Origin of the sequence: Micromonospora sp. DT68 (genome assembly GCF_049847245.1) — a bacterium.
Taxonomy (GTDB): Bacteria; Actinomycetota; Actinomycetes; order Mycobacteriales; family Micromonosporaceae; genus Micromonospora; species Micromonospora profundi.
Genome location: NZ_JBNCNZ010000012.1, coordinates 56,279 through 169,192, shown reverse-complemented (window position 1 = coordinate 169,192; position 112,914 = coordinate 56,279). Strand labels below are relative to the sequence as shown.

Sequence of the window (112,914 nt, the reverse complement as noted above, 5' to 3'; positions counted from 1 at the left end):
CTCGCGGTCGGCCGCCTCCCGCCGGGAGTTGACCTCCTGCTCCACGCCGGCCCGCCACGCGCCCAACTCCTGCTGGGTCTGCGCCCGCGCCTGCTGCACGTACGTCTCGGTCTCGGTGCGCATCCGCTGCACGTACGCCTCGGTCTCGGCCCGGCTGCGCTTGGCCGACTCCGACGCCTGCGTGGTCAGGCGTTCCGCCTCCTGCTGGGCTTTGGCTCGAGTGGCCCGGCCCGCCATCGACGCGTCGTCGATGATCTGCTTGGCCTCCTGCTGTGCCTTCGCGTGGGTCGCCCGGCCGGCCTCGGTCGCGGTGTCGGTGAGCCGCTTGGCCTCCTGCTGGGCCTTGGCGTGCACCTCCTTGGCCGCCTCCCGCAGGTCGCTGGCCTCCTGCCGCGCGGTGGCCAGAGCCTCGCGGGCGGCCTCCCGCAGCTTGGTGGCCTCCTGCTGGGCGCGGGTATGGATCTCCTTGGCGGTGTCCCGGAGTTGGGTGGCCTCCTGCTGGGCCTTGGCGAGCTCGTCCTGAGCCGCCTTGCGCAGCTTCGCCGACTCGTCGCGGGCCGACCGCAGGGTCTCGTCCGCTTCAGCGCGTCGAGCGGCGCTGTGCCGTTCCTCCTCCTGGCGGCGGGCGGCGAGCGCGATCTCGAAGTCCTTCAGTGCCCGCGCGGCCTGCTCGCGGGCCTCCTCGATGATGTGCTCGGCGGCGGCGCGACGGCCCTCGATCTCCTCGTTCGCCGCCGACAGGATCTGCTCGGCCTGCTCCTCGGCGAGCGTGAGGATCGACTCGACGCGCGGGCCCAAGTGGCGGAACGAGGCGCGGTCCACCACGTTCATCTGCTTGCGCACCTGCGTCAGATCCCGCTGGAGCACCTCGACCTGGCCGGCCAGCTTGTGGATCTGTGTATAGGCCTGTTCCCGTTCGGCGGCGAGGGTCGCGATCTCGTGCTCGGCACGCGCGACGTACCGGTCGACCTGTTTCTTCTCGTACCCCCGCAGAGCGGACTCGAAGCTAGGCTCCGTGGTCACGTCCCCGCCGAGAGCGAACAGTTCCTCGCCGTGCGACATGCCCCCATCCTCACACGCATCGGACCCTGCTGGGGCGATACGGACGCCCCTTGTGGGACCTACTTCACTTGGCGGAGAGCCCGCGATGCCATTGGGTGGGAAACGCACACGGCGCGAGGTCACACCGGTTACCCGGTGTCACCTCGCGCCGTCGATGCCCCGCCCTGACGCCTCGCGTCAGCCAGCGGTCTCCGCAGTCACCCGCTCCTGACCGCCATCGGCCTTCTTCGCCTCCGGCTTGGCCGCCGGAGCGGCAGCCGCCGGTACGCCGGGAACGATGCCGGCGAGCCCGGAGAGCATCTGACCGAGCTGCGAGGTGACGGCGTCCTTCTGCCGGGTGAGGTCCTCGACCTCGCGGCGGGCGGCCTGGGTGGTCAGCTCGGCCTCGGTGCGGGCCTCGGTGAGCAGGCGCTGCGACTCGGCCTTGGCCTCGTTGAGCGTCTTCTCGGAGTGCGCCTTGGCCTTGTCGATCGTCTCGTTGGCGTGGCGCTCCGACTCGACCCGGCGGGCCTCGGCGCGCTGCTCGATCTCCTTGGCGCGCTCCTGCGCGGCCCGGGCGCGCTGCTCGGCCTCGCTCACCAGCTTCTGGGTCTGCGCGACCTGCGCGGCGTGCCGCTCGGACTCCTCGCGCTCGGCCTTCTCGCGCCGCTCGGCCAGCTGAAGCTCCAGGGCTTGGAGGTCCTTGTCGCGCTTGTCCCGCGCGTCGGTGAGCAGCTTGGTGGCCTCGGCGCGCTTCTCCTCGGCCTCGCGGGCGGCCTTGGCCCGCTGCTGGGTGATCTCCCGCTCGGCGGTGGCCCGGAGGGTGGCAACCTCGCGCTCGACAGTCGACTTCAGCTCGGCCACCTCGTGCGCGGTGACCGTACGCAGCTGCTTGGTCTCGCGGTCCGCGTCGGCGCGCAGCGTGTCGGCCTCACGGCGGGCCTGCACCCGTACCTCGGCGGCCTCGCGCTCGGCGGCGGTGCGCAGGTTTCCGGCCTCGCGCTCGGCGCTGGCCTTCATCGCGGCGGCCTCGGCGCGGGCCTTGTCCGTGATCTCGCGGGCCTCGAGGCGTGCGGCGGAGAGGATGCCCTCCGACTCGCGCTTGGCCTCGTTGCGGTGGTCGTTGGCCTGCTCCTCGGCGAGCCGCAGGATCTGCTCGACACGGGTGCCGAGGCCCGACAGCGTGGGCCGGCTGTTCTCTTCGAGCTGCTTGTTCGTGTCCGTGAGCTTCTGCTCAAGGGCACTCATGCGCTGCTCGGCCTGGCGGAGGCGACGCTGGGCGTCGTTCATCCGCTGCTCGGCCTCGGCGCGGGCCTGCTCGGACTGGGTCAGCGCGGCCGTCATCCGGCCGATGAAGTCATCGACCTGGTGAGTGTTGTATCCGCGCAGGCCAACGGTGAAATCTGGCTGCGAGTTCGCGTTATCGAAGAACGCGAGAGGGGAGGACTGCTGCTGGGGCATTGGGACATACTGGCAGACGCCCCAGGGTGCTTCGCAAGAGCGGTGCGGAGCTTTCGTGTCCTCTTTACATGGTCAACTCACCTGCTCGGCGAGGTCGGACCAATGGGCGATCTTGGCAGGTCCCGGGCGGGACGGACGCCACGCAGCGTGAGGAGAAAAAGGGCCACCGGTACGCCCGGTGGCCCTTTGTTCGATGCGGAACGGCATCCCGCTAATGGGGGCGGAAGAACAATGGCCGATCACCGCATTGGTCATCCGGTCCTCGTCCATCCGGCCGGCGACTCGACCGGTGGCCCGGTCGGCGTCCCGTCGCGGGGTCGCCCCTCACTGCCCCCGGAACCGGTTGATCGCCTCCTCGTGCCGGGCGCGCATTTCCCCGTCGCGGACGCCGAGCCCGTCGGCGGGTGCGAGGCAGCGCACGCCGACCTTGCCCTGGTGGGCGTTGCGATGCACCTCGTACGCCGCCTGGCCGGTCTGCTCCAGCGGGTAGGTGCGGGACACCGTCGGGTGCACCTTGCCGAGCGCGACGAGGCGGTTGGCCTGCCACGCCTCGTGGTAGTTGGCGAAGTGGCTGCCGACGATCCGCTTGAGGTGCATCCACAGGTAGCGGTTGTCGTACTGGTGGTTGTAGCCGCTCGTGGAGGCGCAGGTGACGATCGTGCCGCCCTTCTTGGCGACGTAGACGCTGGCGCCGAACGTCTCCCGGCCCGGGTGCTCGAAGACGATGTCCGGGTCCTCGCCGCCGGTCAGCTCGCGGATGCGCTCACCGAAGCGGCGCCACTCGTCCTGGTCCTGGGTCTGCTCGTCCTTCCAGAACCGGAACCCCTCGGCGGTGCGGTCGATGACCAGCTCGGCGCCCATCTTCCGGCACAGCTCGGCCTTCTCCGGGGAGGAGACCACGCAGACCGGGATCGCGCCGCCGTTGAGCGCCATCTGGGTGGCGTACCCGCCGAGGCCGCCGGAGGCACCCCAGATCAGGACCACGTCGCCCTGCTTCATGTTGGCGCCGTGGTGCGAGACGAGCTGCCGGTACGCGGTGGAGTTGACCAGACCGGGGCTGGCCGCCTCTTCCCAGCTCAGGTGACGCGGCTTCGGCATCAGCTGGTTGGCCTTGACCACGGCCATTTCGGCCAGCCCACCGAAGTTGGTCTCGAAGCCCCAGATCCGCTGCTGCGGATCGAGCATCGTGTCGTCGTGCCCGGCCGCGTCCTCCAGCTCGACCGAGAGGCAGTGCGCGACGACCTCGTCGCCGGCCGCCCAGCGGGTCACGCCGGGCCCGGTGCGCAGCACCACGCCGGCCGCGTCCGAGCCGACCACGTGGTACGGGAGGTCGTGCCGGCGGGTCAACTCGGAGATCCGGCCGTAGCGCTGGAGGAACTTGAAGGTGGGCAGCGGCTCGAAGATGCTCGTCCACACCGTGTTGTAGTTGATCGCGCTGGCCATCACCGCGATCAGCGCCTCGCCCGGCCCGAGTTCCGGCGTCGGCACCTCCTGCACGTGCAGTGCCTTGCGAGGGTCCTTGTCCCGGGTGGCCATGCCCTCGAACATCCGGGCTTCCTCGGCGCGGACGACCACGCCCCGGTAGCTCTCCGGCACGGGCAGACCGGCAACGCCGGCGAGCTCGCGGTCCGGATCGTTTGATTCCTCCGCTGCCATGATCGCTTCGAGGATGTCCTGCACGGTGACCTCCGGTTCGTCCGCACCCGCACGGGCCCGGGTGCTGCCATCGTCGGCGCCGGTGGGCACGACCGCCATGTCGTCATTCGACACATCCGGCACCCTTCGCGCTCCTGTGGGCCGGGACGTTACTGAACGGTAGCTAGGGCGGGAAGCCTTCTGTGAAAAACTGCATCGGCCGATGCGTGAAGGTGTCCGACGATCCCGCGAACCGCGCACCGACGTGCTCGCGAGGGCCTGGACCTGGGGTGCGGGCCCGACGCGAGGGGTAGGGGCGCACGCGGGCGCAGGCCACTACATCAGTGATGTAGTGGCCTGCGCGGCCCCGGAGGCAACTACATCAGTGATGTAGTGCGATCTTGCGATCTTGCGAGGCGAGGCGAGGCCGGGCCGGGCCGGGCCGGGCCAGGCGTTAGTGGGTGGTGGTGGCTGCGGGTTCGACGAGTTCGACGAGTACGCCGCCCGCGTCCTTGGGGTGCACGAAGTTGATCCGGGAGTCCGCAGTGCCTCGCCGCGGGGCGTCGTAGAGCAGCCGCATCCCCCGGGCGCGCAGCGCCGCACAGGCCGCGTCGATGTCGACAACCGTGTACGCGACCTGCTGCACGCCCGGCCCGCTGCGGTCGAGGAACTTGGCGATCGTCGACTCGGGGCTGAGCGGGGCGAGCAGCTGCACGCAGCCGCCGTCGGTCGTCGGTCCGACGGCCAGCATCGCCTCTCGGACGCCCTGCTCGGTGTTCGTCTCGGTGTGCACGCACCGCATCCCGAACGTCCGCTCGTAGAAGTCGATCGCGGCGTCGAGGTCGTGCACGGCGATGCCGACGTGGTCGATCTTGCGAAGCCCGATGTCTGTGACGTAGTCCGCACCGGGCTCGACGGGGGAGTTCTCTGCCATGGCGCTAGTCTGACCGAACCATCGTTCAGGCGTACAGCTCGGCACCCCCCTCGGAGGCAGGCATGGCTTCGGTGATCGTCAGCGGCGCGCGCACCCCCATGGGGCGGCTGCTCGGCAACCTCAAGGACCTCCCGGCCACGAAGCTCGGCGGGATCGCGATCAAGGCGGCCCTGGAGCGGGCCGGTGTCAGCCCGGACCAGGTCCAGTACGTGATCATGGGGCAGGTGCTCCAGGCCGGCGCCGGTCAGATCCCGGCGCGGCAGGCGGCGGTCGAGGCGGGCGTACCGATGTCGGTGCCGGCGCTGACGATCAACAAGGTCTGCCTCTCCGGCCTGGACGCGATCGCCCTCGCCGACCAGCTCATCCGGGCCGGCGAGTTCGACATCGTGGTGGCCGGCGGCATGGAGTCGATGACGAACGCCCCGCACCTGCTGCTGGGCCAGCGCTCCGGCTACAAGTACGGCGACGTGGTGATCAAGGACCACATGGCCCACGACGGGCTCAGCGACGCCTGGGACTGCTGCTCGATGGGCGAGTCGACCGAGCGGCTCGGCACGAAGCACGGCATCTCCCGCGAGGAGCAGGACGCCTTCGCCGCCGCCAGCCACCAGCGGGCCGCCGCCGCGCAGAAGAACGGCCACTTCGCCGAGGAGATCACCCCGGTGGTGATCCCGCAGCGTAAGGGTGACCCGCTGGTGATCAGCGACGACGAGGGCATCCGCCCGGACACCACCGCCGAGTCGCTGGCCAAGCTGCGTCCCGCGTTCACCAAGGACGGCACCATCACCGCAGGCAGCTCCTCGCCGATCTCCGACGGCGCGGCGGCAGTGGTCGTCATGAGCAAGGCAAAGGCCAGCGAGCTGGGGCTGACCTGGCTGGCCGAGATCGGCGCGCACGGCAACGTGGCCGGTCCGGACAACTCCCTGCACTCCCAGCCGTCCAACGCGATCAACCACGCCCTGAAGAAGGGCGGGCTGAGCGTGGACGACCTGGACCTCATCGAGATCAACGAGGCGTTCGCGCAGGTAGGTATCCAGTCCAGCCGTGACCTCGGCATCAGCGCGGACAAGGTCAACGTCAACGGCGGCGCTATCGCGCTGGGCCACCCGATCGGCATGTCCGGCGCGCGGCTCGTCCTCACCCTCGCGCTGGAGCTGAAGCGGCGCGGTGGCGGCACCGGCGCGGCGGCGCTCTGCGGTGGCGGCGGCCAGGGCGACGCGCTGATCATCCACGTGCCGGGAAACGCAGCGGCCGACAAGTGAGCCCGACGAGGAAGCCCGCTTCGCGGGTCCCGCGGCAGTCGACGAAGATGGCACAGTGAGCGAATCGGTCGACAACGTGCCGGCGGCGGCGGTCACCACGTCGGTGCGCCGCAGCCGGGACGTACCGCAGCTTGTCGAGCGGGCCCGCACGGGTGACCCCCGCGCTGTGGCCCGGCTGATCACCCTGGTGGAGAACGGCGACGCGCTGCTGCCGGAGATCGCCGCCGCGCTCACGCCGTACGCCGGGCAGGCCCAGGTTGTCGGTTTGACGGGCTCCCCGGGGGTGGGCAAGTCGACCACCACCAACGAGCTGGTCCGCGCGCTGCGGGCACGCGGCCACCGGGTCGGCGTGCTTGCTGTCGACCCGTCCAGCCCGTTCACCGGCGGGGCGATCCTCGGCGACCGCGTACGCATGCAGGACCACGCCACCGATCCGGGCGTCTACATCCGGTCGATGTCCAGCCGTGGGCACCTCGGTGGGCTGTCGGCGGCGACGCCGCAGGCGGTCCGGGTGCTTGAGGGCGCGGGCTGCGACGTGGTGCTCGTCGAGACCGTCGGCGTCGGACAGGCCGAGGTGGAGGTCGCCTCGCTTGCCGACACCACGCTCGTGCTGCTGGCGCCGGGCATGGGTGACGCCATCCAGGCGGTCAAGGCCGGCATCCTGGAGATCGCCGACGTCTTCGTCGTCAACAAGGCAGACCGGGACGGCGTCGACGCCACAGTCCGCGACATCCAGGGCATGATCGCCCTCGGTGAACGTGGACCGGGGCAGTGGCGGCCGCAGGTCGTCCGCGCGATCGCAGCCCGGGCCGAGGGCATCGACGACATCGCCGCCGCCATCGACAAGCACCGCGGCTGGCTTGTCGAGCACGGCGAGCTGCGCCGCCGGCAGGAGGCGCGGGCCGCCGCCGAGATCGAGGCCATCGCGCTCGGCGTCCTCCGCGCGCGGATCGGTTCCCTGCGCGACGGTACGCAGCTGCCGACGCTCGCCGCCCAGGTGGCCGAGGGCAGCCTCGATCCGTACGCGGCGGCGGACGAGTTGCTCGCCCAACTCGCTCGCTGACCGCCCAGAGACGACCGTCGCTCCGACTTTAGTAGGCTCGCGGCGCGTGGCCGGAAGTGCGGCTGCCACGCAGCGGGCTGGCGAACCGGTCGGTCCACAATGCGTCGGGACCAGGGGAGAAGCGATCATGACGGACGCGGTGGAGAACGCCGGTGGAGTTCCGGCCGCAACGGGCGCTGCCCGGGGCGTCACGTCGGTTTCCGACGAGGTCGTGGAGAAGATCGCCGGAGCCGCAGCCCGTTCGGTGCCCGGTGTCGCCGACCTCGGTGGTGACGTGGCCCGCTTCTTCAACACCATCCTGGACAAGGTCGGCCTCGACGAGGTGGGCGACGCTCGCCGCGGTGTCTCGGCCGACGTGAAGGGCAGCTCGGCGGTCGTCAACGTGGTCCTGGTGATCGACTCCGGTCACGTCGTGACCGACGTGACCGAGGCGGTGCGGGCCGCGGTGATCGAGGCAGTGGAGAAGTACGGCCTGACAGTCACCGAGGTCAACGTCACTGTGGACGACATCGAGCTGAACAAGCCGGGAGCGGCAGCCGGAGCCTGAGGTGCCGGTACCCGCCGGTGGACCGATGCTCAGTCGTTCTCGGGGAAGCCGAGGTTGATCCCGCCGTGGCTGGGGTCAAGCCAACGGGACGTGATGACCTTGCCGCGGGTGAAGAAGTGCACCCCCTCGGTGCCGTGGGCGTGGGAGTCGCCGAACAGGCTGTCCTTCCAGCCGCCGAACGAGTAGTACGCCATCGGCACCGGGATCGGGACGTTGATGCCGACCATGCCGACCTCGACCTCGTTCTGGTACCTCCGTGCCGCGCCGCCGTCGTTCGTGAAGATGGCGGTCCCGTTGCCGTAGGGGTTGGCGTTGACCAGTGCGAGCGCCTCGGCGTAGCTGCCCACGCGTACGACTGACAGCACCGGCCCGAAGATCTCGTCGGTGTAGACGCTCATCTCAAGGGAGACCCGGTCCAACAGGCTCGGCCCGAGCCAGAACCCGGCCTCGTCGCCGTCGGCCCGCACGCCGCGACCGTCCACCACCAGTTCGGCGCCAGCGTCGACGCCGGCATCGAGGTACGACGCGACGCGGTCGCGGTGTTCCCTGGTGACCAGCGGCCCCATGTCGCAGGAGCGCCGGCCGTCACCGACCTTCAACGTGGCGATGCGCTCGCGGATCCGCGTCACCAACTCGTCGGCGACGGGCTCGACGACCACAAGGACCGAGATGGCCATGCACCGCTCTCCGGCGGAACCGAACCCCGCGTTGACCGCCGCGTCCGCTGCGAGGTCGAGGTCGGCGTCCGGCAGCACCACCATGTGGTTCTTCGCCCCGCCGAGGGCTTGGACGCGCTTGCCGTTGCGGGCGCCGGTCTCGTACACGTACCGGGCGATCGGGGTGGAGCCGACGAACGACACCGCTTTGACCTCGGGGTGCTCCAGCAGCCGGTCGACGGCCACCTTGTCGCCGTGGACGACGTTGAACACGCCGGCGGGCAGGCCTGCCCGCTCCCACAGGCGGGCGATGAGCAGAGACGCGGAAGGGTCCTTCTCGCTGGGCTTGAGGACGACTGTGTTGCCCGCCGCGATGGCGATGGGCATGAACCACATCGGAACCATCACCGGGAAGTTGAAGGGCGAGATGATGGCGCAGACGCCGAGGGGCTGGCGGATGGAGTAGACATCCACGTTCGTGGAGACGCCCTCGGAGTGGCCTCCCTTGAGGAGGTGCGGGATCCCGCAGGCGAACTCGACGACCTCCAGGCCGCGGGAGACCTCGCCGAGGGCATCGGAGAGGACCTTGCCGTGCTCGGCCGTGATGAGCTCGGCCAGTTCGTGCTTGTGCTGGTTCACCAGCTCCCGGAACGCGAACAGCACCTGGGAGCGCTTGGTCAGCGAGGACGTCCGCCACGACGCGAACGCGGTCGCGGCGGCGGCGACGGCGCGGTCCACCTCCTCGACGGAGGCCAACGGGACCTCCGCGCGGACGGTGCCCAGCGCCGGGTCGTACACCGGCGCCGTCCGCTCGGCGACGCCGGCGACCCGCTGGCCACCGATCCAGTGGGTCACCCGCTCCAGCGGGGCAGGAGTCGGGACGGTCTCGGGTTCTGTCTGGGTCATGCCCGGATCATCTGCGCTCCCCCGCAGCAGGGCAATGGGCACTGTGTCGCTCTCGCTCTCAGGAACCGCACAACCTGTGCTGCTGTCGGGCTGGTGAACTGCGGCGTCAGCCGAGTTACCAGCCGGTAAGAGTTTCCTTAGCGATCGTTCAGTAGGGCGATCTACACTCGCCGTGGGACGAGGACTCGAGGAGGAGCTCCGCGCATGGACGCTGACGAGATCGCCGCCGGACGGGCCCGCTGGCAGGCCCGGTACGACTCCGCGCGCAAGCGGGACGCCGACTTCACCACCCTCTCCGGGATGCCTGTCGACCCGGTATACGGCCCGCCGGAAGGCACCTCCTACCCGGGCTTCGAGCGGATCGGCTGGCCCGGCGAATACCCGTACACCCGGGGTCTCTATCCGACCGGCTACCGCGGGCGGACCTGGACGATCCGGCAGTTCGCGGGCTTCGGCAACGCCCAGCAGACCAACGAGCGCTACAAGATGATCCTCGGTGCCGGCGGCGGTGGGCTTTCGGTCGCATTCGACATGCCGACCCTGATGGGCCGCGACTCCGACGACCCGCAGGCGCTCGGCGAGGTCGGCCACTGCGGCGTCGCCATCGACACCGCCACCGACATGCAGGCGCTCTTCGACGGCATCGACCTGGCCGGCGTCACGACCTCGATGACCATCTCCGGCCCGGCCGTGCCGGTGTTCTGCATGTACCTGGTCGCCGCCGAGCGGCAGGGCGCCGATCTGTCCAAGCTGGACGGCACGCTGCAGACCGACATCTTCAAGGAGTACATCGCGCAGAAGGAGTGGCTCTTCGACCCGGAGCCGCACCTGCGCCTGATCGGCGACCTGATGGAATACTGCGCCGCCGAGATCCCGCGCTACAAGCCGCTGTCGGTCTCCGGCTACCACATTCGCGAGGCCGGCTCGACCGCCGCGCAGGAGTTGGCGTACACCCTCGCCGACGGGTTCGGGTACGTCGAGCTGGGCCTGTCGCGCGGCCTGGACGTGAACGTCTTCGCGCCAGGGCTGAGCTTCTTCTTCGACTCGCACCTGGACTTCTTCGAGGAGATCGCGAAGTTCCGCGCCGCCCGCCGCATCTGGGCCCGCTGGCTGCGTGACGTGTACGGCGCGACCAGTGAGAAGGCCCTCTGGCTGCGGTTCCACACGCAGACCGCCGGGGTGTCGCTTACCGCGCAGCAGCCGGTCAACAACGTGGTACGCACCGCCGTCGAGGCGCTCGCCGCGGTGCTCGGCGGGACCAACTCGCTGCACACCAACGCGCTTGACGAGACCCTGGCTCTGCCCACCGACGAGTCCGCCGAGATCGCCCTGCGTACGCAGCAGGTGCTGATGGAGGAGATCGGTGTCGTCAACGTGGCCGACCCGCTCGGCGGTTCCTGGTACGTCGAGGCGCTGACCGACAAGATCGAGGCCGAGGCGGAGGAGATCTTCGCCCGGATCCGGCAGCTCGGTGGGGAGGGGCCGCACCAGATCGGCCCGATGACCTCCGGCATCCTGCGTGGCATCGAGGACGGCTGGTTCACGGGGCACATCGCCGAGTCCGCCTTCGTCTACCAGCAGGCTCTCGAAAAGGGCGACAAGAAGATCGTCGGGGTCAACTGTCACACCGGCACGGTCACCAAGGAGTTGGAGATCCTGCGCATCTCGCACGAGGTGGAGCTGGAGCAGCGCCGGGTGCTCGCCGAGCGCAAGAACGCGAGGGACGACGCTGCGGTCACGGCGGCCCTCACCCGCATGGTCGACGCCAGCCGCACCGACGAGAACATGATCCCGGCCATGCTCGACGCGGTCCGCGCCGAAGCGACGCTAGGCGAGATCTGCAACGCCCTACGCGCCGAGTGGGGCATCTACCGCGAGCCCGCCCGCTTCTAACCCCCCACCCCGGCGATCTTGCAGTTGCTGCCTCGACATATGCCGCATAAGGCCTGTATAGGGGACCGAAAGTGCAAGATCGCGGGGGAAGGGGTGGGGCGTGAGAGTTGCAACGTCGGAGTTGCGGGTGATCTGAGAACGCCGGCTCGCGTGCGAGACTAGGTAACCATGAGCGACCCACGGATCACCTCGTCGATCTTCACCCGCGGCGCGGTCGACCTCAGCACGCTGCGCGGCCCCGCACCAGCCAGTACCCGCCCCGGCACACCCCCGCAGGGCGGCCCCTCCGCCAGCACCCCTGGCGCGCAGGCCGCCGGTGGTAACGCCCTCATCGTCGACGTCACCGAGGCGACAATCCAGTCCGAGGTGCTCGAACGGTCGATGACCATGCCCGTCGTCGTCTTCTTCGGCGCGGCAGGTTTCCCGGAGAGCGACGAGTTCGCCCCCGTACTGGAACGGCTGGCCGCCGAGAGCGGCGGCGCCTGGGCGCTCGCCCGGGTAGACGTGCAGGAAAACCCCCGGATCGCCCAGATGTTCCGGGTCCAGGGCATCCCCATGGTGTACGCCGTGGTCGGCGGCCAGCCGATCGACGCGTTCTCCGGCGTGGTGCCCGAGGCCCAGCTCCGCCAGTGGCTCCAGGCCGTCCTCAAGGCCGGTGGCGTGACAGTCGCCGAGCCGGAGGACCCGCGCCTCGACGAGGCGGACGACGCGCTGATGAGCGGCGACCTGGACGCCGCCGAGCGGGCGTACCGCAAGATTCTGGCCGACTCGCCGGCGGACGCCGCGGCCGAGGCGGGCCTCGCCCAGGTCGGTGTCGCCCGCCGGGTCGCCGGCGCCGACCCGGCCGCCGCGCTGGCCGCCGCCGAGAGCGCCCCCGACGACGTCGCGGCTCAGCTGCTCGCCGCCGACATCGAGGTGCTCAGCGGCCTGGCCGAGCAGGCGTATGCCCGGCTCGTCGGTCTCGTCCGACGCACCGCCGGGGAGGACCGCGAGACCGTCCGCCAGCACCTCGTGTCCCTGTTCAGCATCGCCGGCCCGGACGACCCGGCCGTCGCCTCGGCCCGGCGGGCCCTGGCCAGCGCCCTGTTCTGAGTTCCACGCACGGGTTCGAGTTCGTAGCACGCCAGCGCGGGCCGGCGATCCGCCGGCCCGCCCGACCACCGGGGACGGGAGCTCATGATGCGCCGGATCGCCGTCCTCGACGCGCCGACGAACCTGGGCCTGCGCCCGCCGACCCCCACCTCCGTCCCGGGTTGCACCAAGGCGCCCGGGGCGCTTCGCGACCACGACCTGCTCGCCCGGCTGCGGGCCCGCGACGCCGGCTGCATCACCCCGCCCCGGTACGACCCCGGCGACTGGCGGCCCGGCGACGGCGTCTGCCACGCCCGGGAGATCGCCGACTACTCACTGGCCCTCGCCGAGCGCATCGGCTCCATCATCGACAGGGGCGAGTTCCCCGTCGTGCTGGGCGGCGACTGCTCGGTACTGCTCGGCTCCGCACTGGCCATGCACCGCCTCGGTGAGGCCGTCGGCGGCCACATCGGGCTGGTCTTCGTGGACGGGCACTCCGACTTCCGGCACCCCGGCAACGCCTCCTACGTCGGCGCGGCAGCCGGCGAGGATCTGGCACTGGTCACCGGGCGCGGGCAGGCCGACCTGGCCGCCCTGGAGGGTCGCCGGCCCTACTTCCGCGACATCGACGTGGTGGTGCTCGGCATCCGGGCGCAGGACGAATACCGCCTCGACCTGCAAGCCGCCGGCATCATCACCCGCCCGGTGCCGGCGCTGCGCGCCGAGGGCGCGGCCCGGACAGCACAGTGGGCGCACGAGCAACTCGCCGACTGCGCCGGCTACTGGGTGCACATCGACGTGGACGTCCTCGACCCCGCGGTGATGCCCGCCGTCGACGCACCGGACCCGGGCGGCATCGCCTTCGCCGAGTTGGAGATCCTCCTCGCCGGTCTCGTCGACACCCCACACTGCCTCGGCGTCGAGTTGACAGTCTTCGACCCCGACTACGACCCGGACGGCTCGTACGCCGCCGAGATCGTCAACACGGTCGTCGCCGGATTGGCCCCGGTCAGCGCACCGGAGGCGACACCGCCACGGCTGCTGTCCGCCCGGCCGGCACCCGGTCCCCGGCGTACCAAGAACCGATCGGCAGACCTCGACGCCCGCTCCGACCGTGCGGGTGTCTCAGACCGTGCGGGTCTCTCGGATCGTGCGGGTGTCTCGGATCGTGCGGGTCTCGCGGATCGTGCGGATCGTGCGGGTCTCGCGGACCGGTTGGAGCGCTCGGATCGTGCGGGCCTTGCCGATGCGGTCTCTGTTGATACGGGCCTTGGCGGGGCGAGCGTCAGCGGTGTCGGCGCTGCTGATGCGGCGTTCGCCGGTCCTGGTTCCGGAGCTGCCGATTCCGCCGGCGTCGAGCCCTTCGGCGTCGAACCCGCCGGCGTCGAGTCCTCCGGTGCGGGTTCTGCTCTCGGCAGCTCCTCCGGTGTTGAGCCGGCCGGGTCTGCCGGCGACGAGCATGTCGCTGCTGCGTCCGCCGGGCGGATCGGGGCCGAGGCCTTCGGGGCTGCGTCCGCTGGTGCTGCCGGCGCTGAGCCGTTCGGTGCTGGGCCTGCCGACACCGGGTCTTCCGACGCCCAGCCGTCGGGGGCCGAGGTGCCGGGCGGTGTCCCGGTTCCGGTCCAGGCGGAGCCGTTCGATACGCGGAGTGTCGCCCGGTGGGAGCCGTCGGGTGTCGTGTCGAGCGACCCGGCCGGCACTCCGGCTTCAACCGAGCGGGAACCTGTCGGCCCGCCCGCGTCGGCTGGTCCCGGGCTGCTGCGGAGGCCGTCCCCAGTCGAGCAAAACCACACGAACCGCCGCGAAGCCGACACTGCCTGACCTGTTGCCGGTCGGCACGGGCGGTTGATCGACTCGGGTTCCTGGAAATCGGGGTGTCCGAGCTAGCGGGACACCGCGATTACCAAGAAACCGAGTCGATCACCCCTGGCGCTGCCTGGCCACGCCCGATGGGGCTGCGGCGCTCAGGTCGCAGGTAGGGCGCGCAGGAAGCGCTCGGCGATCGGGACGGCTGAAGAGGTGCTGGCGCCGCCCTTCTCCACGAAGACGGCGAACGCGACGTCTCCCCGCCAGCCGACGAACCAGGCGTGCGTGTTGGCCGGGTTGTTGTCGTACTCGGCGGTGCCGGTCTTGCCGTACACCTCGCCTGGAACGTCCTTGAGGGCGCTGCCGGTGCCGGCGGTCACCACCTCGCGCATCATCGTGCGCAGCGCCTCGACCGACTCCGGCTTGAGTTGCTCGCCGGCCGGGGCCGGTTTGGCGGGTGCCGGGTCGAGCAGCAGCTTGGGCTGCTCGAATCGGCCCCGGGCGACGGCGGCGGTGGCGCCGGCCATGGCCAGCGGGCTGACAAGCGTGGTGCCCTGCCCGAACGATGCGGCGGCCTGCTCGGCCTGGCTGCCGCCGGTCGACACCTTGCCGGTGAAGACGTCCGTGCCGAGGTCCCAGGGGCCCTCAAGTCCCAGCGAGCGGCCGGCTGCGGCAAGCCCGTCGCCGCCCAGCTTCGGGGCCAGCGAGGCGAACGCCGTGTTGCACGACTTGGCGAAGTTGGTGCGGAACGGCACCTGGCCCAGCACGAAGTTGTCCGAATTCTTGAACGACCGGCCGTCGACGGTGAAGGTCTTCGGGCAGTCCACCGGCCCGTCCAGGGTGACCGCGCCCTGGTTCAGCAGGCCGAGCGTGCTGACCATCTTGAACGTGGAGCCCGGCGGGACCTGGGCGACGAATGCCAGGTTCTCGCCGGCCGGTCCGGGGCCGTTCGCGGCGGCGAGCACCGCGCCGTCACTGATCCGTACGGCCACGAGCGCGGACCGGCGGGACTGGGCGCGCAACGCTCCGTCGGCCGCGTTCTGGACGGCGACGTCCAGGGTGGTCTTCAGCGCCTGGCCGGGCTGCGGCTTCTGCTGGAACAGTTCGGTGCCGGTGGGGGCCAGCTTGCCGCCCTCGGCGGGGCGTTCGACCATTACGGTCAGCCCCGGCGCGCCGCGCAGCCGCTCGTCGTAGCGGCCCTGGAGGCCGCCGTGCCCGACGAGGTCGCCGGCAACGTACCGGTCGGGGTGCGCGGCGAGGTCGTCGGCCTGTGCCGGGTCGACAGTGCCGAGCAGCGCGCGGGCGAACTCCCGGGTCGGTGCCAGGTCGAGCTTGTCGGTAATGAACTTGGTGCCGGGCAGGTCGTAGATCCGGGGCTTGATCTGCCGGTACGCCTCTTCGCGCAGGGTCACCACCTCGACGAAGGCGCCCGGGTCGGCCTTGGCCACCCGCTCGGGCAGGTCGGCCAGGTCGACGGCGGGGACGAGGGCCGGACGGATCGCCTTGAAGCCCGCGTCCAGATCCTTGACGAGCTTCTTGATGTCGGTGACCTGGTTTGGCTGCACGCCGACGCGGATCACCGTACGAGGTGTCACGATCGGCTGCCCGGCAGCGTCCAGCAGCCCCGCGCGGGGACCGGTGTCGCGGCGCAGCCCCAGCCGGTCACCCTTGGTGAGCTGCTCGTGCATCACCCGGGGCTCCCACATGACCTGCCACTGGTCGTCGTCGCCCTTGACGAGCCGCACCTCCCGGTCGTACGCCCAGCGGACGTCGCCCGGAAGGGTCCACTCCACCCGGATGGGGGCGGTCGCGATGTCGGCGGTGACCTTCGGCTCGCCCCGGCGGGTAAGCGTCGGCGGGCTGCCGACCAACTCGCCGGAGAGTTCCTTGATCTCGCGGGTCACCTCGGCTGCCGGCAGCTTGACGCCGGTCGTGTCGACAACCCCGACGGCCTGGAGGTCGCCGTTGCGCCACCCGGAGAGGAAGGCGTCGACGCTGCGCTGCGGCCCGTCGTCGCCGGAGCAGGCCACCAGGCCACCGGCGGTGAGCAGGGTCGCGGCGAGCGCGGCGACCGCCCGGCGGGCGTGATTCGCCCGGTGGGGCCGGGGGTAGGACAAGGTCATGGAGCGGGTCCTTCCGGTCTCGGCTGCCCTGCACGGTAGTACGGCGACGCCGTCCGAGGCGTCCCGTGTGAGGTCCGACGTGCGGAAAGAGGAAGCGCGCCGGTGTGATGAACATCGCGCGGCGGGGTATCCGACGACCCAGCCAACCTCGGACCCGCAACGGGTGAAAGGACAGAGTCCCGATCCGGACGTCCGGCCCTTGATCCGCCGATGGAGGAACAGAGCGGCAGGCTTAGGCTGGGCGAGAGTGACCCACAACGCGGTGGGTCGAGGGGAGTGGCACCGATGGACCGGCGTCCGGCGATCAAACCGGAACCCGACCTCCGGCAGGACGACTTCGGCCGGGACGACAGCTTCGATTCGGCGACCGACGGGGACGGCTACGGCCGGCTCGACACGGGAGTCACCGGGCTGACCGGGTCGAGCATCGACACCATCTACGATCTGGGCCTGCCGCCGGAGGCGCTTGCCGACGACGTGGAGGACGCCGATCTCGACGAACCGGTCCCCAACGCGGAGCGCCTCGTGGCCCAGGCCGTCGCGCTCGCCGGGGACGACCACGATGCGGCGACCCTTGTCGGCCGTTTCTGGCGGTTCGCCCCGGACGAGGAGCTGGTCGGCTTCACGGCGGAGGAGATGCTGGACGCGGCCCGGGCGCACCGGGACCTGGCCCAGCAGCGGGTCCCCGGCGAGCTGAAGCTACGGATCCACGAGCCGCACGCCGACCAGCACCACACGGTCGTCGAGATCGTCACCGACGACATGCCGTTCCTGGTCGACTCGGTCACCGCGCTGCTCAACTCTCACCACCTGGACGTGCACCTGCTGGTGCACCCGCTGGTGGTGGTCCGGCGGGAGCCGCTGGGTCGCCTCACCGAGGTCTCCGCGGACGTGGAGCCGGACGACGCGATCGACGGCGACATCGTCGAGAGCTGGATGCGGATCGAGATCGACCCGGTGCGGGACGCCGACGAGCGGGACCGGCTGCGTCGTGAGCTGCAAAGGGTGCTCACCGACGTGCGGGAGGCCGTGGAGGACTGGCCGAAGATGCGTCAGCGTGCCCTCGCGCTCGCCGACGAACTGGCCTCGGCCCGTACCTCCGAGAACCGCCCGCCGGTGCCGGAGAAGGACATCACGGACTCGGTGGAGCTGCTGCGCTGGCTTGCCCACGACCACTTCACCTTCCTGGGCTATCGCGAGTACCGGCTGGTGGACGTGCCGGACGCGAGTTCCTCGGACCCGGTCGACGGCAAGGCGCTGGAGGCGGTGCTCGGCACCGGCCTGGGCATCCTGCGCTCGGACTCGCCGGAAGCCCGGTCGCTGGCGTCGATGACGCACGAGGCGCACGAGAAGGTGCTGGAGAAGCGCCTGCTCATCATCACCAAGGCCAACTCGCGGGCCACAGTGCACCGCTCGGCGTACCTGGACTACATCGGCTTCAAGATCTTCAACGAGGCGGGCGAGGTCATCGGTGAGCGGCGCTTCCTGGGGCTGTTCTCCACCGCCGCGTACCGGACCAGCGTCCAGGAGCTGCCCGTGGTGCGCCGCAAGGTCGCCGAGGTGCTGGACCGCTCCGGCCTGAGCCAACGCAGCCACTCCGGCAAGGATCTGCTCCAGATCCTTGAGACGTACCCGCGCGACGAGCTGTTCCAGATCAAGACCGACGACCTGTACCACGCGGTGGTCGGCGTGCTGCGGATGGCGGGTCGCCGGCAGCTGCGGGTGTTCCTGCGCCGCGACGCGTACGGGCGGTTCATCTCCTGCCTGATCTACCTGCCGCGGGACCGGTTCACCACGCAGAACCGGCTGCGTATGCAGGACATCCTGCTGCGCGAGTTGAACGGCGTCGGGGTGGACTACACGACCCGGGTCACCGAGTCGATGCTGGCGCGGGTGCACTTCATCGTCCGTACCGACCCGACCCGGCCGCCCGGTGACATCGACGCCGACCTGCTGGCCGAGGAATTGGCCGACGCGACACGGCTCTGGGACGACGACTACCGGCTGGTGCTGGAACGCAAGCTCGGCGACGAGCAGGCCAAGCACCTGTTCACCAGGTACGCCGACGCGTTCCCGGAGGGCTACAAGGACGGGCACACGCCGTACGAGGCGATGAAGGACCTGGCCAAGCTGGAGCTGCTGGAGGAGCCCGGCCAGCTGGAGATGCACCTGTTCCGCAAGCAGTTGGCGCCCCGCCCGGGCACCCGTGTGCCCGGCGCGGACCTGGCCGAGACCATGGACGTCCGGTTCAAGGTCTACCGGTACGGGGAGCCGATGATGCTCTCCGCAGTGCTGCCGGTGCTGCACTCGCTCGGCGTACGGGTGGTCGACGAGCACCCGTACGAGGTGGACCGCATCGACGGTCGGGTCTACCTGTACGACTTCGGCCTCATGCTGCCCGAGGGGCACCACGAGCTGTCCGAGGTGCGCCCGCACGTGGAGAACGCGTTCGCGGCGGCGTGGCGTGGCGAGGCCGAGGTGGACCGGTTCAACGAGCTGGTGCTGCGCGGCGGGCTGACGTGGCGGCAGGTGGTGGTGCTGCGGGCGTACGCGAAGTACCTGCGGCAGGCCGGCACGGTCTTCTCGCAGGACTACATGGAGCAGACCTTCATCGCCTACCCGAAGATCGCCGCGCTGTTGGTGGAGCTGTTCGAGACCCGGTTCGCGCCGGGTGAGCAGAGCAGTGAGCAGCGTCAGCAGCGCAGTGGTGAGCTGGTGGAGACCATCCGGGCCGCCCTTGACGACGTGGCGAGCCTCGACCAGGACCGGATCCTGCGCTCGTACCTGACGGTGATCGAGGCGACCCTGCGGACGAGCTTCTACCAGAGGCGCGCCGACGGGCGGCCGAAGGCGTACGTGGCGTTCAAGCTCGACCCGCAGGCCATCCCGGACCTGCCGGCGCCTCGGCCGAAGTTCGAGATCTTCGTCTACTCGCCCCGCTTCGAGGGTGTGCACCTGCGGTTCGGGCCGGTGGCCCGGGGCGGGTTGCGCTGGTCGGACCGTCGGGAGGACTTCCGTACCGAGGTGCTCGGCCTGGTCAAGGCGCAGATGGTGAAGAACACCGTGATCGTGCCGGTGGGCGCCAAGGGCGGCTTCGTGCTGAAGCAGAAGCCGGGCGACCGGGACGAGGCTGTCGCCTGCTACCAGGAGTTCGTCGGCGCGATGCTCGACGTCACCGACAACATCGTCGGCGGGAAGATCGTGCCGCCGGAGGACGTGGTCCGGCACGACGGCGACGACCCGTACCTGGTGGTGGCGGCGGACAAGGGCACCGCGACGTTCTCCGACATCGCCAACGAGATCTCCAAGGCGCACAAATTCTGGATGGGTGACGCGTTCGCCTCCGGTGGTTCGGCAGGCTACGACCACAAGAAGATGGGCATCACCGCCCGGGGCGCCTGGGAGTCGGTGAAGCGGCACTTCCGGGAGCTGGGCCACGACACCCAGACCCAGGACTTCACAGTCGTCGGCGTCGGCGACATGTCAGGTGACGTGTTCGGTAACGGGATGCTGCTCTCCGAGCACATCCGGCTGGTCGCCGCGTTCGACCACCGGCACATCTTCCTCGACCCCGACCCGGACGCGGCCACCTCGTACGCCGAGCGCAGGCGGCTGTTCGACATGCCCCGGTCCTCGTGGGAGGACTACAACGCGGAGCTGATCTCGGCAGGGGGCGGCGTCTACTCGCGTACCGCGAAGTCGGTCCCGATCACGCCGCAGGTCCGGGCGGTGCTCGGCCTGGACGACGACGTCACGCAGATGTCGCCGCAGGAGTTGATGAAGGCGATCGTCACCGCGCCGGTGGACCTGTTCTGGAACGGCGGCATCGGCACCTACGTGAAGGCGTCCACGCAGACCAACGCGGAGGTGGGCGACAAGTCCAACGACGCGATCCGGGTGGACGGGCGCAGCCTGCGCTGCCGGGTGGCAGGCGAGGGCGGCAACCTGGGCTGGACCCAGCTCGGCCGCATCGAGTACGCGCTGACCGGTGGCCGGATCTACACCGACTTCATCGACAACGCGGCCGGCGTGGACACCTCCGACCACGAGGTGAACATCAAGATCCTGCTGAACACGGCTGTCGCCGACGGCGAGCTGACCACCGCCGAGCGGGACGAGCTGCTGGCTCAGATGACCGACGAGGTCGCCAAGCTGGTGCTGCGGGACAACTACGACCAGGCTCGAGCGATCAACAACGCCCAGGCGCAGGCAGCCTCGCTGCTTCCGGTGCACCGCCGGATGATCAACGAGCTGGAGCGCTCGGGCGGGCTGGACCGGGCGCTGGAGGCGTTGCCGCCGGACGAGGAGTTGGCGGTACGGGGCGAATCCGGGCTGACCGCGCCGGAGTTCGCGGTGCTGCTGGCGTACGTGAAGATCGTCCTGGAACGGGAGATCCTCGCCGACGGCGTGGCCGACGAGGAGTGGACGAACAGCGTACTGGTCAACTACTTCCCGACGCCGATGCGCGAGCGGTTCGCCGACCGGATGGACCAGCACCGGCTACGCCGGGAGATCGTCACCACGGTGCTCGTCAACGAGGCGATCAACCGGGGCGGGATCTCGTTCGTCTTCCGGGTCGTCGAGGAGACCGCGGCGAACGCCGCCGACGTGATCCGGGCGTACGTGGTGGTCCGCGAGGTCTTCGGGCTGCGTGAGCTGTGGGACGCGGTGGAGGCGCTGGACAACAAGGTCTCCCCGGAGCTGCAGACAAGCGTCTACCTGGACACCCGCCGGCTGCTCGACCGCGCCGTCCGGTGGCTCGTCACCAACCGGCGCTCGCCGATCGACGTGCCGGCCGAGATCAAGCGGCTGCGTGCCGGGGTGGCCGACCTGCTGCCAGGGCTGGAGGATCTGTTCTACGGCAGTGAGCGGCAGGCCATCGCCGAGCACATCGACTCGTCGACAAAGCGTGGACTGCCCCGCGAGTTGGCCGAGCAGGCGACCCGGCTGATGTACAGCTTCGGCCTGCTGGACGTGGTGGAGACCGCGACCCGCAGCGGGCGGGAGGTCGGCGAGGTGGCATCGGTCTACTTCGTGCTGTCCGACCTGTTCCGGGTGGACTCGCTGCTGTCGAAGATCTCCCTGCTGCCGCGTGAGGACCGGTGGCAGACGCTGGCCCGCATGGCGCTGCGCTACGACCTGTACGCCGCGCTGGCCGCACTCACCGCGGAGGTGCTCGACTCCACCCCGGGCGAACTGCCGCCGCACGAGCGGGTGCACCAGTGGGAGCAGTCGAACGCCACCTCGATCCACCGTGCCCGCCAGGCGATGGGGGAGTTCGACGAGTCGAGGGCGGACCTCGCCGCACTGTCCGTGCTGCTGCGTCAGATCCGCACGCTGGTGCGGACCTCCGGCGCCGCGGCCTGAGTCGGTACGCCGGACGCGGTCCGGCCGGTCGGGTCACCCCGACCGGCCGGACCGTTTTCGCACTCCCAGGTCACTCCACAAGGGTCGCGAAGGCCACCACGTTGTCCGGATAGCTCTTGACGGTCTCGTCGAACTGACCGCCGCAGGTCACCACCCGCAGGCCGGGCCTGTCGTTCGGCCCGTAGACGAGTTCGGTGGGAAAGGCCGTCTTCGGGTACGACTTCACCGACTCGACCTTGAAGGTGGCGGGCCGGCCGTCAGCCCGACGCACCGTGATCGTGTCGCCGGGAACGAGGGAGCCCAGGTCGAAGAAGACGGCAGGGCCGAGCTGCGCCGAGTCCACGTGACCGACGATCACCGCGTTGCCGGTCTCGCCGGGGCTCACGCCCGGCTCGTACCAGCCGGCCTGGTCGGCCTGCTCCAACGGGGGAACCTGGACGGTGCCGTCCGGGTTCGTGCCGAGCGGCATGATCGTCGCGTTGACGCCGATCCGGGGGATCTCGATGCTTGTCGGCGTAGCCCGGTTCAGTCCCGCCGGTACGTCGCCCCGCGCGGCGGACTCCCCGCCGTCGAGCCGGGGGACGTCGGCGTCGGTGGTCTCGGGACCGGCCTGGGCCAGCGGCTGCGGTGGGCGGGGAGCGGGAGTGGTCTTCAGCGCGGCGCCGATCATTCCGGCGCCGACCATGGCCACTGTGACGACGACGGCCGCGCCGGCGGCACGCCACGGTCTCCCGTGACGGCCGCCGGCCCGTGCCATCGTCACGTCAGACGAGGGAACCATCGGTCCGCCGACGACGCATCAGAACGATCCCGCCCAGCGCGGCAGCGCCGAGCAGGCTCGCGCCACCGGTGGCCAGGCCCCGGTCGGTACCGGTGCTGGCGCCACCGTCACCACCGTCGACCCCGCCGTGGGGCAGGACGACGAGCTCACCTTCGCCGCACGAACCCTTGAGCTCGTAGCGACCCGGCTTGGCGTCCTTGTCGACAGTGGCCTCGCCGTAGTACACGAACTCGCGCTCGCGCTCCCAGCCGCCGTCCTTGCCGTGGTCGCCGTACTCGCCGCCCTTGGACTCCCAGCCCTTGTCCGAGCCGTACTCGTCGGAGCCGTACTCGCCGCCCTTGGAGTCCCAGTCCTTGTCGGAGCCGTACTCGTCGGAGCCGTACTCGCCGTCCTTGGAGTCCCAGTCCTTCTTGCCTTCGTCCTTGGACTCCCAGTCCTTCTTGCCTTCGTCCTTGGAGTCCCAGTCCTTCTTGCCTTCGTCCTTGGACTCCCAGTCCTTCTTGCCCTCGTCCTTGGAGCCCCAGTCCTTGTCGCGGCCGTTCTCCGCGTCCTGGCCGTGCTCCTCGCCCTTCCAGTCCTTGCCACCCTCGTCGCCGTAGGCGTCGGCGGCAGCGCCACCGCCCTGGCCACCGGGCTGCGGGGAGTCGGCCGGCGGCTGCGGCTTGTCCTTGCCGTCTTCGCCCTTGCCCTCGTGGTCCTTGCCCTTGTCCTTGTCCTTGTCGTCCTTGCCGTGCTCGTCCTTGCCCTTGTCGTCCTTGCCGTGTTCGTCCCGGCCGCGGTCCTCGTGGTCGTAGGAGCCGTCCTCCTTGTTCCACTCGCCGTGGTCCTTGCCCTTGTCGTCCCGCGCCGCCTCCAGCTTGACCTTGCCGGTGACCTTGGACCAGACGAAGGCGTGCTCCTGCCGGTCCGGGCAGATCTCGAGGAGCTTGACCTTGTCGCCAGCCTTCACGACGTGCGGCTTGGCGTAGACCTTGCCGTCGTGGTCCTTGCCGCCGTCGTGGTGCCCGTCGGCGAACGCGATCCCCGGCGCGAACACCAGGAGCGATGCGCCGCCGAGCGCAGCGCCCGCAACGACCTTCCCGAGCATCTTCTTAGCCATGACTTGCGTCACTCCATCCCTGTTGTCCTGAGCCCGACGACAGTCGAGCTACGACCGACGTTAGACGGTTTCATGACTTATGAAGTGAAAGATTCGCGTTTTGACCTTTACTGCTGGTAAGAGGCTAAGGAGTGCTACGCCGCCTTCTCGGGCTTGCCGTACGTCTTGGGTGCGCCACCGCCTTGCGGCGTCGATAGCGGTGTTCGGCACGCCGCGTACCGGCCCACCAGCGCTCATCCGGTAATGGCGGGCCCGTCGCTCTCGTGTCGGCAGATCCCGCTCGGGGGTATCGTCCGAGTCGCAAAGGTCGGCCACACGCATCGAGCCATTGCCATGGAAGCGCTCCCATGTAAGAATCGGCGCACGCGGTTCGGGGAGCCACACCGCGCAGGCAGGGCGTCGAGGGCATCCGGTTTCGCCGGACGACATCCGGCCGCCACTGGGCCGGTCCGCGCCGGTCGTTCACCACCACCACAGCAGCCCGTCCGGGTCGGGCACCCCAAAGAATCCCGTTGGCGCCGGCAGCCGTCCGTCCAGGACGTCTCACCGGGCCGTCCCACGCCGGGCCGTACGCGAGCCCGGTCTCGCCCAAGGAGATCAGTGGCATGAATGTGTGGAGAAGGCTGTCCGGCCCACGCCGGACCTTCGCGCTCGCAGGCGCGGGCGTGCTGGTCGCCGGAGGGTTGGTGACGATCCCCGTTACCGCGGCACAGGCCGCGACGCAGTGCGAGATCGTCTACTCGACGAACGACTGGCCCGGTGGCTTCACCGGCAACGTCACAATTAAGAACCTCGGCGACCCGGTCAACGGCTGGACGCTTGGCTGGACCTTCCCCAACTCCAGCCAGCGGGTGCAGCAGGGCTGGTCGGCCGAGTTCACCCAGTCCGGCAGCCAGGTCACGGCCCGCAGCCTGTCCTACAACGGCAGCCTCGCCACCGGTGCGTCGACGAACATCGGGTTCAACGGCGCGTGGAGCGGCAGCAACCCGAAGCCGACGTCGTTCACCCTCAACGGAGTGGTCTGCAACGGCGGTGGCCCGACCACCCCGCCGCCCACCACCCCACCCCCCACCACCCCACCCCCGACCACGCCTCCGCCGACCACGCCTCCGCCCACCACGCCTCCGCCGACGACCCCGCCGCCCGGAACCAAGGTGGACAACCCGTACGCCGGTGTTCCCGGCTACGTGAACCCGGAGTGGAAGGCCAAGGCGGACGCCGAGGCGGGCGGAAGCCGCGTCTCCAACAACCCCACCGCCGTGTGGCTGGACCGGATCGCCGCCATCAACGGCACGCCGGACAGCAGCTCCAACGGCGCCTTCGGGGTGCGTGACCACCTGGACGAGGCGCTGCGCCAGGGTGCCGGTTACATCCAGTTCGTGATCTACAACCTGCCCGGCCGGGACTGCTCCGCGCTCGCCTCCAACGGTGAGCTGGGCCCGGACGAGCTGCCCAGGTACAAGGCCGAGTACATCGACCCGATCGCGGCGATCCAGTCCGACGCGAAGTACCGGAACCTGCGGATCATCAACGTCATCGAGATCGACTCGCTGCCGAACCTGGTCACCAACACCACTGGCAACGCGGGTGGCACCGTGATGTGTGACACCGTCAAGGCCAACGGCGCCTACGTCAACGGCGTCGGCTACGCGCTGGCGAAGTTCGGTGCGATCAGCAACGTCTACAACTACGTCGACGCCGGCCACCACGGCTGGCTCGGCTGGGACACCAACTTCGGCCCGACCGCCGACATCCTGAAGACCGCGGCGGTCGCCTCCGGCAGCACTGTCAACAACGTGCACGGCTTCATCACCAACACCGCGAACTACTCGGCTCTGCGTGAGCCGTACTTCAAGGTGACGGACAACGTGAACGGCCAGACGGTGCGGCAGTCGAAGTGGGTGGACTGGAACTACTACGTCGACGAACTGTCCTTCGCGCAGGCGTTCCGCGACAAGCTGGTCTCGGTCGGCTTCAACTCCAACATCGGCATGCTGATCGACACCTCCCGCAACGGCTGGGGCGGGTCCGCCCGGCCCACCGGTCCGGGCGCGACGACAAGCGTCGACACGTACGTCAACGGTGGCCGGGTCGACCGTCGGCTCCACCTCGGCAACTGGTGCAACCAGGCCGGTGCCGGCCTCGGTGAGCGTCCCCGGGCCAACCCGGAGCCGGGCATCGACGCCTACGTCTGGGTGAAGCCTCCGGGCGAGTCGGACGGCTCCAGCAAGGAGATCCCGAACAACGAGGGCAAGGGCTTCGACCGGATGTGCGACCCGACGTACGGCGGTAACGCCCGCAACGGCAACAACCCGTCCGGTGCGCTTGCGGACGCCCCGATCTCCGGTGCGTGGTTCTCCGCCCAGTTCCAGGAGCTCATGCGCAACGCGTACCCGGCCCTCTGACCGGGAACGCTCCAGCACCACCCGCCGCCGGCAGTAGGTGAGGCACTGCCGGCGGCAGGTCCCCCCGGGTCCCCGATCCGACCGTCACAGGTCGGGTCGGGGACCCACCCTGTTGCCCGCCGGTCAGGGCACTGTGCGCTCGATCGCCGCCCGGCCCTGCTCGGCCAGGTCACGGCGTGCCTTGTCGAGGTTCTCCGGCGTGAGGTCCTGCCCCCGTGCCATCACCAGATCCTCCGGCTCCCACTGCTGCTCAGCCCCGGTGCGGATGTTGTCCCCAGCCGCGCCGGTGCCTGTCCCGGTGGCGCCGGTGCCGGCGGCGTACGGATCGCCGAGCAGTTCGTCGGTTTCCGGCGCGAGATCCTCCGGCCGGTCCCGGGGCTCGGCGAAGGCCGGAGTGTCAGGGTCCGGGCCGCCTCCGGTCCGCAGTTGCGGGACGGTGCTGTCGTCGTCCACCGCAGCGGCCGTTTGCGGGCTCTCTTCCAGCGGCGGTCGGCGGTCGCGATCGGTCATGGTGCTGCCTCCTGGGTCCGACACGTTGCCTGATCCCTCGCGTACCCCGTGCCGGGGAGGCCATGCGCGGCGCCGGCGCGCCCGGTTGCCCACTTTCGGGGCGCTTCCGGGGCGCAACGGGCGGGCGGACATACGGGGGCGCCCCGGTCGATGATCGACCGGGGCGCCCGTGCGTAACTCAGCGACCCAGGACGCGGTCCAGGAAGTCCCGGTAGTTGCGGACAGCCATCCGCAGCTGCTCGGTGTCCGCCGAGCCGGCGTCCTGCCAGCCACCCAGCTTGTTCTTCTGGGCGGCAAGCGCCGAGGAGAGTGCCTGGATGGCCTCCTCGACCAGCGACTGCGCCTCACCGGCCGCCGCGTGCGGGTCGTCCACGAACCGCAACTGCACGTCGCGCCAGCGGTCCCGGAATCCCTGCGCCGTGTCCGCTTCGAGGAGCGTCGCCGGCTCGGCGGCCACCGTCGACCCGGTGGGCCGCGACGTTCCGGCCGACTCCAGCGAGGAGGTGGTGCCGGCGACGACGGGCACCACTTCGGCGTCCGCGTCCGGGTCGACCATCTCCGGCGTGGCACTGCCGTAGTCGGCCGCGCCGGCCGCCGTCGCGTCCGGGTCACCGGCCCAGTCGGTCAGGTCACCGCGGCGCTCGGCCGCACCGTCAGTGCTCCCCGCCGGTACGACCGTACGGGTGGAACCGTCGGCGTCGACGTGCTGGTCGTCGGCGTCGGGATCCAGGTCGGTGTCCCGGTCGGTCTCCGGGCCGCCGTCCCGGCGGTGCAGTTCGGCGGTGGGATCGGCGGTCAGGCCCACCCGTTCGCCGTCCTCGGCGCCGTCTCCGGGCTCGGCGGTCCGCTCGGCCCGAGGGTCGGGCTGGTCCTGCGGATGCGGGCTGGCCAGCGCGGACGCGGCCACAGCGTCCCCCACAGTGGTAGCGCCGAACGCGGTCGGCAGCGGGCCGGGCTCGTGGAACCCGCCCTCGTCGTCGCGGTCGTCCGTCGGGTCGGTGTGCCGGTCGTCCGCGCGGTGGCGTCGGTCGTCCGCCGCCTCGTCGTCGACGTCGTGCAGGTCCGGGTCGACGTCGTCGGCCCGCTCGTGCTCGGCGGTGGGGTCGCGCTCGGCGTCGTCGAAGGCGTCCCGGTCGTCCACAGTGCCCTCGGACGCGTCCGAGCGGTAGTCCCTGTCGGTCAGGTCGGTCTGGTCATTCCTGTCGGTTCGGTCGTCGGTCGGCGGCACGGGTACCGGTGTGGACCGGACGGCCTCCGGGTGGGCGTTGGTCACCTGCTCTTCCTGGCGCATGGGTGGTGGCCTCCTCAGCGGCTCGTGGCGTCGTGCGGAGTGTCCGGGTGGTGGTGCTGCTCTTCGGGTGCGTGCTGACCGACCGGCTCCTCGCCGAGCAGGTCGGCGAACAGAGCCCGGTAGTGCACGACAGCCTGGCGCAGTTCTTCGGTGCTGGCCTCGCCCCGGGAGTTGCGCAGGTGGATCTCGTGCGCGTCCCGGTAGTGGGTGAGCGTGCGGGCGTGATCGACGGAGAGGTGGGCGATCTGGTCGGAGAAGTCCCCGGTCGGGTAGCCCCGCTCCTCGATGAGTCGGGTGACGAGTTCATCCGCGTCGCCCACTGTGTCGCCGGGCGAGTCGATGAAGCGGATCTGGAGTTCCTCCCAGGCCGCGGCGTACTGGGCCCGGGATTCCGGGCTGAGCGGGGTGAGCGTGAGCTCGGCGTGCCGGCGCTCCCGGTCGCGCAGTTCGCGCTCCGCGGCGGACCGGCTGTCCTGCTCCTGGACCACCCGGTCGTACTCCGGCCCGAACCGGCTCTGTAGTTTGCGGCGGCGGCTGACCGACAGCGCAGCCACGGCCAGTGCTGCGATCACCAGCACGACGACGACGATGACGATTATCTGCGTGGACGACATGGGCTCCTCCTTCCTTACCTGGTATTCCCTCCGCGTACTGATCGCCAATCCCGATCCGAGGCACTTTCCGCACCGATCCGCGTCCCGTTTCGCCTAGCGAGGGCGTTGCAGGGCGAAACGCGACCGGGGGACACGGCGCGGCGCGCGATCAAACCTGATCCGCGCCGAGTTCGCGAGGCCGCCGCTGAGGGCGTCCACAGGTGTTGCATTCCGTAGCGTCGATGCCCACGCGACGGGCGGTAGTGCATCGGCGCGCGATTACGTATCCTGCCCAAGGCGCCCGCGCCGGCACCCGACCTGGACGGTCGGGCGCGCACCCGGCGAGCGCGTTGCCCGGCGGTGCCGGCGCCCTCCTGCCACCCCTGTACGGGCGAGGTCTGATGAGAACCCGCGACTGGCCGATCCGCTCGAAGCTGACCGCGTTGGTCGTCGCGCCGGTGACCGCTCTGCTGGCACTGTGGATCTTCGCGACGACGTTGACCTTCGGCCCGGCCCTGGACCTGCTCTCCGCGCGCACCCTGCTGTACGACCTGGGCCGCCCCGGTGAGGCAGTGGTCACCGAGCTGCAACGGGAACGCAGGCTGTCGGTGGTGCAGCTCGCCGGCACCAGCGAGCTGCCGGCACTGGTCGAGCAACGCCAGCGCACCGACCGGGCGGTCGCCGAGCTGCGCCGCCGGATCGACGGACAGGCGTTGCGCGACGCCGCCGACGAGGTCCTGGAGGACCGGATCGACCGGCTGGTCACCGCACTGGCGGCCCTGCCGAGCGGCCGGAACTTCATCGACGACCGCATGATGGACCGTGCTGGCGCGCTCGGCCTCTACAGTGGCATCGTCACCGCGGCCTTCCAGGCGTTCTCCGCCATGGCGGACCTGCCCGACCCCGACATCAACCGGCAGGCGCTGGCGCTCACCGCGCTGGGTCGCTCCCGGGAACTGCTCGGCCAGACCGACGCCCTGCTGGCCGGCGCGTTGACCGCCGGTCGGTTCGCCGACGGCGAGCACACCCAGCTCGTGCAGGCCATCGGCAACCAGCGGTGGCTCAGCGAGAGCGCGGTCGCCGACCTGCCCGAGGCCGGGCGCGTCGCGTACCAACGGCTTACCGAGACTCCGGACTTCACAAGCCTGCGCGCCATGCAGGACGCGTTGATCGGGGCCAGCCGGACCGGACGTCCACCGGTGGACGCGGCGTCATGGCAGGCCAGCCACGACGCCGTACAGCAGCAGTTGCGCGACTTCGAGCTGTCCGAGGCCGACGGGCTCACCGACCGCTCGGTGCCGATGGCCGTCCGGATCCTGCTCCGGCTGGCCGCCGCCGGTGTGCTCGGACTCGTCGCCGTGGTGGTCTCGGTGCTGGTGGCGGTGCGGGTCGGCCGCACGCTGGTCCGGCGCCTCAGTGGGGTGCGTACCGCCGCGCTCGAGCTGGCCGAGCATCGTCTGCCGGACGTGGTGACCCGACTGCGCCGCGGCGAGCTTGTCGACGTCGCACGGGAGGCGCCGCCACTGGAGTACGGCCACGACGAGATCGGCGAGGTCGGGCGGGCCTTCACCAAGGTGCAGCGCACCGCCGTCCAGGCCGCTGTGGACGAGGTCACCCTGCGCCGTGGCCTCAACGAGGTGTTCCTCAACATCGCCCGGCGCAGCCAGGGCCTGGTGCACCGGCAGCTGCACCTGCTGGACCGAATGGAGCGACGCGCCGAGGACCCGGACGAGCTTGCTGAACTGTTCCAGGTGGACCATCTCGCCACCCGGCTCCGTCGGCACGCCGAGGACCTGGTCATTCTCGCCGGCTCCGCGCCAGGTCGGGGATGGCGCAACCCGGTGGCGATTGTCGACCTGGTTCGCGGCGCGATCTCCGAGGTCGAGGCGTACGACCGGGTGGACATCACCGTCGTGCAGCCGGCCGGCGTGCTCGGCCGGGCTGTCGGTGACGTCATCCACCTGCTGGCCGAGCTGATCGAGAACGCTACCGCCTTCTCGCCGCCGGACACCCGGGTCACCGTGACGGGGGAGCAGGTGGCCAACGGGTACGCCCTGGAGATCACCGACCAGGGGCTGGGGATGTCCGAGGCGGCACTGGAGGGCGCGAACACCCGGCTGGCCAGCTCGCCCGAGTTCGACCCGACCGAGAGCGCGCGACTCGGCCTGTTCGTGGTGGCCCGACTGGCGGCACGGCACGCGGTACGGGTCCGGCTGCGCCCCGGCAGGGAGAGCGGGGTGACCGCCGTGGTGCTCATCCCCAGCGACCTGGTCACCGCCGAGCCGCCGGCCGGACACGACCTCGCCGCGCCGACTTCCGCGCCCGGCGAACGGCGACCCCGCCGGGCCACAGTGCCCCGACCCCGGCCCAACCGTGCCCGCCCGCCCGCGGCCGCCACCGGGCCGTCCGCCACCGCAGCGCCCGCCCACGGCCCGGACGCGTCGGCCGCCAACTCCCCCGCAGACGAGGGACCGGGCACGACCGGGCCGGGCGTCGAGGGGACGTCCTCGGACGGGACAACTGACGACCTGGACGGGCTGCCGCGCCGGGTGCGACGGCGTACCCCCGCCGCAGTGCCCCGGTCGACGGCCGCCGATGCGCCGTCGCCCCGGTCACCGGAGGAGGTACGCCGGGTCATGGCGGCACTTCAGGCGGGAACCGCCCGCGGCCGGGCCACCGGCGCCCCGCCGCCCCCGGCAGCCCAGCCAGATGCGGCAGCCCAGCGAGATGCGGCACCCGCGACCGGGCCCGCCGCGCCCGTCCCGACGGCTCCGGTGACCCCGGTGTCTTCGACGGCTCAAGCGACCCCGGCAGCTCCGGCGGACCACGCCGTTGCGGACCGGGACACCACCGAACCCCCGACCGAGACTGAGAGGAACGCCTAGTGCGGCAGACGACGAAGCAGGGCGCCAGCCTCGACTGGCTGCTCGACGAGCTGGTGCAACGGGTGCCGGCCGCCCGGGAGGCGGTGGTGCTCTCCGCCGATGGGCTGCTGCTGGGCTCCTCGACCGAGCTGGACCGCTCCGACGCCGAGCACCTCTGCGCGCTCGCCGCCGGCTTCTCCAGCCTGGCCCGGGGCGCGAGCCGACACGTGGACGGCGGTCCGGTCCGGCAGACCGTTGTGGAGATGGAGTCGGCGTACCTCTTCGTCACCGCCGCCGGGCAGGGTGCCTGCCTTGCCGTGGTGAGTGACGCGGACGCGGACATCGGCCTGGTGGCATACGAGATGGCGATGCTTGTCATCCGTGTGGGGGAGAACCTCAGTGCGCCGGCCCGGCCGTCGGCGGGTGCCGGTGATGCGGGCTGAGCCGCCCGCGCCCCAGCACGAGTGGCTGGACGGCGACGCGGGCCCGGTCGTGCGCCCGTACACGCTCACCGGCGGCCGGGTACGCTCCGCCGTCGGGTTCGATTTGGTCGCGTTCGTCCTGGCCGCCTCGGATTTCGACCCGGCAGCCCACCCGCAGCTGCTCCCGGAGCACCGGCGGCTTGTCGCGCTCGCCGGCCAGCCGGTATCGGTGGCCGAGTTGGCAGCCGAGCTGGACCTCGCGGTCGGGGTGATCCGGGTGCTGCTCGGTGACCTTCTCGCTCAGGGCCTGGTAGCGGTGCACGAGCCGCCGGCCGACGGCAACCTTCCCGACGACGACATCCTCAAGGCGGTGGTCAGTGGACTCCGTGCGTTATGACCATGCGGGCACTCGTACCACCATCCCGCTGGCACTGAAGATCCTCATCGCCGGAGGCTTCGGTGCCGGCAAGACGACGCTTGTGAGCGCGTTGAGTGAGGTTCGCCCGTTGCAGACCGAGGAGGTGTTGACCGGGGCCGGGATCGGCACCGACGACACCTCCGGCGTGGAGGGCAAGTCGACCACCACGGTCGCCATGGACTTCGGCCGGATCACCATCAACGAGGACCTCCAGGTCTATCTTTTCGGCACGCCGGGCCAGGACAGGTTCTGGTTTCTCTGGGACGAGTTGGCCTTCGGCGCGCTCGGCGCTGTGGTGCTCGCCGACACGCGGCGGCTGGCCGACTGCTTCCCCTCGATCGACTACTTCGAGCAGCGCGGCATCCCGTTCGTGGTTGGCGTGAACTGCTTCGACGGCACCCGCCGGTTCGAGTTGGAGACCGTACGTCGGGCGCTGGACCTGGATCCGGACGTACCGATGGTGCTCTGTGACGCCCGGGACCGGCAGTCCGGCAAGCTGGTGTTGATCTCCCTGGTCGAGCACGTGGCCCGCCAGCGTGGTGAGCCGGTGCCGGCCGCCTGAGCGGCCGCCGCGCGGGCGGCGGATCGGCGGTCAGCGCGCGCGGAGAGCCGATGGTCGGCGATCCGGGCCCGGAAAGCTGGTTAGCGGGCCGGCATCGTGGGCAGCTCTGATTGGATCTACCGAGAGTGCCGGCTAAGGGGTGGGGCGTGAGTGGTCAGGGCGAGGTCGTCCACATCGGCGGTTACACGGCGCAGGGCGGAGGGCGCGGCAGCGGCATCGTGGCGGCCCTGCGGGACCCGGCCACCGGGGCGCTGACCCCGCTGGGCACGGTGGCGGTCACCGAGTCCCCGTCGTTCCTGGCGCGGCACCCCCGCCAGCCGGTGCTCTACGCGGTAAACGAGGTGACCGACGGGGCGATCAGCGCCTGGCGGGTCGGGCCCGACGGCACGCTGGACCCGCTCGGCAGCCGCTCGACAGGTGGCGCCGAGCCCTGCCACCTGGCGGTGCTGCCCGACGGCGGGCACCTGGTGGCGGCCAACTACGGCGGCGGCAGCGTCGCCGTCTTTCCGCTCGACGCGCAGGGCGTGCCCGGTGAGCGCACCGACCTCGTGGTGCACGAGGGGCACGGTCCCGACCCGGACCGCCAGGACCGGGCGCACACCCACATGGTCTCCCCGGACCCGGGCGCGGGACCGCTGCTCGCTGTGGATCTGGGCACCGACTCGGTCTACAGGTACGACCTCGACGGCGCGAGCGGTCGGTTGACGCCGCGCGGGCCACGGACGCGCACGGCGCCCGGCACCGGGCCACGGCACCTGGCACGCCACCCCGACGGGCGGCGCTGCTACCTGGTCGGCGAGCTGGACGCCACTGTGACCGCGTACGAGCTTGACGACGACGGGGCGCTGCACCAGCGTGGCCGGGTCGACGCGAGCGACCGGACCGGGCACGTCCAGCCGTCGGAGGTGGCGGTAGGCCCGGACGGCCGTTTCCTGTACGTCGCCAATCGCGGGGTGGGCACCATCGCCGTCTTCAATCTGGCCGGCGAGCTGCCCGAGTTGGTGGCCGAGGTGGACACCGGCGGTGAGTGGCCCCGGCACTTCGTGCTGATCGGCACGCATCTGTACGTCGCCGACGAGCGCGCGGACATGGTGCGGGTCTTCCGGCTGGACGCGAGCACCGGCATTCCGGCACCGGTCGGCGAGCCCGTGGCGGTGCCGAGCCCGACCTGTGTGCTGCCGTGAGCCGAATCATCTGTGGCGAGACGTGAAGACGATGCCGATTTGACGACGGCTCGGGACCGCTTCATCACTCTGTGTCGCTAAACGGTGATCAACTGTTTCTCCTGCGTAACTTTAGTCCGAACGGTTGTGGCAGAGACGGCACCTAATACGCAAGATGGTCAGCGTGTCAGCAGGCCGCCATCGCATGCGTTCGAAACTCCACCTCGCCGTCGTCGGATCGATGGCGACGGTTCTCGTCGTCACCACCGGCGCGTGGTTCGGCTACAGGGAGCTGATCCAGCCGAACTGCTCAGGGGAGATCCGGCTCGCGGTGGCGGTCGCCGCCGAACTCGCGCCCGCCGTCGACGCCGCCGCCGCCCAGTGGGTCAAGGACGGTGCCGCTGTCGGCCCCACCTGCATCCGCGTCGACGTCTCGGCGTCCGACCCGGTCGACGTGGCCGCAGTGGTGGCCGCGAAGCACGGCGCCGTCCTGGCCGGTGTCGGGCAGGCCAGCGGCACCGCCGTCACCCCGGACGTCTGGGTGCCGGACTCGTCGACCTGGCTGCTGCGGCTCAAGAAGGACGCGACAGCCTTCGCTCCGACAAACGGCGCTTCCATCGCCCGCAGCCCCGTCGTCGTGGCCATGCCCGAGCCGGTGGCCACCCGGTTGGGCTGGCCCGACGCGAAGTTCACCTGGGCGGACCTCCTCAAGCAGGTGAACAGCAGCAAGCCACTGCGTACCGGGATCGTCGAGCCCACCCGGGACGCCGCCGGTCTGTCCGGTCTGCTCTCGCTGACGGCGGCCGCCAGCGCGGCGGGCGGCGACACCCAACGCAACACCGTCGGTGCGCTGCGGGCGCTTGCCACGGGCCGGTCGTCGCTGCGCAGCGACCTCGTGGCGCGCTTCCCGACCGCCACGGACCCGACCTCCATCGCGAGTGGCCTCGGTGCGGCGGCGCTGTCCGAGGAAGACGTGATCGCCTACAACAGCAAGCAGCCGCCGGTGCCGCTCGCCGCCCTCTACATGGAGCCGGCCCCGATGCCGCTTGACTACCCGTACGCGGTGCTGCCCGGCATCGAACCGACCAAGGCGTCGGCGGCCAAGGTGCTGTTCGAGTTGCTCACCGCCCCGAAGTTCCGGGACCGGCTGGCGGCGCAGTCGCTGCGCGGGCCGGACGGCAACTGGGGTGCCGGTTTCCACGCGCCGCAAGGTGCCCCGAGCCCGTCGGGTACCGCGCCGTCGGAGCCGGCGGCAGGCGGCACGGCGGCAGGCGGCCTCGACCCGGCCGCGATACAGCGTGTCGTCTCCAGCTGGTCGATCGCCACCCAGTCCGGCCGCATGCTCTGCGTCATCGACGTTTCCGGCTCGATGAAGGAAGAGGTGCCAAGCGCCAACAGGCGCAGCCGCGAGGAGGTCACCGTTGACGCGGCACGTCGCGGCCTCGGCCTCTTCGACGACTCCTGGGCGATCGGCCTGTGGACCTTCTCCACCAAACTCGTCGGGAACCGCGACTACCGTGAGCTGGTTCCCATCGGCCCGCTGTCGAGCCAGCGCGGTCAGCTCGAGGCGGCCCTCGGTACGATCAAGCCGTCCAGCGGCGACACCGGCCTCTACGACACCATGTTGGCCGCTTACCAGGCGGTCCAGGAAGATTGGCAGCCCGGCCGCGTCAACTCGATAGTGCTGTTCACCGACGGCAAGAACGAGGACGACAACGGCCTCAACCAGCAGCAGCTGCTGGCCAAGCTGAAGCAGATCGCCGACCCGGAGCGTCCTGTTCAGGTCATCATGATCGGCATCGGCGAGGGCGTCAGCAAGGCCGAGTTGGAGTCGATCACCAAGGTCACCGGTGGTGACGTCTTCGTCACCAAGGACCCGAGTGAGATCGGCAGCATCTTCCTCAGCGCCATCGCCCGCCGCCCCCCGGCGCCGCGCTGAGCCGACGCACAGCACAGGGAGCCTGCCGGACCGCCGATCCGGTACGGCGGGCCCCTTTTGTAACCGCAGGGTTGAAGAAAAGTGACGGCAATACGTCGGAATCAATCGGCAGTCATAGTTATCAGGGCAGGATGTCGACGTGTCCCGGCATTGTCGGTCCGCCCCGGTCGCCCCGGTTTCTCGGTCCGCCTCGGTGCGACCAGTCGGCCGGGTCGACCTGAACAGAGTGGGGAGGGCCAGTGACCGCCACGACACTGATGACCCCCGCCAGCACGTCCGCGAAGCCGGACGGCCGTCCGGCCGGGCTGATGGCCCGCGCCGACGAACGGTCCTACATCCGGGTCCTGGTGGTTCTGGACACCACCATTCTCACAATCGCCCTGCTCGTCGGGTACGTCGCGCGTTTCGGTGACGAGGAGCCGAGCGGCTCGAAGATCCCCTACGTGCTTGTGGCACCCGGGTTGGTTCTTGCCTGGCTGGTCTCGCTCAAGGCGCTCGGCTGCTACGACGACCGGGTGATCGGCTACGGGGCGGACGAGTACCGGCGGGTCAACTCCGCGAGCCTGCGGCTGGCCGGGGCGATCGCCATCGCCGGATACATCGCCGACGTCGGGGTCTCCCGGGGGTTCCTCGGCATCTCGTTCGCGGTGGGCACCGTCGGGCTGGAAGTGGCCCGGTTCGCCGCCCGAAAACGTCTGCACCGGGCACGGTCCCGAGGGTTCGGCTGGTCCCGCAAGGTGCTCGTGGTCGGTGACACCGCCCATGTTCTGGAGTTGGTGCACACACTGCGCCGGGAGCCGTACGCCGGCTATCAGGTGGTCGGTGCGTGCATCCCCGACGCGCTGCTGGCACCGGTGGCGCAGCGTCTCGGTGACGTACCGGTGGTGGGGTCGTTCCGGGGCATCCCGGAGGCCGCGACCGCGATCGGCGCGGACACGGTGGCCGTGACCGCCTCCGGCGAGCTGACCGCCGCCCGACTGCGCCGGCTCGGTTGGCAGTTGGAGGGCACCGGCGTCGACCTCGTCGTGGCACCCGCGCTCACCGACGTGGCCGGCCCCCGGATCCACACCCGCCCGGTGGCAGGGCTGCCGCTGATCCACGTCGAGGCACCCGAGTTCCGCGGTGCGCGCAAGCTGGTGAAGGGATTCGTCGACCGGTCGGTGTCGTCGGTAGCCCTTGCGCTGCTGCTGCCGCTCATAGCGGTCATCGCGCTCGCCATCAAACTCGACAGCCGGGGTCCGGTGCTGTTCCGGCAGACCCGGGTCGGCCGGGGCGGCAAGGAGTTCGGGGTCTACAAGTTCCGGACCATGGTGGTGAACGCCGACGCGCTGCTCGCCGAGTTGGCCGCCCGCAACGAGACCGACGGCCTCATGTTCAAGATGCGCGACGACCCCCGGGTCACACGGGTCGGCCGGCTGCTGCGCAAGTGGTCGCTTGACGAGCTGCCACAGCTCGTCAACGTGCTACTGGGTCAGATGAGCCTGGTCGGGCCGCGCCCGCCGCTGCCCTCGGAGGTGGCCCGCTACGACGGCGATGTCGCCCGCAGACTGCTTGTCAAGCCCGGCATGACCGGGCTGTGGCAGGTGAGCGGGCGCTCCGACCTTAGCTGGGAGGACGGCATCCGACTCGATCTCTACTACGTGGAGAACTGGTCGCTCGCCGCCGACCTCACCATCCTCTGGAAGACCTTCGGCGCGGTGCTCAACAGTCGCGGCGCCTACTGACCTCCGCAGGTCAGGGCTGCGGGCCGGTCCAGTCGAGGCAGACCACCACCGCGTCGTCGATCAGGTCGCCGGCCACGAACGCGCGCAGGTCACCGATCAGTGAGCGGACCGCCTCCAGCGGCTCCATCGGGCCGGTCCGTCGCAGGAACCTGTCGAGTGCCGTCTCGCCGTAGCGCACATCCTGACCGGCGGCATCCACCACCCCGTCGCTGACCACGAACAGCCGGTCGCCGCGCTCCAGCGTGAACGTCTGCTCGCGGTAGTCGGTCGCCTCGAACATGCCGAGCGGGAACTGCGCCTCCAGTGGCTGCTCGGTGACCTCGCCGCCGCGCAGCAGGACCAGCCGAGGTGAGCCCGCGTCCACCACTGTCATCGTCCCGGACCGCAGGTCCAGCTCCAGCAGCAGCACGGACAGGTGCCGCTTGCCCCGGTACTCGTCGTAGATGGCCTGGTCGGCGAGGGCCGCCTGGTCGGCCAGACTCAGCCCGGCCCGGCGGGCGTTGCGGAGCGCGTGGGTGGCGAGCGAGGTGAGCAGGGACGCCGCGACACCTTCGCCGGTCCCGTTGACTGTGGACAGCCAGAGCCGCTGCCCGTCGTCGGACCAGTCGAAGCCGTCGCCCCGCACCGCGTACGCCGGCTCCAGTTGCCCGGCGAGGCTGAACGACGGCCTGATCCGGCTGCGGCCGGGCAGCAGGTCCCACTGCATCTCGGCGGCCAGGGTGAGCCGCTGACTGCGTCGCGCGGCGCTGTAGACGTCGGTGCCGGGGGATACGGCGTCCAGTTCGTGGGCGAGCGCGGTCGCGATCTCGGCCAGGTCTGCGAGCACGGTCGGGTCGTCCGGCACCGGCGCCACGCGCAGTACGCCGCGACGCTCGCCGCGCATGCTGACCGGCAACCAGACGGTGTCGTCGACCCGCACTGGCGACTGGTGGTCGAAAGCCCGCCACGCGGGGTGCCCCGCACCTCGAAGGGAGTCACCCTCGGTGAGCGGCAGTAGCTCCGAGAGCCGATAGTCGACCTGGTACAGCTCGACCTCGCTGATCCCGTACGCCTCGGCGAGAACCTCCCCGACCCCGCTCACGAGGCGGTCGGCGGGTGTCTCATTGAGGGTACGTCGTGCCCGATTGACCGGTTCGTTCATCAGGGCTCCTTGATCAAGCTCAACTACCAGCGGGTTCGGAGTAGTCTCGGGCCACCATGGCCGAACTGCCCGGTCCACCGGACCCCGAGACGAGTATGGCCGCCGCGTTGGACGCGGCGGCGGGTGCATTGCTGAGCGTGTGGGATTCCGCCCGGGAGGCGACCGCCAACCGGCTCTCCGGAGTCCAGTTACGGGCTGTGATGGTGGTCGAGCACCACGACGGGATCAACCTGCGCCGGCTCTCCACCCAACTCGACATGTTGCTCAGCTCCGCCAGCCGGCTCTGCGACAGGTTGGTCGCCGCCGGAATGCTTGAACGCGAGCCGGGCCGTTTCGACAGGCGGGAGATATCCCTGCACCTCACGCCGGAGGCACGTCGGCTCCTCGCGGAGCTGCGGGCCGACCGCCAGGCGCGGCTCGCCGCTGTCCTGGCCGAGATGAGCGCCGCGGGTCGCGCCGCCCTGCTGCGCGGGGTTCGGGACTTCGATGAGGCCGCCCGCCGGCAGCAGGCGCAGAGCACACCGACGCCCGGCGACTGGCCAGCCGACAGGGACGAGCCGGACGACCCGGCCGGGTGGCCGCGTGATCCGGACCGACCCACCGGCCGGGCGAGGGACTGGCCGGCGGACCCTGACCGGCCCTCGCGCACGATGCGACAGGGCGGGCCGACAGACACCGATCGACAGGTAGGCAGCCCTCGCGAGTGGCCCGCGGGCGACCCGCCGGTGGCCCGGACCGCCTGAGCCGACCGGAGGTCGGTCACGTCGGCGTCGACGCGCACACCGCAAGCATTGCGATGTCGTCGTGGGCCTGCCCGCCCAGCCATTCGTCCACGAGCTGGAGCAGCCGGTCGACAAGCACCGCAGGCGGCAGCCCGGCCGCCGAGGCGAGCGCGGCGCGCAGCCGGTGCTCGCCGAACATCTCCACGTCGATCGGCCCGCCGTGCGCCTCGGTCACCCCATCGGTGTACGCGAGCAGCAGGTCACCCGGGCCGAGATGCACCCGGGTCTCGGCGAACCGCGCGTCGGCGAGCGCGCCGACAGGCATCCCGCCGACCGGAACAGGGGTGACCGAGCCGGAGGCGGTGACAAGCAGCGGAGCCGGGTGGCCGCCGCCGGCGATCCGGATGTCCACCCCTGTCGGCCCGCGCTCCAGTGAGCCGAGCAGCAGGGTGGTGAACTGGCTGCGCCGTGCCGCTTCGGGAGCGTCGAAGAGCGCCCGGTTGAGAAGGTGGATCAGCTCCAGCGGGCGCTGCTCGACAAGCCGCAACGTCTGCAACGACTGGCGGACCCGGCCGGTCAGGACGGCCGCGCCGACGCCCTTGCCGCACACGTCGCCGAGCGCGAACAGCGCCCCGCGCGAGTGCGGGAACACCTCGTAGAAGTCGCCGCCGATGCGCAGGGTGTCCCCGGCGGACCGGTAGCCCCCGGCGATGCTCACGCCGGGCACCGTCGGCAGCTCCGGCGGGAGCAGGCTGGTCTGCAACACGCGGGCCAGGTGGGCCTGCTCGCCGTACAGCTCGGCGGTGGCCAGTGCCGCGCCCGCTCGCGCCGCGAACTCGCGGGCCAGCTCGATGTCGCGCGGCTCGAACCCGGCCCGCCCGCTGCGTCGGATCAGCAGCAGGGCGCCGGCCGGGCCGCCCGCGCCGCGCATCGGGCAGACAAGCACGGCACCGGGCGGGCCGAAGTCGGACGGCAGTACGGGGGCCAGGCCGTCGGACGTGACGTCCCGCCACAGGCCCGGCTCGACGAGCGTGCCGTCGAGCGCCTCGGCGAGGCCGGGGACGACGGCGGTCAGCTCCGGCCCGACGCGCCCGGTGACGGGCGCGGGTGCCCCCTCGGTGTACCGGGTCCAGCGGGTGTACGGCTCGGCCGGCGGGCGGTGCAGCGCCACTGCGGCGTCGGCCAGGTACGGCACGGCGAGGGTCGTGGTGACCCGCAGGGTCTGGTCGCGGTGCAGGGAGAGCCCCAGCCGGCTGCCGGCCTGGGCGAGGAACGCGGTGCGGGAGCGCTCGGCTAGCAGGGCGTCGGTGCGGGCGTGCTCCTCGGTGACGTCCCGGACGTACCAGGCGTACCGGTTGCCGGCGAGCTGTCGGCGGTAGCCCCGGAGCTGCCGGCCACGGTGCTCGGCGTCGAAGTGCACGGCGCCGTCGGTGACAGCACGGGCCAGCGCCGCGATCGGACAGCCGGGCAGCCCGGTGCCCGCGACGATCTCCGGGAGCAGCTCTGCGGCCATGGCGTTGACAAGGGTGACCCGGCCGGCGCTGTCGGTTGTCAGCACGGCCTCGGCGAGCCCGTCGAGCAGCTCGCGGGCCAACGGCGAGTCGGCCGGAAGTGGACCGCCGGTGGGCTGCCGGGCAGAGCGGCGGGGTGTCTGCCCCTCGTCGCTGACCGGGCCGGCGTCGCCGCCGCGTCTGCTCGTGCTCACCGCCCGACGCCGGCCCGCGTCTGACGCCCTCTACGCATGCTGCTCCTGCACTCCTCACCCGCGGATCGTTTGCCTGACAGCAAGCGTACCGAGCCGCTGTGACGGGCACCCAGAGTGCGGCCGGTGATCAGCTGGAGCGGGTCAGCCAGCCGGCCGGGCGGCCCACGATGTGGCGGACCACCGATCCGGCGGCGCCCACCGAGGCCGCCTCCGGGCCGAGGGTCGACGGTCGGACCGTGACCGGTGACCAGGCGGCGGTGAGCACCCGAGCGGCGATCTCGGCGAGCACCGGAGGGCACAGCCAGGGTGCCAGCGGGGCGTACCCTCCGCCGAGCACAACGGTGTCCAGGTCCAGCAGGTTGACCACGCTTGCCACCGCGACACCGAGCGCGCTGCCGGCGTCGCGCAGCGCCCGCAGGGCGTCCGGGTCGCCGGCCTCGGCCAGCTCCGCCAGCCGTACGGTGGCGGTGTCGGCGGGAAGCTCCGCGCGGGCCAGCCCGGCGGCGGCCACTATCGCCTCCTGGCCGGCGTACTGCTCCAGGCAGCCACGCCCGCCGCAGCGGCACGGACGCCCCTGCGGGTGGACCGGGAGGTGCCCGATCTCACCGCTCCAACCCCGGACGCCCCGGAACAGCGCGCCGTCCAGCACGATGCCCGCGCCGATGCCGACCTCGCCGGAGATGTGCAGGAAGCTGGCCGGCCCGGGAGGTCCGGAGTGCAGTTCGCCGAGCGCGGCGAGATTTGCCTCGTTGTCCACCACGAGCGCCGGTACGCCGGGCACCTGATCGGTGAGCGGAGGGTGGCCCCGCAGCAGGGTCGGAACCGGTACGTCCTGCCAGCCGAGGTTCGGTGCGAGCCGGACCACTCCGGCGTCGTCCACGAGGCCGGGCACGGCGAGCGCGGCGCCGGCCAGGGTGAGGCCCTGCCGGGCGGCGTCGGCGCGGGCCTGTCCGGCCAGGGTGACCAGTTGGGCCAGGGCGTCGGCGGGTGCCACGGGGCGCAGGTCGGCGCGGTGCACCGTGTGGTGGCGTACCTGGCCGGCGAGGTCGACAACGCACACCGCGAGGTAGTCGACGTTGACCTCCAGGCCCAGCCCGGCGGGACCCTGGTCGGCCAGGACCAGCCCGCGGGCCGGTCGGCCGGCGCCGGCGCGGGGCGCCGGGTCGGCCTCGCTCACCAGTTGGCCGGCGAGCAGGTCCTCGACCACCGCGGAGACGGTGGCCCGGGTCAGGCCTGTGGCGGTGGCCAGATCGGCGCGGGACGGGGGGCGGTCGGCGGCGGCGATCCGACCGAGCACGAGGGCGAGATTGAGTTCGCGCAGGCTGCCTTGGCGGGCGGCGCCGGCCGGGGTGTGGGTGGGGCTCACCCCTTGACAGTGCCATAGGGTGGGCAAATAATTCAATCGCTGAACAAATAGCCGGCCACGCCACCCCACCATCACCCGGAGGTCCTCATGGCACCCCGTCCCACCCCCGCCGACAAGTTCTCCTTCGGGCTCTGGACCGTGGGCTGGCAGGCCCGCGACCCGTTCGGTGACGCGACCCGCCCCGAGCTTGACCCGGTCGAGGCCGTGCACCGGCTCGCCGAGCTGGGCGCGTACGGCATCACCTTCCACGACGACGACCTGATCCCGTTCGGCGTCGACGCCACCACCCGCGACTCGCACATCGCCCGGTTCCGCAAGGCCCTCGACGAGACCGGGCTTGTGGTGCCGATGGTCACCACCAACCTCTTCACCCACCCGGTCTTCAAGGACGGCGGCTTCACCAGCAACGACCGCGACGTCCGCCGCTACGCGCTGCGCAAGGTCCTGCGCAACGTCGACCTGGCCGCCGAGCTGGGCGCGAGCACCTTCGTGATGTGGGGCGGGCGCGAGGGCTCCGAGTACGACGTCGCCAAGGACGTCCGGGCCGCACTGGACCGCTACCGCGAGGCCGTCGACCTGCTCACCCAGTACGTCATCGACCAGGGCTACGACCTGCGCTTCGCCCTGGAGCCCAAGCCCAACGAGCCGCGCGGCGACATCCTGCTGCCCACTGTCGGGCACGCGCTCGCCTTCATCTCCCAGTTGGCCCACCCGGAGATGGTCGGCCTCAACCCGGAGGTCGGCCACGAGCAGATGGCCGGGCTCAACTACGCCCACGGCATCGCCCAGGCGCTCTGGCAGGGCAAGCTGTTCCACCTGGACCTCAACGGGCAGCGCGGCATCAAGTACGACCAGGATCTGGTCTTCGGCCACGGCGACCTGATGAACGCGTTCGCACTGGTGGACCTGCTGGAGAATGGCGGCCCCAACGGCGGCCCGACCTACGACGGCCCCCGGCACTTCGACTACAAGCCCTCCCGCACCGAGGACATGGACGGCGTGTGGGCGTCGGCGGCCGCCAACATGGCCACCTACCTGCTGCTCAAGGAGCGGGCGGCGGCGTTCCGCGCCGACCCCGAGGTGGTCGAGGCGCTCGCCGCCAGCAAGGTCGGCGAGCTGAGCACCCCGACGCTCAACCCGGGCGAGGGGTACGACGACCTGCGCGCCGACCGGTCCGCGTTCGAGGAGTTCGACGTCGACGCGGTGGCCGCCCGGGGCTTCGCCTTCGTCCGGCTCAACCAGCTCGCCGTCGAGCACCTGCTCGGCGCCCGCTGAGGCCCCGCCATGCCGCTGGTCGCGGGCGTTGATTCGTCCACTCAGTCGTGCAAGGTGGTCATCCGGGACGCGGAGACCGGTGCCCTGGTCCGGCAGGGCCGGGCACCGCACCCGGACGGCACCGAGGTCGATCCGGAAGCCTGGTGGCAGGCGCTGCGCAGCGCCGCCGATCAGGCCGGCGGGCTTGGCGACGTGGCGGCGGTCTCCGTGGCCGGCCAGCAGCACGGCATGGTCTGCCTCGACGAGGCCGGGCAGGTGGTCCGCCCGGCCCTGTTGTGGAACGACACACGCTCCGCCGACGCCGCCGCCGACCTGATCGAGGAGGCCGGCGGCGGCGCGGCCGGGCGTCGGTTCTGGGCCGAGGCCACCGGAAGTGTGCCGGTGGCCAGCTTCACCCTCACCAAGCTGCGGTGGCTGGCCACGCACGAGCCGGAGCGGGCAGCCCGGGTGGCGGCCGTCTGCCTGCCCCACGACTGGTTGACGTGGCGGCTGGCAGGCGCACCGGGGCTCGGCGCGCTGCGTACCGACCGGGGTGACGCAAGCGGCACCAGCTACTGGTCGCCGGCCACCGGCGAATATCGGCTGGACCTGTTGGAGCAGGGCTTCGGCCGGCAGGTGGTGGTGCCTGAGGTGCTCGGTCCGGCGGAGTCGGCGGGAAAGCTGGCCGACGACCTGGGCGGGTCGGGCGGCGCGCTGCTCGGCGCGGGCACCGGAGACAACGCCGCCGCCGCGCTCGGCGTCGGCGCCGGCCCGGGTGACGTGATCGTCTCGATCGGCACCTCCGGCACCGTGTTCAGCGTCGCCGACGTGCCGGCCGCCGACGACAGCGGTGCGGTGGCGGGCTTCGCAGACGCGTCCGGTCGCTTCCTGCCGCTTGTCGCCACGCTCAACGCCGCCCGGGTGCTGGACGCCGCCGCCGCGATGCTCGGCGTCACCCTCGACCGTCTGGCCGAGTTGGCGCTCTCCGCGCCAGCCGGCGCGGACGGGTTGGTCATGGTGCCCTACCTGGAGGGTGAGCGGACGCCCAACCGGCCGCTCGCCACCGGCGCTGTGCACGGGCTGACCCTGCGCACGTCGACGCCCGCGCACCTGGCCCGCGCCGCCGTGGAGGGCATGCTCTGCGCGCTCGCCGACGGCCTCGACGCGCTGACCGCCCAGGGCGCCACCGCCCGCCGCGTCATCCTGGTCGGCGGCGGCGCACGGTCGGCGGCGGTCCGCCGGATCGCGCCGCAGGTCTTCGGCTGTCCGGTGGTCGTCCCGCCGCCGGGCGAATACGTCGCCGACGGAGCTGCCCGCCAGGCCGCCTGGGTCGCCCTGGGCGGTCCGACGCCGCCCACCTGGGCGGTCGAGGGCACCGAGGAGTACGCGGCCGAGCCCGTCCCCGCCGTTCGTGAGAAGTACGCCGCCGCGCGTGGGATGGTCCTCGACAGGCGCTGACCGACCGGGTCGACGCGGGTGGGTGCCGGTGCGAAGCCGACCGGTACCCACCCGCGTGACGACCTCCTCAGCGGAGTCTGGTTGGCTGCCGGTCATGACCGTGACCAGTGGCGGGCCTGCACCGGGCCGGGCGCGACGCCTGCACGGCTGGGGCGGGAGCCCGGCGCACCGGTTCTACAGCGTGGCGGTGTTCGTGCTCCTCGCCTCGCTGGACAACGTGGCGATCGGGTTGGTGCCGCCGCTGTACGGCCCGATCTCCGACGCGTTCGACGTGCCGGGGCGGCTGCTCGGTCTGGTGACCGCGGTCAGCTTCCTGGTCAGCGCGGTGGCAGCGGTCGGCTGGGCGTACGTCGGTGACCGGACCAACCGCAAGCCACTGCTCATGGTGGGCACGTTGCTCTGGGCGGCGGGCACCGGCGGCAGCGCCCTCGCCGGCGGCTACCTGACGTTCCTTGCCGCACAGATGGTCGGCGCTGTCGGTCTCGGCGCTGTCGGCTCGGTGGGCTTCTCGGTGGTCACCGACCTGATCTCGCCGACCCGGCGCGGGCTGGTGATGAGCTTCTGGGGGCTGTCGCAGGGGATCGGCACGCTCGCCGGAACGCTCGTCGGCGGCCTGCTCGGGTCCACCGACTGGCGGCGGCCGTTCTGGGTGCTGACCGCTGTCGGCCTGGCCGCCACTGTGGCCTACCTGTTCACCTATGACATCCGACGTGGCCAGAGCGAACCGGAACTGGCCCGGGCGCTGGACGCGGGTGCCGACTACGACTACCGGATCAGCAGGGCCGATCTGCCGCGCATCCTTGCCCGGCGGACCAACCGCTGGCTCATCCTGCAGGGGCTGACCGCGCAGGCGGCCTTCGGTTCGCTTGTCTGGCTGCCGGTGCTCTTCGCCGAACGCGCCGAGGCCCAGGGCTATTCGCCGTCGACGGCAGTGGTGGTGGGAAGCGTCTTCGCCACACTGTTCCAGCTCGGCGGAGTGCTCTCCATCGTCGGAGGGCTGGTCGGCGACGCGCTGCAACGGCGTACCCCGAGGGGTCGCGCACTTGTCGCGGCGGTCGGCATTCTCGCGGCCGTGCCGTTCTACCTGGTGTTGTTCTTCGTGCCGGTGACCATCGACGTGCCCGACGGCGCCGGCGGCGGCGCGGTGATCGGCGCGGTGCTGTCCAGCGTGTTCACCGAACCGTCGGTGGGGCTGAGCCTGCTCACCGCTGTGGTGGCGCTCGCGCTGACCTCGGCCAACTCGCCGAACTGGTTCGCGCTGATCGCCGACGTCAACCCGCCGGAGCACCGGGGCACCGTCTACAGCCTCGGCAACCTCGTCAACGGCGTCGGGCGGGCGGCCGGCAACGGGCTGGTCGGTGTGGCCTTCCAGGGGTTACGTGCCGCGTTCCCGCCGCCGTTGAACTTCGCCGTCGGGCTGGCAGCGTTCCAGCTCTTCTTCATTCCGACCGGCATCATGTACTGGCTCGCCTCGCGTACCTCGCCAGCGGACATCGACAACGTGCACGACCTGCTGCACAGCCGCGCCGACCGCCTCTGACCGCACCCCGCCGACCCTGCCGATCCGCCGGCCGCCCGCAGATCGAGGCCACTACATCAAGGAAATAGTGGGCTCCAGCCGGGTCGAGGCCACTACATCGTTGAAGTAGCGCGACCTTGGTGGGCAGCGTGCAGCGGGGTGGGCGGGTGATTCGTTTGCGACATCAGCTCTTACGGGCGCGACCCACCTCCGCCGCCCCGGTCAGGAGCACTGACCGGAGGGGTCGGCGGGGATGGGTCGGCGGGGACGGGTGGTCGGTCGCCTGTCAGGCGCGCAACCACACAGTCACGTCGGTCGGGATCGCGCCGTCGTCGTCCAGCGGTGCGCTTGCGGCGAGCACCTCCGCCCCGGTCGGCACCGGCACCGCAGCGTCGCCGAAATTCGTCAGCACTGTCAGCGTTCCGTTGCGGAAGGTCAGCACCTCGTCGCCGGAGGACAGCCACTCCAGCGTGCCGCGGCCCAGCCCATGTTCGCGGCGCAGCCGCAGGGCCGTGCGGTACAGCTCGTACGTCGAGCCCGCGACGCCGCGCTGCCGGTCCAGCGCGTACTCGGCCCAGGACGCCGGCTGTGGCAGCCAACTGGCGTCGGTCGGCCCGAAGCCGTACGACGGCGCGTCGGCCTCCCACGGGATCGGCACCCGGCAGCCGTCCCGGCCCCGCTGGGTGTGCCCGCTGCGCGCCCAGGTCGGGTCCTGCCGGGCCTCGTCGGGCATCGTGGTGTGCTCGGGCAGCCCCAACTCCTCGCCCTGGTAGAGGTACGCCGAGCCGGGCAGGGCGAGCATCAGCAGGGTGGCCGCCCGAGCCCGGCGCAGGCCGAGCGCGGCGTCCGGCTGCGGGTCGTCGGCGCCGATGCCGTTGGGCCGGCCGCTGCCGACCGGCAGACCGAGCCGCGAGGCGTGCCGCACCACGTCGTGGTTGGACAGCACCCAGGTGGTCGGCGCACCGACCGAATCGGTCGCCTCCAGCGAGCGCGTGATCACCGCGTACTGGGCCGGCGCGGACCAGGCGGCGAGCAGGTACTCGAAGTTGAAAGCCTGGTGCATCTCGTCCGGGCGGACGTAGCGGGCCAGGCGCTCGGCCGGCTCCACCCACGCCTCGGCGACAAGCACACGCCCGCCCGGGTAACCGTCGAGGACCTGCCGCCACTGGCGGTAGATCTCGTGAACGCCGTCCTGGTCCCACATCGGCGGGCGCGGCTTGTCCACGTCCTGGCCGGAAAGGATCTCCTGCGGTTCCTGCCAGTTGGCCAGGTCGGCCTGCTTGACGAGGCCGTGTGCCACGTCGACACGGAAACCGTCCACCCCGCGGTCGAGCCAGAACCGCAGGACGTCGAGGAACTCAGCGTGCACCTCAGGGTTGTCCCAGTTGAGGTCCGGCTGGCCGGTGTCGAACAGGTGCAGGTACCACTGGCCCGGCTGGCCGTCCGGGTCGACGGTCCGCGTCCAGGCGGGGCCGCCGAAGACGCTCTGCCAGTCGTTCGGCGCCTGGTCACCGGTCGGGCCGAGGCCGTCCCGGAAGACGTACCGGGCGCGCTCCGGGCTGCCCGGGGCAGCGGCCAGCGCGGCCTGGAACCAGCGGTGCGCCGAGGAGGTGTGGTTCGGCACCAGGTCGACGATCACCCGCAGACCGCGGGAGCGGGCCTCGGCGATCAGCTTGTCCGCGTCGGCGAGGGTGCCGAACAGGGGGTCGACGTCCCGGTAGTCGGCCACGTCGTAGCCCGCGTCGGCCTGCGGCGACGGATAGAACGGGGACAGCCACACCGCGTCCACGCCCAACTCGACAAGATGGTCGAGGCGGGCCGTGATGCCCGGCAGGTCGCCGACCCCGTCGCCGTCGGAGTCGGAGAACGATCGGGGATAGATCTGGTAGATGGCGGCCTCGGTCCACCAGCCGGTGATGGGGCCGCCGGAGGGGGTCTGCTGGGTCGGGTCGGTGTTCAGAATGATCTCCCGTGTCGAGCCGTGGGTGGACTGCCGGGCGGTGGTGCGGCTGCCGGCCGCGTCGCCGCCAGCCGCCGACCGGCGGCAAAACATTGAGATGTCAGTGTGCCCGGGGCGGCGCGGTCGACTCGCGGACCACGAGCCGAGTGGGCAGGATCACCGGCGTGTCGGGGTCGCCGGCCCGCTGGCCGACGACCGGGCCGACGCTGCGCGTCCCGAGCGGGTCCAGCAGCATACGGGCGGCCAGCCGGCCCTGCTCGGCGGCGGGCTGGGCGATGGTGCTGAGCCCCAGCACACCGGCGAGGTCGTGGTCGTCGATGCCGATCACGCTGACGTCCTGGGGTACGCGCAGTCCGGCGTCGCGCAGCGCGGTCATCGCGCCCATCGCCATCTCGTCGCAGGCCGCGACTATCGCGGTCGGTGGCTCACCACGGGCCAGCAGTTCGGTGGCTGCCTGGTTGCCGCCGTCGATGGTGAACGAGGACTCGACGTCCAGACTCGGATCGGGCCGCAGGCCTGCGGCCTTCAACTCGGCCTGGTAACCGCGACGCCGGTCGAGGTGGGTGGTGAACGCCAACTCGTCGTCGGGGTCACCGGAGATGTGGGCGATCCGGCGGTGGCCGAGGTCGAGCAGGTGGCGGGTGGCCACCCGCGCGGCCGCGACGTCGTCGATGCGGACGCACGGCCAGTTGGGCACCCTGCTGCCGGAGCTGATGGTCACCCCCGGCAGGTCCAGGGTGGCCAGCGCGGTCAGGTCGGACGGGCGCAGCGGGGTGGCGACGAGCATCATGGCGTCCACCCGCTTGTGCAGGTTCGCGGTACGCAGCACCCGCTGGCGGACCTGCTCCCGGCCGCCGAGGTTGTAGAGCAGCAGGTCGTAGCCGGACTGGTGGAGGTACTCCTCGACGGCCTCGACGACGGTGCTGAAGAACCAGCGGGTGATCCGGGGGACGACCACCGCGACGGTGCCGGTGCGGCCTCCGGCCAGCCGGGACGCGCTCGGTGAAACCGCGTAGTCGAGCTGCTCGGCGGCGGCGAGCACCCGGCGTCGGGTGGCTGCCGAGACCGTCGGCAGCCCGCGTAGAGCCCGTGAGACGGTGGCCGTGGAGACCCCGGCCAGCCGGGCGACATCATCAATCCTCGTCACGGTTCCCCCCGCTTCGTACGCGGCGCCCGCCGCCGCCCAAGGGGCCAGGCGGCGGCGGGCGAGCGGGTCAGCCCTTGACGCTGCCGGCGAGCAGACCTCGCACGAAGAAGCGCTGGAGGGACAGGAACACGACGAGCGGAACGATGATCGACACGAACGCGCCGGCGGTGAGCCGTTGCCACTCGTTGCCCCGCGTGCCGGCCATCTCGGCCAGCCGAACCGTGAGCGGGGCGGTCTCGTTGCCGCCGCCGGCGAAGATCAGCGCGACCAGCAGGTCGTTCCAGACCCAGAGGAACTGGAAGATGCCGAACGCCGCAAGCGCCGGGGTGATCAGCGGCAGCACGATGGTGCGGAAGATCTTCGGGTGGGTTGCCCCGTCGACGCGAGCCGCCTCCATCAGATCCCCCGGTAGCTGCGAGATGAAGTTGTGGAGCAGGAAGACGGCGAACGGCAGCGCGAAGCAGGTGTGTGCGAACCACACCTGGGCGAACTTCTGCTCGTCGACCAGGTCCCAGGCGGGCATCAGGGTGATACCGCCGAGGCTGACGCCGGTGGAGAAGAACTTCAGCAGCGGCACCAGGGCCATCTGAAGCGGAACGATCTGCAACGCGAAGATCGCGATGTAGACCCAGTCCCGTCCCTTGAAGTTCATCCAGGCGAGCGCGTACGCGGCCAGGGCCGCGAAGGCGAGCGGGAAGAGCACGGACGGGATGGTGATGGCCAGCGAGTTGATGAAGTAGCTGGCGAGCTGCCCGGATGACGACGACCGCCCGAACAGGACCTGCTGGTAGTTCTCCAGCGTGAACTGCGGGTTGGTGAAGGCCGTCCACCAGCCGGTCGTCTTGATCTCGTCCTCCGGGCGGAGGGAGGAGATGAACAGGCCGAAGGTCGGGATGGTCCAGACCACCGCGATGACGATGGAGACCAGGGTCGCCGTACGACTGTTCAGTCGCTTGCGGACCCGCCCGGCGGCGGTCTTCGGTGTGTCGGTCTTCTGGGTGCCGGCGGCGACGGTCGGCGTTGCGGTGGTCATCTCAGCCCTCCCGTTGCTGACGGAGGTTGCGGATCTGGTAGATCACGACCGGGATGACCAGGATGAAGAGGAAGACCGCGAGCGCGGAGCCCTGCCCGTTCTGGCCGTACCGGAACGCCTGGTTGTACATCTCGCTGGCGATCACGCTTGTGTCGTAGTTGCCGTTCGTCGAGGTCCGGACGATGTCGAAGACCTTGAGCGTGGCGATCGTGAGGGTCACCGCCACGACGATCAGCGCCGGTCGGATGCTCGGCATGGTGATCTGCCAGAACATCTGCCACGGGCTGACGCCGTCGAGTCGGGCGGCCTCCACGATGTCACCGGGGATCGCCTTGATCGCGGCGGAGAGCACCACCATGGCGAAGCCGGCCTGGATCCAGACCATGATGACGATCAGCAGGAGCGTGTTCAGCGGTGATTCGAGCAGCCACTGCCTGGGCTCGAAGCCGAGGCTGACCACGATCTGGTTGAGCAGGCCGATCTGGTCGCCTTCACCGCGGTAGGCGTAGACGAACTTCCAGATGATGCTGGCGCCGACGAACGAGATCGCCATCGGCAGGAAGATCAGCGATTTGGCTATGGCCTCGAAGCGGGCCTTGTCCACCAGGACGGCGTAGATCAGGCCGAAGGCGGTCGCGACAAGCGGGACCAGGACCACCCAGACCAAGGTGTTGATCAGGACCCGGACGATCGAGTCGTCGGAGAACATCCAGCCGTAGTTGCGCAACCCCACCCAGTTGGTGCTGCTGCCGTCCATCAGGGAGAGCAGCATGGTGCGGATGGCCGGCACGACCAGGCCGACGGTGAGCAGCAGCAGCGTCGGCAGCAGGAAGAAGAACGCGAAGAAGCCCTCGCGCTGCTTCGGGCGGCGGGGGAGTGGGGTCCCACTCGTCGAGGCCGCCACGAGTTGCGCTTCCCGCCGCTTGGCGAACCAGGCCGGTACGACGTCGAGCAGCAGGAGCAGACCGCTCACCACCACCACGAAGGCGACCAGCCCGTACATCAGCATGAGGAGCTTCGGCTGCTCGTCGGCGAAGTCGAACTCCATCAACCCTCCCTTGAAGGTCCGTGCGGTCGGTGGCCCGGCCCGCTGAGCGCGGGCCGGGCCACCACCGGGATCACTTAGGCCAGCTGCTCTCGATGCCCTGGAGCACCGGGGCGGTCGCCTTGCCGTTCAGCCAGTCGACCATGCCCTTCCAGAACGTTCCCGCGCCGACGGCGGCCGGCATCAGGTCGGATCCGTCGAAGCGGAACACGCCGCTCTTGTCCTGGAGGATCTGGACGGAGAGCTTGTCGACAGGGCTCGCGACGTTGGCGATGTCCAGCTTGTTGTTCGCCGTGACCCAGTTGCCGAGCTTCGCGCGGCTGTTCACGTACTCACCGGAGGCGAGGTAGGTCTGCACCGCCTGGACCTCGGGGCGGTCGGCGTACGCGACGACGAACTCGCCAGCGCCCAGGACCGGCTTGCCCTTGGCCGGGTCGATGGCCGGGAAGTAGAAGGCGAACGCGTCGCCGTCCTCGGCCACCTTGGTGCCCTCGGGGAACTGGTTGGCGTAGAACGACGCCTGCCGGTGCATCGCGCACTTGCCGTTGGTCACCGGCACGCCCGCCTCCTGGAAGGAGGTGGTGGTGATGCTCTTGACGCCGCCGAAGCCGCCGTTCATGTACTTCTCGTTCTTGAGGATGGTGCCCGCGCGGTCAACGGCGTCGACGATCCGAGGGTCGTTGAACGGGATCGCGTGGGTGGTCCACTGGTCGTAGACGTCGGGCGTCTGCGTACGCAGCAGCACGTCCTCGATCCAGTCGGTGGCCGGCCAGCCGGTGGCGTCACCGGACTCGACGCCCGCGCACCACGGCTTCATGCCGCTGTCGGCGATCTTGTCGCTCAGGGCGATGAGCTGCTCCCAGGTGGTGGGGACCTCCCAGCCCTTCTCCTTGAACGTCTTCGGCGAGTACCAGACGAAGGACTTGACGTTGGCGCCGAGCGGCACGCCGTAGAGCGTTCCGTTGACGGTGCCGTACTTCAGCCAGTCGGCAGGCATGTTCTGCTCGGCCATGGCCTTGGTGTCGGCCCCGAGGGACTTCAGCTTGCCGGCGTCCGCGAAGCGCTTGACAAGGCCGGGCTGGGGCACGAAGGCGATGTCGGGGGCGTTGCCGCCGTCGACCCGCACGGGGAGCTGCGCCTCGAACTCGCCGCTGCCCTCATAGTTGATCTCGATGCCGGTGCACTCGGTGAACTGGGACCACGAACGCTCCAGCAGGTCGGCCTCGGCGTCACGGATGGACGCGTAGATGGAGACCTTCTTGCCGTCGTTGCCCTGGTACTTCTCGTACGGGGCGCACTCCGCGGAGCCCGCCTTGTCACTCTTCTTGTCGTCACCGGTGCCGCAGGCGGTGGCGCTGAGCGCCAGCCCGAGCACACCGGCGATCACGAAGGCCTGGCGTGGTCTGGTGAAGACCGCCATGCCGTCCTCCTTCCTAGCCGGCGCGGTCGTGCTTTTGACCCGTCGCCGGTCCGATTGGGCGTGCACACATGTAAGCGCTTGCATCCGGTCTGGTCCACCCCCAGTCAGACACGAGCGAGTAACAATCCAGAAACCTTGAAACCCGCGCTGGGCGCGCTCCCAGACCTCTTTCGAAGATTGGCAATATCTGTCAGGCTGATGCCACTACATCGAAGGTTTTCAACATAGGAGGTGCTGTATGCGTAAGAGGTGGATGAGCCTGTTGGCGACGGCTGTGCTCGTCGCGGGAGTCCTCACGCCGGTCAGCCCGGCGATGGCCGCTCCGACCTTCAGGGTGCCCTTCCCCTGCGGCCAGACCTGGTCCGGGCAGACCCGGTCAGGGCACAGCCCGGCGTACGCCATCGACTTCAACCGCACCGACGACGTCGGCGATCCGGTGGTGGCCAGCGCCCCCGGCACCGTCGACGTGGTGACCAACCTCGGTAACACCAGCTACGGCAAGTACGTCCGGATCAACCACGGCGGGGGCTACACCACCTACTACGCCCACCTCAACGGATTCAACGTCTCGGTCGGGCAGACGGTCGGCTACGGCAAGGTCATCGGCTGGGTCGGCAGCACCGGTGGATCCAGCGGGCCGCACCTGCACTACGAGCAGCGCCTCAACGGCAGCGACATCCAGGTCCGGTTCAACGGCAGCCTGGCGCTCTACTGGGGCACCAAGAACTACACGAGTGGCAACGGTTGCAGTTCGGGTGCCGGCTCGGGCACCGTCGACACCAGCGGTACGCCGCTGACCGTGCGCTCCGGCCCGGGCACCGGGTACGCCTCGGTGGGCACCGTCGCCGACGGCGCCAAGGTGACGATCGCCTGCCAGACCAGCGGCACTAGCGTCACCGGCACCTACGGCACCAGCACGATCTGGGACCGCATCGGCAGCGGACGCTTCATCGCCGACGCGTACGTCTACACCGGCCACGACGGATACATCCCGAACGTGCCCCGCTGCTGACGGGGGCGATCAGGGTCTCCGGCCGGCACTGCCGACCGGAGACCCGACGCGGTTCAGGAGTTCAGCTGCCAGATCGACAGGTTCAGCGCGGCGGCGAAGGTGACCCAGGCCCAGTAGGGCAGCATCAACGCCATCGCGACCCGGGACACCCGGGCGAAGAGCACCACTGTCACCCCGATCGCCAGCCACATCAGCACGATCTCCGCGAACGCCAGTCCGTACTGGCCGGCGCCGAAGAACAGCGGGGTCCAGATCGCGTTGAGCACCAACTGGGCGGTCCACGCCCAGAGCGCGGGGGAGAAGCCGACGCGCCGCCAGACCAGCCAACCGGCCACCGCGATCAGCGCGTACAGCGCCGACCAGACCGGGCCGAACAGCCAGGAGGGCGGCGCCCAGCTGGGCTGTTGCAGGCTCGCGTACTCGCCGGTGGTGCCCTGCACACCCAGCCCGCCGATCGCGGCCGCGACGAAGACCGCCGCCGCGAAGCCGGCAAGGGCGAACCAGGATCGCCGGCCGGTGGTGGGTCGCGCCTGCCGAGTTGTCTCCATGGTCGAGATATTTCCTGTTCAGCTGCCGGTCAAACCGGCGCCAAGCCGGGCGTCGACGGCGCAGCGGCCACAACGGCGTCACCTGGCGCAAACGGCGCCGGGGCCGCCGCGGCCGGTGCCCCTGTCGGGAGGACGGGGCTCCGGTCGCCGGCGGCCCCGACGGGTCCCGGTGTGTTGGTTGATGCGGACGTCAATTGAAGATGCTGACACCACCCGGGCCGACCAACAGCCCGACAACGATGAGGACGACGCCCCACAGGATCTGCCGGCGGAACAGCGCGAGGATGCCGGCGACCACGAGTACGACTGCGAGAATCCAAAGAATCAGCTCCATGACCTCTGACTACCCGACCCGCCGATTCTGGAAACCTGGTCGGTGTCGAGTTGATCGCCGACATGGAACACGCTGTACGCCTGCTTGATCACCGGGTGCGCCACGTTGCGGACACGCACCCCACCGGGGGTGGTTCCGCGCTCGGTGCCCGCGTGCGCGTGGCCGTGCACGGCAAGCGCTGTGGGTGCCGAGTCGATGGCCTGCCCCAACTGGTACGAGCCCAGGAACGGGTAGATCTCCAGCGGCTCGCCGACCAGGGTGTCCGGCACCGGGGCGTAGTGGGTCAGCGCGACGAGCATGTCGCAGTCCAGTGAGCGCAGCGCAGCGCCGAGGCTCTCCGCGCTCTCGTTCGTGGTCCGGACGAACGCCTTCATCTCCGGCTCGCCGAAGTCGCTCGCGCAGCGCCCCGCGAACCCGCCGCCGAAGCCCTTCACGCCGGCGATGCCGAGCCGGCCCCCGGCGCAGTCAAGCACCACACCGTTGCCCTCAAGCACCGTGATGCCCGCGTCTTCGAGCACCTTTACCACCTGTGGCACCTGGTCACACTGGTGGTCGTGGTTGCCCAGCACGGTCACCACCGGCACGGCGAGGCCACCGAACTCCTGCGCCACGCAGCGCGCCTCGGCCTCGGTGCCGTGCCGGGTCAGGTCTCCGGCCAGCAGTAGCACGTCGGCGCAGTCCGGCAGCTCCTCCAACGCCGGGCGGAACCGACCGACGACGTCCTCGTCCAGATGCACGTCACCCACGGCGGCTATCCGGATCACCATCGAACCTCCCTCAGGGCAGTTGCTCGATCTCCGTGGGCGCCTGGGCGCGGATCACCCCGATGTCGCTGGTGATCGGCACGTCCGGGAAGCGCTCGGCCACTCGGCGCATGATCTCCTCGCGCCGGTGTGGGCTCTCCACCTCGCCGTTGAGCACGAGGGTGTCCTCCCGTCGGACCACGGTGATCCCCTGTTCGGCGACTGCGGGATCCTCGGTGAGCAGCCGTTGGATCTCCGCCTCGACGTACTCGTCCGGTGGTGGCCCGGCGCCGGTGTCGCGATCGTGCGTCACGGTGTCCCCTCTCCTGCCTGGGTGCCGCTGTCCGGCACCACCTCCAGCCGGTCCAGCAGCACCAGGAACGCCTCCGCGTACGGGGAGTGCTGCGTCTCCTTGCGTACCCGTTCCCAGTCGATCTGCTCCCGCAGCGACCGGGCCAGTGGCAGGCCGCGGGCGAAGTCGCAGTAGTGCTGGGAGAAGCTCAGCAACTTGTGCACCATGAGCTGGGTGGCGGACAGGACCGGCATCTGGATGGCGTCCACCGGACGCACGACCGTGTCGGCGAACGTCTCCTCGGTCACCGGGGTCTCGATCGGCCGGTGGATCAGATCGACCATCCGCTCGTCGTCGAAGACCTTGACGAGCCAGTCCTCCGGCGGGCGCTCGGCGCGGAAGCCGGCAGCCACCAGGGCCTCCAGCGACCGTTCGACGTCGGCCTCACGGATCAGGAAGTCGACGTCGTGATCGCTCGAGTGGCCCCCGTGCGCGTAGACGGCGAAGCTGCCGCCCAGGGCGAACGGGATCTCGGACTGCTTGAGCACGGCGGCGACCTTCTTGAGGGTGTGCACCAGACTCTCGTCCCCGCGCTCGGCCATCTGGGTCTCCCGTCGGTCATGTTCGTGGACAGGCGGCTGGATCGAACTTCCGTACCCGGCATTCCGGTTGCCCACACCTGGCGAGGTAGCGGTCGGGGATCAACGGGGACGAAGCGCGACAAACCTCGCAGAGATGAGCGTGGGTCGGATAACCTGTCAAGGGTGGCCAGATCACCGGGGATGCGACGTGGCACTACCCGATTACGCACCATCGCACTGATCGGCATCGACGGCTCGGGCAAGACGACCCAGGCGCACCGGCTGGCCGACGCGCTGACCGCCGCCGGTCGCCCCGCCACCTACCGCCGCAACGCCAGCGGGCGTCGCTGGCTCGGCCGGGTCGCGCAGCGGCTCGGCCGTCCGGACGCGCAGCGGCTCGTGGGGCGCGACGGCGTCCTGGCTGTGGAGTCCGTGCTGCGTTGGTGCGCCATCGCCATCGCACTGATCAGCTGCCTGCTCACCGGCCGCACGGCGGTGATGGACCGCTATTCGGCCTGCCAGTACGCCAGCATCCGGGCGCATGGCGGGCAGCGGTGGGAGCGGCTGGCCCGCGCCGGCTACCGACTGTTCCCGACACCGCAGGTGACGTTCCTGCTCGCCGTCGACCCGGCGGAGGCGTACCAGCGCATCGAGCGTCGGGGCACCGACCACGAGACGATGGGCTGGCTCACCGCGGCGGACACTGCGTACCGGACGCTTCCCGAGTATCCGACCTTCGTGCTTGTGGACGCCGGTCGTCCGGCCGATGAGGTGACCGAGCAGATCCGGGCGCACCTCACGGCCTGGCTGCCCTCGGGCGTTGGCTCCGACCCGTTCCCGCAGTCGTTCGATGCTCCACCGCTGCCGGACGGGCCACCCGTCGCGCCGGTGGTGCAACGCTCCGAGCGCGTCGGCACCGGCCCGCTTGTGGCTCAGGCGCGTCCGTAGACCGGGACGCTGGCACCGCTTGTCGGCGCGGAATCGGCCGATGCCAGAAAGTGGATCACCGGCGCGATCTCGGTCGGGGAGACCCAGCGGGAGTGGTCGGCGTCGGGTTGGGCGGCCCGGTTCGCGGGCGTGTCGATGACGCTTGGCAGCACTGTGTTGCAGCGGACGTTCCGGGACCGGTACTCCACAGCTACCGCGTTGGCAAAGGCGAGCACCGCCGCCTTCGCCGTGACGTAGCCGGCCGCCCCGGGGAACGGGGCGAGGGCCGCGCGGGACGACACGCAGACGACCGCGCCGCCGCCGGCGGCAACGAGGTGCGGCAATGCGGCCTGGGTGACCAGGTAGGTCGGTCGCAGGTTGACGGTGAGCATCCGCTCGAACTCCTCGACCGGCGTTTCGTGCACAAGCCCGCTGCTGGCGTACCCGCCGACAAGGTTGACCACGGCCCGCAGCGGCGCGGCGGCGTCGGCGGTGGCGGCCTCGACCGCGCGGGCAGCGCCCGCGGGGTCGCTCAGGTCCGCGGCCAGGCGGACCAGACCGTCCGCCGCCGGCTCCGACCCGGGCCGACTCTGCCGCTCGGGTACGACCACACGCCAACCCGCCGCCAGGAAGGTGCTGGTGACCGCCCCGCCCAGCCCGCCCGCGCCTCCGGTGACAAGCACACTGCGTTCCGCCATGCGGTCACGCTAGCGTCTCGCGGGGATGACCTGGCCGGTGCGGTCGACCGAGGGGGCCGTACGGGCCGGCTGGGCCCGGATCGCCGCACCTGAAACGCCGTATGGTGCAGTGGCCGGACCCGGTGGGGGAGGCGGTGCTGTCTGGACGGTGGCACGCTTGGCCGGAGGGACCCGGCCGGTTCGGCAGTGTTTTGCCCAACACGTGGAGTCGTGGTTGACGCTTCCGCCTGGTGAAAGTAAGTTTCATCCGTGGCGAAGAGTCCGAAGATTTCTGCGAATCACGAGCCCGGTGGGCTGATCGTCCACATCAGTGGGCTGCTGCCGTCGCTGTCGCCTGCCGAGCAGCGGGTCGCCCGGCTGGTCGTGTCCGATCCGGCCGCCGCCGCCCGGCGGACGATCACCGACCTCGCCACCGCAGCGGAGACGTCCGAGGCGACAGTCATCCGGTTCTGCCGTTCGGTGGGCATGGACGGTTACCCGCAGCTGCGCATCCGGCTCGCCGCCGAGGCTGCCCGCCGGATCGAGCCGCCGGACGCCAGGGTCGTCGGCGGTGACATCCCGCCCGGCGCCGACCTCGCCCAGATCATCGCCACCATCGCGTTCAACGACGCCCGCGCGGTCGAGGAGACCGCCGAGCAACTCGACCCCGCTATCTGCGAGCAGGTGGTCGAGGCCATCAACGGTGCCGGTCGCATCGACATCTACGGCGCCGGCGCCAGTGGGTTCGTCGCTTCCGACTTCCAGCAGAAGCTGCACCGCATCGGGCGGATCGCCTTCTACTTTCCCGACGTGCACACCGCGCTGACGTCCGCCGCGCTGCTCGGCCGAGGCGACATCGCGATCGGCATCTCGCACACCGGCACCACCTCCGACGTCATCGAGGTGCTGGAGCAGGCGCGTACGCGGGGCGCCAGCACCGTGGCGCTCACCAACTTCCCGCGGTCGCCGATCACCGAGGTGGCCGACTTCGTGCTGACCACGGCGGCTCGGGAGACGACCTACCGCTCCGGTGCCACAGCCAGCCGGCTGGCCCAGCTCACAGTGGTCGACTGTCTCTTCGTCGGGGTGGCCGCCCGCAACAGGTCCCGCGCCCGCAAAGCCCTCGAGGCGACCGCCGAGGCGGTCCAGTCGCACCGGGTGGGTGCCAACCGGAGGCGGGCATGACGCCCGGTGCGGTGGAGCCGGACGAGGCCATGTCAGCACCGCCCGTCCGCCCGGCCGTCCGGGTGGGTGCCCCCACGGAACGGCGTAACCCGCTGAGCGTCGACCTCGACCTGATGTCGACCCGGGACGTGCTCACCGTCATCAACGAAGCCGACCGGCGGGTGCCGGCGGCGGTCGCCGCGGTGCTCGACGAGATCGCCGCCACTGTCGACCTGGCCGTCGCGGCGCTGCGTGGTGGCCACCGGGTGCACTACTTCGGGGCCGGCACCTCGGGTCGGCTGGGCGTCCTCGACGCGGCCGAGCTGGCACCCACGTTCAACTCGCCCCGGCACTGGTTCTGTGCGCACCTCGCGGGCGGGCCGGACGCGATGTGGCGGGCAGTGGAGGACGCCGAGGACGACGATCAGGGCGGCGCGGTCGAGGCCGCCGGATGTGTGCGTGCGGGTGACCTCGTGGTCGGTCTCGCGGCCAGCGGGCGCACCCCGTACGTCCTCGGGGCGCTCGCCGCGTCCGGCGCCACGGGTGCCTCGACGGTGCTGCTCTGCGCCAATCCGGAGGCGGAGGCGGCCCGGTCCGTCGACGTGTTCATAGGGGTGGACACCGGACCCGAGGTGGTCACGGGGTCGACCCGGATGAAGGCGGGCACAGCGCAGAAGTTGGTGCTCAACACGTTCTCAACCGCCGTCATGGTGCGCCTGGGTCGGGTCTACTCGAACCTCATGATCGATATGGTGGCCACAAACGCGAAGCTTCGTGGCCGAATGATCTCGATCCTGATGGAGGCGACCGGATGCTCCGAGGAGGTTTGCCGGCGGGCCCTCAACGAGGCCGATGGTGATCTGAAGACGGCACTGGTCTCGCTGGTCTCCGGCGCCGAGGTCGCTGCCGCGCGGGCCGCGTTGGCGCGCTCCGCCGATCAGGTGCGCGGCGCCCTCGCACTGCTCGCCTCCTGAGGCCCTGCACGCCGGGAAGCGAACGGGGCTCCGGATTGTTCATCGGGGCGGGGGGTAATAACACCCCCAGTGGATGAACCGACCGGCCCGCCGGTACGTGTTTGGCAGTGACCAGGATCGCAGCACGGTGGTGACCCGGGTCGCTGTGCCCCCGCCGCGGGCGGTGTTGCCATGGTGCGGGGTGTTCGGCGATTTCGTCGACCCGCCAACCCGTTTGAGGTGCCCAGCGGCGAGTTACCCGGGCGGGTGCTGACAGCGAACATGGACCGTGCTCTCAGCAACTACTCAGGCATTCGTGACACTTTCGACTCACGACATGGAATCCCCGAGACGTCTTATCTGTTGTGTAGGTGTCAGCACCGATGGGCACAGCAGAAGTTACCAGGGGCTGACCGACGTGGGGAATGGCAAGGAACCGGGCAACCGGCGCGAGCGAGGGGACCGTGGGCAACGTGGACAAGAACATCGGCATGCGCACCGACGAGGTGGCCGAGGAGCGCGACCTGGTCGGCGTCTACCTGCACGAGATCTCCCGGACGCCACTGCTGGACGCCGCCAAGGAGGTCGACCTCTCCAAGGCGATCGAGGCTGGCCTGTACGCCGAGCACCTGCTCGGTGAGGACGCCGTTCCCGACGGGGTCGACCGGACCGACCTGGAGTGGCTGGTCGTCGAGGGTGAGCGCGCGAAGGACCTCTTCATCCGCGCCAACCTGCGACTGGTCGTGTCGATCGCCCGCCGCTACGTGCGCTCGGGCATGCCCATGCTGGACCTGATCCAGGAGGGCAACACCGGCCTCGTCCGGGCGGTCGAGAAGTTCGACTACGAGCGTGGCTACAAGTTCTCCACCTACGCCACCTGGTGGATCCGTCAGGCCATCAGCCGGGCGATCGCCCAGCAGGAGCGCACCGTGCGACTGCCCGTGCACCTGGTGGAGGACGTCAACCGGATGCGCAACGTGGCCCGGCAGCTCACCCGTGAGCTGGGTGCCGACCCGGAGCCGGAGCAGATCGCGGCATCGCTCGGCGTCACCGTCGAGCGGGTCAACGAGCTGCGCCGCTGGTCGCAGGACACCGTGTCGCTCGACACTCCGGTCGGCGACGACGGTGACACCAACCTGGGCGACCTGGTCGCCGACAGCGACGCGCCGTCGCCGGAGGACATCGTCCTCAGCGGGCTGGAGCGGCAGCGCATCGAGGGTCTGCTCAACCACCTCGACGACCGTTCGGCCGGCATCATGCGGGCCCGTTACGGCCTCGAGGACGGCCGCGAGCACTCGCTCACCGAGGTCGCGTCGCGGTTCTCGCTGTCGCGTGAGCGGATCCGCCAGCTGGAGATCCAGGCCCTCGGCCGGCTGCGTGAGCTTGCCCGCGCGGAAGGGCTGCAGGCCGCCTGACCTGGTAGTAATGACGGCGAACGGCCGGCGTCCGATAGGGGGACGCCGGCCGTTCGCCGTATTCGGGTCGGGCTAGCGGACTCGGCCGTAGCCCTGGATCGGCATCATGTTCATGCCGCGTTTGAGCACGTTGCGGCCGGCGCTCGGTGCGTCGATCACCTGGCCGCCACCCACGTATAGGGCGACGTGCCCGAGCCCGCTGTAGAAGACCAGGTCTCCCGGCCGCAGGTCGCCCTTGCTGATGTGGCTCACCGCGCCCCACTGCATGCGCGTGTTGTGCGGCAGCGACTTGCCGGCGGCCCGCCAGGCCGCCGAGGTGAGCCCGGAGCAGTCGTAGCCGTTAGGTCCGTCGGCAGCCCACACGTACGGCTTGCCGAGCGCGCCGAAGGCGTAGCGCACCGCCGTGCCGGCAGCACCGGACACCGCGGGCACGTTCTTGGCCTCGGTCTTCGCCGTCTTGGGCGCGGGCCGTTCGGTGGCCGATCCGTACGCCTGGCGACGTAGCTCGTAGAGCTTGGCCAGGTCGTTTTCGATGCGCTTCTTGCCTGCGGCGAGTTCGCGGGCCTGCACGGCCTGCCGGGCCAGCGTGGCGTCCAGACGCGACTTCTCGTCCAGTAACCGCTGCTGGTTGGCGGTGAAGCCGGAGATGCGCGCCTGCCGCTGGCGGGTCAACTGGTCGAGCGTGCCGAGTCGATCCAGCAGCGCAGCGGAACCGCCGGGCCGCAGCAGGGCGTCCGCGGTCCGCAGGCCACCACTCTTGTACGCGGAGTTGGCCAGTTGGGCGACGTCGGCCCGGCTCTGCTCGGCCTGTTGCTCCAGCGGGCCGATGCGGGCCTGTAGTTGGGCCACCGTGGCCTTGTTGGCCTTGATCTCCTCGTTGAGCTTGTTGTACGACTCCACGACCCGCTCCAACTCGGTCGAGGAGGCCTCGATCCGGCGGGTCAGGTCGGCCGGGGACGGCTCGGCGTGAGCCACCGCCGTTGGCGCGATCAGCGCGGCCGACATGCCGACCAGCGCCACGGTGCGCAGCAGGTATCTCAGGGATGACAAGAGCGAAAGGCCCCTCTCCCACGGTCGCCGACGGCGCTGCTGACGCCTCGGCGACACCGGCTGGGGCCACCCGGGTGGACGGCACTGGGCCAGACCGGCTCGAACAACCTAACCCGGGACGCCTGAAACCCGCAGTTGAAGTAGGGGCGAATGTTGGCGGAGTGACGTGAAGGACCATTGCGTCGCCTGGCGCGATCGTGGCTGGTGAACACGAGTGGAGGCGACGCCAAATCCCTTCTGTCGGCTATTGACTGGTTTCTGACTTTCGTCGTTCCGGGCGTATGCCGTCGGATGGGCGGCCGCGATACCCGACAAAACCTGAAATGGATGCTGTTTCGTAACGATGTCGCCCGTGTGGGTGAGCTGTCGGAAGCCGGTAAATGCCCAGGTGGGCTGGCGGCGCCCGAACACAATGGAGGCCGGAGCCGGGAATCCCGTCGACAGAGACGATGCCCGCGGCTGGTGGGCCCCCGGCGGATCGCCCCTCGGGGGGAGGACCCGTGAATCGTGAAGGCGCAACGACGCGACCGCAACGAACGGTGCCCGGTGCCCGGTCGACACTGCTGTACGCGCGACCCGGCATCATCGTCACCGTCGACCGGTTCACCGTCGGCCGCACCAGTTACCGCATCGTCGACCTGACCCACCTGCGCACCACCCGAGGCCCGCACGACCGGATCGCCGTCCGGGCCGTCGTGGCCACCGCGTCCATGATCGGTGCGGTCGGTCTGCTGCTCGGCTTCACCGGCGGCCTGGAACGGCTGACCGCCGGGGCGTACCTCATTCTCGGTGCGGTGTTCCTGCTGCCCGCGGCGCTGGCACTGGTCGGCGACCGCTGGCGTCCACCGCCGTACGAGCTGTGGGGATGGCACCGGGGCGCCGAGGTGCTGCTGTTCAGCGCCGACGACGAGCGGCAGTTCGGTCAGGTCACCCGGGCGTTGCTGCGAGCCCGGGAAGTCAACAGGTACGGCGGCTGGGTGGACCCGGTCGCCTCGGCTGACCCGTGGCGGCCCAGCCGTTGACCGCCCGCAGGGCTGCGGTCAGCTGGCGACCGGCTCCGGCGTACGCGCGGCCGGCTTGTCCAGCCAGCCGGTGACCCGGCGCTCGGCGTAGAACGAGACGAACGGCACGGTGCCGGCAAGCATCACCAGGAGCATCCGCTTCAACGGCCACTCGGCCCGGCGGCTCAGGTCGAACGCGGCCAGCAGGTAGAGCATGTAGAGGAAGCCGTGGGCCTGCCCCACCGTCTCCACAACGATCGGGCGGTCGAACCCGTACTTCAGCGGCATGCCGATCACGACCAGCAGGATCAGCGCGACGCCCACGATCCAGGCGATCACGCGGTACCGGGTAAGGGCTGCGCCCACCGTCGTCCGTCCTTCCGAACCCGGCTCAGCCGGGGTAGTCACCGGGCCGGGCACCCGGATTGGCGTTCAACCATGACAGGTAGTCGTTGTAGGCGGCCAGGTCGGCGTCCTCGGCGGGCGGGGCCGTCGCCGGCACCCGGGACACCCGGACCGGCCGGCGTACCGCCGGGCGGGACCCGGTGGTCGCGGCCGGCGTCGACTCGGCCGCCGTCGCGTCGGCAGCCGGGTCGGCTGCGTCGGCCGGTGACTCGGCTGTCGCCTCCGCGCTGCGGCGGGCCAGCCGTACCTCCCGCCACCAGACGTAGACCACGAAGCCGGCGAAGACCGGCCACTCGACGGCGTACCCCCAGCTGATGCTGTTGCCGGCGGTGGCCCGGCTGATCTGCCACCAGCCCAGCCCGAGGAAGCTCACGACCAGCACGACCATGGCCACGTGGCGTGCGATCCACGCCGGGGTCCAGAGCCACCTCATGGCGTCGAGGGTACCGGGCACCGTGCCGATCTCCGACACCGTGTCGTAGTCGTCGCGTCGTCGGGATGGTTTGGCGGCACCGGCTTTGGGCATCCGTCTAGACGCCAGCCCAAACGAACCCAGGGGGGCGATGATGACCGGATCGGTACGTGAGGACGGTTTTGCGTCCAGCGGCAGCACGGACATGAGCCCGGAGCAGCGGGTGCCCGAGTGGGGCGGCGACCAGTTCGCCGACCCGGGCGGCGCGGATCTCGACGGCGGAACGCTCGGCGTCGACCCGACGGAGCTGACCGACGAGGATCTGATCCGCGAGATGCACAGCCTGCACCGCACGCGGCTGGACACCCTCCGGCACGCCTCGGACTCCGCCCTCGCCAACCACCTGCGGCGCACGGCCGAGCTCGAAACCGAGTACCTGGCCCGCCACCCGGGCCGCGAGGTCGACCCGAGTCGCCTGCGGGACGACTGATGGCGGCCCATGCGGTACGAGGCATGTCCGCGCCGCCGGAGGTGGTCTTCAACACGGCCACCGACCCGTCCCGGGCCTCGGCGTGGCTGCCCGAGCCGTTGCGCGGCGACGGCAGCCCCGCCGCCGAGATCGACGGCGAGGAACTGCGGGCCCGCTGGGACGACACCGACTGGTCCGCGGAACTGCGGGTCCATCCCGCGGACAGCGGTGGCGCGCGGATCGAACTCGACCTGACCGACGGCGCGGGCGGCTCGGGTCCGGACCAACTCGCGGACGAGGCGTTGGCCAACCTCGTCCGTGAGGTCGCCGACAACCTCCAGGCCGGCTGATACCGCACCTTCACGACATGCGAGGAGAACGGGTGACCGACACGGGCCTGCGACACAGGGTGGCGCGGCTGCGCCGGGCGTACGCGCCACACGAACATCGGCCGCTCGGCGGCTACCTGGTGGCGATGGGCACCTACGCCGGAGTGACCGGAGCGCTCGCCGGTCTGGTCAAGGCAACCGGTCGGCCGGTGCCCGAGCGCCCCGCCCCAGCCGACGTGGTGCTGCTCTCCATCGCCACACACAAGCTGAGTCGGCTGCTGTCCAAGGACGCGGTGACCAGCCCGCTGCGGGCGCCGTTCACCAGGTACGACCGGCCGATCGGCAGCGGCGAGGTGATGGAGCAGGTCCGTGACTCCGGCAGCTCCACCCGGCACGCCATCGGGGAACTGCTGAGCTGCCCGTTCTGCCTGGCGGTGTGGGTGGCCACCGGGCTGACCGGTGGTCTGGTGCTTGCTCCCCGGCTGACCCGGCTGGTGGCGACAGCGCTCACCGCGGTCGCCGCCTCCGACTTCCTCCAGATGGCGTACGCGACGGCGCAGCAGGCCGCCGAGGGCGGGCACCACGACGACGACTGAACCGCGCACACGAAAGCGGGGGCCGGCATCCGTACTGCCGACCCCCGCTTTCGTGTGCGCGTCAGCGCTGCATGCCGGACCAGCCGTGCGGCGACTCCGGCTCCCGCTCGTCCTCGTCAGCCCCGGTGATGATGTCCCGGTCGACTGCCGTCTTGTCGTGTTCGTTTGCGAAGTCCGGCTCGGGCGTGGTGTCCATGCCCTTCGGCGGTTGGCCGAGCGCCGGCACCTTCTCGTCGTGGTCCTCGTGGTGCGTCATGTCGGTGTCCCTCCTGGGGTCGCTCACCCGACGGAACCGCCGAGCAGGTCGCTTACCTCGTCCACCGCGTACTCGCCCTCGGGCAGGGCGTCGATCCGGGCGAGCAGCTCGGGCGGGAGTTCGGCGGCGACCGCCCGGCGGTAGATGTCCGCCTGGGTGATCCGCTCCTGACCCCGGTAGAGGTCGTCGAGCAGGTCGTCTAGAGCTCGGGTGTCCGGCTCGCCGGTAATTGATGCGTCGTCGGTCACGCGGATCAGCTACCCGGGGCGGAATCGGTCAAACGTCGCGCCAGCGGCTCGCGCAGGGTGCGGCGCCCGCCGGTAAAGACAGCGCCGCCCCCGGCCGAAGGGCCGGGGGCGGCGCTGGTGTCGGTGTGCAGGTCGCCTCTCGGCGAGTGGCACGACGCGGCTCCAGCCGAACGGTATTCCGCGAGGGCTATTTAGGTGAGGCCCGGGGACACTGGACACACCGACACCTCTGTCAACGGACCGACCCCCGCCGGTGTTCCGGGCAGGTCAGTGACCGCCGTCACACCGTCAGGCGCGGGCCGGCAGAGCGGCCCGGCGGGACTGCACGGCCGTGGCCAGGTGTTCGAGCACCTGGGCGGTGTCGTCCCAACCGAGGCAGGCGTCGGTGACCGAACGGCCGTACACCAGCTCACGGGTCGGGTCGAGATCCTGCCGGCCCGGCAGCAGGAACGACTCAAGCATCACGCCGGTGATTCCGCGCTGGCCGTCGGCCATCTGGCCGGCCACGTCCGCGACGACCTTCGGCTGGTTGCGGTGGTCCTTGCCGCTGTTGGCGTGGCTGGCGTCGATGACGAGCCGCTCCGGCAGCCCGGCGGCGCGTAGCAGGTCGAGCGCGCCGGCCACCGACTCGGCGTCGTAGTTGGGTCGACCGCCGCCACCGCGCAGCACCAGGTGCCCGTCGGTGTTGCCCCGGGTGTGCATGATCGCCGGGGTGCCGGAGAAGTCGATACCCGGGAAGACGTGCGGCACACCGGCGGCGCGGATCGCGTCCACGGCGGTGCCGATGCTGCCGTCGGGACGGTTCTTCATGCCGATCGGCATGGACAGCCCGGACGCGAGCTGCCGGTGCACCTGGCTCTCCACGGTGCGGGCGCCGATGGCCCCCCAGCCGACAAGGTCCGCGATGTACTGCGGCGAGATCGGGTCGAGGAACTCGCAGCCCACCGGCAGGCCGAGGCGCAGCACGTCGAGCAGCAGTGCGCGGGCGAGCCGCAGGCCGGTGTTGACGTCGCCGCTGCCGTCCAGCCCCGGATCGTTGATGAGGCCCTTCCAGCCCACCGTCGAGCGCGGCTTCTCGAAGTAGACGCGCATGACGATCAACAGGTCGTCGGAGAGCCGGTCCGCGACCACGCGCAGACGCTCGGCGTAGTCGAGGGCGGCGGCCGGGTCGTGCACCGAGCACGGGCCGACCACCACCAGCAGGCGATCGTCCTCGCGGTCCAGCACACGGCTCACCGCGCGGCGGCCGGTCAACACGGCCGAGGCCAGCGAGGCATCCAGTGGCAACTCGTGGTGCAGCAACGCGGGAGTGGTCAACGGCACGACACGTTCGATCCGTTGATCACTGACGCGAACGGTCTCAGGGGTCGTCACGGTGGGGCATCCTTCCGCCGACCGTGCCCCGGGGCCGGTGCCCGGGTCGAGCCGGCTGCTCGTACGCAAAAGGGCAGGAACGAGAGCTCCTGCCCGGGCCGGCTTGGTCAGCGGTGACGTCAGATCATGGAGAAGTCACCGGCGTGCAAGCCGGCTGCCTAAACCATCGATACGAACACCTCACGAGCTGAGCGTACCCGACCGGCTGCGCAAGGCGACCGTCGTCCCAAGATGCGGCAAGAACACCGCGTGTCGGACGCGCCGCCGGGGTAACAGGGGTGCCATGACTGACGAGCAGAGCGACCAGGAGCGGGTGGAGTCCCGCGCACACCTCCTACCCGAAGAGGCGGCGGCCGGCAGCGACGACCCGGAGGCGCAGGCGGAGGCCATCCTCGCCGAGTCGGACATCCGGGAGGCGGACCAGAACGCGGCCCCCGACACGGTGCTGGAGCGCCGTACCTCGGATCAGACAGTGGCCGTCGAGCCGCCGGACTGACCGGACGCGCCGCGCGCCCGACGCGACCCCCGGTAGGTCTGGTCCCGCAGCCAGGCCAGCGGGCCGGCCGCCCGCAACCCCGGCGGCAGGTTGCGCACCGGGTCGAAGGCCAGCGCGGCATCCTCCCGGGCGCTCAGCCGGGCGCCGATGCTGAACTGCCCGACCGGCCGCCACGGCCCCACGGCGGACGCGACCGCGAGCACCAGTCGCGGCGCGTCCGCCCGGGCCGCAGCGGCCACCGTGGCCAGGCTCCGACCCAGGTCGACCGCCTCGGGGTCGGCCAGCGCGGCCAGCCAGAGCCGCCGCCGTCCCACCCGAAAACCCACGATCGTGCTGTACGTCCCGGCGAAGCGCCGCCGAGGCAGCGGCAGCGACCGCAGCACCGGGGCCGCGCCGCTGGAGCTGACCAGCAGGTCGAACGGGCGACCGCTGTCGAAGTGCACCCGCAGTGCCAGGCCCAGCACGTCCGGCCAGGAGCCGGGCGTGGGGGTGCCCTTGGAGAGTCGCACGATGCCCCCGTACCGGCCGGGGTCGTCCAACAGGCCGACCCCGGTGGGCGGTCCGGGCGTACCCCAGATCGTCACCTCGGCGACGAACGACGCACCGGCCGGATGCAGCAGCCGGCCGCGGCGCAGCCGGCCGAGCGCGGCGCTGGCGCGCTCGACGGCGGTGGCGGCCGGCCCGGCCGTCCGGCGTGCGGGAGGGGTTACGGTCATTCCCCTCCGATACCCCGACCAAAGGGCTCGATGCGGTCGGCTCGCCGACCGACCACACGTCACCTTTCCGCCCGCGAGATCGGATAGCGTCGTGTCATGCCCGACAGTGGTTACCCCTGGCCCATTGAGACGTCCCGACTGGACAACGGCCTGCGCGTGGTGGTGAGCGAGGACCGCACCGCACCCGCGGTGGCCGTCAACCTCTGGTACGACGTCGGCTCCCGGCACGAGCCGGCTGGGCAGACCGGTTTCGCCCACCTCTTCGAGCACCTGATGTTCGAGGGCTCGGTGAACGTGGCCAAGACCGAGCACATGAAGCTGATCCAGGGCTCCGGCGGCTCACTCAACGCCACCACCAACCCGGACCGCACCAACTACTTCGAGACGGTCCCCGCCGAGCACCTGGAGTTGGCGCTCTGGCTGGAGGCCGACCGGATGGGTGGCCTGGTGCCCGCCCTGACCCAGGAGACCCTGGACAACCAGCGTGACGTGGTGAAGAACGAGCGCCGGCAGCGCTACGAGAACGTCCCGTACGGGGACGCGTGGCTGCGCCTGCTGCCGCTGCTCTACCCGCCGGGGCACCCGTACCATCACGCGACCATCGGCTCGATGGCCGACCTGAACGCCGCCGACCTCGCCACGTTCCAGGCGTTCCACAAGACGTACTACGCGCCGAACAACGCGGTCCTCACCGTCGTCGGTGACGCCGACGCCGCCGAGGTGTTCGCGCTTGCCGACAAGTACTTCGGGGCGCTGCCCGCCCGTGAGGACATCCCACCCGCTCCGGACGGCCGCCACGTCCCGGCGACCGGCACACCCGCGGTGGAGACGGTGACCGCCGACGTGCCGGCCCCCCGCGTCTACATCGCCCACCGTGGTCACCCGTTCGGCAGCCCGGGGTACGACGTGCTCACGGTGCTCGCCACAGTGCTCGGCAGCGGTCGGGGCAGCCGGCTCTACCAGCGGCTGGCCGACGGGGAGCGGATCGCCCAGCCCGACCTGGTCGGCGCGTACGGGGTGGACCTGGCACACGCCCCGGCACCGCTGATCGCCACCGCCACCGCCCGCCCCGGCATCAGCGCCGAGCGGCTCACCGAAGGGCTGGCCGAGGTCGTCGACGAGTTGGCCACCGTGCCGGTGACCGCCGCCGAACTGGACCGGGCGAAGGCGTTGCTGAGCACCGCGTGGTGGCGGCAGATGTCGACTGTGGATGGTCGAGCGGACACGCTCGGCAGGTACACCACCCAGTTCGGCGACCCCGCCCGAGCCGCCGACCGGCTGCCCGCCTGGCTCGCGGTGACCGCCGAGCAGATCGCCGAGACCGCCGCCGAGGTGCTCGGCGCCGCCGACCGGGTGACCCTGACCTACCTGCCCGAGGAGACCGCATGACGCTGATCGCCGACCGTCCCGGCCCGGGTGCCGCTCGCCCGTACCGGTTCCCGCCGGTGGTCCGCCGCACGGTGGCCGGCGGCCAGGTGGTCGCCGCGCACCTGCCCGGGCAGAACCTCGCCGTCGCGCTGCTGCTGCTCGACGCCGGCGCCGCCCGGGAGCAGCCCGGCAAGGAGGGCCTGGGCGGGGTGCTGGCCAAGGCGCTGGAGGAGGGCACCGCGCAGCGGGACGCCACCGCGTACGCGCTGGCCATCGAGGCGCTCGGCACCGAACTGGTGACCGGGCTGGACTGGGACTCGTTCCAGGTGAGCGTCCAGGTGCCGGTGGACCGGCTGACCGCCGCCGTGCAGTTGCTCGCCGAGGCCGTCCGGACGCCGCGACTGGACCCGGCCGACGTCCGGCGGGTCCGCGACGACGAGGCCACCGCACTGCGGATGGACTGGGCCAACCCGGGGCCGCGCGCCGACGCGGCGCTGCGCGCGGATTTGTACGGGCTGGACAGCCGGTGGGGCCGACCGATGTACGGGGACCCGGACTCGGTGGCCGGCCTGGACGTGGAGGACGTGACGGTCTTCCACTCCGAGTGGTTCCTGCGGCCCGGCACCCTGATCGTCGCCGGTGACCTGGACCGGATCGACCTGGACGCGCTGGCCGCTGCGGCTTTCGCCGGTACCGGCGGTGGCCCGGCCGAGCGGGGCGGCCCGATCGAGGTGCCCTTGCACACCGGCCGGCGCATCATCCTCGTGGACCGGCCCGGCTCCGTGCAGTCGACGTTGCGGCTCGGTCACCCGTCGCCGCACCGGTCGCACCCCGACCACGTACCGATGACGCTTGCCGGCACTGTGCTCGGCGGGGCGTTCACCTCCCGCCTCAACCACCTCATCCGTGAGGTGCGCGGCTACACGTACGGCATCAGGGGCGAGTTCGCCTCGTCCCGGCGCTTCGGCCGATTCGCTGTCAGCTCCGGCGTGCAGACCGCTGTCACCGTCCCGGCGCTTGTCGAGTCAGTGGGGGAGATCACCCGTACCCAGGAGGGGGGAGTGACCGAGGACGAGCTGGCGGTGGCCCGCTCCTGGCGGGCCGGGCAGCTGTCCGTCGAGTTGCAGAGCCCACGGGCCATCGCGTCGGCGTTGACCACGCTTGTGGTGCACGACCTGCCGGACGACTACCACGCCCGGCTGCGGGAGGCGCTGCTCTCCGCCGACGTGGCGCAGGTCTCCGCCGCGGCCGCGACCCACCTGCACCCGGAAGCGCTGACCCTGGTCATCGAGGGCGACGCAGCCGTGATCCGCGACGAACTGGTAGCGGCGTCCCTGGGCGACCTGATCACCTGACCGCCCTCCCGCCCCCGCCCCGACCGGCCTCCTTGCGTTGATCATGAGGTTGTCGTCACACCGCCCGGCGTGTCGTGACGACAACCTCATGATCGACAAAGGGGTGGGGTCGGGCGGGTGTGATGTGGGACTGGTGGGAAAGGGCTCCCGGTCCCGGGGGTGGGCTGGGTAGCCTCGCGGGCATGAGGATCGGCATTGTGGGGGCCACCGGCCAGGTCGGTGGCGTGATGCGGCAGGTGCTGGCGGACCGTGAGTTCCCGGCGGAGCAGGTGCGATTGTTCGCCTCGGCGCGGTCCGCCGGTCGTACGTTGCCCTGGCGGGGCAGCGAGGTGACAGTCGAGGACGCCACGACCGCGGACTACGCGGGGCTGGACATCGTGCTCTTCTCGGCCGGTAAGGGCACGGCCAGGGAGTTGGCGCCCCGCGTGGCCGAAACCGGCGCCGTCGTGATCGACAACTCGTCGGCCTTCCGGATGGACCCGCAGGTGCCGCTCGTGGTCGCCGAGGTCAACCCACACGCCGCCGCCGACCGCCCCAAGGGCATCATCGCCAACCCCAACTGCACCACAATGGCAGCGATGCCGGTGCTGCGCCCGCTGCACGCCGAGGCCGGCCTGGTCGGGCTTGTCGTCTCGACGTACCAGGCGGTTTCCGGCGCCGGCCTGGCCGGCGTCGCCGAGCTGGACGAGCAGGTCCGCAAGGTCGCCGAGCACGCCGCCGGCCTCGCCTTCGACGGCTCGGCGGTGGAATTCCCCGCGCCGCGCTCGTTCGCCGAGCCGATCGCCTTCAACGTGCTCCCGCTGGCCGGCTCGATCGTCGACGACGGCTCGTTCGAGACCGACGAGGAGCAGAAGCTCCGCAACGAGAGCCGCAAGATCCTGGAGATCCCCGACCTGAAGGTGTCGGGCACCTGCGTCCGGGTGCCGGTCTTCACGGGCCACTCGCTCCAGATCAACGCCCGGTTCGCGCGGCCGATCACCCCGCAGCGCGCCCACGAACTGCTCGCCGACGCCCCCGGCGTCGCGTTGACCGCCGTGCCGACGCCGTTGCAGGCCGCCGGTCAGGACCCGACCTACGTGGGGCGCATCCGCGCCGACGAGACCGTCGAATACGGGTTGGCGCTGTTCTGCTCCAACGACAACCTGCGCAAAGGTGCCGCGCTCAACGCCGTGCAGCTTGCCGAACTGGTCGCCGCCGAACGCCGCTGACCTGCCGTGCTCACTCCGCGCCCCCGCCGGCCACCGGCGGGGGCGCGGTGCCGTTCCGGACGACGGGCGCGCTACGGGTCAGCCGGTCGTGCTTCGGCCGAGTGTCCTTCGGCCGGTCGTGCTTCGCCGGTCGTGCTTGGATGGGACGAAGCCGACGATCCATCTGGAGGAGCCCGTGCCGGACGACAGCACCCAGCAGGCGTTGACCGACCTGATCGCCAGCCGTCAGATGGGCGTGCTGGCGACGATCAAGCGTGACGGGCGACCGCAGCTGTCCACAGTGGTCTACGCCTTCGACTCCGAGGCCGGCCTGATCCGGGTGTCCGTCACCGACGGCCGGGCCAAGACCGCCAACCTGCGCCGCGACCCACGCGCGAGCTTCCACGTCAGCAGCGAGGACGGCTGGGCGTACGCGGTGATCGAGGGACGCGCCGAGCTGACCACGCCCGCCGCCGACCCCGGCGACGCGACGGTCGAGGAGTTGGTGGGGCTCTACCGCTCGGTGCGCGGCGAACACCCGGACTGGGACGACTACCGCCAGGCAATGGTGGCCGAGCGTCGGGTGGTGCTGCGCCTGCACGTGGAGCGGCTCTACGGGATGCCCCCGCGCGACTGATCGGCGCAGCGCAGCGCGCGTTACCTCGCCCCGGGCGGCGGGTAGACGGGCCGTGCCGACACCGAGAGGGGAGCACCATGACAACGGTCGGAGAGTTCATGACGACCCGGTTGGTGACGATGGACGGCAACGACACGTTGAGCGCCGCCGCGCAGGAGATGCGGGACAGCGCCATCGGTGACGTGGTGGTGACCGACGGAGACAGCGTGGTCGGTATCGTCACGGACCGGGACATCACGGTCCGCGGTGTCGCGGAGAACAGAGACCCCGGCATGACCCGGCTGAAGGAGATCATCAGCCGGGATGTGATCACCGTGAGCCAGTACGACGACGCGGTGTCCGCCGCGGACCTGATGCGCACCTACGCCGTACGCCGGCTGCCGGTGATCGAGGACGGCCGCCTGATCGGCCTCGTGTCGATGGGTGACCTCGCGGTGGAGCGTGAGCCGCAGTCGGTGCTTGCCGACATCAGCGCCGACGAGCCCAACAACTGATCGTCCGCCGCGGGCGCGCCGGCTCTCCCCTGTCGGGAGGGCCGGCGCTGCGTTCGTCGGCGACAGGCCGCATCGACCAGGGGCGGCGTCGCCCCGGGCCGCTCGCGGTACCCCGAACGTCCAGCCGACGTCAGGGCTTGTCGACCTCGACGCGTACGTCGGTGGCAGATCGGGCCTCGGCGACAGTGGCGGCCTCGGCGTCGAGTTCCCGTCGAACCCGGGTGGACAGCGTCGACCAGGGGCTGACGGTCAGCTCCAGCCGGCCCTTTCCGGCCTGCCGCGCCCGCCAGGTGCCGGCCACCTCACCGTCCACCAGGAGCGCGCCGGGGTTGCCGACCGGCCGCCACAACTGTTGCTGGTGCTCGCGTACGGGGACCAGCAGGTCACGATCGCGGCCGGCGAGAAAAGGGTCGCCCGGTGGGAGGAGTCGCACCAGTCGTGGCGGGGACGCGCCAGTCAGCGCGTCGAGCGCGTCGGTGGGCAGCCAGGTGGCCTTGCCGTCGACGCGTACCTCGGTCAGCCCGGCGGGCCAGGCCTGGCGCAGCTCCCTCGCCGACGAGCCGAGGAATCCGGCGGCATCGCCCACGGTGGCCGGGCCGAGGAGCCGCAGGTGCGTCGTGACCACCTCGGCGGTGTGCGCCGCCTCGGCGGGCGGGCCGGGCCAGTCGAGCAATGGCGCGAGCCGGGCGGCCCGGCCGGACACCGCGAGGCGTACCCCGCCGGCGAGCCCGGCCTGCTGGAAGAGCGCGCCGGAGATGTGCCGGGACCGGCACGGCTGGCAGTCGTAGGTCAGCTCGGCGGGCACCAGTTCGGAGACGGCGCGGCTTACCGCGCCGCGCTCCATCTCGGCTGTCACGACCGCCTGGAACGCCTCGGCGGTGGCCCGGAAGGCGGCAAGCCCGAGCCGGGCGCCCTCCCTGATCTGTCCCGGCATCCGGCGGGTGGCGTCGACGTCGGTGAGCGGCCAGAGCGCGGCGGTGAGCCTCGGCAGGTCGGCCCCTCGGTGCAGGTGTGGGGCGCCGCGCATGGACCAGACGAGCTCCAGTCGGTCGTCCGGCCCGGTCGCGCCCCGCGCGGCGAGCGCCTGGCGGGCCGCGCCGTACGGCGTGTCCTGCACACCGAGCGCAAGTACCGCCAGGTCGCCCGGCCGCCGGTCGGCAGTGCGATCGAGTTGCTGGGCCGCCACCCGGTAGGCGAGTACCTGGCGACGGTCGATCTCCGGTGTCCGCCCCGTCATCTGGCACTCCGTCCCGGACTGTCCCCTCGTGTCCTTCCGGCACGTTACCGCCACCGACCGGCGTCGGCGGCTCACCCGATCTGGGCGAGGTTGACCGCGGGGTTGGCGGGGACCCGGTTGTCCAGGTGCAACGCCGGCCGGGCGCGACGCGAGCGCGCCGGACGGGATCCCGGCCGGTGAACGGGGAGGAGTGGGGCCCGATGGTGGACGCGACCACGAGGTTCTTCGAGGACCTTCAGCGACGGGGGTACGAGCCCCTGCTGGCGAAGGCGTCCGGGACGATGCGGATCGACCTTCAGGAGGGTGCGCAGACCCGGCACTGGATGCTGGCGATCGACCACGGTCGACTGCAGGTGACAAAGGAGGACCGGGAGGCCGACACGGTGGTCGGGACGAGCCCGGCGCTGTTCGACGACATCGTCTCCGGCCGCGAGCACGGCCTGGCCGCCCTGTTCCGCGGTGACATGACGGTGTCCGGTGACGCCCGGCTGGTGGTTCAGGTGGAGCGGATCTTCCCCGGGCCGCCGGACTCCCGGGGGCCGCGTCGCCGCTTCGCGGGGGAGGCGAACTGATGGGCCAGAGCAACACGGTACGGATCCTCGACGGCAACACGTTCGTGGTCTGCGAGGACACCGGTGACATCGAGGCGACGCCGAGCGAGCCGACCGGGCTCTTTTCCCTGGACACCCGGTTCTTGTCCACCTGGGTGCTGACGGTGAACGGTGAGCGGCTCAACTCGCTCTCCTTCGACGACCTCCAGTACTTCGAGTCGCGGTTCTTTCTGGTGCCGGGGATGGCGACGCACTATGTGGACGCGAAGTTGTCGATCATCCGCGAGCGCGCGGTCGGCGGCAGCTTCCGCGAGCAGCTCACCATCCTCAACCACGACGAGAAGCCCGTCGACCTGGAGATCAGGATGGACGCGGCGTCGGACTTCGCCGACCTGTTCCAGGTCAAGGACGAGATCCTGAACAAGAAGGGCGAGATCTACACCGAGGTCGAGGCGGACAGGCTGCGGTTGGGCTACCGACGGGGCAACTTCCGGCGGGAGACGATCATCTCCTCCTCGGTGGCGGCCCGCTACGACAGCAAGGGGTTCGCGTACACGGTGCGCCTGGAGCCCAACGAGCAGTGGAACACCGCGATCGACGTGAAGACGCACGCGATCGGACCAGGTGGCCGGGATCTGCGGATGGGTCTTCGGATCCACGGCAACGAGCGGCTCGCCCTCCAGCACGACCTGGAGCAGTGGATCGCAGACGCACCCAAGGTCAACAGTGAGCACGGCCGGGTGTCGGCGACGTACCGGCGCAGTTTGATCGATCTCGCGGCGCTGCGCTTCTCGCCGCTGTCGCTGGGCGGTGCCACGCTTCCCGCGGCCGGCCTGCCCTGGTTCATGACCATGTTCGGCCGGGACAGCATCCTCACCTGCCTACAGACGTTGCCGTTCACCCCGCAACTGTCGAAGACGACCCTGCGCATCCTGGCGTCGTTGCAGGGCACCCGTTTCGACGACTTCCGGGACGAGGACCCGGGGCGGATCCTGCACGAGATGCGCTACGGGGAAACCGCGGCCTTCGAGGAGCAGCCGCACACGCCGTACTACGGCTCGGTGGACGCGACCCCGCTGTTCGTGGTGCTGCTCGACGAGTACGAGCGGTGGACCGGAGACGCCGACCTGGTCAAGGAGTTGGAGCGGGAGTCCCGGGCGGCGCTGGGCTGGATCGACAGTTACGCCGACCTAATCGGCAACGGCTACATCTGGTACGAGCGGCGCAACACCGAGACGGGTCTGGAGAACCAGTGCTGGAAGGACTCCTGGGACTCGATCTCCTACTCCGACGGGACACTGCCGCCCTTTCCCCGGGCCACCTGCGAGGTGCAGGGGTACGCGTACGACGCGAAGATCCGCGCTGCGCGGCTGGCCCGGGAGTTCTGGGGCGACCCGGAGTTCGCCGACCAGCTGGAGCGGGAGGCGGCGGAGCTGAAGGAGCGGTTCAACAGAGACTGGTGGGTCGCCGACCGCGGGTACTACGCGCTCGCGCTGGACCCGGACGGCCGCCAGTGTGACGTCCTCAGCTCCAACATCGGCCACCTGCTGTGGAGCGGGATCGTCGATCCCGAGCGGGCCGAGCAGGTCGCGCAACACCTGGTGGGACCTCGTCTCTTCTCCGGCTGGGGGGTGCGGACCCTGGCCGAGGGGGAGGCCCGGTACAACCCGATCGGCTACCACAACGGCACGATCTGGCCGTTCGACAACTCGTTCATCGCCTGGGGTCTGCGCCGGTACGGGTTCGCCGAGGAGGCGGCGACGATCGCCAACGGCATGCTGGACGCGGCGACGTACTTCGACGGGCGGCTGCCGGAGGCGTTCGGCGGCTATCCGCGGGAGCTGACGAAGTTCCCGGTGGAGTATCCGACGGCGTGTAGCCCGCAGGCGTGGTCGACCGGTACGCCGCTGCTGTTGCTGCGCACGATGCTCGGCCTGGAGCCGCACGAGGGGCACCTGGCGGTCGAGCCGCGGCTGCCGGTGGGGATGGGCCGGATCGAGGTACTGGACATTCCGGGCCGGTGGGGTCGGGTGGACGCGTTCGCCCGGGGCCGGCTCGACCTGGACAACCTGGCCGACTGACGCACCGAACAGCGGCGACGCGGGCAACCTGCGTCGCCGCTGGCCGCCGCCCAGGCGACCCACAGCCGGGCACGATAGATTCTGCGGATGCCGGAGCTCGTGTACCCGCCCGTTATCGCCGCCGCCAAGACGATGTTCCGGGTCCTCGACCTGAAGATCAACATTGAGGGCGCCCACCACGTACCCCGCACCGGTGGGGCCGTGCTGGCCAGCAACCACGTGAGCTACCTCGACTTCATCTTCGCCGGCCTCGGCGCGAACCCCTCGGGCCGGATGGTCCGGTTCATGGCCAAGCACTCGGTCTTCGAGCACCGGATCGGCGGGCCGTTGATGCGCGGGATGAAGCACATCCCGGTGGATCGCGAGGCCGGCGCGGCATCGTTCCGGGCGGCGGTGGACGCGCTCAAGCGCGGCGAGGTCGTCGGCGTCTTTCCGGAGGCCACGATCAGCCGCTCGTTCACCGTCAAGGAACTCAAGAGCGGCACCGTCCGGATGGCCCGCTCGGCGAAGGTGCCGGTGCTGCCGGTCGCGCTGTGGGGCACCCAGCGGCTCTGGACGAAGGGCCGCCCGCGCACCCTGACCCGCCGGCACACGCCCATCACGATCCTGGTCGGCGAGCCGATCGAGCCGGCGGACTTCCGGGACCCGAATCTGCTGGCCGCCGAGCTGACGACCCGGCTCACGGCGCTCGTCGATCGCGCCCAGAGGGAGTACCCGGACGAACCGGCCGGCCCGGACGACACCTGGTGGCTGCCGGCGCACCTGGGCGGCACCGCCCCGACACCGGAGGAGGCCGCCGCCATGGACGCCGCCGGGGAGCGGCGTACCCCCAGCGTCTGAACGGCCGGCGCGGTGACCGGATCGTTCCGCAAGCGGGCGTGATGGTGTCTGCCGTCGCGGTCACCGCCCGACCAGGATCGACGTCATGAGCAGAGCAGCACTTCTCGTGATCGACGTCCAGGAATCGTTCCGGCAGCGCCCCATCTGGGCGTACGGCTCCAACCCCGACATCGTCGGGCAGGTCGACCGGCTGGTCACCGCCGCCCGTCAACGCGGCGACCTGGTGGTCTGGGTCCTGCACGCCGAACCGGGCACGGGCGGCGTCTTCGATCCGGCGCGCGGCCACGTACGCCTGCTCGACGGACTGACACCGGCCGCGGGTGAGCCGACGCTCGTGAAGACCGCCCACAACGCGTTCACCACCACAAATCTCCAGCAGCTGCTCACCACCGCGGGCGTGGACGACCTCACCGTCTGCGGCATCCGCACCGAGCAGTGCGTCGAGACCACCGCCCGGGTGGGGTCGGACCTCGGCTACCGGATGACGTTCGTCACCGACGCCACGCAGACCTTCCCCATCCCGCACCGGGAGGTGCCGGAGACAGCGACCGTCGAGGAGATCCTCGCCGATCCGCGCACCATGACCACCGAGGAGATCATCACCCGCACCGAGTACGCGTTGGCAGGCCGCTTCGCGACCATCAGCACTGTCGACGAGGTCACCGGCGCGGCCCTCGCCGACGTCCGGAGGTGAGCCGATGGCCAAGGTCGTATTCCTGCTGGTCCCGCAGTTGCACCTGCTGGACCTCGCTGGGCCGGCCCAGGTCTTCTCCAGCGCCGCGGACCTCGGCCACGACTACCGGCTGCACTACGTGGCCGAGCGGGAGCAGGTCCCCACCGTCCAGGGCGTACCGCTGGTGGCCGAGACGCTCTGGCCCGAGCTGACGCCGGACGACCTGGTGATCGTGCCGGGCTGGCGGCCGGCGGCGCACGGCCCGCAGGGGCCGGTGTCGCCGGCCGACCTGCGGCGCCTGGCCGACCACCACGCTTCCGGCGGCACTGTGGCGAGCGTCTGCGCGGGCGCGTACGCGCTGGGCCGCGCCGGGCTCCTCGACGGCCGACGCTGCACCACCCACCATGAGGTGCAGGACGATCTTGCCCGCCGTTACCCGGCAGCCCGGGTGGCCCGCGACGTGCTGTACGTGGTCGACGACCGGGTGGTCACCTCGGCGGGTATCGCCAGCGGCATCGACGTGGCCCTGCACCTGGTGGCGACCCGGCACGGCCCGGCCACCGCCGCCCGGATCGCCCGCACGCTCGTCGTCCACACCCGGCGCAACGGAAACGAGCCGCAGGCCAGTGCGATGATGCGTCATCGCCTGCACCTGTCCGACGCGGTGCACCGGGTGCAGGACGTGATCGACACTCGGTACGCCGAGCCGTTGCCGCTGGCCGAGCTGGCCGCCACCGGTGGTGTGGCGGAGCGGACACTGAGCCGGCTGTTCCGCGCGGCCACCGGGCTGACGCCGCTGGGCTATCAGCAGTCGCTGCGCGTGGAACGCGCCGAGCACCTGATCGGGCACGGCGCTACCGTGGAGGCTGCGGCGCGCAACGTGGGCTTCACCGACGCCCGGATGCTGCGCCGCCTGCGAGCCCGTCCCAGGACGTCGGCTCCGGCCCCGAACGGTAGTAGTCGTCCCGGGAGCGGAATTCCACAGGCAGTGAACCAGGCAGGGTGATCCGGTTCTCGCCGGCGAGCAACGCGGGGCCGGCCCGCAGCAGCAGCACGTCGCGTTCCTGGGCGGAGAGGTCCACGAGCTCCGGGTGGGTGAGCCGGAACACGGCCACTGCCCGGCGGATCTGCTGGGCCAGCGCGATTACCTCTCCGGCCGGCCCGCCGAGGGCCAGCGCCGGCTGCTGGATGGTGCGCAGCGCGTCGCAGACGATCAGCAGCTCGGCCGGATCGGCCTGTGGAAGTTCCAGCCGGGACGGCCACTGCCAGCGGACCTGGCCGGTCATCAGACCGCCCAGCCGGCCCGGGGGTCGGCGTCGGGACGTGCCGTCGGCGACGAGGGACAGCTGCGAACCGGTGCCCACCCAGCAGATTCGCTGATCGGTGACTGTCACCGAAACCGGCCCGGGAAGCTGCCAGCCGAGATGGGCCTCTGTCGGCCCGAGCAGGCAGCCCGCGACCGACAGCCGGTGTCGGCTGAGCACGTTCTCACCGGGCAGCGGACGCATGTTGTAGTGCCGGTCCAGGGTGGGACCCACCTCGTCGTCCGGTGCGTCGAACCGGTGTGGACCGATGAAGAAGGGGGACGCGTCGGTATGCATCGTCACGACCTTCCGGTCAGCTGGCTGTGCGTACGAGCCTCGCGGATCCGGGGGTCGCTGTCATGACGGTCGTTAGGGGGTCGGCCGGTCGTACGTCGCCTGTGACCGGTAGATGCCGATCTCCTCCGGGCGGACTAGCCCGTCCTCGATCGCACGGGCGAGCAATGCGGCCTTTGTGGCGGCCGGCCGCCCCGCACGGGTGTACTTGATGCGTGCCCGGTCCACGTATTGCTTCACCGTGTGTTCGCTGATTTGCATCCGGCGGGCCACCGACGCCTTGGACATCGACTGGAACCAGAGCAGCAGCGCCTCACGCTCCTTGTCGGACAGCATCGGCCGGTCCGGCCTCGGATCGCCGACCATCGCGCCGGCCAACGCCGGTGGCACGTACGGGCGGTCGCTCGCCGCCGCCAACACGGTCGCCACGCAGTGCTCCCGGCCCTCGTGCTTGGCCAGGAATGCCACCGCCCCGGCGTCCAGCGCGGCGAGCATCGTCTGCGGATCGGTGTGCTCCGAATAGACCACCACCCGTCGCCCGGTGGCACTCAACTCGGCCAGCTTGTCAAGCGCCATCCGGCCGTGCAGCCGCAGGTCGAGCAGGACGACGTCGGCGTCCGGCGCCGCCCGCAGCACCTCGTCCGGGTCGTCGCCGGTGGCAAGCACTGTCAGCCGGGGCTCGGTGGCCATCCAGGCGCGAACCCCGTCGACGACCACCGGATGGTCGTCGACGATCGCCACCCCGACCGGCCGGTCGCCGGTCACTTCCGCCACCGGGTCTGCGCCCATCTGATGTCCCCGTCCCGTTCGTAGAGGTGCTGTACCGGCCCGTGGTCGTACTCCCCGGGTGGTGGGCCGGTCGCCTCCGGCCCCTCCCGGTCGGGCGTGACAAGGCTGACCACCACCTCGTCGGGGCCGGAGACGACGGTCAGTCGTGCCCAACCCCGTGCGTCGGCGAGATGCGCGGCGAGCGGGTCGGCCAGTTGGCGGCGGATCTCGACGGGCAACGGCGGTGGATTGCCGATGGTGACCAGGTCGATCGGCAGTCCGTTGCGTTCGGCCAGGTCGGCGGCGGCCCGTAACTCGTGCAGCAGCGGATCGGGTACGTCGTCGGACTCCGCGATCATGCGGCGTAACCGGGCTGCGGCAAGTACGCAGCGCCGCTGCACCTCCGGGTCGTCCGGGTCGGCCGCACCGTAGGCCAGCTCACCGAGCACCCGGCCGGCCGCGCTGCCGGCCAGGGCGAGCCGGTCGCGGCGCTCCCGCAGGCCCCGCTCGGCGGCAGCCCGTTCGGCGGCCATCGCGTGCAATGCGGCGGCCGTGGCGGCCCGGTCCCGGGCCAGCCCGACGATCGTCGCACCGCCCACGAAGACGGCCAGTTGCAGGGAGAAGGTGCCGTAGACGTACATCGTGAAGCGGGCCAGCGCGGCGGCGTCGGGGCCGTGGGTGAGCACGGCGACCAACGCGATCACCGTGTGCGTCGTCAGCAGGACGACAAGCCCGACGACCCGGCGGCCCCACAGCATGAGCACGAAGAACCAGCCGAGCGTGCCCCACACCCAGTTCGCAGCGCCGAACAGGTGCCGCTCACCGACCGCCGCGAAGACCGCCGCGTCGGCGGCGAGCAGCAGCACTGCCAGCGGCCACGGCGGCAGCGGTGTGCCGCGCAGCAGGAGGACGCCGGCGACCGCGCCCGCCACGGCGACCAGCGCCCAGCAGCCGAGCACGACAGCCGGCTCGGCGAACTCCGTGCGTACGCCGAGCACCGCGGGGAGGCTGATCGTTACATGCCAGGCCCATGCGATGCCGACGACGACGATCCGGGCTCCGCGATCGGACGCCCGCGCCACCGCCGCCGGTGCGGCGAGCACCCCCTCCCCGGGCTCCGGTGTCGCGTTCGACTGTTGCTGCCGGGTCGCCGCTCCACGGGTGACGGTGTGGCCCGCTGGCACGTCGAGGTCAGCCGACACCGGGCCACTCCAATCGGATTCGGGTGCCCGCGCCGGGCGCGGACCGCACGTCGGCCCGCCCGCCGACCGCTGCCATCCGGCCGTGGATCGACTCGCGCAGCCCGTACCGGTGCGGTGGGACGGTGGCCGGGTCGAAGCCGGGACCGTCGTCGACGATCTCGGCCACGACGGTCATCGCGTCGCGGGTCAGCCGCAGCACGGCCCGCGCGCCCGGAGCGTGACGGTCCACGTTGGACAATGCCGCGTAGGCGCTCTCGGTGATCGCGTCGGCCACCCCGGCGGGCACCGCGCACGGCGCCAGGTCCATGTGCATCCGCAGCTGGGGCAGCCGGTCGACCACCGTCCGCAGTCGACCGTCCAGGGACACCGGGCCGTCGCCGGGCGTCGGGCCGCTGTCGGTCAACGCCACGAGGGTACGCAGGTCGGTGGCGCACCGATCGCGGAACGCAACGGACGGGCCAGCCACCGCGCCGAGCCCCACCATCGTCAGCGTGCCCAGCACGGTGTCGTGCAGGTCGCGGTTCTGCTGGCGTTCCGCCTCCCGTGCTGCCCGTGCGACAAGCGACTCCCGGGTCAGCCGCTGGTGCTCGGCGAACGCCAGGTCCGCCCGACCGATCCGGCGGCGCATCACCCCGGTCACCAACGCCGTGACGGCCGTCTGCACAAGCAGCGTCGCGGCGTGCGCCCGCGCCTCGGTGACGTTGCCGGCGGCGTGTGTGCCCGCGACGTACGCGGCGGTGACCAGCAGCCCTCCCGGCACCGACCAGCGGGCGGGAGCCGTGGCCTGCGCGTTGATAACCGTGGTGCTGGCCAGCACGGCGATCCAGCTGCCCTCGCCGGGCAGCACCTCCGGTGCCACCATCTGGGGGATGAGCAGGCACGCCGCAACGGTGACCACGATGTCGCCGATGGCCAACACCCGGGTGATGCCGTGGCGCAGCGCGCGAATGCCGTAGAAGAGTGACCAGCCGGTCAACACGGCCACGCCGGGCCACAGCACCGCCGGCTCGACCGGTGAGGTACGTACCGACAGCGCCACGGCCGCACCGACGAGCCCGCACGTCAGCCGCAGCAGCGCGGGCAGCGTGGTGAAGATGAGGCCGAACGCGCCACCTGCCGGGTTGTCCAGCGAGGGGGGCGGCACAGTGGGGGCGGTTAACGCCGGCATCGGGGGGTGTCCCTTCCGACAACGACCCGGTGCGGGTCCGCACGGCGGAGATCGACATCGGAGAATAGCATGCGGACGGTGAGTGTTCACCCACCGTCCGCATGGTGTCATTACAGCGTTGCTCTGCGCTATCGGCCGTTGATCCCAGCGGTCGCCGTGCGGATGGCGAAGACCGCAGGCCGAGGCGGGTCTGTCGCTCCGACGCACTACCTGTTCCAGTGGGAACCCGGCGCCGTCACCGCCCGTCAGAGTTGGTGACAGAGGGGTGGTGGGCGGGATGCGCTCGCGGGCAACGATAGTGGCGGCGGCGCTGCTCGGCGCGGTGCTGAGCGGTTGTGCAGGCACCGACACCGGGCCGGACGGAGTGGATACTCCCGGCCCCGCCCAGATCGTCGACAAGTGGACGTCCTGTGCCGAGGACGCACCGCACGCCGGCGCCGCGCTGCCCGCCCCGCCTCCGCCGGACGGATCGGCGTCCCCGGTGCCGGACGAGCCGGCGGCCGGGCGCATCGACCCCGCGTTCACGCCGGTCACCGCTGTGCTCTGCGGACAGCAGATCCGGCCCGGCCCCGCCGGCGGCACGGAGCAGGTGGCCACCGAACGACGCGCCGACGACATCGACTCCCTGCTCGCCGCGCTGCGCCTACCTGACCAGCGCGGCGACGAGGAGGTCGCCTGCACCCTCGACCTGGTCATCCCGCCCTGGGTGGCGCTGCTCGACCAGCAGGGGCGTTGGCTGCGGCCACACCTGCCTGTGGACGGGTGCACCAAACCGCGTCCGGAGGTGCGCGCGGCGTTGGACGGGTTGCGCCTGACCACTGTCGCCACACGGACCGTCGGGCAGGTCGTATCTCCGGCGGCCGAGGCCGCAGGCTGCGAGCAACAGTGGTCGGACATGGTCTGGGCGGAGGGGGCCGACGGTCGCCCCGAGCCGCCCCCGCCGGGCGCCGCCCCGGAGGCCGGGCCGCTGCGGCTCTGCGTCTACCTGGTGCCCGTCCATGAGCGGGGCGGCAGCAAGCCAGCCGGTGACTTCGCGTACGGCGGGGCGCTGCCGCCCGATCGGCAGGCGAACATCCTGCGGGCGCTTGCCACGACCCGGCCGGCGAAGCCCTGCGGCACTCCGGCGTCCCGTTTCGCTGTGCTCCGACAGTTGGACGGCAGCGGAGCGGAGTCGTACGTCGAACTCGACGGCTGCCGGCGGGTCCTCGTCACGCCGCTCGGCGGTGGGTCACGGCTCGGGCAGGGCGACGCCGCGTTGACCGCGCTGCTCGGGCCGATCTGAGCCGTCCCCTCCCGGTCGCCTGTCGGCGCGGCCACGACTTCAGCGGATCGGCAATGCCGCCGGGCCGCCGTTGGCGATCGACCGCTTGACCGTTTCGCCGCCGGACCAGAAGTAGCAGCGCACACCCCGGTCGCCGCGCGCCCACAGATTGGGGGAGGGGAGGCGGTACGCCGTTCCGGTGCGGTAGCGCAGGTTGGCGTCGTTGGGAACCTTGGCGTAACGGGCGACCATGGTGCGGCAGGCGGGATGGATGGCTGCCTCGTCGCGGACGGCGTCCTGGTAGGAGCGGTCCGGGGCGGTCCAGATGCCGACGTACTCGTACTGGTGCGCGGTGGTGCAGCCAGCCGGTCGCAGCCGGCCCCACTCGTCCTCGTTCATGCAGCCGTACGTCAGCGGGGAGCGGCTGCCCACAGCGTTGCGCAGCGTGCCGGCCCGGTGGATGGCCCGGTCGGTGTCGCCGTTCGCGCCGTCCACCTCGTCAAGTTCGAAGATGTCGCACCGGTACCACCGGCTGCCGCCCGCCCAGCCGGCCGGTGACGTCGGAGCGACCTGCACGGAGAGCCGGGCGCTGCGCCACTCACCGCCGACGAATTCCTTGGCGCGGGTGTCGCAGTCGGTGAAGATCGGGCGCATGGCCGCCGACTCCACCGTCGGCGGGGCGCTCCGCTCGGCCAGGTCGCCCGTGAAGGTGCCGACGTGGAACGTCTCCACCAGGTGCGTCTTCGCGCAGTCCACAGGGGCGTAGCTGCTCAGATATGCGCTCGGCTCGGGGATGACATGGCACTCGCCGGCCTGCGGCGAGAACTGCTTGGCCTGGGCCATCGGTCGCCAGTCGTCGGCCAGGTCGCCGTCCGTGCCGGCCGGCGTGCCGCAGCCCGCCAACCCCACAGTGATTAACGCAGCCGCGAGCGCTGCCGTGAAATGCCGTCGCATGTGAAATCTCCCCGTGGCCCCCGTGCCGACGCGCGCAGCATATGGCACCGGAGCGACGAGCAGGCACCGGTTTCCGGCCAGGTTCGCGCTACCCCGACCAGTCACGTGGACGTGAGATGCCGGACCGCCGCTCGCCTCGCTGGACGAGGGTCAGCGGCGGTCGCGGCGCGTCCTCGGCGGCGGGTCAGCCGGCGAACTCCCGGCGCGTGCCGCTGCGGGCTCCGTGTCGAGGATGATTGACGTGATGTAAGAGATGTTTTACATTGGGCCATGTAAACAATTCTTGACACGGGGGGAGTGGGTGATGATCCGCGACGCCAACCGAGAAGACCGAGTCGCCATGACGTTCGGGCAGCGGAACGCATGGGTTTCGGCCATCGTCATGCCTGGGGCATCCATCGCGTACCTTGGCGTGGTCCTGCCCCGGCTGGGCGACCGGCCCGCCGCGGAGGTCTCCTGGGTGGGGCCGATGCTGTGGACGATCGGCGCGACGATCGTCGGCACCATCGTGGGGACCATCCTCGTCTCGATCGCGGCAGCCGTCGCCAACCGGGACGTGGAGTCCAAAGGGGACGTACGAGACAAGCAGATCGACCGCTACGGCGACCGCCTGGCGCAGGCCATCACCGCCTTCGGCGGCGCTGTCGTCCTGGCGCTGGTGATGTTCGAGGTGGATCACTTCTGGATCGGCAACGCCCTGTTCGTGATCGGCGCCATCGGAGCGACGTGGGGGGCCATCGCGAAGATCCGCGCGTACCACGGTGTCTTCAATGGTTAAACCGACCCGCGTCACCAACCGGATCCGCGCTCTTCGGTTCGCCAACGACGAGATGACGCAGGCCGACCTGGCCGAGCGCGTCGGTGTCACCCGGCAGACGGTCATCGCCATCGAGCAGGGGCGGTACTCGCCGTCGCTGGAGATGGCGTTCCAGATCGCCCGGGCGTTCGGCGTGCCACTGGACGAGGTCTTTCAATACCCCGACGAGTAGGCGAATCGGGGCCGACATGGCAACGAGAGGACGATCATGAGCAGTCGTGGCAGGTCGAAGGTCTGCATCGTCGGAGCGTCAGGAAAACTTGGCAGGTACATGGTCCGGCACGCGCTGGACAAGGGCTACGAGGTCGTCGGCGTGTGCCGTGCGGGCAGCGTGGACAAGCTGGACGAGTTCAAGGGCCGCATCACAGTCGTCGCGGGGCCGACGAACGATCGTGCCGTCATCGAGCGGGCGGTCGCCGGCTGCGACGGTGTGCTCACCGTCCTGGTCCCCTGGGGTGTGCACGGCTACTCGACGGGCACGGCGCGGGCGGTCCTGGACCACGCCGACCCGGGAGCACGCCTGATCTTCTCGTGCGGCTGGCACATCACGCGCGACGGCCAGGACGTCTACCCGTGGACGCTCAGGGCGTTCGTCGCAGTTTTCGGGGTGCTCGCGCGGCTGGCCCGCTTCGCCGACATCCGCGACCAGGTGAAGGCGTGCCGGCAGATCTTCGCCAGCGACACCCGGTGGACGGTCGTGCGCGGCAGCGACCTCGAGGAGGGCGACAGCCAGGGCCTGCCCGTCTGGAGCCAGCACGTCGGGGATCCTGTGCTCAAGAGCAACATCACGCGCCGGGTGGATTTCGCCCTGTTCATGGTGGAGGCGCTGACGAACGACGAACTGGTCCACGAGTCACCGGCGATCGTCGGCCGCCGGACACCCTCGGCACTGGCTGCGACTGCGTGATCCGGTCGCGTAGCCAGGAGTTGACATCGTTGAGCGCCGTACCGGCGATTGCCGTGGGGTGGCCTGTGAAGCCGTGCGGTGACTCGGGGTAGATCCGGACCTCGACGTCGTTGCCGGCCGCCGACAACCGGCCAGCCATCGTCAGGTTGTCCTCCAGTAACACGTCTGCGCTCCCGATGACCAGCAACGTCGGGGGCAGCCCGCGAAGGTCGGCGTAGACGGGGGAGATGTCGGGATCGGTGCGGTCCTCGACGTGGCCGACGTACGCCTGGATGAAGTACTCGTCGGCGATACGGCGACCGGCCGGGGTCCGCGCGCTCAGGTCGTAGGTGCCGAACTGGAGCGCGGCACCGGTGAAGCAGTCGGCGGCGCCCCTGTCTCTCAGCCGGAGCACTGTCGCCAGGGCGAGCGTCGCGCCGGCGGAGCTGCCGCCGATCGCGAGTCGGGAGGTGCCGAAGCGGGCCTCGGCCTCCTCGACGAGCCAGAGCGCCGCCGCCTCGCAGTCGTCGGGTGCGGCCGGCCAGGGATGCTCGGGCGCCAGCCGGTAGTCGACGCTGACAACGGCCAGGCGCAGGGCGTCGGCAAGCGCCCGGTTGCGTTCGTCCCGGTGCGCGGCGGAGTCCAGGTAGAAGCCGCCGCCGTGGATGTCCAGGTAGACGCCCTGCGGCGGGCCGTCGACAGGGGTCAGGATCCTGACGGGTACGCGCGCACCGGCGGCGTCGATCGTCTCTGCGACGGCGGGTGGATCGGCGGCACGAGGAGCGGACCTCCGCGCCCGGACCTCCTTCAGCTCCTCAGGCGAGCGGGGGCCGTGGCCCGCCCGCCTCGACCGGTAGAAGGCACGGGCCTCGTCGACCTGCTCCGCCGGCACGTCGACGAGCAGTGCGTCCAGCGCGAACCGCACCCGACCTCCTCTCTGGGCTGCGGCTCCACGCTATCGCCGACACGCCGCGCCGGATGCGCCGCACACAAGCAGCCGCTGGTGCCGGGCGGGCCGCCCATCCCGCTCACCCGTTGGATAGTCGAGTTCGGCGAGGCGGGAGCCGTAGAACCGCCTGAGGGCTGCCCGACGTTCGTGGGCGCTGTGCTGCCGTATCGCCCGGTCGTGGGCGTACCGGTGCAGCAGGTCGTGGAAGGCGAACCGGTCCGGGGCGTGCTCCTCGATGAGATGCGCGGCGGCGAGCCGTCCGAGCAACTGCTCCGCCTCGGTGAGCGTGATCCCGCTCAACGCGGCGGCGGTCGCCGTCGAGAAGTCTTCCCCGGGCGCGAGGCCCAACAGCCGGAACAGCCGCTGGGCGGCCGGCGGCACCGTCTCGTACGACAGGTCGAACGCCACCTGGATGGCCGCTTCGTCGTCGTCATCGGCGGCGAGCGCGGCGAGCCGGTCCTCGGTGCGCAACTCGGCCACGAGATCGGCGACGCGTCGGTACGGCCGGTGCGCGAGGCTGGCGACCGCGATGCGCAATGCCAGGGGCAGGTACGCGCACAGGCTCGCCAGCTCGCCGACAGTTTCCGGCTCCGCGCGGGCGCGCTCCTCGCCGAGCAGCCTGGCCAGCAGTGTGCCGGCGTCATCGGGGGTGAGCACGCCCAGCGTGAGGCGGCGGACACCCTCGCGGGCGGCGAGCCCGGCGAGTCGGTCCCGGCTCGTGATGAGCACCAGGCAGCCCGGACCCCCGGGCAGCAGGGGCCGTACGTCCTCCGCCGAGCGCGCGTTGTCGAGCACCACCAGCATGCGTTTGCCAGCCGTCAGCGACCGGTACATCGCCGAAGCGCCGGCGACGTCGATCGGCACCTCTTCCGGACGGACCCCGAGCGAGCGCAGCAGCACCCCCAGCGCCTCGACCGGGCGCAGCGGCGGCTCCGGGGCATAGCCGTGCAGGTTGATGAACAGTTGCCCGTCCGGGAACCGGTGCGACACCTGGTGCGCCCAGTGCACCGCCAGCGCCGTCTTGCCGACCCCGGCCGAGCCCGCGATCGCCGCGGCCGACGCCGGCGCGCCGACCTCCGGGAGCAGCAGGTCCAACTCGGCAAGCGCCTGCCGTTGGCCGGTGAACATGGCGACGTCCGCCGGAAGCTCGTGGGGCACGGCGACCGACCGCGCCACGGTCTCATCCACTGGTGGTCGCCAGGCCAGCGACTCGTCGCCGCGCAGCATCGCCCCGTGCAGCGTACGAAGCAGCTCACCGGGCTCGACGCCGACCTGTTCGGCCAGCAGCCGGCGGACGCGCTGGTGGGCGCTCAGCGCCTCGGCCCGCCGCCCGGACCGGTAGAGGGCCAACGTGAGCAGCGCGTGCAGGCCCTCCCGGTACGGATGTTCGCCGGTGAGGTTTGTCAGCTCGGGCACCAGTTCCCCGTGCCGGCCCAGCGCGAGGTCGAGCTGGATGCGGCGTTCCAACGCGCTCAGCCGACGCTCCTCCATCTGCGCGGCGGCGGTTTGCAGCAGCGGAGTGGACAGCCCATCGAGGGCGGGGCCACGCCACAACTGCAACGCCGCGCCGAGAGCCGCGCGGGCGCCGGCCAGGTCGCCACCGTCCGCCAGGACGTCCGCGCGATCGACAGCCTCGTCGAACTGGCGCAGATCGAGCTGCCAGCCGTCGAGGTTGAGCTGGTATCCCGAACCCCGGGTGGCGATCAGCTCGCTTTCTGCGTGTTCGCATCGTAGGAGACGACGCAGGACGCCCACCCGGTTCTGCACCTGGGCACGCGCGCTGCTTGGCGGGTCGTCTCCCCAGGCGGCGTCGATCAACCGGCGGATCGACACAACTCGACCAGTGTCCAGGAGCAGAGCTGCCAGGATCGACTGGTTACGGGCACCGCCGAGCGCCACGCCGTTGTCTCCGGCATGGGCCTCGACCGGCCCGAGCATGGTGAACACCTTGATTCTCATCCGTTACCCCCGTACCGGATCATCAGTAAGACGTGCAGCCCTCCTTCGCAGGCGCCTCAGTGTCCACTGTGCGACCGACTTTCGCTTGCCCGGACCAGATACGTCGCGCGTTGTCCTCCCGGCACAGAGAGGCCGGCGTCGGCCGCCTGGGGGGAGGCGACCGACGCCGGTGTGAGTGGGTGGATGTCGACCTCAGCCAGCGGTCGTCGCCGGCCGAAGTGCCCTTATGCCGCGGCCGTGACCTGGGTGACGATGTTGCTGGTGGCGGTCAGGGTGCCACCGGTCTGGGCGCTCCACCACTTGAGGCGGCCCTGGTAGGCGGTATTCGGCGCCAACCCGGCCCGGTCGCAGGTGACGGTCTCCGGGTTTCCGGACACCGACCGGCGCGGCCCCTCCAGGAAATCCCCGCCGGCGGCCAGCCAGGACGCACAGGAGACCCAGCCGGTGGCCTGTCCCGGATCGACCCGGGTCGACCACTGGATCGACGTCGACGTGGGAGCCGCGGGACCCGCGGAGGTGGTCATGGCCGGCGGGCCGGCGAACAGTGAACCGCTCACCGCGTCCCGCCACGCCTGGATGCTGCCGGAGTCGCCGATCAGGTCGTACTGCGGCCAGCCGGTCGCGTCGAAGTAGGTGACGAACCGGGCGTCAGCAGTGTTGCGCATCCACCTGGCGATCTCGCGCAGCATCGCCGGCCGGTTCGCGTGGTCGTCCACGCCCAGCTCCGCCACCGCGTACGGCTTGCCCTCCGACCGGGCCGCCTCAAGACCCGGGCGCAGCGCGTTGTGCGCCGCCATGGTCTCGGACTTCGTCACGTCGAAGCCGTAGACATCCCAGGCCATGACGTCGACGTACGCCGCACCCGGGTAGTAGTCGCGCCAGTTCCGCCCGCTCTTCGGGTCGAGCGTCCAGTCCATCAGGATGGTGGTGGCGTACAGGCGCGAGTTGTTCGCCTGGTCGGCAAGGCCGGCGATGCGCTGCCACGCCGCCCGGTACGCGGCGGCCGTGAACGCGCCGTCGCGGATATCGTCCTCCGGCTCGTGGAAGTAGGTCCAGTAGATGTCCCGGTCCTGCGGCGCGTTGGCGAACCAGGTGCGCAGGTAGTCGTCCGCCGAGCCGGTCAGGATGACGTCGGCGTCGTACTTGAAGGACACCACCGTCGAGCGTCCCGGAGTGTTGAGCTTGGCGTCGGTCCACGCGCCGGGGGCACCCGGGTAGAAGACCCGCAGGATCGGCAGCGTGCCGTAGCGGGCGTCCGCCGCCGCCAGTGCCTGGTTGAACGTCTGCCCGGACGGCTGGTGCACCGACGATCCGAAGAGCGTCGGGGTGCTGGCGCTCGCGGGCGCCTGCAGGCCGACCAAGACCACGGCAGCGGCCGCCGCTGCGGCGACTAGTCGTCTCAAGATTCCTCCTAGGGTGGTTGGCGAGGTCGGGCGGCGTCCCCGGTCAGTGGACGACGGGCTGGCCGGCGTCGATATCCCGCCCGTGCCATTTCGCCGGTGAGGGGGGCCGGCCCGACAGTAGAAAGAGATGCTGGGTCGAATCGTGGAGAAGCCGGGCTCCCCGCCGAGGCGCGGGACCATCGACTGACGCCAGTCTCCGAGGGCAGGCCACACATTCGTCATGGAACGGCCATAGCCCGCCCGGGGGCGTGCGGTGCGACGCGCCTACCGGCGGAGCTGGCCCGGTGCGAGGGCTCGCGGCCGGGGCGATGGCGAGGAGGAACCTAGTATTCGGGTCATGACCGCAGCGCGTCCCGGGGACCAACGGTGAGTCGCGCTCCCCGCAGCGACGGCCTCGCCAACAGGGAGAAGATCCTGGCGGCGGCGTTGCGGACGTTGCAGCGTGACAGCACCGCTCCGATGGCGGCCGTCGCGCAGGAGGCCGGCGTGGGCGTCGGGACGCTCTACCGTCATTTTCGCGACCGCGACGCCCTGCTGGTAGCCCTGGAGGTCCGTTCCATCGGCATGGTGCTGACAATGCTCGACGAGGTGCTCACGCGCGGGCTTCCGGGCATCGAGGCCGTGCGGGAGTTCCTGATCGGCACGGTACGGCACGGTTCCGAGCTCTTCCTGCCGCATCACGGCGCCCCGATCACGACCGATCCCGAGTATCGACGCCTCGACCGGCTCGTGTGGGAGGGCGTCGGTCGGATTGTCGAACTCGGCGCGGCGGACGGAACGCTACGGCCCGATCTGACGGCCCGCGATGTCATCATCTTCGGCTCGCTGATCGCAGTGCCGATGCCTTTCGCGGGCGACTGGCCCGAGGTCGCGGGCCGCCAGATCGACCTGTTCCTCAGGGCTGTCCGCGCTTAGCCGTCGGCTGGCTTGCGGCCAGGCCGCCGGCCCTCACTGCCGCGTCAGGGCTGTCATTGTTGCGCCAGGAAGGCGAGCAGACGCCCGGCCAGTCGCGCCGGTTGTTCCTCGGCCAGGAAGTGGCCGCTGCCGGCGATGACCGCCGCGTCGGCGTGCGGTGCCACGGCGCGCAGGCTGGCGGCGAGCCGGTCGCCCACTGCCTGATCCCCGCCGACCGTCAGGACCGGCATGGTGAGCCGGTTGCCGGCGGCGACCCAGGCCGCATTTGCCCGCCCGTCGTCGAGCAGCGTGCGGTAGTGGCCGAAGCTCGACCGCAGTCGTTCTCTCCCGCGATACGCCTCGGCGTAGCGGCTCACCTCGTGCGCCGCCAGAGGGTTGGTGTCACCGGCGAGCTGGGCGTACCAGAGGTCGAAGAAATCGTCCTCGTGCCCGTCGAGCAGCAACTCGGGCACCTGCGGGGTCATGAACAAACCGAAGTGCCAGCGGCCGCCGTGGGCGACGTCCATTGCCCGCTCCAGCCCGAGGCCGGGCACGGCGAGTTCCATGAGGGTGAGGCTGCGTACCTCATCGGGGTGTCGGCGTGCCCAGGCGAACGCGACCATGCCGCCCACGTCGTGCCCTGCCACGTGCGCGGCAGGCCCCAATCCGAGGGTACGCAGCAGTCCGCGGACGTCTTCGGCCTGGTCGTCCTTGGCGAAGCCGGTCTCGGCCGGCGCTGAGCGGCCGAGACCACGCAGGTCGGGAACGACGACGGCATAGCCCGCCTCGGTGAGCGCGGGCAGGATCGGCAGCCAGCAGTCGCCGGTCTGCGGCCAACCGTGCAGGAGCACGAGCGGCTCGCCGTGGCCTCCGTGCAGGACGCTGAGTTCGGTGCCGTTTGTGGTGATCGTGCGTCGGGTGAAGCCGGGCGCCACGCCCATGTTTCCTCCAGCAGTGAGCCCTTGCTTATGCGGACGATATATTCCGTTTAACGCCGCCGCCACCCGGAGAAAGGGGAGGCGTCGGCACCGACCGCGAAGCACCACGCCAGAAAGGACATGCGGCATGACCAGCTTCGACCGCGCTGCCCCCGCCATCCCGGACGACGACCCGACCCGGACGCTGACCATCGCGAACCCCGACGACCCGGCGACGACCTGCATCTCCCTCGCCGGGGGCAACTACGCCATGCTGATCACCGGCAAGCAGACCAACGGGCAGTACTGCCTCATCGACATGCGCGTCCCCGACGGCGGTGGGCCGCCGCCGCACCGGCACGACTTCGAGGAGATGTTCACCATCCTCGAAGGGGAGATCGAGTTCACCTTCCGCGGGGAGAAGCACACCGTCCGGGCCGGCTCGACAGTGAACATCCCGGCGAACGCCCCGCACAATTTCCGCAACGCCTCCGGCGCACCCGCCCGCATGCTGTGCATGTGCACACCAGCGGGCCAGGACGAATTCTTCCTGCGCGTCGGCGACGAAGTCGCCGACAAGGACGCGCCGCCACCGCAACTCACCGACGAGGACATCGCGGAGCGACGGCGGCGCGCAGCCGAACTGGCCCCCCAATACCGCACCGAGATGCTCTGACAGCCGTCATGAGGGCGGGAGCCGAGGTGATCGACGGACCGGCCACGTGGAGTCGGCGGCCAGCGGTGGTGGAGGTGCGCCCGGCAGGATTCGAACCTGCGGCCTTGGGATTAGAAGTCCCCTGCTCTATCCGCTGAGCTACGGGCGCGTGGCGTGGATGTCGCGCCAAGAGGGTACCGCCGCCCCGCCTCGCAGCGGGGAAAAGGGTGCTCGCGTCCACATCGCCGAGCAGGGTCTCACGGCGGCCAGGTATCGGGCATCCGGGTTCCCGCCGGTGGGCGCGGCGCTGGCCCGTACCCTCGGCTGGTGTTGCTGGACCCCGACGCCGAGAGCGGCGTCGCCTACGAGTTGTGCCAGGTCGTCGGCCGCGCCATCCTGCCGTACCGGTCATCGGACGCCGCCGACCAGCGCTTCGGCACGGCGTTCTTCTTCCAGGCCGCCGACGACCCGGTGGGGGAGTCGCTGCTGACCGCCGCCGACCTGGTCGGCCCGGCGGGCGGCGAGGTGGGCCTGCGGGCGAGCGTCACCGAACCGGCCGGCGTCGCCCCGGACGCGATCACGGTGGCCGAGATCACCCCCGGGTGGGCGCGCTTCCCGGGCGACGGCGTCGCGGTGCTCCCGACCGCCGGGCTGCACCGCAGCGCCGGCGACGGCGGCTGGCGGTGGCGGGTACAGCCGGTGCCCGCCGGGATCGCCGCCGGGCCCGAGGTGGTCGAGCGCAGCACCGCCGCCGCCGGGTCCGCGTTCGTGCTTGCCCATGGGGTACGCGCCGACGGCTCCCGGCCGCTGGAGGTGGCGATCGAGCGGGTGGTCCGCGACGGCGACACCGTGCGGATCACCACGGAGCTACCCCAGGGGTACGTCGGCGCGCCGGTCTTCACCGTGCACGCCGACGCCGCCGGTGAGGTGTCGCTGTACTGCCTCGGCCTGGTCCTGCCCGGTGTCGACGGGCATCCGGTGGCGACCTTCGACCGGATCCGGGCAGTCCTTCCGGCCACGCCCGGCGACGCCTGAGCTGTCGTCCTGTCGTCGGGTGGTCAGTCGCTGGCCGTCGCCCCGGTCCGTTCGGCCGTGGAGGGGTCGGTCAGGGCTGGTTCGGCCGGGGCTGGATCGGTCAGGGCTGGTTCGGCCGGGGCGGTGGGACCGGCGGCCAGGAACGCCTCGGCCCACCGTCCGACCTCGTCCAGGACCTGTCCGCGTACGGCCGGGCCGGAGAGCGTGAGGTCGTGCAGCCCTCCGTCGAAGCGCGCCAGGGTGACGTGCCGGCCGAGGCGGGGCGCGTACCGGACCATGTGCTCGACGTCCAGCACCGTGTCGGCAAGTGTCGCGTTCTCGTGCCATTTGGTGCTCCGGAAGGAGCGGGTCGAGCAGGCCACCAGCACCGGCACCTGGATGTTCAGCCCGGCGCGCAGCCGGCGTTGGCCGGTACGGATCGCGTTCAGCCAGCCGGCCCGGACCGGGAACCCGGCGAGCGGCTTCCACGCCAGGTCGTACGTCCACTCGCCACGATGGTCGGCGTGCAGGCTCTCGCCGTACACAGTGCCGAGCCCGAGCGGCACGATGCGGTGCGGCGCCCTGCGGCCCAGCCGGGCCGCGGCGGCCGCGATGGGTCGGCGCAGCGCCCAGGGGGCGTTGAAGTCGAAGAAAGGGCTGTTGAGGACCAGGCCGTCGATGGTGCCGGCGTCGCGGCGGGCGTCCGCCCAGAGCGACAGGACCAGGCCGCCGGTGGAGTGGCCCATCGCGAGCAGGGTGTCGTGCCCGTCGTCGGAGCGGATGATCTCGGCGGCGGCGTCCAGCTCGGAGAAGTAGTCGCTGACGTCCTGGCAGAAGTTGGGGGTCTGGTGCGCGAGCAGGCTGCGGCCGTATTTGCGCAGGTCGAGGGCGTAGAAATCCCAGCCACGTTCGGCGAAGAAGTCGGCCAGGTGGGTCTGGAAGAAGTAGTCGACGAAGCCGTGAACGTAGAGCACCGCCCGCCCGGTGGGGCGCTCCGCCCGCCGGCGGACAAGTGTCGCGACGACAGGACCCTCATCGTCGACGCCCAGGTCGATCGTCTGCCGCTCGTAGGGCGGCCCCAACACGTCCGGTTCCACGAAACCGACGCTACGCCGACCAGCTACCCGTTGGTAGCCCCGACGCCGCCGGGCCCACTCTCCGGCTCTCGAACCGCGGCCGGCAGGCCCGCCGGCCCCGACCGGCAGTGCCTGCCGGCCGGGACACAGCGGGTACGCGCTCAGGCCGTCTCGGCGTCGGCGCGGCTCGGGTCGGCGGCGGGCAGCGCGTCCGGCTCCTCGGTGTCGACTGGGCCCTGCGGCGGGCTGACGTCGCGCAGGTGCTTGTTGTGCCGCGGCTCCTGGCGGGTCTTGGCGTCGTTGAGTCGCCGCCGCAGGTCGTCGCGGACGTCGTTGAGCGCGGCGTGCAGGTCTTCCTCGCTGGAGGTGGTGACGATCTTCTGGCGGCCGGCGATCCAGCACTCCAGGGTGACCTTCTGACCCCGGGCCTCCCGATCCTTCACCGACACCTCAAGCTCGGTGGCGTCGGCGTGGAAGCTGGCCAGCCGGGCGTCGAGGGTGGCGAACTGCTCGGCGATCCAGTTGCGGTCGCCCTGCGAGAACCCGGCGCCGACCCGCAGGCACTCCGCCACGGTGGCCGGGTTCGCCACGGCGCTCATCGCCGCACCTCGGAAACGGTCGCGAAGCCGAAAGTAGTGATCATCATGACGCTGACCTCTCGTCGACGTGGAGCTGTCGGTGGTGCGTTGATCAAATCCATACCCACTCGGTCGGCCCCGGAACCGCCGGGACCGTGCCGAGCACCGTCGGCGGTGCCGGGGACGTGATCGGCGGCGCGGCAGGCGGCTTCGGCCGTAGCACGCGAGGGCTTGATCAGGGCGTTATCCACAGGAGGTCCCGTTGTCCACAGGTCGGGGGTGGGGCGCTGGCGACCCACGCCGGCGCCGCCCAGGCTGAGGGCCGAGTCGACTCGCGCTGGCAGACCCCGATCCCCTGGAGGGACGATGTTCGATACCTACGTCACGATCGTCGGCAACGTGCTTACCGCACCCGAGTGGCGACGCACCACCCAGAGCAACACCCTGGTGGCCAACTTCAAGGTCGCCTCCACGGCCCGCCGGCTCGACCGCGACAGCGGCCGCTGGGTCGACGGCAACTCGCTGCGGGTACGCGTGAACTGCTGGCGCAAGCTCGCCGAAGGCGTGGCAGCCTCGGTGATGGTCGGCGATCCGGTGGTGGTCTGTGGCCGCCTCTACACCCGCGACTGGACCGACGACGCCGGCAACCACCGCACCGTCTACGAGCTGGAGGCGGTAGCCGTCGGCCACGACCTGTCCCGTGGCCGGGCCCGCTTCCTGCGTAACCGGCCGACACTAGCGACAAGCACTGTCGAGGACGCGGAGGCCGAGAGCCGGGTGCACGGCGAGCCCACCGAGCCGGTGCCGGCCGGCCAGGTGCCAGTGCTGCCCGACGGCCGCGAGCTGGACGACGACTTCGAGCTGTCCGACTTCGGCTCGCTGCGGGCCAGCCCTGTCGACCACGACCCGCTCGACGACGGCCCGGACGATGGCCCGGACGACGGCCCGCTGGACGGCGGCGTTTCTCTCGGCGAGGACAGGGCCGTCATCGGCCAGGGCGGCGTCGCGGGTGGCGTCGGCGGCGGACGGGGCGGCGTGGCCGACATTCCTGCCGCCCTCGACGACGACGAACTGACTCCTCCCGGCGACGGCGACCCGCAGGGCGACCCCGACGACGAGTTGGCACCCGTACCCGACGAGGGTCGGCCGGACGCCGCGCCGTCCGGTCGGGGGCGGCGTGGCCGAGGGCGGGTTCCGCAGCCGGCGTGACCGTTCGGCTCGTGGTTCCCCCACCGGCACTGCTGCTTGTCGCTCACCACGGCGCGGACACGGCGCGGACACGGCGAGGGAACGGCGGCAGCACCGGTACGGCACGACGGGGGCGGGGTGGCGATGCGACTGGCGTCGTCACCCCGCGTGTCGGCAGCGGCACCGCCGGGCTGGTGGAGCGCTGCGGACGCGGGTCGGCTCATGAGGTGCTCGTCTAGGCTGGCTGGCCGGAGGTGGTACGCGTGCGACGGACAGCGCCGGTTGCTGACGCGGTGGGGCTGCTGGCCGGGTACGCCCTGGACAGGCTGCTCGGGGACCCCCGCCGGTGGCACCCGGTGGCCGGCTTCGGGCGGGCCGCCGGCGCGTTGGAGCGCCGCCTCTACCGACCGGACCGGACAGCCGGGGCGGCGTTCACCGCGCTCGCCGTCGGCGGGCCAGTGGTGCTCGGCGCGGTTGCTGCGGCTGCCACCCGGCACCGGCCGGTGGCCCGCGCGGCACTCGTCGCCGCCGGAACGTGGACCGTGCTGGGCGGCCGTACCCTGCGGCACGAAGCCTCTGTCATGGGTCGAACACTGCGCGACGGCGACCTGCCCGCCGCTCGGCAGCGCCTCGGTAACCTCTGCGGCCGCGACCCGTCGACGCTGGAGGAGTCCGAGCTGGCCCGGGCCACCGTCGAGTCCGTAGCGGAGAACACCTCCGACGCGGTGGTCGCCCCGCTGGTGTGGGGTGCGGTTGCCGGCCTACCAGGCCTCCTGGGCTACCGCGCGGCGAACACCCTCGACGCCATGGTCGGGCACCGGTCGCAGCGGTACGCGCGGTTCGGCACCCCGGCCGCTCGACTGGACGACCTGCTCAACCTGGTGCCGTCCCGGCTGACCGGGCTGCTCACTGTCGCTGTCGCCCCGGTAGCACACGGTGACCGCGAGCGGGCCTGGCACGTGTGGCGGCGCGACCGCAACGACCATCCGAGCCCCAACGCCGGCCAGTGCGAGGCGGCGATGGCCGGCGCGCTCGGCGTCCGCCTCGGTGGCCGCAACGTCTACTTCGGGCGCTCCGAGGTACGCCCGTTCCTGGGTGACGGCCCGCGCCCCGAAGCACGCCACCTCAAGCGGGCCGCCCGCATCTCCGGCGCCGTCGGCCTGGCCGCCCTCGGACTGGCAGCCGCGTACCCGGTGACCGTCGGCCGCCTGGTAAAGGCCGTGGGTCGGCGCGCGCTGCACGCAGCGGTCGGCGGGCGTGGGCTGGGTGGCGCGATCGGCCAGAGCAGGTCGCGGGCTGTCGTGGCAGGGCAGGGGAGCGGGCGGTGAGCGGCGGCCTCCTGGTCGCCGGCACCACCTCCGACGCCGGCAAGAGCGTGGTCACCGCAGGCATCTGCCGGTGGCTGCACCGCCGAGGCGTCAAGGTGGCGCCGTTCAAGGCGCAGAACATGTCGAACAACTCGGCAGTCGTCGTCGGGCCGGACGGGCGCGGCGGCGAGATCGGTCGCGCCCAGGCCATGCAGGCAGCGGCCTGCGGGATCGCCCCGGACCTGCGCTTCAACCCGGTACTGCTCAAGCCCGGCAGCGATCTGACCAGTCAGGTGGTGCTGCTCGGCGAGGCGGTCGACACGATCACGGCGAGCACCTTCGGTCAGTTGCGGCCCCGGCTCGCCGAGACCGCGTACGCCGCGCTCGCCGAGCTGCGCGACGTGTACGACGTGGTGATCTGCGAGGGCGCGGGCAGCCCTGCGGAGATCAACCTGCGGGGCGGGGACTACGTGAACATGGGCTTGGCCCGGCACGCCAGCCTGCCCACGCTCGTGGTCGGCGACATCGACCGGGGCGGGGTGTTCGCCTCGATGTTCGGCACTGTGGCGCTACTCGACGCCGCCGACCAGGCGCTGATCGCAGGCTTCGTGATCAACAAGTTTCGCGGGGACCGCGGCCTGCTTCAGCCCGGCCTGGACATGCTGCGCCAGGTTACCGGCCGCCCCACGTACGGGGTGCTGCCCTGGGCACTCGACCTGTGGCTCGACGCGGAGGATTCACTCGCCTACGGCAGAGTGCTCGGCCGCCCCGCCGCGCCGCACGGCACCGAATGGTTGGACGTGGCAGTCGTGCGGCTACCCCGGGTCAGCAACGCCACCGACGTGGAGGCGCTGGCCACCGAGCCGGGCGTGCGCGTCCGCCTCACCGTCGAACCGGCCGAGCTGGCCGCCGCAGACCTGATCGTCCTACCCGGCTCGAAGTCGACGGTCGCGGATCTCGCCTGGCTACGCGAGACGGGCCTCGCCGACGCGATCCACGCCCACGTGAGCAGCGGAAAGCCGCTACTCGGCCTCTGCGGCGGCTTCCAGATGCTCGGCCGGGCCATCCACGACCCGGTGGAGAGCCAGCAGGGCAGCGTGGCCGGGCTCGGCCTGCTGCCGATCGAGATCACCTTCGACCCGCGCAAGACCGTCCGGCAGTCGGTGGGCACCGCCCCCGGTGGCCTGCCCGTGCGCGGCTACGAGATCCACCACGGGTACGTCTCACACGCCGACCCGACCCTGACCCCGCTGCTGACCGGTGCCGACGGCGTCGGCGAAGGCGCCGTGCTCGGCGCGGTGCACGGTACGCACTGGCACGGGGCATTCGAGTCGGACGAGTTCCGTCGCTGGTTTCTCACCGAGGCTGCACGACTGGCCGGGCGCACCGGGTTCCGTGTCTCACCGGTCACCAGCTTTGCCGCCGCCAGGGAACGCTCGCTCGACCTGCTCGGCGACCTCGTCGAGGAGCATCTGGACACCGACGCCCTCTGGAAACTCATCGAAAACGGCCCCACTCCCGGGCTCCCGTTCATCCCACCGGGCCCGCCGCAAACCTGACCGGAGACTCAGCCGCGACTTCTCCCGCCGTCCCGGCTGGGCTGCGGCTCGGCGTCGGGGACGGTTGGCTTCGGCGACGGTGGCCTGCCCGTCCCCGCCAGTCGGGCCGACGTTGCGGCGTCTGGTGGGAGTTCAGGGGCGGATGTCGGCGGGGCGATCAGTGGTGGGCAGACCGGCGGCGAGCCAGGCGTCCACGCCTCCGATCATGTCGGTGGCGCGGCGCAGGCCGAGGGTCTGCAGGCTGGCGGCGGCCAGGCTGGAGCTGTAGCCCTGGCGGCACACCAGAACGATCTCCCGGTCGTAGCCGGTGGCCTCCGGAATGCGCCAGGCGCTGGCCGGGTCGAGTCGCCATTCCAGCACCGTCCGGTCGATGACGACGGCACCGGGCAGGTCGCCCTGTTCGCGTCGTTGCGTGTCGGTACGGGTGTCGACAAGCAGCGCGCCGCCGCGGACCGCCTCGACGGTCTGCTGCGGAGTCAATCGGTGCAGCCCGGCGCGGGCCTGTTCGAGCAGGGCGTCAATGCCGGGGCTCATCACGTCTCGGAGCACCACCAGATCATGCCGATCGGGCTACCCGCCCGCGTGGCGAACGGGTTGCCCGTCACCCCTCGCCGCCGCAATTCCCCCGGACGTGACGGTCCCCCGGCCGCAGCGGTCAGCCGGACGTGTCAGCCCGCCAACGCACCCGACACCGCGTGCGTCAGCCGGACGGGTCAGGCGGCCAACGCACCCCGCCGATGCCGCGTGATCCACTCGTCTTCCGTGAAACCGGGGTGTCCCGGGAGGCAGGACACCCCGATCTCACGGAAACCGAGTCGATCACGTTGACCTGTGGCGACGACGGCATACTTCGGTGGTGTGGACCAGGCCACCGACCGCACCGACAGTAGGTTGACTGTGGCCGTCGTCGAGGCGTACACCGAGTTGGCCCGTCGGGTGCTCGCGGGCCCGGCGCGGTTGGGGCGGACCCGGCTTGTCGCTGTCGACGGGCCGAGCGGCGCGGGCAAGAGCAGTTTCGCGGCGCACCTCGCGGACGCCCTTGCCGCCCTGGCAGGCACGCCTCGGCACCACTGTGAAGGCGGCGGGCGACCGCCGGTGGTGCACACCGACGACCTGCTCGACGGTTGGGACGACCAACTCACCTTCTGGCCGCGGCTGGACGCGCAGGTGTTGGCTCCGCTGCGGGAGGGACGGCCCGGGGCGTACCGCCGCTACAGCTGGGTGCGGCGGTCGTTCCTGCCACGCCCGGTCCCGGTGCCGGTCGCGCCGGTGCTGATCCTGGAGGGCGTCAGCGCGGCGCGCGCCGTCGTCCGGCCCGAGGTGACAGTGGCCGTGTTCGTGACCGCGCCCGCGCCGACGCGGCTGGCTCGCGCTGTCGCCCGGGACGGACCGGAGATCCTGCCCGAGCTGCGCCGCTGGCATGCGGGGGAGCGGGCGCACTTCGCCGCCGACGGCACCGCCGACCGGGTCGACCTGGTGGTCGACGGTGCGCCGAGGCTGCCGTACGACGCCGAGAGGTACTACGTGCGGACGCGCTGACCCGAGTGCAGCCGGTAAGGCTCAGCCGGGCGTGGACGCCGGCCACCGACTGGGGCACGATGCGGGGAAGGTCGGGAACGGCGAACGGGAGTCACATGTCGACAACGGACACACCCGCACGACGCCGGGTCACCCTCACCGGCATCAGCTCCCGAGCCTGGGAGCATCCGGCGGACCGGGGCGCCCTTGTCGCGCTGCGGGAGCTGCGCGGGTTCGACGACGTGCTGCGGGCGTTCTTCGGCATGTGGAACGAGCGCGGGTTCCGACTTTCCGTGCTGGCCTCCGGCATCCGTGTCGACCACCGGCAGTACCCGGCGGTGTGGCAGCGCTACACCGAGGCTGCGGCGGCGCTCGATGTGGCCGAGCTGCCCGAGCTGTACGTGACTCAGTCGCCGTGGCTGGGCGCCGAGGCGGTCGGCCTGGAGCGGCCGTTCATCGTGCTGAACTCCGCGTGCGTGCAGCAGCTCGACGAGGACGAGCTGCGCTGCCTGCTCGGCCACGAGCTGGGGCATGTGGGCAGCGGGCACGCCGTCTACAAGACGATGCTGATGATCCTGACCCGGTGGGCGGCCAACCTGAGCTGGCTGCCGGTGGGCGCGTTCGCGCTGCGGGCGATCATCGCGGCGATGCTGGAGTGGTGGCGCAAGGCGGAGCTGTCCGCCGACCGGGCGGGGCTGCTCGCCGGGCAGGATCCAGCCGCCGCGCTGCGGCTGCTCATGAAGCTCGCCGGTGGCGGTGACCTGTCCCAGGTCGACACCACCGCCTTCCTGGAGCAGGCCGCCGAGTACGCCGGTGGCGGCGATCTGCGGGACAGCCTGCACAAGATCCGGATGACCGCGTGGAGCACCCATCCGGCGCCGGTGGCGCGGGCCGCCCAGCTGCGGCAGTGGATCGACTCCGGGGCGTACGGGCGGGTGCTGGCCGGGGACTACCCACGTCGCGACGATGACGCCTCGACAAGCGTCTCGGAGGAGATCAAGGCCGCCGCCGAGTCGTACCGGGAGGAATTCAGCAGGTCCACCGATCCGCTCGTCGGTTTGCTGCGCCGCCTCGGCGACGGGGCCAGCGACGTCGGCGAGTGGGTGGGCGGCACCGCCGGTCGAGCCCGCTCCTGGGTGGATGCCGCGACGGAGGCCGCCGGCCGGGCACACCGCGCCGGTCGGGCCGCGCCCGGTGCCACGGCGGGTGCCGGCGGTGGCGGTGACGGTACGGGCTCGGGCGGCGCGGCGGTGTAAGGCCGGCATACGATTCCGGTCATGACCTCACCGATCATGTCCGAGTCCGAGGTGCGGGCCGCCGTCGAGCGGGAGATGCCCGGCGTCCGGGCCGACCTGGAACGTCTCGTCCGTATCCCGGGCATCGCTTTCGACGGCTTCGACCACTCGCACGTGGAGCGCTCCGCCGAGGCGGTGGCCGATCTGCTGCGCGGCTGCGGCCTGGACGTCGACATCGTGCGCTCCGGCGGCCAGCCCGCGGTGATCGGCCGGCGGGCAGCACCGCCCGGAGCGCCGACGGTGCTGCTGTACGCCCACCACGACGTGCAGCCGGTCGGCGACCTGTCGCTGTGGGAGTCCGACCCGTTCGAGCCGGTGGAGCGCGACGGCCGGCTCTACGGCCGGGGCGCGGCCGACGACAAGGCCGGCATCATGGCGCACGTGGCGGCGCTGCGCGCGTACGGTGACGCGTTGCCGGTCGGCGTGGTCCTGTTCATCGAGGGCGAGGAGGAGTACGGTTCCGACTCGCTGGAGCGGCTGCTGGCCGAGTACCGCGACGAGATCGCCTCGGACGTCATCGTGATCGCCGACTCCGCGAACTGGGACATCGGCGTACCGGCGCTGACCACCTCGCTGCGCGGCATCGTCAACTGCTTCGTTGAGATCCGTACGCTCGACCACGCCGTGCACAGCGGCATGTTCGGCGGCGCTGTCCCGGACGCGCTGACCGCGTTGGTCCGCCTGCTGGCCACATTGCACGACGACGCCGGTGACGTGGCTGTCGACGGGCTGATCAGCCGCGGAGGTGCCGTCGTCGACTACCCGGAGGACCGGTTCCGGTCCGAGGCGGGGCTGGCCGAGGGTGTGCAGCTCATCGGCACCGGCCGGATCACCGACCGGCTCTGGACCAAGCCGGCCCTGACCGTGCTCGGCATCGACGCGCCGGCCACCGGCGAGGCGCCGAACGCGTTGCTGCCGGCAGCGAAGGCAAAGCTCAGCCTCCGTCTGGCCCCGGGCGACGACCCGAAGCGGGCGTACGCGGCGGTGCGCGCCCACCTGGAGAAGCACGCGCCCTGGGGTGCTCAGGTGACGGTGACGTTCGAGCACGACGGCGAGCCGTGCGTGATCGACGCTTCCGGCCCGATGTTCGACGCCGCCCGCTCGGCGTTCCGGGCCGCCTGGGACGGCACCGACCCGGTGGACATCGGCGTCGGCGGTTCGATCCCGTTCATCGCGACCTTCCAGGAGATGTTCCCGCAGGCGGCGATCCTGGTGACCGGTGTGGAGGACCCGCACGCCCGCGCGCACGGCCCGAACGAGGGCCTGCACCTCGGCGAGTTCGCGCGGGTCTGCCTCGCCGAGGCGTTGCTGCTGGGTGCGGTGGCCGTGGCGGGTGCGAACAGGCGATAGGTGTCGGAACCGTAACTCCCTGTCTGATCTGGGAGTTTGCGGCGTGTCGCGGGCGGGTTTGTTATAGCCTTTCGAACATGAGTACGAACGAGGTGATGGCCCGCCTGGGGGCCGCCGTCAGTGCGCTGGGGGACGTCGACGTCTCCGCGTGGTCCGAGGACACGCTCAACGAACAGCTCGGTGAGCTCTCCGCCGCCCTGGTCGCCCTCGACTCGGTGCTCTCCCGGGTCGCCGGCGAGGTCCGCGCCCGAGGGCTGCGCATCGAGGAACCCGTCTCCGCCTGATTCGCCGCCACCGCCGGCAGCGGTGGCGGCACCCTGCCGACACCGCCCGGGTACGGCAATACCCGGGCGGTGTCGTGGGCGGCTGGCAGGATGAGGTTCGTGCGGTTCATCGATCTGGCGGCCACCTCCGCCGCCGTGAGCGCCACCAGCGGCCGGCGGGCCAAGGTGGAGTTGTTGGCCGACGCGCTGCGCCGGCTCGACCCGGCCGAGGTGGAGCCGGGCGCCGGATATCTCGCAGGTGAGCTGCGGCAGCGGCAGACCGGCGTGGGCTACGCCAGCCTGCGTGACCTGCCGCCACCCGCCGCCGAGCCGATGCTGACAGTGGCCGCCGTCGACGCGGCCATCGAGCAGATCGCCGCAGTGCAGGGCGCGGGTTCGCAGGCCCGCCGCCGGGCGTTGCTGGGCGCGCTCTATTCGGCGGCGACCGCCGACGAGCAACGGCTGCTCACCGCCCTGTTCGGTGGCGAGTTGCGCCAGGGCGCCCAGGCAGGGCTGTTGGCCGACGCTGTGGCACGGGCCGCCGAGGTGCCTGTCGCGACGGTCCGCCGGGCGCTGCTGCTCGCCGGTGACCTGCGCGCGGTGGCGGTTGCCGCGCTGGCCGGAGGTGCCGCCGAACTGGCCGCTTTCGGCCTGCGGGTCGGCCGACCGCTCGCGCCGATGCTGGCGCAGAGCGCACCCTCGGTCGACGAGGCGCTCGCCGCGACCGGCACTCCCGCCGTGGTCGACGTGAAGCTCGACGGCATCCGCATCCAGGTGCACCGCTCCGGCGCCGACATCGCGGTGTTCACCCGGAGCCTCGACGAGATCACCGGCCGGATGCCCGAGGTGGTGGCTGCCGTCCGTGCCCTGCCCGGCCGGGAAATGGTGCTCGACGGCGAGGCGATCGGCCTTGACGATGCGGGCCGCCCACTGCCGTTCCAGCAGACCTCAAGCAGGGCCGCACGGCGCACCACGCCCAGCACCACCGGGGGCACGCCGGTCGCCCCGGCGGTGCTCGCCGCGGCGGCCAACACCGGTGCGACGGTGCTGACCCCGTACTTCTTCGATCTGCTGCACCTCGACGGCCAGGATCTGATCGACCTGCCCGGTCGGGAACGGTGGGCCGCGCTCGCTGGCGCTGTCGACTCGTCGCTGCTGGTCGGGCGAATGGAGGTCGACGGCCCGGAGCAGGCCGGGGCCGCGTTCGCCGCCGCGATCGACGCCGGCCAGGAGGGCGTGGTGGTCAAGGCGCCGGACGCGCCGTACGACGCCGGCCGGCGAGGTGCCGCCTGGGTCAAGGTCAAACCACGGCACACACTCGATCTGGTGGTGGTGGCCGTCGAGTGGGGCAGCGGCCGGCGCGAGGGCTGGCTGTCCAACCTGCACCTGGGTGCCCGCGACCCCCGCACCGGCGACTTCGTGATGCTCGGCAAGACGTTCAAGGGGCTCACCGACGAGCTGCTGCGCTGGCAGACCGAGCGGTTCCTCGGCCTCGCCGTGGAGCACGGCGACTGGGTGGTCCGGGTCCGCCCCGAGCAGGTGGTGGAGATCGCCTTCGACGGGGTGCAGACGAGTTCGCGCTACCCGGGCGGCATGGCGCTGCGGTTCGCCCGGGTGGTGCGTTACCGCGACGACAAGACCGCCGCCGAGGCGGACACCATCGACGCGGTCCGGGCCATCCACGCCGGCCGTTCCACCGGCTGACCGTCGTCGCACCGGCCGGCCGCTGACGACCGGCCGTCGCCAGCCTGGTCACCGTCGTCGTACCGGCGGTTGATCCAGTTGACCGGCCGCCGCCGGCCCGGGTCACCGGCTGGACAGCGACCGGGCGTAGTTGACCTGGTTGTTGATGTGCTGCACCTGACCCTGGTCGCTCACCGGGATCCGGGCCACGTACTGCTGGACGCCGTTGGTGACCGTCACCTGGACGGTGCCGCGGTGCCGGGTCTCCTTGACCAGCAGGAAGAGCAGGCTGAAGATGGCCACGCAGAAGAATCCGACGATGGCGCAGACCAGCGCCCAGGTGGCGATCTTCTCCTCGCGCTGCCAGTAGTCGGCCACGTGCCAGCTCGCGCCGGCCAGCGGCAGCACCCCGGCCGGCGTGCGGATGACCGGCGGGCTCACCGCGATCTCGGCGATCTGCACGGCGACCACCTCCGGCCCGGCGAAGCCGGCCGTCGCGGCCGGGTACGCCGCCACCGGCGGATACGGCCCGACCGCCGGCCACGCCCCAGGGGTCTGGGCTGGCGGCCCGGAGAAGGAGGCCGGCGGCGCGGAGTACGACGCGGGTGGCGCGGAGTACGACACGGGTGGCGCGGAGAAGGGCGCGGCCGCTGCGGGCGAGATGGCCGGCGAGGTGGGCGACTGCGCCGGTGCGGCAGGGAACTGCGCGGTCGGTGCCGGGGCGGCCGGCGGCGTACCGAAGATCGCGGCGGCCGGGAACGGCGCGGCCGGTTGCGGCGTGGCCGGGAACGGCGTGGCCGGGAACGGCGCGGTCGGCGGCATGGCAGCCAACGCGGCGGTCGGCGGCTCGGCGGCCCACGGGTCGGTGGGCGGATGTGCCTGCGTCGCCGGCTCCGACTCGGGTCGCGGCACTGCGGGATCCACGGTCATCAGCGCACCCCGCACGAATTGATCACCCGGCGGAGACTACCGGCTGCCGTGGTGCCCCGTGTTCCCCCGACCGTCCGATTGCGACGCCGGTACGGTCACCGGGCTCAGGCGGACGCGCTCGGCGTGGGCTCAGCCGCCCGGTCCAACGGGGCGGTCGTCGTGTCGATCCCGGCGGCCCGGCGGGCCTCACGACGGGCCACCCAGCCGTAGCCGAAGAGGGCCATCACTGCGAACAGCCACCACTGCACGACGTAGCCGAAGTTCTGCCAGTTGTTCGCGTGCCCCACCGGCACCGCCTTGAACACCGGGTCGGCGGGCGGGGTCTGCTCGTCCAGCAGCAGGTATCCGCCGTAGATCGGGTAGGGCAGTTCGCGGGCGAGCCCGGGCACGCCGACGCGGCGGGTCTCCAGCAGCCCGTTGCGGCGGGCCACAGTGCCGGCGCCGCTCTCGGTCTCGTGCACCCGGCCGACCACCGTCACGTCGCCGGTGGGCGTGGCGGGCACCGACGGCTGTGCTGTGGCCCCGCCCGGAGCCGGCGGGATCCAGCCCCTGTCGACGAGCAGCGCGGTGCCGTCGGCGAGCACCAGTGGGGTGAGCACCTCGAAACCGACGCGACTGTCGGCCGTCCGGCCCCGGACCAGGATGGTGTTGGACGGGTCGTACCGGCCGGTGGCGGTGATCCGGGACCAGACCTTGTCCTCCGCGGGCGGGGGGCCGGCGGTCCCCGGACCGCCGGTGGGAGCGCGGAACGCCTCGCTCAGAGGCACCGGTGCCATCCGCAGACCGGCGTCGATCCGCTCGTTGACCTCGGTGCGCCCCTGGTAGCGGTCCAGCTGCCAGTTGCCCAGCCAGACCATGACGGCAGAGGCGACCAGTGTCAACGCGAGGGCGCCCAGCCAGCGTGGGCTCAGCAGGAACCGGTACACGGCACCGAGGCTACCCGTATGACCGGGGCCACTGACCTGCACCGGGCCGGAGACCGCCGATCGGCCGGGCCAGGGACCGTCGATCAGCGCGGGCGGGGACCGTCGACCACCCCGGGTCGGGGGTGCTCGCGCGTACGACCGGGCGGGTATCGTCACGCGGACGGCTCGGCACCCCGGCCGGTCGTCGCGTACCCGCCGCCGCCCGCGAGGAGTCGATGATGACCGTCGTGCCGCGCCTGGTGCTCAGCGCGCCGTCCTCCGGCCACGGAAAGAACGCGCTGGCGATCGGGCTGCTCGCCGCCCTGGCCGAGCGGGGTGTCGACGTCGCCGGGTTCAAGCTCGGCCCGGACCAGGTCGACGCCGCGTACCTCGGTCTCGCCGCCGGTCGGCCGGGCCGGGTGATCGATCCCCGGCTGGTCGGTGCCGACCGGCTCGCCCCGCTCGTCGCGCACGGCGCAGCGGGCGCCGGGCTCGCCGTGGTGCAGGGCAGCATGGGCCTGTACGACTCGGTGGGTGGCCGCCCCGAGCAGGAGTCCACCGCCGCCGCGGCCGCCGCTCTGCGCAGCCCCGTGGTCCTGGTTGTCGACGTGGCGGCGATGGGACAGTCGGTTGCCGCCCTCGTGCACGGTTTCCGCTCGTACGACGAGCAGTTGTGGCTCGGTGGGGTGATCCTCAATCGGGTGGCGTCCTCCCGGCACGAGGGGATGCTGCGCGAGGCGCTGGAGGACGTGGGGGTGCCCGTCTACGGGGCGCTGCGCCGCCATGACCTGCCGTCGGTGCTGCCGTCGCGCCGGCACGGCGTGGCCCCGGTCGTCGACGGGTCGGCCGACGCCACCCGTGCGGTCCGTCGCCTCGGCGAGGCTGTCGCCGCAACTGTCGACCTGGAACGGCTGCTCGGGCTGGCCCGCTCGGCACCGCCGCTGCCGGCGACGGCGTGGTCGCCGCAGGAGGTGCTCGGCGAGCTGGTCGTCCCGGCGCAGCGTCCGCTGGTGGCGGTCGCGGGTGGGCCTGGCGGCAGTTTCAGCCATCCGGAGACGGCCGAGTTGCTGCGGGCCGCCGGGGCCGAGGTCGTCGTTGTCGATCCGCTGCGCGACGAGACGCTGCCGGCCGGCACCCGCGCGCTTGTCGTCGGCGGCGCGCTGCCCGAGGCGTACGCCGAGCAGTTGTCGGCCAACCGGCGGCTCTGCATCGCGGTGGCCGAGTTGGCGCGTACCGGGCGGCCGGTGGTCGCCGAGGGCGCGGGCCTGCTCTGGTTGGCGCGGGAGCTGGACGGGCTGCCGATGTGCGGCGTGTTGGACGCAGTCGGTGTCAGCCGGGATGGCCTCGTGGTGGGCTACCGGGAGGCGACAGCCCAGACCGACAGTGTGGTCGCGGCGAAGGGCACAGTGCTCGTCGGCCACAAGGAGCACCGCGCGGTGCTCACCCCGCGCGCTGGTCAGCGGCCGGCGTGGAGCTGGGACGGTGGCACGCCGGAGGGGTTCGTCTGGCGCAACGTGCACGCCTCGCAGCTCACCCTGCACTGGGCCGCGCATCCGGCGACCGCCGCCCGGCTGGTCGCCGCTGCGGCGAGCGAGCCGGCGGCCGAGGCGCTGCCCGCCACCCCGGACGGTGTGCCCGCGTAACGCCGGTTCCGGCACCCGCCGGTTCCGGCACCCGCCGGTTCCGGCACCCGCCGGTGCCGGCAGCCGGCTGACCCGCGCGGATCGACGCGGGTCAGTCGACTGTCACGCCGGTCAGCCGACTATGGCGTCCGATGGTGGGGTGAACTGACGGGTCGGTGTGCCCTTCAGTCCGTCGCGCAGGGTCTCGGCGACCGCCGCGATAGGGATCTGCGACTGCCCGTCACCGACGGCGTTGAACGGATTGTCCGGGTCGGAGATGAAGCTCGCTGCGGCCAGTTCAGGTGTGTAGCCGACGAACCAGGCCGACCGGGTGCTGTCGGTGGTGCCGGTCTTGCCGGCGACCGGGCGGCCGACCGTACCCCGGACGCTGTCGGCGGTGGACCAGCCGCCGCAGCTGCCGCGTGCCGGGGTGTCCCCGGTGGGGCAGCGGGCGGCGTCGGTGGCGGCCCGAGCGGCGTCCGCGCTGACGACCTGCCGACAGCGTGGCTTGGCCACCTCGCGATGGATACCGCCGGGGGTCGCGTACGTCGTCGGAGTGCCGTCCCGGTTCATGATCGCCTGTACGGGGATCGCCTCGCAGTAGCGGCCGTCGGCGGCGATGGCGGCGTACGCGTTCGCCATCTCCAGCGGGGTGGCGTCGGAGACGCCCAGGGTGAAGGCACCCCACTTCGAGGCTTTCGCGGGTGAGGCGTGGTCCCGGTCCACGTCGGTGCGCCAGCGCAGCCCGAGTTGCTCGGCCAACCGGACCGCCCGTTCCGCGCCGACCTTCTCCTCCAGCCACACGAAGTACGTGTTCACCGACTTGCCGAAACCGGACCACATGGTCTGCTGGCCGGTCATCGCGCCGCTGGCGTTGGAGGGCGACCAGCCGTCGTAGACCTCCGACCGGTAGCGGTATGGCGCGTTGAATGAGGTGGACAGGGTCATCCCCGAGTCCAGCGCGGCAAGCATCGGGAACATCTTGAACGTCGACCCGGCCTGGTAGCCCGCCAGGTCACCGCCACCGAGCAGTGGCGCCACGGTGTTCGGGTAGTTGGCCTTCACCTTCGGCCCGGCCTCGGGGTTCGAGCTCTGTGGGTTCTCGCTCAGGTCCAGCGAGTACGTCCGGTTCACCGCCATGGCCTTGACCCGCCCGGTGCCCGGCTCGGAGACCACGATGCCGTTGGCGAACGGGCTGCCGGTGGCGTCCTTGGCGCCGACGTTCTTCTCCGCCGCTTCCTGGACCTTCGGGTCGAGGCTGAGCACGATCCGGTAGCCGCCGCGGCGCAGGTTGTCCATCCGCTCCAGGCGGCTGGCGCCGAACGCGGGTTGGGAACTCCACCAGTTCTTCAGGTAGTCGCAGGCGAAGCCCCAGCTGTTGTACTTCTCCGGGATCGCCGCGCAGTCGTGCGGCGGGGTGGTCAGCTTCAGTCGGATCGGCTCGGACTTGGCGGCGGCGGCCGAGTCG

General features: G+C 71.4%; 102 protein-coding genes, 1 tRNA gene and 1 pseudogene (2 of these 104 only partly in view). 55 read left to right on the top strand and 49 right to left on the bottom strand.

From position 1 onward, the window contains the following. The 4 genes from ACPXB1_RS21795 to mce form a co-directional block, all read right to left on the bottom strand. Positions 1 to 1,062 carry the beginning of a hypothetical protein gene (locus ACPXB1_RS21795; RefSeq protein WP_355593792.1) on the bottom strand. 1,104 nt of this gene lie to the left of the window's left edge, so only the first 1,062 of its 2,166 coding nucleotides appear in the window; the start codon lies at positions 1,060 to 1,062; its stop codon lies off the left edge, out of view. Positions 1,063 to 1,239: 177 nt separating this feature from the next. Next, positions 1,240 to 2,502, bottom strand: a complete 1,263-nt coding sequence (locus ACPXB1_RS21790; protein WP_053653121.1) for a cell division protein DivIVA — start codon at positions 2,500 to 2,502, stop codon at positions 1,240 to 1,242. Positions 2,503 to 2,826: 324 nt separating this feature from the next. Beyond that, entirely contained in the window at positions 2,827 to 4,182 is a 1,356-nt protein-coding gene (gene ccrA / locus ACPXB1_RS21785; protein WP_355594004.1) for a crotonyl-CoA carboxylase/reductase, read from the bottom strand. Between the two features lie 409 nt (positions 4,183 to 4,591). After that, positions 4,592 to 5,071, bottom strand: coding sequence for a methylmalonyl-CoA epimerase (gene mce / locus ACPXB1_RS21780; protein ID WP_355593794.1), 480 nt, complete (start codon positions 5,069 to 5,071; stop codon positions 4,592 to 4,594). A gap of 62 nt (positions 5,072 to 5,133) precedes the next feature. Here mce and ACPXB1_RS21775 point away from each other — a divergent pair, with 62 nt between their 5' ends. From ACPXB1_RS21775 to ACPXB1_RS21765, 3 genes are all read left to right on the top strand, one after another. Then, positions 5,134 to 6,333, top strand: a complete 1,200-nt coding sequence (locus ACPXB1_RS21775; RefSeq protein WP_355593796.1) for an acetyl-CoA C-acetyltransferase — start codon at positions 5,134 to 5,136, stop codon at positions 6,331 to 6,333. A gap of 55 nt (positions 6,334 to 6,388) precedes the next feature. Beyond that, on the top strand, positions 6,389 to 7,396 hold the full coding sequence (gene meaB, locus ACPXB1_RS21770) for a methylmalonyl Co-A mutase-associated GTPase MeaB (RefSeq protein WP_355593798.1): 1,008 nt from the start codon (positions 6,389 to 6,391) through the stop codon (positions 7,394 to 7,396). Positions 7,397 to 7,523: 127 nt separating this feature from the next. Then, a complete protein-coding gene (locus ACPXB1_RS21765; RefSeq protein WP_355593800.1) occupies positions 7,524 to 7,943 on the top strand; it encodes an Asp23/Gls24 family envelope stress response protein in 420 nt (139 codons plus the stop codon). Positions 7,944 to 7,972: 29 nt separating this feature from the next. On the opposite strand, the gene ACPXB1_RS21760 is transcribed toward ACPXB1_RS21765, so the two are convergent. Continuing rightward, a complete protein-coding gene (locus tag ACPXB1_RS21760) occupies positions 7,973 to 9,505 on the bottom strand; it encodes a CoA-acylating methylmalonate-semialdehyde dehydrogenase (RefSeq protein ID WP_425735723.1) in 1,533 nt (510 codons plus the stop codon). A 204-nt stretch (positions 9,506 to 9,709) separates the two neighbouring features. On the opposite strand from ACPXB1_RS21760, the gene ACPXB1_RS21755 reads away from it, so the two are divergent. The 3 genes and pseudogenes from ACPXB1_RS21755 to ACPXB1_RS21745 all read left to right on the top strand — a co-directional run. Then, positions 9,710 to 11,398: an acyl-CoA mutase large subunit family protein gene (locus tag ACPXB1_RS21755; RefSeq protein ID WP_355593802.1), complete on the top strand. Its 1,689-nt coding sequence runs from the start codon at positions 9,710 to 9,712 to the stop codon at positions 11,396 to 11,398. 168 nt (positions 11,399 to 11,566) lie between these two features. After that, positions 11,567 to 12,490 carry a tetratricopeptide repeat protein gene (locus ACPXB1_RS21750; protein ID WP_355593804.1) on the top strand — a complete coding sequence of 308 codons (924 nt, stop codon included), beginning with the start codon at positions 11,567 to 11,569 and terminating at the stop codon, positions 12,488 to 12,490. Between the two features lie 84 nt (positions 12,491 to 12,574). Continuing rightward, positions 12,575 to 13,535 (top strand): annotated as a pseudogene (locus ACPXB1_RS21745) (arginase family protein); the annotation flags it as partial. A gap of 898 nt (positions 13,536 to 14,433) precedes the next feature. Here ACPXB1_RS21745 and ACPXB1_RS21740 read toward each other — a convergent pair. Next, entirely contained in the window at positions 14,434 to 16,398 is a 1,965-nt protein-coding gene (locus ACPXB1_RS21740) for a penicillin-binding transpeptidase domain-containing protein (RefSeq protein WP_355593806.1), read from the bottom strand. A 285-nt stretch (positions 16,399 to 16,683) separates the two neighbouring features. Here ACPXB1_RS21740 and ACPXB1_RS21735 point away from each other — a divergent pair, with 285 nt between their 5' ends. Beyond that, positions 16,684 to 21,765, top strand: a complete 5,082-nt coding sequence (locus tag ACPXB1_RS21735) for an NAD-glutamate dehydrogenase (protein ID WP_355593808.1) — start codon at positions 16,684 to 16,686, stop codon at positions 21,763 to 21,765. 70 nt (positions 21,766 to 21,835) lie between these two features. On the opposite strand, the gene ACPXB1_RS21730 is transcribed toward ACPXB1_RS21735, so the two are convergent. Then, complete coding sequence (locus ACPXB1_RS21730) at positions 21,836 to 22,528, bottom strand: class F sortase (RefSeq protein ID WP_355593810.1); 693 nt, start codon at positions 22,526 to 22,528, stop codon at positions 21,836 to 21,838. Between the two features lies 1 nt (position 22,529). Beyond that, on the bottom strand, positions 22,530 to 23,645 hold the full coding sequence (locus ACPXB1_RS21725; RefSeq protein WP_425735722.1) for a hypothetical protein: 1,116 nt from the start codon (positions 23,643 to 23,645) through the stop codon (positions 22,530 to 22,532). Between the two features lie 605 nt (positions 23,646 to 24,250). Here ACPXB1_RS21725 and ACPXB1_RS21720 point away from each other — a divergent pair. After that, positions 24,251 to 26,050: a glycoside hydrolase family 6 protein gene (locus ACPXB1_RS21720; RefSeq protein WP_355629905.1), complete on the top strand. Its 1,800-nt coding sequence runs from the start codon at positions 24,251 to 24,253 to the stop codon at positions 26,048 to 26,050. A 123-nt stretch (positions 26,051 to 26,173) separates the two neighbouring features. Here ACPXB1_RS21720 and ACPXB1_RS21715 read toward each other — a convergent pair whose 3' ends face one another. From ACPXB1_RS21715 to ACPXB1_RS21705, 3 genes are all read right to left on the bottom strand, one after another. Beyond that, a complete protein-coding gene (locus ACPXB1_RS21715) occupies positions 26,174 to 26,560 on the bottom strand; it encodes a hypothetical protein (protein WP_355593815.1) in 387 nt (128 codons plus the stop codon). Positions 26,561 to 26,738: 178 nt separating this feature from the next. Next, on the bottom strand, positions 26,739 to 27,851 hold the full coding sequence (locus ACPXB1_RS21710) for a hypothetical protein (protein WP_355629902.1): 1,113 nt from the start codon (positions 27,849 to 27,851) through the stop codon (positions 26,739 to 26,741). 14 nt (positions 27,852 to 27,865) lie between these two features. Then, positions 27,866 to 28,465: a hypothetical protein gene (locus tag ACPXB1_RS21705; RefSeq protein WP_355593819.1), complete on the bottom strand. Its 600-nt coding sequence runs from the start codon at positions 28,463 to 28,465 to the stop codon at positions 27,866 to 27,868. 380 nt (positions 28,466 to 28,845) lie between these two features. On the opposite strand from ACPXB1_RS21705, the gene ACPXB1_RS21700 reads away from it, so the two are divergent. From ACPXB1_RS21700 to ACPXB1_RS21670, 7 genes are all read left to right on the top strand, one after another. Then, the gene (locus ACPXB1_RS21700) at positions 28,846 to 31,329 is read left to right on the top strand and encodes a sensor histidine kinase (RefSeq protein ID WP_355629899.1); all 2,484 of its coding nucleotides are present in this window, start codon (positions 28,846 to 28,848) and stop codon (positions 31,327 to 31,329) included. Continuing rightward, positions 31,329 to 31,751: a roadblock/LC7 domain-containing protein gene (locus tag ACPXB1_RS21695; RefSeq protein ID WP_355593823.1), complete on the top strand. Its 423-nt coding sequence runs from the start codon at positions 31,329 to 31,331 to the stop codon at positions 31,749 to 31,751. Before ACPXB1_RS21700 ends, ACPXB1_RS21695 begins: the two co-directional genes overlap by 1 nt. Further along, complete coding sequence (locus ACPXB1_RS21690; protein ID WP_355593825.1) at positions 31,741 to 32,127, top strand: DUF742 domain-containing protein; 387 nt, start codon at positions 31,741 to 31,743, stop codon at positions 32,125 to 32,127. Before ACPXB1_RS21695 ends, ACPXB1_RS21690 begins: the two co-directional genes overlap by 11 nt. Continuing rightward, complete coding sequence (locus tag ACPXB1_RS21685) at positions 32,108 to 32,710, top strand: GTP-binding protein (RefSeq protein ID WP_355593827.1); 603 nt, start codon at positions 32,108 to 32,110, stop codon at positions 32,708 to 32,710. Before ACPXB1_RS21690 ends, ACPXB1_RS21685 begins: the two co-directional genes overlap by 20 nt. Positions 32,711 to 32,856: 146 nt before the next feature. After that, a complete protein-coding gene (locus ACPXB1_RS21680) occupies positions 32,857 to 33,894 on the top strand; it encodes a lactonase family protein (RefSeq protein ID WP_355629896.1) in 1,038 nt (345 codons plus the stop codon). Positions 33,895 to 34,057: 163 nt separating this feature from the next. After that, positions 34,058 to 35,812 (top strand): substrate-binding domain-containing protein, encoded by a 1,755-nt coding sequence (locus ACPXB1_RS21675; protein WP_355593830.1) that lies wholly within the window; start codon positions 34,058 to 34,060, stop codon positions 35,810 to 35,812. A gap of 257 nt (positions 35,813 to 36,069) precedes the next feature. Then, positions 36,070 to 37,536 carry a sugar transferase gene (locus tag ACPXB1_RS21670; protein WP_355594008.1) on the top strand — a complete coding sequence of 489 codons (1,467 nt, stop codon included), beginning with the start codon at positions 36,070 to 36,072 and terminating at the stop codon, positions 37,534 to 37,536. 10 nt (positions 37,537 to 37,546) lie between these two features. Here the strand turns inward: ACPXB1_RS21670 and ACPXB1_RS21665 are convergent, their stop codons facing one another. Continuing rightward, on the bottom strand, positions 37,547 to 38,677 hold the full coding sequence (locus ACPXB1_RS21665) for a PP2C family protein-serine/threonine phosphatase (protein ID WP_355629893.1): 1,131 nt from the start codon (positions 38,675 to 38,677) through the stop codon (positions 37,547 to 37,549). A 56-nt stretch (positions 38,678 to 38,733) separates the two neighbouring features. On the opposite strand from ACPXB1_RS21665, the gene ACPXB1_RS21660 reads away from it, so the two are divergent. Next, positions 38,734 to 39,420, top strand: a complete 687-nt coding sequence (locus ACPXB1_RS21660; protein ID WP_355593834.1) for a MarR family winged helix-turn-helix transcriptional regulator — start codon at positions 38,734 to 38,736, stop codon at positions 39,418 to 39,420. Between the two features lie 16 nt (positions 39,421 to 39,436). Here ACPXB1_RS21660 and ACPXB1_RS21655 read toward each other — a convergent pair whose 3' ends face one another. Continuing rightward, complete coding sequence (locus ACPXB1_RS21655; protein ID WP_355629890.1) at positions 39,437 to 41,104, bottom strand: PP2C family protein-serine/threonine phosphatase; 1,668 nt, start codon at positions 41,102 to 41,104, stop codon at positions 39,437 to 39,439. A 127-nt stretch (positions 41,105 to 41,231) separates the two neighbouring features. Then, positions 41,232 to 42,470, bottom strand: a complete 1,239-nt coding sequence (locus tag ACPXB1_RS21650; RefSeq protein ID WP_355593837.1) for an ROK family transcriptional regulator — start codon at positions 42,468 to 42,470, stop codon at positions 41,232 to 41,234. Positions 42,471 to 42,557: 87 nt separating this feature from the next. Between ACPXB1_RS21650 and xylA the strand changes: the two genes are divergently transcribed. The 3 genes from xylA to ACPXB1_RS21635 all read left to right on the top strand — a co-directional run bounded on the left by xylA (position 42,558) and on the right by ACPXB1_RS21635 (position 46,722). Continuing rightward, on the top strand, positions 42,558 to 43,745 hold the full coding sequence (gene xylA / locus ACPXB1_RS21645) for a xylose isomerase (RefSeq protein WP_053653080.1): 1,188 nt from the start codon (positions 42,558 to 42,560) through the stop codon (positions 43,743 to 43,745). A 9-nt stretch (positions 43,746 to 43,754) separates the two neighbouring features. Next, the gene (gene xylB / locus ACPXB1_RS21640) at positions 43,755 to 45,182 is read left to right on the top strand and encodes a xylulokinase (RefSeq protein ID WP_355593839.1); all 1,428 of its coding nucleotides are present in this window, start codon (positions 43,755 to 43,757) and stop codon (positions 45,180 to 45,182) included. Between the two features lie 94 nt (positions 45,183 to 45,276). Further along, a complete protein-coding gene (locus ACPXB1_RS21635; protein ID WP_355593841.1) occupies positions 45,277 to 46,722 on the top strand; it encodes an MFS transporter in 1,446 nt (481 codons plus the stop codon). Between the two features lie 265 nt (positions 46,723 to 46,987). Here the strand turns inward: ACPXB1_RS21635 and ACPXB1_RS21630 are convergent, their stop codons facing one another. The 5 genes from ACPXB1_RS21630 to ACPXB1_RS21610 form a co-directional block, all read right to left on the bottom strand. After that, complete coding sequence (locus ACPXB1_RS21630; protein WP_355594010.1) at positions 46,988 to 48,661, bottom strand: glycoside hydrolase family 13 protein; 1,674 nt, start codon at positions 48,659 to 48,661, stop codon at positions 46,988 to 46,990. Between the two features lie 100 nt (positions 48,662 to 48,761). After that, positions 48,762 to 49,808: a LacI family DNA-binding transcriptional regulator gene (locus ACPXB1_RS21625; RefSeq protein ID WP_355593843.1), complete on the bottom strand. Its 1,047-nt coding sequence runs from the start codon at positions 49,806 to 49,808 to the stop codon at positions 48,762 to 48,764. Between the two features lie 67 nt (positions 49,809 to 49,875). After that, positions 49,876 to 50,841 (bottom strand): carbohydrate ABC transporter permease, encoded by a 966-nt coding sequence (locus ACPXB1_RS21620; RefSeq protein WP_355593845.1) that lies wholly within the window; start codon positions 50,839 to 50,841, stop codon positions 49,876 to 49,878. A 1-nt stretch (position 50,842) separates the two neighbouring features. Next, positions 50,843 to 51,889 carry a carbohydrate ABC transporter permease gene (locus ACPXB1_RS21615; protein WP_355593847.1) on the bottom strand — a complete coding sequence of 349 codons (1,047 nt, stop codon included), beginning with the start codon at positions 51,887 to 51,889 and terminating at the stop codon, positions 50,843 to 50,845. Between the two features lie 70 nt (positions 51,890 to 51,959). Beyond that, positions 51,960 to 53,306, bottom strand: a complete 1,347-nt coding sequence (locus tag ACPXB1_RS21610) for an ABC transporter substrate-binding protein (RefSeq protein ID WP_355593849.1) — start codon at positions 53,304 to 53,306, stop codon at positions 51,960 to 51,962. A 238-nt stretch (positions 53,307 to 53,544) separates the two neighbouring features. Between ACPXB1_RS21610 and ACPXB1_RS21605 the strand changes: the two genes are divergently transcribed. Continuing rightward, complete coding sequence (locus ACPXB1_RS21605; RefSeq protein WP_355629887.1) at positions 53,545 to 54,318, top strand: peptidoglycan DD-metalloendopeptidase family protein; 774 nt, start codon at positions 53,545 to 53,547, stop codon at positions 54,316 to 54,318. A 53-nt stretch (positions 54,319 to 54,371) separates the two neighbouring features. Here ACPXB1_RS21605 and ACPXB1_RS21600 read toward each other — a convergent pair whose 3' ends face one another. The 5 genes from ACPXB1_RS21600 to ACPXB1_RS21580 all read right to left on the bottom strand — a co-directional run bounded on the left by ACPXB1_RS21600 (position 54,372) and on the right by ACPXB1_RS21580 (position 56,879). Continuing rightward, the gene (locus ACPXB1_RS21600; RefSeq protein ID WP_355593853.1) at positions 54,372 to 54,866 is read right to left on the bottom strand and encodes a TspO/MBR family protein; all 495 of its coding nucleotides are present in this window, start codon (positions 54,864 to 54,866) and stop codon (positions 54,372 to 54,374) included. 190 nt (positions 54,867 to 55,056) lie between these two features. After that, the gene (locus ACPXB1_RS21595) at positions 55,057 to 55,200 is read right to left on the bottom strand and encodes a GPGG-motif small membrane protein (protein ID WP_165947907.1); all 144 of its coding nucleotides are present in this window, start codon (positions 55,198 to 55,200) and stop codon (positions 55,057 to 55,059) included. Continuing rightward, positions 55,191 to 55,967, bottom strand: coding sequence for a metallophosphoesterase family protein (locus tag ACPXB1_RS21590; protein ID WP_053653071.1), 777 nt, complete (start codon positions 55,965 to 55,967; stop codon positions 55,191 to 55,193). Before ACPXB1_RS21590 ends, ACPXB1_RS21595 begins: the two co-directional genes overlap by 10 nt. 10 nt (positions 55,968 to 55,977) lie before the next feature. Continuing rightward, entirely contained in the window at positions 55,978 to 56,256 is a 279-nt protein-coding gene (locus ACPXB1_RS21585) for a hypothetical protein (RefSeq protein ID WP_355593855.1), read from the bottom strand. After that, positions 56,253 to 56,879 carry a nucleotidyltransferase gene (locus ACPXB1_RS21580; protein ID WP_355594012.1) on the bottom strand — a complete coding sequence of 209 codons (627 nt, stop codon included), beginning with the start codon at positions 56,877 to 56,879 and terminating at the stop codon, positions 56,253 to 56,255. Before ACPXB1_RS21580 ends, ACPXB1_RS21585 begins: the two co-directional genes overlap by 4 nt. 138 nt (positions 56,880 to 57,017) lie before the next feature. Between ACPXB1_RS21580 and ACPXB1_RS21575 the strand changes: the two genes are divergently transcribed. Beyond that, positions 57,018 to 57,764 carry a dTMP kinase gene (locus tag ACPXB1_RS21575; protein WP_355594014.1) on the top strand — a complete coding sequence of 249 codons (747 nt, stop codon included), beginning with the start codon at positions 57,018 to 57,020 and terminating at the stop codon, positions 57,762 to 57,764. Here ACPXB1_RS21575 and ACPXB1_RS21570 read toward each other — a convergent pair. Continuing rightward, on the bottom strand, positions 57,749 to 58,441 hold the full coding sequence (locus ACPXB1_RS21570) for an SDR family NAD(P)-dependent oxidoreductase (RefSeq protein WP_355593857.1): 693 nt from the start codon (positions 58,439 to 58,441) through the stop codon (positions 57,749 to 57,751). The two genes, ACPXB1_RS21575 and ACPXB1_RS21570, sit on opposite strands and share 16 nt — an antisense overlap. 249 nt (positions 58,442 to 58,690) lie before the next feature. Between ACPXB1_RS21570 and ACPXB1_RS21565 the strand changes: the two genes are divergently transcribed. The 3 genes from ACPXB1_RS21565 (at position 58,691) to ACPXB1_RS21555 (ending at position 61,952) form a co-directional block, all read left to right on the top strand. After that, positions 58,691 to 59,605 carry a MurR/RpiR family transcriptional regulator gene (locus ACPXB1_RS21565; protein WP_355593859.1) on the top strand — a complete coding sequence of 305 codons (915 nt, stop codon included), beginning with the start codon at positions 58,691 to 58,693 and terminating at the stop codon, positions 59,603 to 59,605. Next, positions 59,602 to 60,558 carry an N-acetylmuramic acid 6-phosphate etherase gene (locus ACPXB1_RS21560; protein ID WP_355593861.1) on the top strand — a complete coding sequence of 319 codons (957 nt, stop codon included), beginning with the start codon at positions 59,602 to 59,604 and terminating at the stop codon, positions 60,556 to 60,558. The genes ACPXB1_RS21565 and ACPXB1_RS21560 overlap by 4 nt, the downstream gene beginning before the upstream one ends. Positions 60,559 to 60,962: 404 nt before the next feature. After that, positions 60,963 to 61,952, top strand: a complete 990-nt coding sequence (locus tag ACPXB1_RS21555; RefSeq protein WP_053653065.1) for a sigma-70 family RNA polymerase sigma factor — start codon at positions 60,963 to 60,965, stop codon at positions 61,950 to 61,952. 72 nt (positions 61,953 to 62,024) lie between these two features. Here ACPXB1_RS21555 and ACPXB1_RS21550 read toward each other — a convergent pair whose 3' ends face one another. Then, positions 62,025 to 63,002: a C40 family peptidase gene (locus tag ACPXB1_RS21550; protein WP_355593863.1), complete on the bottom strand. Its 978-nt coding sequence runs from the start codon at positions 63,000 to 63,002 to the stop codon at positions 62,025 to 62,027. A 500-nt stretch (positions 63,003 to 63,502) separates the two neighbouring features. Between ACPXB1_RS21550 and ACPXB1_RS21545 the strand changes: the two genes are divergently transcribed. Next, positions 63,503 to 64,024, top strand: coding sequence for a DUF6232 family protein (locus tag ACPXB1_RS21545; RefSeq protein ID WP_355593865.1), 522 nt, complete (start codon positions 63,503 to 63,505; stop codon positions 64,022 to 64,024). A gap of 18 nt (positions 64,025 to 64,042) precedes the next feature. Here the strand turns inward: ACPXB1_RS21545 and ACPXB1_RS21540 are convergent, their stop codons facing one another. Next, positions 64,043 to 64,369 (bottom strand): DUF3817 domain-containing protein, encoded by a 327-nt coding sequence (locus ACPXB1_RS21540; protein WP_053653062.1) that lies wholly within the window; start codon positions 64,367 to 64,369, stop codon positions 64,043 to 64,045. A 25-nt stretch (positions 64,370 to 64,394) separates the two neighbouring features. After that, the gene (locus tag ACPXB1_RS21535; RefSeq protein WP_355593867.1) at positions 64,395 to 64,841 is read right to left on the bottom strand and encodes a hypothetical protein; all 447 of its coding nucleotides are present in this window, start codon (positions 64,839 to 64,841) and stop codon (positions 64,395 to 64,397) included. 130 nt (positions 64,842 to 64,971) lie between these two features. Between ACPXB1_RS21535 and ACPXB1_RS21530 the strand changes: the two genes are divergently transcribed. Genes ACPXB1_RS21530 through ACPXB1_RS21520 form a run of 3 tightly spaced genes read left to right on the top strand, consistent with a single transcriptional unit; the run spans position 64,972 to position 66,214 of the window. Then, the gene (locus ACPXB1_RS21530) at positions 64,972 to 65,310 is read left to right on the top strand and encodes a DUF6158 family protein (protein ID WP_167942952.1); all 339 of its coding nucleotides are present in this window, start codon (positions 64,972 to 64,974) and stop codon (positions 65,308 to 65,310) included. After that, on the top strand, positions 65,310 to 65,639 hold the full coding sequence (locus tag ACPXB1_RS21525) for a hypothetical protein (protein ID WP_355593869.1): 330 nt from the start codon (positions 65,310 to 65,312) through the stop codon (positions 65,637 to 65,639). Before ACPXB1_RS21530 ends, ACPXB1_RS21525 begins: the two co-directional genes overlap by 1 nt. Positions 65,640 to 65,671: 32 nt before the next feature. Next, positions 65,672 to 66,214, top strand: coding sequence for a DUF1360 domain-containing protein (locus ACPXB1_RS21520; RefSeq protein ID WP_355593871.1), 543 nt, complete (start codon positions 65,672 to 65,674; stop codon positions 66,212 to 66,214). A 61-nt stretch (positions 66,215 to 66,275) separates the two neighbouring features. Here ACPXB1_RS21520 and ACPXB1_RS21515 read toward each other — a convergent pair whose 3' ends face one another. The 3 genes from ACPXB1_RS21515 to ACPXB1_RS21505 form a co-directional block, all read right to left on the bottom strand. Beyond that, positions 66,276 to 66,470: a hypothetical protein gene (locus ACPXB1_RS21515; RefSeq protein WP_088987953.1), complete on the bottom strand. Its 195-nt coding sequence runs from the start codon at positions 66,468 to 66,470 to the stop codon at positions 66,276 to 66,278. 23 nt (positions 66,471 to 66,493) lie between these two features. Next, a complete protein-coding gene (locus ACPXB1_RS21510; protein WP_377671804.1) occupies positions 66,494 to 66,727 on the bottom strand; it encodes a hypothetical protein in 234 nt (77 codons plus the stop codon). A 279-nt stretch (positions 66,728 to 67,006) separates the two neighbouring features. Further along, complete coding sequence (locus tag ACPXB1_RS21505) at positions 67,007 to 68,092, bottom strand: 3-deoxy-7-phosphoheptulonate synthase (protein WP_355593875.1); 1,086 nt, start codon at positions 68,090 to 68,092, stop codon at positions 67,007 to 67,009. A 283-nt stretch (positions 68,093 to 68,375) separates the two neighbouring features. On the opposite strand from ACPXB1_RS21505, the gene ACPXB1_RS21500 reads away from it, so the two are divergent. Beyond that, positions 68,376 to 68,588, top strand: coding sequence for a hypothetical protein (locus ACPXB1_RS21500; RefSeq protein ID WP_053653055.1), 213 nt, complete (start codon positions 68,376 to 68,378; stop codon positions 68,586 to 68,588). On the opposite strand, the gene ACPXB1_RS21495 is transcribed toward ACPXB1_RS21500, so the two are convergent. After that, positions 68,558 to 69,304, bottom strand: a complete 747-nt coding sequence (locus ACPXB1_RS21495; protein WP_425735721.1) for a phosphodiesterase — start codon at positions 69,302 to 69,304, stop codon at positions 68,558 to 68,560. The genes ACPXB1_RS21500 and ACPXB1_RS21495 overlap by 31 nt on opposite strands. Before the next feature lie 96 nt (positions 69,305 to 69,400). Between ACPXB1_RS21495 and ACPXB1_RS21490 the strand changes: the two genes are divergently transcribed. The 5 genes from ACPXB1_RS21490 to ACPXB1_RS21470 all read left to right on the top strand — a co-directional run bounded on the left by ACPXB1_RS21490 (position 69,401) and on the right by ACPXB1_RS21470 (position 74,345). Continuing rightward, the gene (locus ACPXB1_RS21490) at positions 69,401 to 70,693 is read left to right on the top strand and encodes a pitrilysin family protein (RefSeq protein ID WP_334550422.1); all 1,293 of its coding nucleotides are present in this window, start codon (positions 69,401 to 69,403) and stop codon (positions 70,691 to 70,693) included. Continuing rightward, positions 70,690 to 72,027: a M16 family metallopeptidase gene (locus ACPXB1_RS21485; protein ID WP_355593880.1), complete on the top strand. Its 1,338-nt coding sequence runs from the start codon at positions 70,690 to 70,692 to the stop codon at positions 72,025 to 72,027. The genes ACPXB1_RS21490 and ACPXB1_RS21485 overlap by 4 nt, the downstream gene beginning before the upstream one ends. 182 nt (positions 72,028 to 72,209) lie before the next feature. Beyond that, complete coding sequence (locus ACPXB1_RS21480) at positions 72,210 to 73,235, top strand: aspartate-semialdehyde dehydrogenase (RefSeq protein ID WP_355593882.1); 1,026 nt, start codon at positions 72,210 to 72,212, stop codon at positions 73,233 to 73,235. Between the two features lie 175 nt (positions 73,236 to 73,410). Then, positions 73,411 to 73,851, top strand: a complete 441-nt coding sequence (locus tag ACPXB1_RS21475) for a PPOX class F420-dependent oxidoreductase (RefSeq protein WP_355593884.1) — start codon at positions 73,411 to 73,413, stop codon at positions 73,849 to 73,851. Positions 73,852 to 73,928: 77 nt separating this feature from the next. Continuing rightward, a complete protein-coding gene (locus tag ACPXB1_RS21470) occupies positions 73,929 to 74,345 on the top strand; it encodes a CBS domain-containing protein (protein WP_355593886.1) in 417 nt (138 codons plus the stop codon). Between the two features lie 130 nt (positions 74,346 to 74,475). Here ACPXB1_RS21470 and ACPXB1_RS21465 read toward each other — a convergent pair whose 3' ends face one another. Then, positions 74,476 to 75,582, bottom strand: coding sequence for a DNA glycosylase AlkZ-like family protein (locus ACPXB1_RS21465; protein ID WP_425735720.1), 1,107 nt, complete (start codon positions 75,580 to 75,582; stop codon positions 74,476 to 74,478). A 200-nt stretch (positions 75,583 to 75,782) separates the two neighbouring features. Between ACPXB1_RS21465 and ACPXB1_RS21460 the strand changes: the two genes are divergently transcribed. The 5 genes from ACPXB1_RS21460 to ACPXB1_RS21440 all read left to right on the top strand — a co-directional run bounded on the left by ACPXB1_RS21460 (position 75,783) and on the right by ACPXB1_RS21440 (position 80,733). Continuing rightward, entirely contained in the window at positions 75,783 to 76,154 is a 372-nt protein-coding gene (locus tag ACPXB1_RS21460; protein WP_355593890.1) for an SCP2 sterol-binding domain-containing protein, read from the top strand. Further along, on the top strand, positions 76,154 to 78,214 hold the full coding sequence (locus ACPXB1_RS21455; RefSeq protein ID WP_355593892.1) for an amylo-alpha-1,6-glucosidase: 2,061 nt from the start codon (positions 76,154 to 76,156) through the stop codon (positions 78,212 to 78,214). The genes ACPXB1_RS21460 and ACPXB1_RS21455 overlap by 1 nt, the downstream gene beginning before the upstream one ends. Before the next feature lie 87 nt (positions 78,215 to 78,301). Further along, positions 78,302 to 79,054 (top strand): lysophospholipid acyltransferase family protein, encoded by a 753-nt coding sequence (locus tag ACPXB1_RS21450; protein ID WP_355593894.1) that lies wholly within the window; start codon positions 78,302 to 78,304, stop codon positions 79,052 to 79,054. An 85-nt stretch (positions 79,055 to 79,139) separates the two neighbouring features. Next, complete coding sequence (locus ACPXB1_RS21445) at positions 79,140 to 79,748, top strand: isochorismatase family protein (protein WP_425735719.1); 609 nt, start codon at positions 79,140 to 79,142, stop codon at positions 79,746 to 79,748. Positions 79,749 to 79,752: 4 nt separating this feature from the next. Then, entirely contained in the window at positions 79,753 to 80,733 is a 981-nt protein-coding gene (locus tag ACPXB1_RS21440) for a GlxA family transcriptional regulator (RefSeq protein ID WP_053653045.1), read from the top strand. On the opposite strand, the gene ACPXB1_RS21435 is transcribed toward ACPXB1_RS21440, so the two are convergent. The 4 genes from ACPXB1_RS21435 to ACPXB1_RS21420 form a co-directional block, all read right to left on the bottom strand. After that, positions 80,615 to 81,328 (bottom strand): hypothetical protein, encoded by a 714-nt coding sequence (locus tag ACPXB1_RS21435; RefSeq protein ID WP_355593900.1) that lies wholly within the window; start codon positions 81,326 to 81,328, stop codon positions 80,615 to 80,617. The two genes, ACPXB1_RS21440 and ACPXB1_RS21435, sit on opposite strands and share 119 nt — an antisense overlap. Positions 81,329 to 81,400: 72 nt before the next feature. Then, entirely contained in the window at positions 81,401 to 82,114 is a 714-nt protein-coding gene (locus tag ACPXB1_RS21430) for a response regulator (RefSeq protein WP_425735718.1), read from the bottom strand. Next, entirely contained in the window at positions 82,087 to 83,196 is a 1,110-nt protein-coding gene (locus ACPXB1_RS21425; protein WP_425735726.1) for a hypothetical protein, read from the bottom strand. Before ACPXB1_RS21425 ends, ACPXB1_RS21430 begins: the two co-directional genes overlap by 28 nt. Positions 83,197 to 83,284: 88 nt before the next feature. Continuing rightward, the gene (locus ACPXB1_RS21420; RefSeq protein ID WP_425735717.1) at positions 83,285 to 84,463 is read right to left on the bottom strand and encodes a sensor histidine kinase; all 1,179 of its coding nucleotides are present in this window, start codon (positions 84,461 to 84,463) and stop codon (positions 83,285 to 83,287) included. Positions 84,464 to 84,740: 277 nt separating this feature from the next. On the opposite strand from ACPXB1_RS21420, the gene ACPXB1_RS21415 reads away from it, so the two are divergent. Continuing rightward, positions 84,741 to 85,745, top strand: coding sequence for a hypothetical protein (locus tag ACPXB1_RS21415; RefSeq protein WP_425735716.1), 1,005 nt, complete (start codon positions 84,741 to 84,743; stop codon positions 85,743 to 85,745). A gap of 39 nt (positions 85,746 to 85,784) precedes the next feature. Here the strand turns inward: ACPXB1_RS21415 and ACPXB1_RS21410 are convergent, their stop codons facing one another. Continuing rightward, complete coding sequence (locus tag ACPXB1_RS21410; protein WP_053653040.1) at positions 85,785 to 86,678, bottom strand: septum formation family protein; 894 nt, start codon at positions 86,676 to 86,678, stop codon at positions 85,785 to 85,787. 304 nt (positions 86,679 to 86,982) lie between these two features. Between ACPXB1_RS21410 and ACPXB1_RS21405 the strand changes: the two genes are divergently transcribed. The 3 genes from ACPXB1_RS21405 to ACPXB1_RS21395 are packed head-to-tail and all read left to right on the top strand — an operon-like array spanning position 86,983 to position 88,402. Next, positions 86,983 to 87,456, top strand: a complete 474-nt coding sequence (locus tag ACPXB1_RS21405; RefSeq protein WP_425735715.1) for a hypothetical protein — start codon at positions 86,983 to 86,985, stop codon at positions 87,454 to 87,456. Next, complete coding sequence (locus ACPXB1_RS21400) at positions 87,449 to 87,667, top strand: helix-turn-helix transcriptional regulator (protein WP_053653038.1); 219 nt, start codon at positions 87,449 to 87,451, stop codon at positions 87,665 to 87,667. The genes ACPXB1_RS21405 and ACPXB1_RS21400 overlap by 8 nt, the downstream gene beginning before the upstream one ends. A 36-nt stretch (positions 87,668 to 87,703) precedes the next feature. Further along, positions 87,704 to 88,402, top strand: a complete 699-nt coding sequence (locus tag ACPXB1_RS21395; RefSeq protein WP_425735714.1) for an NAD(P)-dependent oxidoreductase — start codon at positions 87,704 to 87,706, stop codon at positions 88,400 to 88,402. Here ACPXB1_RS21395 and ACPXB1_RS21390 read toward each other — a convergent pair. From ACPXB1_RS21390 to ACPXB1_RS21380, 3 genes are all read right to left on the bottom strand, one after another. Further along, positions 88,308 to 89,306 carry an alpha/beta hydrolase gene (locus tag ACPXB1_RS21390; protein WP_425735713.1) on the bottom strand — a complete coding sequence of 333 codons (999 nt, stop codon included), beginning with the start codon at positions 89,304 to 89,306 and terminating at the stop codon, positions 88,308 to 88,310. The genes ACPXB1_RS21395 and ACPXB1_RS21390 overlap by 95 nt on opposite strands. 30 nt (positions 89,307 to 89,336) lie before the next feature. Then, entirely contained in the window at positions 89,337 to 91,289 is a 1,953-nt protein-coding gene (locus ACPXB1_RS21385; protein WP_425735712.1) for a BTAD domain-containing putative transcriptional regulator, read from the bottom strand. A gap of 224 nt (positions 91,290 to 91,513) precedes the next feature. After that, entirely contained in the window at positions 91,514 to 92,692 is a 1,179-nt protein-coding gene (locus ACPXB1_RS21380; protein WP_425735711.1) for a hypothetical protein, read from the bottom strand. Between the two features lie 366 nt (positions 92,693 to 93,058). Between ACPXB1_RS21380 and ACPXB1_RS21375 the strand changes: the two genes are divergently transcribed. Next, entirely contained in the window at positions 93,059 to 93,607 is a 549-nt protein-coding gene (locus ACPXB1_RS21375; RefSeq protein ID WP_053653034.1) for a TetR/AcrR family transcriptional regulator, read from the top strand. 53 nt (positions 93,608 to 93,660) lie between these two features. On the opposite strand, the gene ACPXB1_RS21370 is transcribed toward ACPXB1_RS21375, so the two are convergent. Beyond that, entirely contained in the window at positions 93,661 to 94,527 is an 867-nt protein-coding gene (locus ACPXB1_RS21370; protein ID WP_082377271.1) for an alpha/beta fold hydrolase, read from the bottom strand. Between the two features lie 124 nt (positions 94,528 to 94,651). Here ACPXB1_RS21370 and ACPXB1_RS21365 point away from each other — a divergent pair, with 124 nt between their 5' ends. After that, positions 94,652 to 95,179, top strand: coding sequence for a cupin domain-containing protein (locus ACPXB1_RS21365; protein ID WP_425735710.1), 528 nt, complete (start codon positions 94,652 to 94,654; stop codon positions 95,177 to 95,179). A gap of 75 nt (positions 95,180 to 95,254) precedes the next feature. Here the strand turns inward: ACPXB1_RS21365 and ACPXB1_RS21360 are convergent. Continuing rightward, positions 95,255 to 95,327 (bottom strand) — tRNA-Arg (locus tag ACPXB1_RS21360). A gap of 158 nt (positions 95,328 to 95,485) precedes the next feature. On the opposite strand from ACPXB1_RS21360, the gene ACPXB1_RS21355 reads away from it, so the two are divergent. Continuing rightward, the gene (locus ACPXB1_RS21355; RefSeq protein ID WP_053653133.1) at positions 95,486 to 96,193 is read left to right on the top strand and encodes a hypothetical protein; all 708 of its coding nucleotides are present in this window, start codon (positions 95,486 to 95,488) and stop codon (positions 96,191 to 96,193) included. A gap of 23 nt (positions 96,194 to 96,216) precedes the next feature. On the opposite strand, the gene ACPXB1_RS21350 is transcribed toward ACPXB1_RS21355, so the two are convergent. Together ACPXB1_RS21350 and ACPXB1_RS21345 are read right to left on the bottom strand one after the other, a co-directional pair. After that, positions 96,217 to 97,269, bottom strand: coding sequence for an alpha/beta hydrolase (locus tag ACPXB1_RS21350; protein ID WP_355593915.1), 1,053 nt, complete (start codon positions 97,267 to 97,269; stop codon positions 96,217 to 96,219). Positions 97,270 to 97,409: 140 nt separating this feature from the next. Beyond that, positions 97,410 to 97,847 (bottom strand): HPF/RaiA family ribosome-associated protein, encoded by a 438-nt coding sequence (locus ACPXB1_RS21345; protein WP_355593917.1) that lies wholly within the window; start codon positions 97,845 to 97,847, stop codon positions 97,410 to 97,412. 345 nt (positions 97,848 to 98,192) lie between these two features. On the opposite strand from ACPXB1_RS21345, the gene ACPXB1_RS21340 reads away from it, so the two are divergent. The 3 genes from ACPXB1_RS21340 to ACPXB1_RS21330 all read left to right on the top strand — a co-directional run bounded on the left by ACPXB1_RS21340 (position 98,193) and on the right by ACPXB1_RS21330 (position 101,880). Next, on the top strand, positions 98,193 to 99,035 hold the full coding sequence (locus tag ACPXB1_RS21340) for a single-stranded DNA-binding protein (RefSeq protein WP_355593919.1): 843 nt from the start codon (positions 98,193 to 98,195) through the stop codon (positions 99,033 to 99,035). Between the two features lie 242 nt (positions 99,036 to 99,277). Beyond that, a complete protein-coding gene (locus tag ACPXB1_RS21335; protein ID WP_355630372.1) occupies positions 99,278 to 100,342 on the top strand; it encodes a cobalamin biosynthesis protein in 1,065 nt (354 codons plus the stop codon). Then, positions 100,339 to 101,880 carry a cobyric acid synthase gene (locus tag ACPXB1_RS21330; RefSeq protein WP_425735709.1) on the top strand — a complete coding sequence of 514 codons (1,542 nt, stop codon included), beginning with the start codon at positions 100,339 to 100,341 and terminating at the stop codon, positions 101,878 to 101,880. The genes ACPXB1_RS21335 and ACPXB1_RS21330 overlap by 4 nt, the downstream gene beginning before the upstream one ends. A gap of 132 nt (positions 101,881 to 102,012) precedes the next feature. On the opposite strand, the gene ACPXB1_RS21325 is transcribed toward ACPXB1_RS21330, so the two are convergent. Next, positions 102,013 to 102,414 (bottom strand): rhodanese-like domain-containing protein, encoded by a 402-nt coding sequence (locus tag ACPXB1_RS21325; protein ID WP_053653131.1) that lies wholly within the window; start codon positions 102,412 to 102,414, stop codon positions 102,013 to 102,015. Positions 102,415 to 102,711: 297 nt separating this feature from the next. Here ACPXB1_RS21325 and ACPXB1_RS21320 point away from each other — a divergent pair, with 297 nt between their 5' ends. The 5 genes from ACPXB1_RS21320 to ACPXB1_RS21300 all read left to right on the top strand — a co-directional run bounded on the left by ACPXB1_RS21320 (position 102,712) and on the right by ACPXB1_RS21300 (position 108,010). Next, positions 102,712 to 103,419 (top strand): uridine kinase family protein, encoded by a 708-nt coding sequence (locus tag ACPXB1_RS21320; protein ID WP_425735708.1) that lies wholly within the window; start codon positions 102,712 to 102,714, stop codon positions 103,417 to 103,419. Between the two features lie 95 nt (positions 103,420 to 103,514). Next, on the top strand, positions 103,515 to 104,654 hold the full coding sequence (locus ACPXB1_RS21315) for a M48 family metallopeptidase (protein ID WP_355593926.1): 1,140 nt from the start codon (positions 103,515 to 103,517) through the stop codon (positions 104,652 to 104,654). Positions 104,655 to 104,690: 36 nt separating this feature from the next. After that, entirely contained in the window at positions 104,691 to 106,043 is a 1,353-nt protein-coding gene (locus tag ACPXB1_RS21310; protein ID WP_355594016.1) for a dipeptidase, read from the top strand. A 77-nt stretch (positions 106,044 to 106,120) separates the two neighbouring features. Beyond that, a complete protein-coding gene (locus tag ACPXB1_RS21305; RefSeq protein WP_030333429.1) occupies positions 106,121 to 106,327 on the top strand; it encodes a hypothetical protein in 207 nt (68 codons plus the stop codon). A 90-nt stretch (positions 106,328 to 106,417) separates the two neighbouring features. Continuing rightward, the gene (locus ACPXB1_RS21300) at positions 106,418 to 108,010 is read left to right on the top strand and encodes an ATP-dependent DNA ligase (RefSeq protein WP_355593928.1); all 1,593 of its coding nucleotides are present in this window, start codon (positions 106,418 to 106,420) and stop codon (positions 108,008 to 108,010) included. Between the two features lie 102 nt (positions 108,011 to 108,112). Here the strand turns inward: ACPXB1_RS21300 and ACPXB1_RS21295 are convergent, their stop codons facing one another. Continuing rightward, positions 108,113 to 108,919, bottom strand: coding sequence for a hypothetical protein (locus ACPXB1_RS21295; protein WP_355593930.1), 807 nt, complete (start codon positions 108,917 to 108,919; stop codon positions 108,113 to 108,115). Between the two features lie 104 nt (positions 108,920 to 109,023). Next, the gene (locus tag ACPXB1_RS21290; protein ID WP_355593932.1) at positions 109,024 to 109,845 is read right to left on the bottom strand and encodes an SURF1 family cytochrome oxidase biogenesis protein; all 822 of its coding nucleotides are present in this window, start codon (positions 109,843 to 109,845) and stop codon (positions 109,024 to 109,026) included. Between the two features lie 218 nt (positions 109,846 to 110,063). Between ACPXB1_RS21290 and ACPXB1_RS21285 the strand changes: the two genes are divergently transcribed. Beyond that, a complete protein-coding gene (locus tag ACPXB1_RS21285; protein ID WP_355593934.1) occupies positions 110,064 to 111,467 on the top strand; it encodes a cobyrinate a,c-diamide synthase in 1,404 nt (467 codons plus the stop codon). Between the two features lie 111 nt (positions 111,468 to 111,578). Here ACPXB1_RS21285 and ACPXB1_RS21280 read toward each other — a convergent pair whose 3' ends face one another. Further along, on the bottom strand, positions 111,579 to 112,914 hold the 3' portion of the coding sequence (locus ACPXB1_RS21280; protein WP_355593936.1) for a transglycosylase domain-containing protein. 797 nt of this gene lie beyond the right edge of the window; only the last 1,336 of its 2,133 coding nucleotides appear in the window; its start codon lies off the right edge, out of view; the stop codon is at positions 111,579 to 111,581.

Coding starts and splice junctions, on each gene's coding strand:
- ACPXB1_RS21790 (WP_053653121.1), bottom strand. CDS start 2,502: ATGCCCCAGCAGCAGTCCTCCCCTCTCGCGTTCTTCGATAACGCGAAC.
- mce (WP_355593794.1), bottom strand. CDS start 5,071: ATGGCAGAGAACTCCCCCGTCGAGCCCGGTGCGGACTACGTCACAGAC.
- ACPXB1_RS21775 (WP_355593796.1), top strand. CDS start 5,134: ATGGCTTCGGTGATCGTCAGCGGCGCGCGCACCCCCATGGGGCGGCTG.
- ACPXB1_RS21765 (WP_355593800.1), top strand. CDS start 7,524: ATGACGGACGCGGTGGAGAACGCCGGTGGAGTTCCGGCCGCAACGGGC.
- ACPXB1_RS21760 (WP_425735723.1), bottom strand. CDS start 9,505: ATGACCCAGACAGAACCCGAGACCGTCCCGACTCCTGCCCCGCTGGAG.
- ACPXB1_RS21755 (WP_355593802.1), top strand. CDS start 9,710: ATGGACGCTGACGAGATCGCCGCCGGACGGGCCCGCTGGCAGGCCCGG.
- ACPXB1_RS21750 (WP_355593804.1), top strand. CDS start 11,567: ATGAGCGACCCACGGATCACCTCGTCGATCTTCACCCGCGGCGCGGTC.
- ACPXB1_RS21740 (WP_355593806.1), bottom strand. CDS start 16,398: ATGACCTTGTCCTACCCCCGGCCCCACCGGGCGAATCACGCCCGCCGG.
- ACPXB1_RS21735 (WP_355593808.1), top strand. CDS start 16,684: ATGGACCGGCGTCCGGCGATCAAACCGGAACCCGACCTCCGGCAGGAC.
- ACPXB1_RS21725 (WP_425735722.1), bottom strand. CDS start 23,645: ATGGCTAAGAAGATGCTCGGGAAGGTCGTTGCGGGCGCTGCGCTCGGC.
- ACPXB1_RS21720 (WP_355629905.1), top strand. CDS start 24,251: ATGAATGTGTGGAGAAGGCTGTCCGGCCCACGCCGGACCTTCGCGCTC.
- ACPXB1_RS21715 (WP_355593815.1), bottom strand. CDS start 26,560: ATGACCGATCGCGACCGCCGACCGCCGCTGGAAGAGAGCCCGCAAACG.
- ACPXB1_RS21710 (WP_355629902.1), bottom strand. CDS start 27,851: ATGCGCCAGGAAGAGCAGGTGACCAACGCCCACCCGGAGGCCGTCCGG.
- ACPXB1_RS21705 (WP_355593819.1), bottom strand. CDS start 28,465: ATGTCGTCCACGCAGATAATCGTCATCGTCGTCGTCGTGCTGGTGATC.
- ACPXB1_RS21700 (WP_355629899.1), top strand. CDS start 28,846: ATGAGAACCCGCGACTGGCCGATCCGCTCGAAGCTGACCGCGTTGGTC.
- ACPXB1_RS21690 (WP_355593825.1), top strand. CDS start 31,741: ATGCGGGCTGAGCCGCCCGCGCCCCAGCACGAGTGGCTGGACGGCGAC.
- ACPXB1_RS21670 (WP_355594008.1), top strand. CDS start 36,070: ATGACCCCCGCCAGCACGTCCGCGAAGCCGGACGGCCGTCCGGCCGGG.
- ACPXB1_RS21665 (WP_355629893.1), bottom strand. CDS start 38,677: ATGAACGAACCGGTCAATCGGGCACGACGTACCCTCAATGAGACACCC.
- ACPXB1_RS21660 (WP_355593834.1), top strand. CDS start 38,734: ATGGCCGAACTGCCCGGTCCACCGGACCCCGAGACGAGTATGGCCGCC.
- xylA (WP_053653080.1), top strand. CDS start 42,558: ATGGCACCCCGTCCCACCCCCGCCGACAAGTTCTCCTTCGGGCTCTGG.
- xylB (WP_355593839.1), top strand. CDS start 43,755: ATGCCGCTGGTCGCGGGCGTTGATTCGTCCACTCAGTCGTGCAAGGTG.
- ACPXB1_RS21635 (WP_355593841.1), top strand. CDS start 45,277: ATGACCGTGACCAGTGGCGGGCCTGCACCGGGCCGGGCGCGACGCCTG.
- ACPXB1_RS21620 (WP_355593845.1), bottom strand. CDS start 50,841: ATGACCACCGCAACGCCGACCGTCGCCGCCGGCACCCAGAAGACCGAC.
- ACPXB1_RS21615 (WP_355593847.1), bottom strand. CDS start 51,889: ATGGAGTTCGACTTCGCCGACGAGCAGCCGAAGCTCCTCATGCTGATG.
- ACPXB1_RS21610 (WP_355593849.1), bottom strand. CDS start 53,306: ATGGCGGTCTTCACCAGACCACGCCAGGCCTTCGTGATCGCCGGTGTG.
- ACPXB1_RS21605 (WP_355629887.1), top strand. CDS start 53,545: ATGCGTAAGAGGTGGATGAGCCTGTTGGCGACGGCTGTGCTCGTCGCG.
- ACPXB1_RS21600 (WP_355593853.1), bottom strand. CDS start 54,866: ATGGAGACAACTCGGCAGGCGCGACCCACCACCGGCCGGCGATCCTGG.
- ACPXB1_RS21595 (WP_165947907.1), bottom strand. CDS start 55,200: ATGGAGCTGATTCTTTGGATTCTCGCAGTCGTACTCGTGGTCGCCGGC.
- ACPXB1_RS21590 (WP_053653071.1), bottom strand. CDS start 55,967: ATGGTGATCCGGATAGCCGCCGTGGGTGACGTGCATCTGGACGAGGAC.
- ACPXB1_RS21575 (WP_355594014.1), top strand. CDS start 57,018: ATGCGACGTGGCACTACCCGATTACGCACCATCGCACTGATCGGCATC.
- ACPXB1_RS21570 (WP_355593857.1), bottom strand. CDS start 58,441: ATGGCGGAACGCAGTGTGCTTGTCACCGGAGGCGCGGGCGGGCTGGGC.
- ACPXB1_RS21560 (WP_355593861.1), top strand. CDS start 59,602: ATGACGCCCGGTGCGGTGGAGCCGGACGAGGCCATGTCAGCACCGCCC.
- ACPXB1_RS21555 (WP_053653065.1), top strand. CDS start 60,963: ATGGCAAGGAACCGGGCAACCGGCGCGAGCGAGGGGACCGTGGGCAAC.
- ACPXB1_RS21535 (WP_355593867.1), bottom strand. CDS start 64,841: ATGAGGTGGCTCTGGACCCCGGCGTGGATCGCACGCCACGTGGCCATG.
- ACPXB1_RS21530 (WP_167942952.1), top strand. CDS start 64,972: ATGATGACCGGATCGGTACGTGAGGACGGTTTTGCGTCCAGCGGCAGC.
- ACPXB1_RS21525 (WP_355593869.1), top strand. CDS start 65,310: ATGGCGGCCCATGCGGTACGAGGCATGTCCGCGCCGCCGGAGGTGGTC.
- ACPXB1_RS21515 (WP_088987953.1), bottom strand. CDS start 66,470: ATGACGCACCACGAGGACCACGACGAGAAGGTGCCGGCGCTCGGCCAA.
- ACPXB1_RS21500 (WP_053653055.1), top strand. CDS start 68,376: ATGACTGACGAGCAGAGCGACCAGGAGCGGGTGGAGTCCCGCGCACAC.
- ACPXB1_RS21495 (WP_425735721.1), bottom strand. CDS start 69,304: ATGACCGTAACCCCTCCCGCACGCCGGACGGCCGGGCCGGCCGCCACC.
- ACPXB1_RS21490 (WP_334550422.1), top strand. CDS start 69,401: ATGCCCGACAGTGGTTACCCCTGGCCCATTGAGACGTCCCGACTGGAC.
- ACPXB1_RS21485 (WP_355593880.1), top strand. CDS start 70,690: ATGACGCTGATCGCCGACCGTCCCGGCCCGGGTGCCGCTCGCCCGTAC.
- ACPXB1_RS21480 (WP_355593882.1), top strand. CDS start 72,210: ATGAGGATCGGCATTGTGGGGGCCACCGGCCAGGTCGGTGGCGTGATG.
- ACPXB1_RS21470 (WP_355593886.1), top strand. CDS start 73,929: ATGACAACGGTCGGAGAGTTCATGACGACCCGGTTGGTGACGATGGAC.
- ACPXB1_RS21465 (WP_425735720.1), bottom strand. CDS start 75,582: ATGACGGGGCGGACACCGGAGATCGACCGTCGCCAGGTACTCGCCTAC.
- ACPXB1_RS21460 (WP_355593890.1), top strand. CDS start 75,783: ATGGTGGACGCGACCACGAGGTTCTTCGAGGACCTTCAGCGACGGGGG.
- ACPXB1_RS21455 (WP_355593892.1), top strand. CDS start 76,154: ATGGGCCAGAGCAACACGGTACGGATCCTCGACGGCAACACGTTCGTG.
- ACPXB1_RS21450 (WP_355593894.1), top strand. CDS start 78,302: ATGCCGGAGCTCGTGTACCCGCCCGTTATCGCCGCCGCCAAGACGATG.
- ACPXB1_RS21445 (WP_425735719.1), top strand. CDS start 79,140: ATGAGCAGAGCAGCACTTCTCGTGATCGACGTCCAGGAATCGTTCCGG.
- ACPXB1_RS21440 (WP_053653045.1), top strand. CDS start 79,753: ATGGCCAAGGTCGTATTCCTGCTGGTCCCGCAGTTGCACCTGCTGGAC.
- ACPXB1_RS21435 (WP_355593900.1), bottom strand. CDS start 81,328: ATGCATACCGACGCGTCCCCCTTCTTCATCGGTCCACACCGGTTCGAC.
- ACPXB1_RS21430 (WP_425735718.1), bottom strand. CDS start 82,114: ATGGGCGCAGACCCGGTGGCGGAAGTGACCGGCGACCGGCCGGTCGGG.
- ACPXB1_RS21420 (WP_425735717.1), bottom strand. CDS start 84,463: ATGCCGGCGTTAACCGCCCCCACTGTGCCGCCCCCCTCGCTGGACAAC.
- ACPXB1_RS21415 (WP_425735716.1), top strand. CDS start 84,741: ATGCGCTCGCGGGCAACGATAGTGGCGGCGGCGCTGCTCGGCGCGGTG.
- ACPXB1_RS21410 (WP_053653040.1), bottom strand. CDS start 86,678: ATGCGACGGCATTTCACGGCAGCGCTCGCGGCTGCGTTAATCACTGTG.
- ACPXB1_RS21405 (WP_425735715.1), top strand. CDS start 86,983: ATGATCCGCGACGCCAACCGAGAAGACCGAGTCGCCATGACGTTCGGG.
- ACPXB1_RS21400 (WP_053653038.1), top strand. CDS start 87,449: ATGGTTAAACCGACCCGCGTCACCAACCGGATCCGCGCTCTTCGGTTC.
- ACPXB1_RS21395 (WP_425735714.1), top strand. CDS start 87,704: ATGAGCAGTCGTGGCAGGTCGAAGGTCTGCATCGTCGGAGCGTCAGGA.
- ACPXB1_RS21385 (WP_425735712.1), bottom strand. CDS start 91,289: ATGAGAATCAAGGTGTTCACCATGCTCGGGCCGGTCGAGGCCCATGCC.
- ACPXB1_RS21370 (WP_082377271.1), bottom strand. CDS start 94,527: ATGGGCGTGGCGCCCGGCTTCACCCGACGCACGATCACCACAAACGGC.
- ACPXB1_RS21365 (WP_425735710.1), top strand. CDS start 94,652: ATGACCAGCTTCGACCGCGCTGCCCCCGCCATCCCGGACGACGACCCG.
- ACPXB1_RS21345 (WP_355593917.1), bottom strand. CDS start 97,847: ATGAGCGCCGTGGCGAACCCGGCCACCGTGGCGGAGTGCCTGCGGGTC.
- ACPXB1_RS21340 (WP_355593919.1), top strand. CDS start 98,193: ATGTTCGATACCTACGTCACGATCGTCGGCAACGTGCTTACCGCACCC.
- ACPXB1_RS21325 (WP_053653131.1), bottom strand. CDS start 102,414: ATGAGCCCCGGCATTGACGCCCTGCTCGAACAGGCCCGCGCCGGGCTG.
- ACPXB1_RS21315 (WP_355593926.1), top strand. CDS start 103,515: ATGTCGACAACGGACACACCCGCACGACGCCGGGTCACCCTCACCGGC.
- ACPXB1_RS21310 (WP_355594016.1), top strand. CDS start 104,691: ATGTCCGAGTCCGAGGTGCGGGCCGCCGTCGAGCGGGAGATGCCCGGC.
- ACPXB1_RS21305 (WP_030333429.1), top strand. CDS start 106,121: ATGAGTACGAACGAGGTGATGGCCCGCCTGGGGGCCGCCGTCAGTGCG.
- ACPXB1_RS21300 (WP_355593928.1), top strand. CDS start 106,418: ATGAGGTTCGTGCGGTTCATCGATCTGGCGGCCACCTCCGCCGCCGTG.
- ACPXB1_RS21295 (WP_355593930.1), bottom strand. CDS start 108,919: ATGACCGTGGATCCCGCAGTGCCGCGACCCGAGTCGGAGCCGGCGACG.
- ACPXB1_RS21285 (WP_355593934.1), top strand. CDS start 110,064: ATGACCGTCGTGCCGCGCCTGGTGCTCAGCGCGCCGTCCTCCGGCCAC.